Source organism: Mycobacterium hackensackense (genome assembly GCF_025822555.1).
GTDB lineage: Bacteria > Actinomycetota > Actinomycetes > Mycobacteriales > Mycobacteriaceae > Mycobacterium > Mycobacterium fluoranthenivorans.
The window spans coordinates 106,096-219,853 of the sequence record NZ_JACKUC010000034.1 but is presented as its reverse complement, the minus strand read 5'-3'; the positions used below and the strand labels follow the sequence as shown (position 1 = coordinate 219,853).

The window sequence follows — 113,758 nt, the reverse complement described above, 5'->3', positions numbered from 1 at the left end:
CTCATCGAGGATCCGCACCACCAGGATCGGCACCGCCAGGGCCGTGACGAGCACACCCCAGTAGGAGTCCAGGGCCAGCGGGGTGCCGAACATCATGATCAGTGCTCCCGAGTACATGGGATGGCGCACCGCCCCGTACAGGCCCGTCGAGACCAGTGGCTGCGCCTCCTCGACCCGGATACTCGCCCCGGCGAAGTTGTTCTGCAGGACGACCGCCTGGGCCAGCACCAGTCCCACCACCACCAGAACATTGCCCAGGATGACCACCGCCGTCGGCACATGCGACCAGCCGAACCGGTGATCCAGCGCGCTCACCACCGTCATCACCACGACGGACGCGAATGTCGCCGTGATGATGACCTTCTGCACCGGCCGCGTCTCGGCAGTCGGACCGCCGCGCATCCGCCGGGCCAGGGTGGCCGGGTTCTTCACGGCGAGATAGACATTCGGCACCAGCGTGGTGGCCATGAATACCGCGATGAAAACCCAAGCCTGCCAATAGTTCAACGTGCCCGCCGGCACGAACAACAGCACACCGAAGAACACCAGGCCGAAGAATCCGGAGACCAGGGCCTGCCACAACACCTTCATGACGCCCTCCTCAACGCAGATCACGACGGCGGAACGCGGCAACCCCGACGGCGATGAGTGCCGTGTCGATCGTCAGGAGCCACAGCAGCGGGGTGGCGGTGACGGCGCCGGGCCGCGGGATGTGGGCGAACGGCTCCAGGTCGAGCAGCAGCTGCGGGAATCCCGACAGCGAGCCGAGCAGGAACAGCGCGATGAATCCGATCAGCACACCCCAGGCCAACGGGGCGAAACGCGGTGCGAGTCCGAACAATGCGACGGTGACGGCCACGAGCAGCCACACCGCGGGTAGTTGCACCGCTGCGGCGGTGAGGACGGCGCCGAGCTTGCCGTCGATATCACCGGCCGCCGCCCCATAGGTCACCCCTGCCACCACACCCGCGAGCAGCAGGGCGCCGGCGGATCCGAGAAGAGCCGGCAGCAGATGGCTCGCCAGCCAACGGGTCCGGCTCACCGAGCCGGACAGCACCGCCTCGGCGTGCTGGTCGGACTCCTCCTGAGGCAAGCGCAGCGTCAGCGATATCGCGAACGCGGACGCGATCATGGCGAGCATGCTGAACGCCACCGCGACGAACGCCTCCTCCATCGCGGAGCTTCCGCCCAGTCGTACGACGACGTCTCGCGCCACCGCACTGTTGCCGACCTCGTCGGCGATCCCGTGCACCACGCTGCCGATGATCAAGCCGTACAGGCACAGGCCGACGGTCCACAGCAGCAGGGCGCCGCGGTCCAGACGAAGTGCCAATCCGAGCGGCCCGCTCAGGGTGGTCCCGGCCGTGGCCGGGCCCGGGCGCTCGGCGAACAGTCCGGCGCCCACGTCGCGGCGCGCCAGCAGCCGATAGGCCACGACGACGAGCACGGTCGCGAGCGTCAGATGCAGCAGCAGTATCCACCATCGGTCACCGGCGAACGGCCGCACCTGCAGCGACCAACCCAGCGGTGACAACCAACTCAGCAGACCGCCCTCGGGGCCCGACGCATCGCCGACCGCGCGCAGGGTGAAGGCCGCGCCGAGGACGGAAAACGCTGCGCCACGGGCGAACCGGGCGCTCGATGACAACTGGGCGGTGACGGCTGCGACGGCGGTGAACACCAGACCGGAAGCGGCCAACGTGATACCGAAGGCGACCGAGCCGGCCGGTGGGATATCGAGGGTGAGCAGGCCGACGGCAGCCAGGACGCCGGTCACGATCGTCGCCGAACCGGTGAGCAGCAGTGCCGCCGTCAGCCCGGCGTAGCGCCCGACGGCGGTGGAGTCCAGCAGTTCGGTGCGGCCGGACTCCTCGTCACCGCGGGTGTGCCGGATGACGGTGAGAATCGCCGCCACGGCGATCAGCAGGTGGAACATCCCGGCTTTCCAGACACCCACCGCGCCGACCGACTCGTTGTAGATGTTGCCGTAGAGCGCACGCTGGGCGGGGCTGGCCATGATGGTGGCGGCGAACGCGGCACGGTCGGCGGCGGTGGGGTACACGGTCTCGGTGCTGCCGACATAGACGGTGGCGACCGGCAGGGACAACAACAGCACCCACAGCGGCAGCGCCACCCGGTCCCGGCGCAGGTAAAGGCGCAGCAGGCCTGAGGTTCCGGTGAAGTTCGAGGACCGGACGGGCGCGCGGTGCAGTGTGGCCACGGTCATGCGCGATCCGCCTTCGGCTTCTCGCCGGCTCATGAGTGCACCACGTCATAGTGCTGCAGGAAAAGGTCTTCCAGGGTGGGCGGCTGACTCACCAGACTGCGCACTCCGGCATCGCCGAGCGCCTTGATCACCTGACCGATGCTCGCGCTGTCGACCTGCGCGCGCAGCGTGGTGCCGTCGATGCTGATGTCCTCGACACCCGGGATGCGGCTGAGATCGCCTGGATTGCCGATCATCTCGGCGGTGATCGAGGTGCGGGACAGGTGCCGCATCGAGTCCAGCGTGCCGGTCTCCACGGTGCGCCCGGCCCGGATGATGGTGAGCCGGTCGCACAGGGCCTCGGTTTCGGCCAGGATGTGGCTGGACAGCAGCACGGTGGTCCCGCGGTGGTTGGCCTCGCGCACACACTGCTGAAAGACGTTCTCCATCAAGGGGTCCAGACCGCTGCTGGGTTCGTCGAGCAGTAACAGCCGGGCATGGGAGGCGAACGCGGAGATCAGCGAGACCTTCTGCCGGTTGCCCTTCGAGTAGGTGCGGGCCTTCTTCGTCGGGTCCAGGGCGAACCGTTCGATCAGGTCGGCACGCCGGCCGGCGTCGATATCGCCGCGCATCCGGGCCAGTAGATCGATGGTCTCGCCGCCGGTGAGGGACGGCCAGAGCGTCACATCGCCGGGCACGTACGCGATATCGCGGTGGAGTTCGACGGCGTCGGCCCACGGGTCGCCACCGAGTAGCCGCACGGTGCCGCCATCTGCGCGGACCAGGCCGAGCAAGGTGCGGATGGTGGTGGACTTACCGGCCCCGTTCGGGCCGAGGAAGCCGTGCACCTCTCCGGCGGCGACGGTGAGATCGAGTCCGTCCAGGGCGCGGGCGGCGCCGAAACTCTTTACCAGACCCTGTATTTCGATGGCGTTCTGCGTCATCATTGGCTTCCTTCCGGAGATGTGGCGATGGGCAGTCCCTGTTCGTCCTGTGCGACGAACGCGTCGTACATGGTGGAGTCGGTGAGCAGGCCCTGGGTGTAGACCTCGAGGGCCGGCAGCACCATGTCCTGGGCGTAGTCGTGCAGAACCGCCCGCAGGTCGGTCGGATTCTCGTGCAGTTGGAGATACATCAGGAATGCGCCGCCGCCGGCCATGGCCAGGAATCTGGCGCGCGCCTTCGGGTTTCGGCTCGGCTTGACGGTGCCGGCCCGAACGCCCTCCTCCATGTACTGCTCGGTGTTGTCGAGCATCCTGCGCCACAACTTGTTCGACAGTTCGCCGCCGCTCTGCATGGTGCGCACCAGATAGGCCATCGCGGGCGCGAACGACTCGATCTCGGCCATCTGGGCGAACCAGCTCGCCGGGTCGGTGCTCTGGATGGATTCGGTCTTGGCTTCCAGGATCGACTCGGCGACGTAGTCGTCGCACGCCTGGCGCAGCTTGTCCTTGGACCCGAAGTGATGGATCACCAGGCCGGGGCTCACGCCCGCCGCGGTGGCGATGGCCCGCACGCTGGTGCCGAAGCCGTGTTGACCAAACTGGTCGATCGCGGCGTCGCGGATTCGGGCCGCCGCGGTCAGATCATCGACTGAACGCATGTTCAGTACGCTAAACGCGTGTTTAGTGTTCGGTCAAGAGGCGAGTACGTCAGGAATTGGTAAAGATCACGCGAGATTGCCGTTACTGCGCAGAAGTGCGAGAGGGGGACGCAACAACCGCAATCTCGCGGGTGCGGAGAACGTCAGTCGCGCGCGGCGGCGAGCAGCCCGTCGCCCAACGGCACGAGCACCGGGGTGAAGCGTTCGTCCTCGGCGATCAGCCGGGCCGCCTCACGTACGGCGCTCACCTCGGCATCGTTGGCGGTGGCATCGCCGGCACGGCCGCCGAGTGCGGCGCGGTGCACGACGACCGCCCCGCCCGGGCGCAGCAGCCGCACGGCCTCGGCCACGTAGAGCGGCTGATCCGTCGGCGCGGCATCGATGAACACCAGGTCGTAGGACTCGTCGGCCAGCCGGGTCAGCACTTCCTGAGCGCGACCGGCAATCAGCCGGGTGCGCGACGGCCCCACCCCGGCCTCGACGAAGGCCTGCTTGGCCAGGCGCTGGTATTCGGGCTCGATATCGATCGTGGTGAGGACACCGTCCTCGCGCATGCCGGCCAGCAGCCACAGTCCGCTCACGCCGGCCCCGGTCCCGACCTCGACGACCGCCTTCGCGCCGGTCAGCCGGGCCAGCACGCTGAGCAGGGCTCCGACGGCCGGGGTGACGGCCCCGGCACCGCTGTCGACGGCGCGTTCCCGGGCCGCCGCGGTGACGTTGTCCTCCGTGATCGAGCCCTCGGCGTGCGAGACGATCGCGTGAGCACGCTGTGCGGCGTCGTCGGTGGTGGCCATGCCCGCAGCGTAGAGCGAAGACGCACGGCCCCGCGCATCGACACGCCCGCCCCTGAAATCAGGATCACACCGAATTTCGTCAGGTTTTGCCTGGTGAAGTAACGGGTATCCAGCTTTCTCAGGAATTAATCAGTTTTCTCCTATGCCTGCCTCACACCGGTCAGCGACGGTACTTGCATGAACATCGGCGGGAGCTGGCACTCGGGGAATAGCGATATCTACGGTCGCGTTGCCAAAGGCACCGAGCAATCGCCCGAAATGGCTGGTTGCCCCACCGATACGGAGGATCTGACGAACACCACCACGCGCCTGGCCACCCCGGTCTCGATGCCCCATCTGGAGCAGTACGCGGATGCCGATTGGGTGGAGCCGTCTGAGGAGCTGACCGGAACGGCGGTGTTCGACGCCACCGGCGACAAAGCAGCCATGCCGTCGTGGGACGAGCTCGTTCGCCAGCATGCCGACCGCGTCTACCGGCTCGCCTACCGCCTGTCGGGTAACCAGCAGGACGCCGAGGATCTAACCCAGGAGACGTTCATCCGGGTGTTCCGTTCGGTGCAGAACTACCAGCCGGGCACGTTCGAGGGCTGGCTGCACCGCATCACCACGAACCTGTTCCTGGACATGGTGCGCCGCCGCACCCGCATCCGCATGGAGGCGCTGCCCGAGGACTACGACCGGGTGCCCGCCGAGGATCCCAACCCCGAGCAGATCTTCCATGATTCGCGGCTGGGCCCGGATCTGCAGGCGGCCCTGGACTCGCTGCCGCCGGAGTTCCGCGCGGCCGTCGTCCTGTGCGATATCGAAGGCCTGTCCTACGAGGAGATCGGCGCCACTCTGGGCGTCAAGCTCGGCACGGTGCGTAGCCGCATCCACCGCGGACGGCAGGCGCTGCGCGAGCATCTGGCCAAGCACTCCGACACGCTGCCGACCTCCGCCTGAGCGTCGTAGGTGTGGGGTTCAGCTTCCCGCGCTACATTCAAAAGAACAGTGTGCGCGCGATGCGCGGTGGCCAGAGAGGAGCTGGGTGATGGTCGACCCCGGGGACGTGTTCCGCCGTGCCTTCTCCTGGTTGCCCACCCAGTTCGCGTCCCAGAGCAGCGAGCCCGTCGGACCGCGCCGGTTCCGGTCCACCGAACACCTGTCGACCGAGGCCATTGCCGCGTTCGTCGACGGTGAGCTGCGGATGACGGCTCACCTGCGTGCCGGCCACCATCTGTCGCTGTGCCCGCAGTGCGCCGGTGAGGTCGACGCGCAGCGTCAGGCCCGAAGCGCGCTGCGGGACTCGTGCCCGATCGCCATCCCGAGTGCGCTCCTGGGCTTGTTGTCCCAGATCCCGGAGGAGAATCCGAGGGAAGTGTCCGCCGAGCAGATGTCTCGGGAGATGACGGAAGAGTCGGCTCGGACCCGCCGCAAGCGCCGGTAGATTCATGCACAGACAAACAGTGACGCGCGCCCTCGGTGCGCTGGAGCGGAAAGTGATGCCCGCGTGACCAATCAGGACCCCTCCGGCGACCGGCCCCGGCTGGCACCGCGCCCGGTCTCGCGCCCCCCGGTCGATCCGGCGGCGCAGCGCGCTTTCGGCCGGCCCGCCGGCTTCGACGGCTCCTTCCTCGCCACGGACCAGTACCGGGACCAGGGCGAGTACACGCCGAAGGACCAGGCGCCCGACAAGGTGCTGGCCGAAGCGTTCGGACGGCCCTATCCCGGCGTCGACTCGCTCCAGCGGCATCCGGCCGACGCGGGCGCGCTGGAAGCGGAGCGCGAGGGTGAGGACGCCGCAGCGCCGGACCCGTGGCGCGACCCCGCAGCCGGCGCGGCACTCGGAGCGCCTGCGGTGACCCAGACCGCCCCCGTGACGGTGGCGGCCCCGCAAGGCAAGCTCGGGGTGCGCGATGTGCTGTTCGGCCGCCGGGTGTCCTTCGTCGCGCTGGCCATCCTCGCCATCGTGGCGCTGGTCATCGGTATCGCCGGCGGCTGGGTGGGCCGCAAGACCGCCGAGGTCGTCGAGGCGTTCACCACGTCCAAGGTGACCCTGCAAACCAACGACAACCCGCAGATGCCGGCCGGCCGGTTCGCGAAAGTCGCTGCTGCCGTGGCCGATTCGGTCGTGACCATCGAGGCGGTCAGCGACCAGGAAGGCTCCCAGGGTTCTGGTGTCGTGGTCGACGGCCGCGGCTACATCGTCACCAACAATCACGTCATCTCCGAGGCGGCGACCAACCCGAGCAAGTTCAAGATCTCCGTCGTCTTCAATGACGGCAAGGAGGTGCCCGCCAACCTCGTCGGGCGTGATCCCAAGACCGATCTCGCCGTGCTCAAGGTCGACAACGTCGACAATCTGACCGTCGCGAACATGGGCGACTCGGACAAGCTTCAGGTCGGTGAGGAAGTGATCGCCGCCGGTGCCCCGCTCGGCCTGCGCAGCACGGTCACCCAGGGCATCATCAGCGCCCTGCACCGTCCCGTCCCGCTCTCCGGCGAAGGGTCGGACACCGACACCGTCATCGACGGTGTGCAGACCGACGCCTCGATCAACCACGGCAACTCCGGTGGCCCGCTGATCAACATGGACTCCCAGGTCATCGGTATCAACACGGCCGGCAAATCGCTGTCCGACAGCGCCAGCGGCCTCGGCTTCGCCATCCCGGTCAATGAGGTCAAGGACGTCGTGCAGGCGTTGATCCAGGCCGGCAAGATCTCGCATCCGACGCTGGGCCTGAGCGCCCGTTCGGTGAGCAATGACGTCGCCTCGGGTGCACAGGTGGCCAACGTCAAGGCGGGCGGGCCGGCCGAGAAGGCCGGCATCCTGGAGAACGACGTCGTGGTCAAGGTCGGCGGCCGCACGGTCGCCGACGCCGACGAGTTCGTCGTCGCGACGCGCCAGCTCAAGATCGGGCAGGAAGCTCCCATCGAGGTGGTCCGCGACGGCAGGCATGTGACGTTGATGGTCACGCCCACCGGCGACAACCCGACGTAACCGATGTTCGCGAACGTCGGCTGGGGCGAGATGCTGATCCTGGTGATCGCCGGACTGGTGATCCTGGGTCCCGAACGGCTGCCCGGTGCCATCCGATGGACCGCGGGCACGCTCAAACAGGCCCGTGAATACCTCAGTGGGGCGACCAGTCAGCTCCGCCAAGACCTGGGGCCGGAGTTCGACGATCTGCGCGAGCCGCTCTCGGAACTGCAGAAGCTGCGCGGGATGACGCCGCGTGCGGCGCTGACCAAACACCTGCTCGACGGTGATGACTCGTTCCTGACGGGCAATTTCGACAAGCCCACCAAGCCGGTCTCACCCGATGGGCCCAAGCCCGTGGAAAGCCCCGAGCAGCCCCCGGCCGAACCGGGCGTCACCAAGTTCGACAGCGACGCCACCTAGCGCCCGGCGCGTTACCGCCCGGCGGGGTCCAGCCCCAACGACATCCCGGCGAGCCCGCGCTTGCGTGCCCCCAGCGCGTCGGCGACCTTGCGCAATTCCTTACCCGCCGCCGAATCCGGGGCGGTGAGCACCAGCGGCACGCCACTGTCGCCCGCGGCCACCAGCGCCGGGTCGAGCGGTATCTGGCCCAGCAGTGGCACATCGGCCCCCACCGAACGCGTCAGTGAGTCGGCCACCTGTCGGCCACCGCCCTCACCGAAGATCTGCATGACCGTTCCGTCGGGCAGGGTCAGCCCGGCCATGTTCTCCACGACACCCACGATCCGCTGCCGCGTCTGCAGGGCAATCGCACCGGCCCGTTCGGCGACCTCGGCGGCCGCCGACTGGGGCGTGGTGACCACCAGGATCTCGGCGCCGGGGATCAGCTGCGACACCGAGATCGCGATATCGCCGGTGCCGGGCGGCAGATCCAACAGCAGCACATCCAGGTCGCCCCAGTACACGTCGGCCAGGAACTGCTGCAGCGCGCGGTGCAGCATCGGTCCGCGCCACACCACCGGGGTGTTGCCCTGGGTGAACATGGCGATCGAGATGACCTTCACCTCATGGGCGATCGGCGGCAGGATCATCGAATCGACCTGTGTGGGCCGGTCCACGACGCCCATCATCCGCGGTACCGAATGGCCGTAGATATCGGCGTCCAGCAGGCCCACCGAGAGCCCGCGCGCGGCCAGTGCGGCGGCCAGGTTGACCGTCACGCTGGACTTGCCGACGCCACCCTTGCCGGACGCGACGGCGTACACCCGGGTCAGCGAGTTGGGCTGGGCGAACGGGATGACCGGTTCGCGGGAGTCACCGCGCAGCAGCTTGCGCAGTTCTGCGCGCTGCTCGTCGTCCATCACGTCGAGGGTGACCTTGACCGCACCCGTGCCCGGTACGTCGGTCACCGCCGCGGTGACGCGGTCGATGATCTCGGTCTTCTTCGGGCAGGCAGACGTGGTCAGGTACACCTCGACGTGCACACCGGCCGCATCATCGATGGTGACGTTTTTGACCATCCCGACCTCGGTGATCGGACGGCGCAGTTCGGGGTCGACGACCTTGCCCAGCGCGGCGCGAACCGCGGCTGACAGATCGTTGTTCGTCGCAGACATCACCTGCGAGTCTAGGCCGCATACCGGCGGCCTCCGGACCGGGTCGCTGCTCAGGCCGCGGGGCCGCGTCGTCGCTCAGGCCGCGGGGCCGCGTCGTCGCTCAGGCCGCGGGGCCGGGAGCCGGACCCAGCGGAACGGGTGCCGCCGGGGGCGCGGGCGGCGGAGCGAAGGGGTTGAACACCGGCGCGGGCGGCGCAGGCGGCGGTGCGAACGGGTTGAATACCGGTGGCGGAGCCGCCGGATCGAGTCCGGGCGGCGGCGCGGCGGGTTCGGGCTCCGGCAGGTTCTGGCCGATGCAGAACACCGCGCAGTTCTGTTGCGGTGCCACCGCCTGTCCGGGTCCGGGCGCGGTCGGCAACTGGCTGGCGACGTCGGTGCGACCCACATCGAAGATCGGGGTCAGGGCCAACGGATCGCCCGCGGGCAGGCTGATGGCGTTCAGGGGCAGGCCGGGCCCGATGCCCTCCGGATTGCTGTCCAGGTGGGCATCGCCCAGCGGCGGCACCGGTCCGGTGATGGGGGGCAGGTTCACCGGCACCACACCGGTGGCGTAGGCGCGCGCCCACCCGAGCACGTTCTGGGCGTAGGCGACGGAATTGTTGTAGCGCAGGATCGCCGTCATGGCCTGGTTCGGATCGCGCATGTTCAACCCGCCGCCACACAGGTAGCGTGCCGCGGCCAGGGTCGCGTCGAACACGTTCTGCACGTCGGCTTTTCCGTCGCCGTTGCCGTCGACGGCGTAGCGCGCCCACGTGCCGGGCAGGAACTGCATCGGTCCCATGGCGCGCGCGAAGGTGACCCGGTCGTTGCTGCGGCTCTGCACGATGACCTCGTTGCCGGGCAGCGTGCCATCCAGCGCGGGGCCGTAGATCGGCCGCACCGCGGTGCCGTTGATATCGGTGGAGCCGCCGTTGGCGTGCATCGACTCGATGCGTCCGATGCCTGCCAGGATGTTCCAGCTCATCCCGCAGCCCGGTTCCGCGGCGGCCATCATGCGTTCGGCGTTGCGGTAGGCGTTCAGCACGATCGCCGGGATGCGGAGGCTGCCGGGCGAACTGATGACGACGGCGGGTGGGGGAGTGGACAGCGCCGAGCCGCCGATGCGGAACGGGCGGGGTGTCTTGTAGGCCGCCACGATGGACGTCCCGGAATCGTCGGGTGCGACGGGGCCGACGGCGGCCAGCGTGGTTACGGTGGTGTCGCGGACCGGTTTCATCGAGGGGGCCGAGGCTCCCACGCTCATGGCCAGGACGACAGGTGTGAGCACCGCGATACCGAATACGGGCTTGCCGACGGCTTTGCCTGCTCGGCGCCGCGCTGCCTCAAGGGCGGCGCCTCCCCCTTTGAACACTCAACCGTCCTCGTTGTGCGGTACCCGACTGGTTGTGAACCAAGTCACCATACCCACTGGGTGTGGCGTGTGGTGCGGCAATGGTCAGCTATTGCTGTCGGCAACGATCTCGGCGGGCTCGGTGGTCTCGGCGTCGACCGGGGGTGTGGCCTGTTTGCTCTTCTTCTTGCCCTTGGGCGGCACCAGTTCGACGAGCATGTCGCGCAGGTCTTCCAGCTCGTGGCGCAGATAGTCGCGGGTGGCCACCTCGCCGACCGCCAGACGCAGTGCGGCCAGCTCACGGGCCAGGAACTCGGTATCGGCCTTGGTCTGCTCGGCGCGGCGGCGGTCCTCTTCCAGGGCCACCCGGTCCCGGTTCTCCTGCCGGTTCTGGGCGAGCAGGATCAGCGGGGCGGCGTAGGCGGCCTGGGTGGAGAACGCCAGGTTGAGCAGGATGAACGGGTACGGGTCCCACTGCAGCTTGACGGCGAACAGGTTCAGCGCGATCCATACGATGACGAAGACGGTCTGGATGGCCAGGTAGCGGCCGGTGCCCAGGAACCGGGCGAACGATTCGCCGAACCGCCCCGCCGCCTCGACGTCGAACTGTGGCGTCAGTCGCCACCGCGATATCCGCGGGGTGTCGATGCGCTGACGGGTCGACGGGTCGCTCATGTCGCGGCCCCCAGCTCCGGCTCTTCGGAGCGCACGCGCCAGTCGTGCGGCAGCAGGTGGTCGAGCACGTCGTCGACCGATACCGCGCCCAGCAGGTGGCTCTCCTCGTCCACCACGGGCCCGCACACCAGGTTGTAGGCGGCGAAGTACCGCGTCACGGCGTTCAGCGACGTCTCCGGGGTCAAGCTCGGGAGGTCCTTGTCGACGATGCCGCTGACCAGCGTGGCCGGCGGCTCGCGCAGCAGCCGCTGCAGGTGCACACAGCCCAGGTAGCGGCCGGTCGGGGTGGCGGTCGGTGGGCGCACGACGAAGGCCAGGGAGGCCAGTGCGGGGGTCAGGTCGGGATCGCGGATCCGGGCCAGCGCCTCGGCCACGGTGGTGTCCGGGGCCAACACGACCGGATCGGAGGTCATCAGACCGCCGGCGGTGTCGGGGGAGTGCTTGAGCAGCCGGCGCACGGGCTCGGAATCCTCCGGGTCCATCCGGGCCAGCAGGATCTCGGCGCGGGTGGCGTCCAGCTCGCCGAGCAGGTCGGCGGCGTCGTCGGGGTCCATCTCTTCGAGCACGTCCGCGGCGCGCTCGGTGTCCATCTGGTCCAGCAGCTCGGCCTGCTCGCTCTCGGGCAGCTCCTGCAGGATGTCGGCCAGTCGCTCGTCGCCCAGGGCGGCGACCACCTCGTAGCGGCGTTTGGGGGGCAGGTCGCGGATGGCGTCGGCCACCTCGATGGGCCGCTGACCCTCGAACTGCGCCAGCAGCTGCGCCACGCCCTGGCCGGGCAGGTTCAGTGCCGCCGGGGTGAGGCCGGTGACGTTCTGCCAATCGACGATGTGCATGGCGGTGCGGCGGCCGAGTCTGCGGTGCTGGCGTACTGCGACCTTGGTCACCATCCAGTCCCGGGAGCGCACCTGCTCGATACCGAGGTCGACCACGACGACGTCGGTGCCGCTGAGCATTTCGAGCTCCGGATCGTTGACCCGGACCCGGGTGTCGAGCACCTGGCCCAGGACCAGGACCTCACCGGGACGCTGCGCGAACCGGCGGAGCGAGACGTTGCCGGTACTGAGTGTCACCGCATTCGGCTCGATCGCCGTCACCCTCAGGATGGGGACGAAAATTCTTCTGCGGGTGAGCAATTCGACGACCAGGCCGAGGACGCGGGGTTGTTGGCGCACGACGCTGATGCTCACCACCACATCGCGGACGCGGCCAATGGACTCGCCGTCCGGGCCGAGCACCACCATTCCCGCAAGTCGGGCCGTATAGACCCGGTTGACCGCCGCCATGAGGGCAAGCGTAGAGACTGACGGTGTGGACAACCTCTATCGCCCCCGCCGAACGTGCCTCTCGGTTCCGGGTAGTAGCGACAAGATGATTCAGAAGGCCAAGTCTCTGGGCGCCGACCAGGTGTTCCTCGACCTCGAGGATGCGGTGGCCGCCGACGCCAAGGCCGCCGCCCGAACCCGGGTCGCGGCCGCGCTGGCCGAGCCCGGCTGGTCCGGACAGTTGCGGGGTGTGCGGGTCAACGACTGGACCACGCCCTGGACCCACGCCGACGTCATCGAGGTGGTGGGTACCGCAGGCGCGCATCTGGACATCGTGGTGCTGCCCAAGGTGACCGACGCCTCGCACGTGCGCGCACTGGATCTGTTGCTGACCCAACTGGAACTGACCCACGGACTTCCCGTGGGCCGCATCGGCATCGAGGCCCAGATCGAGAACGCGGCCGGGCTGACCCATGTGAACGAGATCGCCGCCGCGCCGCGGGTACAGGCCCTCGTACTCGGGCCGGCCGACATGATGGCCAGCCTCAACATGCGCACCCTCGTGGTGGGGGAGCAGCCCGAGGGCTATGACGTGGGCGACGCCCACCACCACGTGCTGATGACGATCCTGGTCGCCGCCCGCACCCACGGCATCAACGCCATCGACGGCCCGTATCTGAAGGTGCGCGACACCGAGGCGTTCCGCCGGATCGCCGGGCGCGTCGCTGCCCTGGGCTACGACGGCAAGTGGGTGTTACACCCGGATCAGATCGCGGCGGGCAACGAGGTGTTCAGCCCCCGGCAGGACGATTACGACCACGCCGAGCTGATCCTGGAAGCCTACGAATGGCACACCTCGCAGGCGGGCGGCGCACGGGGCGCGGTGATGCTCGGTGACGAGATGATCGACGAGGCCAGTCGCAAGATGGCGCTGGTGATCGCGGGCAAGGGCCGGGCGGCGGGGATGGCGCGGGCAGGCGCCCCGTTCCAGCCGCCGAATTAGACCAGCGAGAAGCCGCTGGCGATGAATCCGATCCACAGCAGCGTGTAGAACACCAGCCCGGCGGTGGCCAGGCCGCCGATGATGGCACCGGCCAGCGCCAGGCCCCAGCCGTCCTGGCCGGTGCGGCGCGTCTCGCGCATGGCGATGACACCGAGGACGAGCCCGGCCACCGAGGGCAGCCCGCAGAACACCAACCCGCCCAGCGCGATGATCAGCGCTGCGATCGCCTTACCGTTGGTGCCCGCCGGCTTCTGCCGGTACGGGTCGTACCCGGGGTAGGGACCCGGATACGGGTACGGGCCGGGCTGTGGGTAACCCGGCGGTGGGTAGGGCGCCGGGTACACGGGCGGCGGCAGACCGGGGTCGGTCGGGTAGTCCACCGGGGCGAACGGATCCGACGGCCGGTAGGGATCGGGCGGTGGGGTGGTCATGCCCGGTGCTCAGAACAGGGTGACGGCGAAGATCATGCTGACCACCAGTGACACCGCACCCACTGCGATACCCGCGATGGCCAGCCCCTGCCCGCCCTGGCGGGTCTGTTTGATCTGGTTGAGCGCCACGATGCCGAGCACGATCCCGATGATCGAGCCGATCCCGCACAGCACACCGATCGCCGAGGCGACCAGCGAGCCGATCGCGAGCGGGTTCGTCTCGGTGGCCGGCGCACCGTACGGTGCGCCATAACCCGCGGGCGGGTAACCCGGTGCAGCGCCGTAGGGCGGTGGCGGTGGGGTGCCGTACTGCGCCCCCGGGTAGCCGGGTGCGCCGTAGCCGGACTGATCGGGATAGGGCGCACCGAAACCGGGCGGTGGGGGCGGATACCCGCCGGGCTGATAGGTCGGCGGCGCGGCATAACCCTGCGGCGGGTAGAGCGGCTGCTCATAGCTCGGCGGTTGTTGGCTCGGCGGTTGGTAGCTGGGCGGCGGGCCGTAGCCCGCAGGTGGGCCGTAGCCCGGGTAGTCCGGAGCCGCCGGCGGCGGGACGGGCTCGGGGGCCCGCTCGAGCGGCGGCGCCTCGTAGGCGCCCGACTGCGGTTCGGTCGCCGAACTCGAATCCGGCGTTGTCTCAGAAGCCCCCGACGATGCTGTCGCACCCGCGTCCTGGCCCGGTACTGTCATGCCCACAACGTAGCGTATGTGCTGGTCCCCGCGGTGCTGGCGCATCGCACCTCCGGGCGGCGGCCGAGTCTCGGTGTCCGCTCGCGAGTACCGATAGGTTGGTAGGCGGCACCCTGCAAACGCGCATGAAGGAGAACTCACGATGAGCGGTCCCCTGCAGCCCGGCCGGACGCCGGGTGGCACTCCCGGCGGCCGTGGCCCCGCGCCTTTGCCCACTCCGCCCAAGGGTTGGCCCATCGGGTCCTACCCGACGTACGCCGAAGCCCAGCGCGCCGTGGATTACCTCTCCGATCAAGAGTTCCCGGTGCAGCAGGTCACCATCGTCGGTGTCGACCTCATGCAGGTCGAGCGGGTGACGGGCCGGCTGACCTGGCCGAAGGTGATCGGCGGCGGGGTCCTCTCCGGTGCGTGGCTGGGTTTGTTCATCGGCCTGATCCTCGGTTTCTTCAGTCCCAGTCCCTGGGGGGCGCTCGTGACCGGGCTGATCGCCGGTGTGTTCTTCGGCCTCATCACCTCGGCGATTCCGTACGCGATGGCCCGCGGCACAAGGGATTTCAGCTCCACCATGCAACTGGTCGCCGGCCGCTACGACGTGCTGTGCGAGCCCGCCAGCGCCGAGCAGGGCCGGGATCTGCTGGCGCGCTTGACGATCTGAGTGGGCAACGCGCCGCGGAAACGGTTGCATATCACGTCTGAATAGCTCTACGGTTTGCCCGCGGGAGGTTCCCGACAGGACGGGAGGCCGGTAGTGCGGGCACGACGACTGTGCGCTGCGGTGATGGCCGCGCTCACGGCCGGGTCGGTGGTCTCGGCATGTGGCGCCAAGAATGACGGCATCGTCGTCAGCTACTACACCCCGGCAAGCGAGATGGCCACCTTCACCGCGGTCGCCAAACGGTGCAACGAACAACTCGGTGGGCGCTTCACCATCAAGCAGGTGTCCTTGCCCAAAGCCGCCGACGATCAGCGATTGCAGCTGGCGCGACGGCTCACCGGGAACGACAAATCGCTCGATGTGATGGCACTCGATGTGGTGTGGACCGCCGAATTCGCCGAAGCCGGTTGGGTGTTGCCGTTGTCGGATGATCCCGCGGGCCAGGCCGTTGCCGATGCGGAGGGCAATACGCTGCCCGGTCCGCTGGCCACGTCGCGTTGGCAGGACAAACTTTACGCCGCCCCGATCACCACGAACACCCAATTGCTTTGGTACCGAGCAGATTTGATGAACGGACCACCGGCCACCTGGGACGCCATGGTGGCCGAGGCCACCCGCCTGCACAACGAGGGCGGGCCGAGCTGGATCGCCGTGCAGGCCAAGCAGTACGAAGGTCTGGTGGTGTGGTTCAACACGTTGCTGCAGAGCGCGGGCGGGCAGGTGCTCTCCGACGACGGCAAGACCGTCACGCTCACCGATACCCCCGAACACCGCGCCGCCACGGTGAAGGCGTTGTCCATCATCAAATCGGTTGCCACCGCGCCGGGTGCGGACCCGTCGATCACCCAGACCGACGAAGGCACCGCGCGGCTGGCCCTCGAACAGGGCAAAGCCGCACTGGAGGTCAACTGGCCGTTCGTGCTGCCCTCCATGCTGGAGAACGCCACCAAAGGCGGGGTGAGCTTCCTGCCGCTGAGCGAGGATCCGGCGATGAAGGGTGCCATCAACGACGTCGGCACCTTCTCGCCGACGGATGAGCAGTTCGACATCGCCTACGACGCCAGCAAGAAGGTGTTCGGTTTCGCGCCCTACCCCGCGGTCACACCGGGGGAGCAGGCCCGGGTGACCCTCGGCGGCCTCAACCTCGCCGTCGGGCGCAACACCCAGCACAAGGCCGAGGCGTTCGAGGCCATCCGCTGCCTGCGCAGCGTGGACAACCAGCGCTACACCTCGGTGGAGGGTGGGCTGCCCGCGGTGCGGACATCGCTGTACGACGATCCCGAGTTCCAGAAGAAATACCCGCAGTACGAGATCATCCGCCAGCAGCTCACCAATGCCGCCGTGCGGCCTGCCACCCCGGTCTACCAGTCGGTGTCGACGCGCATCTCGGCCACCCTCGCGCCGATCACCGCCATCGATCCGGAACGCACCGCCGACGAACTGGCCCACCAGGTGCAGCAGGCGATCGACGGTAAGGGGCTGATCCCATGACCTCCGTCGATGACCGCGCCTCGCAGCGCCGGCTCGCCTACTGGCTGATCAGCCCGGCCGTCGTCCTGATGCTGGCGGTGACGGCCTACCCGATCGCCTACGCGGTCTGGCTGAGCCTGCAGCGCTACAACCTGGCCGCACCCGAGGACACGAAGTTCGTCGGGATCGACAACTACGTCACCATCCTCACCGACCGGTACTGGTGGACGGCGTTCGTCGTCACGCTGGCGATCACGGTGGTCTCGGTGGCCATCGAGTTCGTGCTCGGCATGGCGCTGGCCCTGGTGATGCACCGGACCATCTTCGGCAAGGGCGTCGTGCGCACCGCGATCCTGGTGCCGTACGGCATCGTGACCGTCGCCGCGTCCTACAGCTGGTACTACGCCTGGACGCCGGGCACCGGCTATCTGGCCAACCTGTTGCCCGCCGGGACCGCCCCGCTCACCGAACAGATCCCGTCGTTGGCCGTCGTGGTCCTGGCCGAGGTGTGGAAGACGACGCCGTTCATGGCGCTGCTGCTGCTGGCCGGCCTGGCCCTGGTGCCCCAGGATCTGCTCAACGCCGCCCAGGTCGACGGCGCCGGCGGCTGGAAACGTCTGACAAAGGTGACCATCCCGCTGATCAAACCGGCGATCCTGGTGGCACTGCTGTTCCGGACCCTGGACGCGTTCCGGATCTTCGACAACATCTACGTGCTGACGGGCGGGGCCAACGACACCGGCTCGGTGTCGATCCTGGGGTACGACAACCTGTTCAAGGCGTTCAACCTCGGGCTCGGGTCGGCGATCAGCGTGCTGATCTTCTTGTCGGTTGCCGTCATCGCGTTCATCTACATCAAGATCTTCGGCGCGTCGGCGCCCGGCGCTGACGAGGAAGGTGCCCGATGAGCGAGCGGGTCAGTCCCGGCCGGGCGACCGGCTGGGCTGTGGTCAACGTCCTGGTGGTGCTCTACGCGCTCATCCCGGTGCTGTGGATCCTGTCGCTGTCACTCAAGCCGACGTCAACGGTCAAGGACGGCAAGTTCATTCCGTCGGAGATCACCTTCGACAACTACAAGGGCATCTTCACCGGCGACATCTTCAGCTCGGCGCTGATCAACTCGATCGGGATCGGTCTGATCACCACGGTCATCGCGGTGACCATCGGTGGGATGGCCGCCTACGCCATCGCCCGGCTGGCGTTCCCGGGTAAGCGGGTGCTGGTCGGTGTGGCACTGCTGATCGCGATGTTCCCGCAGATCTCGCTGGTGACACCGATCTTCAACATCGAACGCCGGATCGGGCTGTTCGACACCTGGCCCGGGCTGATCATCCCGTACATCACCTTCGCGCTGCCGCTGGCGATCTACACGATGAGCGCGTTCTTCAAGGAGATCCCCTGGGATCTGGAGAAGGCCGCGAAGATGGACGGCGCCACCCCGGGTGAGGCGTTCCGCAAGGTCATCGCACCGCTGGCCGCGCCGGGAATCGTCACCGCGGCGATCCTGGTGTTCATCTTCGCCTGGAACGACCTGCTGCTGGCGCTGTCGCTGACGGCCACCGAGCGGGCCATCACCGCCCCGGTGGCGATCGCCAACTTCACCGGCAGTTCGCAATTCGAGGAACCCACCGGATCCATCGCCGCCGGGGCGATGGTCATCACGGTGCCCATCATCATCTTTGTTCTGATTTTCCAGCGACGGATCGTGGCCGGGTTGACCTCCGGTGCGGTGAAGGGGTAGCTCCATGGCCGAGATCGTTTTGGACCACGTCACCAAGAGTTACGCCAACGGGGCTGTGGCAGTGCAGGATCTGTCGCTGACCGTCAACGACGGCGAGTTCCTGATCCTGGTGGGACCGTCGGGCTGCGGGAAGTCGACCACGCTCAACATGATCGCGGGTCTGGAGGACATCAGCTCCGGCGAACTGCGCATCGGCGGCGAGCGGGTCAACGACAAGCAGCCCAAGGACCGCGATATCGCGATGGTGTTCCAGTCCTATGCGCTCTACCCGCATATGACCGTGCGGCAGAACATCGCGTTCCCGCTCACCCTGGCCAAGCTGCCGAAGGCCGAGATCGCGGCCAAGGTGGAGGAGACCGCGAAAATCCTCGACCTGACCGCACTTCTGGATCGGCGTCCGGCGCAGCTCTCCGGTGGTCAGCGGCAGCGGGTGGCGATGGGCCGCGCGATCGTGCGCAGCCCCAAGGCTTTCCTGATGGATGAGCCGCTCTCGAACCTGGACGCCAAGCTGCGCGTGCAGATGCGCACCGAGATCGCGCGTCTGCAGAGCCGTCTGGGCACCACCACCGTCTATGTCACCCATGACCAGACCGAGGCGATGACGCTCGGGGACCGGGTGGTGGTGATGCTGGCCGGAGTCGTCCAGCAGATCGGCACGCCCGAGGAGCTCTACAACAGCCCGGTGAACCTGTTCGTCGCGGGATTCATCGGTTCCCCCGCGATGAACTTCTTCCCGGCCACCCTCACCGATGTCGGGCTGCGGTTGCCGTTCGGCGAGGTGACGTTACCCGTGGAGGGTCCGGTGACGCACTCCGCCCTCGTCGAGAAGCAGGTGGCCGAGCTCATCGTCGGGGTACGCCCCGAACACTTCGACGACGCCGCCGCGATCGATTCCTACGCCCGGATCCGGGCGCACGTCTTCGAGGTGACGGTGGATCTGGTCGAGTCGCTGGGCGCCGAGAAGTACCTGCATTTCCGCACCGAGGGCGAGGGTGCCCGGGCAGCGCAGCTCGCTCAGCTGGCCGCGGAGTCCGGGACCGGCGAAAACGAGTTCGTGGCACGGGTTTCGGCGTCGTCTCAGGTGAAGGCGGGGCAGAAGGCGGAATTGGCACTGGATGTCTCCAAGCTGATGATCTTCGACGCGGCGACCGGCGCCAACCTGTCCATCGCGTGACCAGCCCGCTGGCGGACGTTCGTGCGCATCTGAGCGCGCACTTCACCGGTGCCGGCGTACTCGGCGACCCGTCGGAGGCCAGCATCACCTTCCTCGGTGCCGACCGGATCGATGTGCTGCGCTTCGGTCCCGATGGTGACCGGGTGAATCATTTTGTGTCGCTGGGCTGTTCCAGGCAGGCCATGGCGGATCCGACGGACTTTCTGGCCGACCCCGAGATCGGTCCGCGCGCGGAGGTGGTGGTGTCCCTGCGGGCGCCCACCCCGACGGGGTTGGCGAAATCCGTTGCCGTGCTGGCCGCCGCACCTGCCGTCGAAGGGCTGGTGTTGGACGCCGATGCCCTGGTGGACCTCAGCGCCTCCCTTTTCGAGGGGGCACCCTTCACCGCGTTTCTGTTGGGGCCCAGCGAGATCGGCGATCTGGTGCTACCCGAACCGCTGGCGCCGGTACGGTTCCTCGCCGCGACCCCGATCACCCCGACCGAGGCTGCCTGGGTGCGTCTGAAGGGCGCCGAGGCCATGCGCGAGGCGTGGCGCACCGACGGGGTCGATGTACTCGACGCCCACCGGCGCGCGTCCTCGCCGTCCTGAGCTGCGCCGAGGAGGGACTCAGAGCCAGTGGTTGCGGCGGAAGGTGCGGTGCAACAGCACGCACACCGTCAGCATCGTCAGCAGCACGGCCGGGTAGCCCCACACCTGATGCAGCTCGGGCATGTAGTCGAAGTTCATCCCGTAGATCCCGGCCAGGGCGGTGGGCACGGCGGCGATCGCCACCCAGGCCGAGATCTTGCGCATATCGGTGTTCTGCTGCATCCCCACCTTGCCGAGCGCGGCCTGGACCAGCGAGCTGAGCACCTCGTCATAGCTGGCGATCCGGTCCGCGGCCTGGATGTTGTGATCGACGACGTCGCGGATATAGCGCCGGACCTCCTTGGAGATCAGGTCGTTGTGGTCGCTGCCGAGTCGTTGCAGGGCGAGGTTCAGCGGGCCGACGGCTCGGCGCATCTCGACCACTTCTCGCTTCAGCAGGTAGATGTGCTCGATATCGGTCTCGCTGGTGGGGGAGAAGACGTTCTCCTCCATCGCATCGATATCGAGTTCGACGAGGTCGGTGACTTCGAGGTAGTGGTCCACGACGTGATCGGCGATCGCATGCAGCACGGCGTAGGGGCCCAGCGCGCAGTTGGCGGGTGTGCTGTCCATGCGCTTGCGCACCCCGGCCAGGCCGCCGTGATCGCCGTGCCGGACCGTCACCACGAAGTCCGGGCCCACGAAGACCATGATCTCGCCGGTTTCGACGATTTCCCGGGCCTTGGCCACCGATTCGTGCTCGACGTACATGATCGTCTTGAGGACCAGGAACAGGGTGTTGTCGTAGCGCTCCAGCTTGGGACGTTGGTGCGCGTGCACCGCATCCTCGACCGCCAGTTCGTGCAGGCCGAACACATCGGCCACCGCCTGCATCTGATGCTCATCGGGCTCGTGCAGGCCGACCCAGACGAACGCCTGGCAGGTGCCCTGCGCCTCCAGTTCGCGCACCTTGTTCAGCGCGGCGGCGTGGGTGTACTTGCCGGGTAGCCGGACACCGTCGACGTACACGCCGCAGTCGACCATCGCTCGCGCGACCGGTACGTGGATGGAACGTGCGTCGGGAGCCGAAACCGCCTTGCGTACCCCTGGGCGTAGCAGGGACGGCGGCAACGCGCGGAATGAGGGCATCGCAAACCTCCGTGTCAGAGCGCGTAGTCCCAGTCGGGAACCGATGGAATGCTACGCGGCGCGGGTGTCCGATACCCGTCATCGGAAGCTGGCTACTCGCTGGGAACCTACCCGTGGGTAGCCTGTTTCTCGACGTAAAGCGCATTTTTCGGTCTTCTCACGAGGGGGGAACCTGCCCGTGTGAGTTCCAGGGGTGAGTTACCGTGGTCGCCGTGGCCGAATTGGTGCGAACCCCGCAAGTAGTTATCGACGATGCCGAGATCTTCGCCGCCCATGAGGGCGGAAAACTCTCGGTCGCGTTGAACGAGCCGCTGGACACCCAGCGCGCCCTGTCCATCGCCTATACCCCGGGCGTCGCGCAGGTCAGCCGCGCGATCGCCGCGGATGTGACCCTGGCGAAGAAATACACCTGGGCCAATCGCCTTGTCGCCGTCGTCAGCGACGGCAGCGCCGTGCTCGGCCTCGGTGACATCGGACCCGCCGCCTCGCTGCCCGTCATGGAGGGCAAGAGTGCGCTGTTCAAGACGTTCGGTGGGCTGGACTCCATCCCGATCGTGCTGGACACCAAGGATCCCGATGAGATCGTGGAGACCCTGATCCGGCTGCGCCCGACCTTCGGTGCGGTCAACCTCGAGGACATCTCCGCGCCGCGCTGCTTCGAGATCGAGCGTCGGGTCATCGAGGCCCTGGACTGCCCCGTCATGCACGACGATCAGCACGGCACCGCCATCGTGGTCCTCGCGGCGCTGCTGGGTGCGGTCAAGGTGCTCGACCGGGACATCCACGATCTGAAGGTCGTGGTGTCCGGTGCGGGTGCGGCCGGCGTCGCGTGCACGAACATCCTGCTCAACAGCGGCATCACCGATATCGTCGTGCTGGACAGCAAGGGCATCGTCGCGTCCGATCGCAGCGACCTGAATTCCTTCAAGGCCGAGTTGGCGCAACGTACCAACCCCCGCGGTCTCACCGGTGGGGTGGCCGAGGCGCTCAGCGGCGCCGACGTCTTCCTCGGTGTGTCGGCAGGTCTGGTTCCCGAGGAGCTCATCGCGACGATGGCGCCTGGTGGCATCGTGTTCGCACTGTCCAACCCTGATCCCGAGATCCACCCGGACGCGGCCCGCAAGTACGCCGCCGTCGTCGCGACCGGCCGCAGCGATTTCCCCAACCAGATCAACAACGTGTTGGCCTTCCCCGGTGTGTTCCGCGGTGCGCTCGACGCGGGTGCGCGGCGTATCACCGAGGAGATGAAAGTCGCTGCGGCGCATGCCATCTTCTCGGTCGTCGGTGACGATCTCGCCGTCGATCACATCGTGCCGAGTGCGCTGGACCCGCGGGTGGGCCCGGCGGTGGCCGCCGCGGTAGCGGAAGCTTCCGGAGTCTGAGTCGGCTCGTGCAACGGTTCGCGGTGGCGCTGGTGGCCGCTGTGGCAGTGCTGGTCGCCGGCTGCTCGGCGCCCCCGCCGCCGCGGTCGGTGGCCGTCGGCGCCCAGCACGACGCCGAGTCGTCCCTGCTGGCGCATCTGTACGCCGCGGCACTGCGCTTCTACGGCAGTCCCGCGCACGTCGAGGTGACCCAGGATCCGGTGGGGGGCCTCGATTCTGGTGACATCGACATCACCGCCGGACTGACCGGCGTCCTGCTCGCCAGATTCGAGCCGGATGCCCCGGCGCGGTCGCAGGCACAGGTCTACCGCTCGATGGTGGCCGCGCTCCCGGAGGGGCTGGCGGCCGGCGACTTTGCGGACACCACCTCGGACAAGCCACTGCCCGCGGTGACCGATCGCACCGCACGGGAGTGGGGTGCCACCGACACTCTTGCGCTGTTGAAGCGGTGCGCCACGCTGCGGATCGGTTACCCCGCAGGGCGGCCGGGGCCCACGTCGCTGGCCGGCTGCGTGCTACCCGAGGCGCGTGAATTCCCGGATGACCAAGCACTTTTCGCCGCCCTGCGGGACGGCAAGATCGACGTGGCCTGGACCTCGGCGGCGGCTCCGGACGTCCCGGAACAGGTGACGAGGCTGTCGGACCGCACCGCGTTGGTGCGAGCGGAGAACGTCGTGCCGGTCTACCGGCGCAACACGTTGAGCGACCCGCAGGTGCGGTCGATCAACGAGCTGGCCGGAGTACTCGACACCGATGCGCTGGCGCAGATGCGCGCCGAGGTCGCCGCGGGGCAGGACCCGGGTGCGGTGGCCGCCGCGTATCTGGACGCGCATCCGCTGGGGCGTTAGCGCATTGGGCCGATTGCCGGTCAGGGGTTGGCTGTCGGGTTCTGCGGTAGGTCGGCGTCAGTGTGGGACGTCAATGCCCGGTGCAGACCGTCGGCCGACCAAATTCCTTGCACGACGGGCTTTCCGGTGGAGATCCCGGCCACTCCGGCGGTGTGGGCACGGGTGACGAAGGCCTGGACGCGGAATCCGAACACGACACTCTCACCGATCGCCGGGGTGGGCCCGGCGCCGTGGATCTGTCCGTAGTAGTCGATGGCGGATGGTGGCGGGACGGTGGCAGGCAGCAGACGTTGACGGTCGGGCGCGGAGGCCACGACGGCATGCATGTCGTAGTCGGGGAATACGGGGTCGACGTACATCCCGCCACCGAAGCAGTAGGCACGCCCGGCATAAGTGTGACTCACCTCGGTGAGATAGCAGACTGCCGGTATTTCGGGCAGGTCGAAGTCGTGGGCGTGTGGCGGGGTACTGCCGGTGAGGGCGTGCCCGGGCTCGACCTGGGTGATGCCCGCCGCGGCGAGCTGGCTCAGCGCCACCGCCGAGGTGGTTCCGGGCCCGTTGATCTGGAAGGTGCGTCCGGCACCGGCGAGCGCACTCGCGGCGCGCTCCAGTGTTCGCAGGTTGTGGGTTTGGCGCAGGCTTCCGGTCGCGCGATCGTGCAGCAGCGCGGGAAATGTCGTGATGCCGGCGAAGTGCGCAGCGTCCAGGGCGTCGATACGGTCGGCAACCTGCAGGATGTGCTCGGCCGGGTAGCCGCCCTCGTGCCCGGAGTAGAACTCGTCACCTTCGGCGTAGATCCGCGCCAGCAGGGCTTGGTCGCGGCCGTGCCGGGCGGCGGCACGGGCCGCCTCGGTGGCCTTCTCGTCGCTGAACACGGTCCAGAAGTCCGGCGCCATGGCGGCGGTCTGGTCGGCATCGCATCCGGCGATCTGAACCAGGTGTCCGACATGGCCCAACTTCATGCCGGCCCGGGTGGTCGCCCGGGCGCAGTCGATGTCGACCGCGACTGCGGCATCGATACCACCGGCGATGATCGCTTGGCAGGCATCGGGATTGCGGCCGATCTGTTTGGTCATCGCAAACACGGTGAGATGGTGCCGTTGCGCCTCTTCGGCGAGGGCGCGCGCGTTGCCGGTGATCGCGTCCAGGTCGAGGACGAAGGTGTTGGGCGGGAGTTGCCCGGATTGGTGCAACTGGATCGCGGCGTCGATGAGTGCCGGATTTCGTCGCTGAAGCGCTTGCAGAAACATGGGAAGTCCTTGACGCCGAGTCGATGTGCCGAATGGTCAGTGGGTGAGGGTGACTTTGCGCAGGCCGATGGGCCGGTCGGGGTCGACGCCGGCGACCATCGACCAGTGGTAGGCGAGCTGCTGGCCCCGTACGGTGGCCAACACGCATTCGCCCGCGTGACCGAGTGCCGGCCAGCCCAGTGCGGTGCCGACCCCCATCTGAACCGGCCACGCCCGCCGTTGCCGTAGTTCGTCGACGAGTGCGCGCGAGTCGTCGTCGGCGGCACCGCCCGCACCGGCCAGCACCACGGCGGGCGTAGTGGGCCCGCAGACCGCTATCGGTCCGTGTCGGAAGTCCGCCGTGGAGAAGCCGTGCGCCATGACCCCCACGGTCTCTTGGAGTTTCAGCGCGGTTTCCAGCGCGGCCGGGTAGCACCATTTGCGGCCCACCACGGCGAGGCGATCGTAGGCGGCCAGCTCGGAGGCGATGTCCCGAACGGGTTCTTCGTCGGCGAGGACGGTGGCGACGGCATCGGGAACCTCGGCCAGCGGCGCGAAGGACGACCGTGCGGGACTATCGGTCAGCGCGGTGGACACCGCCAGGGTGGTGAGCATCTGGGCGGTGACGGTCTTGGTAGCCGGTACGGCCACCTCTGGGCCGGCGCCCAGATCGATGTGTACATCGCAGCGTTGCGCCAGCGCGGAGTCGGGATCGTTGGTGATGGCCAGCAGGCGCGCGCCTGCGGACTTGAAATAGGCTGCAGTGCTGACAATCTCAGGTGTCCGGCCGGATTGTGAGAGGGCGATGACCAACCAGTTGCCAAAGCGGTGCACCGGGGGGTCGGTGACCAGACTCGGCGCGAGCTGGCACGTCGGCAGCCCGGTGGTGACTTCTACCGCATAGCGACCCAGCAGTGCGGCCCGGTCGGACGAGCCGCGGGCCAGAAATGCCACCCCCGCGACGCCGGCGCCGAGCCTGGTCACGTCGGCACGGAGGCCCTCGAATCGGTCGAAGAGTCGACCGAGCGCGGCGGGTTGTTCGTCGATCTCACGTCTCATGGCTTCGCCAAGCATGACGGATGTCCTTCCGGTGCAGATGTTTCGGGTTGCCTGGCTAAGCGGCTTCGCTGGTGGATTCGGGCTGATCGGCTTCCGGCCTCTCGAAGACCCGGCCCATGGCCGCGATGCGGTGCGGGTGTCTGCGCTGCAGGTAGACCAGGTAGCCGACGCCGATCAGCATCCAGATCGGGATGAAGTACACCGCCACGTTGTTGGGGTAGGCGGGCAGCGGGTGCAGTTGGCCGTAGATGGGCAGCAGCATGATGAGCACGCTGATGACCGGGATGACAGCGTGCCGCAGTACCGAGAACTCGGCGCGGTGGCGGCGCAGGTAGAACGGGATGACCGCGATGCTCACCGCGATGTAGATGGCCACCATCGCCAGTCCGAGCAGTGTTCCGCAGAACCCCCACACGCCGAACGGGCCGTATTTGACTCCGACGAGGAGCGCGAAGGCCAGCGAGAACACGACGTAAGCGGTCACGGCCACTCGTGGGACACCATTGCCCGACGTCCTGCCCAGCGCGCTGGGCAGGATTCCCTCGCGGCCCATAGAGAACAGGATGCGTACGGCGCTGTTGGACCCGGCGATGCCGTTGGCGGTGGCGCTGGCGATGATGGTCAAGGTGAGGATGGCCGTTCCGCCCCAGAACTTCTGGGCAAGGGTCGCCCAGGGGTCGGTGTCGGCGGCGAAATCCGCCACCCCGGAGAGGCCGAAGCCGGAGGAAGACCCGTAAGCGGCGATCACATAGAAACCGCCGATCGCGATCACCGCGGTGAAGAGTGCGGCCGGAATCGCCCGTCGGGAACCCTTGGCCTCTTCGCCGAGTGTGGCAGCGGCTTCGAAGCCGATGAACATGAGGATGCCCCAGAGCATTCCGGTGCCGATACCGCTGAAACCGTGCAGTGAATGGGCGGGGTTGAAATTCTGCAGACTCAGGCCGTCGGCGCCTCCTTTGGCCAGGATCGTGATGGCCAACGCCAGGATGACCCCCACCTCGATGGCCAGGAACACGAACGCGACACGTACCGACTCGCTGATGCCTGCGGCCAGCACCACCCAGATGAATACGGCCAGGAATGTGGACAGGAGCTGCCACGGAACATGGACGTGGAACACCGAGTCGATGAATGTGGACGAGAATCCGCCGAAGGCGGCGATGATCATCGGCCCGACCATGCCGTACGCGGTCAGCATCGCCCACCCCGACAGAAAGCCCGCACGTGGGCCGAATCCGTGTGAGTTGTAGGTGTAGGCGAAACCCGCGGAGGGCAACTTGCGCGCAAAGGCCGCGATGTTGTTGGCCACGAGCAGACAGGAGATGAGGGCCAGCAGGATGGACAGGGGCAGTGCGAAGCCGGCTCCCGCGGCGGCCGCCGGCGTGTTGTAGGCGACGCTGATCGCGGGCCCCATGAACGCCATGCACATGAACACGGCGCCGACGACGCCGATGGAGTCGGATTTCAGGGAATGCTGGCCGGGTGGTGGCGAGGGCGTCATCGTGGCTGCTCTTTTCGAGAGGCGGGTGGGGTTCGCGTGGTGCCTGGGTGGTCCGCCGTGGACTTAGTAAAGAGTATTTACTCAAGACTCTTTAGTTGTCAATCGCAAGGTCAGGCGTGCTCTACCATTGACTAGGAGTCTTTACTAAGGGGGCAGTGTGGTTCGCAACCGCGAACGGGACAGCGGGCCGCGGGCGGCGCAAGCCCCGTCCGTGATGCGCGAGATGAATCAGCGCGTGCTGCTGGACTGTCTGTTCGCCGAAGGTCCGGCCACTCGGCCCGCGCTTGTGCTCAGCACCGGATTGTCCCTACCGACGGTGATCGCGGCGCTCGGTGACCTGCAGTCGGTCGGTTTGGTCCGCGAGACAGGCACGAGCGTCGTCGGTCACGGGCGCCCAGCTGTGACGTTCGAGGCCAATGCCGATGCGGGTGCCGTCATCGCCGTCGACATCGGCCACGAATGGATCCGCTTGGTGGCCGCCGACCTTGCGGGTGGGCGGTTGGCGGCGCGCACTATCCGCAACTCTGCCACCACCGCACGAGGTCTTGTCGAACTGACCGGTGAGGCGGTGGCTGCCGTGCGTGCCGAAGCCGACATCCGCGAAGACAAGACGGTACACACGGTGATCGGCTCGCCCGGTGTCTACGACGAGACGCGCGGGCGAATCAGCTATGCAGCCAATCTGCCTGGATGGCAGCGACTGGGCATCGCAGAGGCGTTGGGAGCGCAGGTCGGCTCCCACATCACCATCGACAACGACGCGAACCTTGCTGCGATCGGCGAACACACCTACGGAGCGGTCCGCTCGGTCGACAACTTCGTCTACATCACCATCGGCACCGGTGTCGGTGTGGGCTTGTTCCTCAATGGGGCGCTGTACCGGGGAGCGCATGGCGCTGCGGGTGAGGCCGGCTACCTGCCGCTTGGTGAGGCCCTGGTGCCGATGCGTCCGGACCGGCCGCCACGGGGCATGCTCGAAGAGGCGGTGGCCGCAGACGCGATCGTCGCGCAGGCTCAGCATCTTGGTATGCCGGATCCGGTATCCGCCGCGGGTGTGTTCGCCGCGGCACGTGAGGGGGATACCCGCGCAATGAAAGTCGTTGAACGCGAGGCCAAACAGCTCGCCCAGTTGGTGGCCACGGTGCTGGCGTTGTTCGACCCCGATGTGGTGGTCTTCGGAGGCGGCGTGGGTCAGAACATCGATCTGATGGAGCACGACCTGGTGACATCGCTCCGACTCATCACGCCGATGAGCACACGGCTGATCCGTGGAACCCTCGGTCAGGAAGCAGTAGTCAGGGGAGCCGTCGCAACAGGATTGGATATCGCGCGGCAGCGTGCATTCGAGGCCCGTGCGCCCAGCGCGCCGGCCCGCTAGCGCGGCAGCATCCGGCCCATCATGCCGGCGAACAGCCGCTGGTAGCCGGAACCGGTGATCCGCACCAGGACGTCGAGGACCTTGGCGTCCGCGCCGACGAGCACCCGCGCGCGGTTCTTGTGAACCGCCTCGAGGATGATCCGGGCGGCCTTCTCCGGTGTGGTCTTCGCGAGCTTCTTGTCGAACATCTTGGCCAGCTGATCGGCGTCCAGGCCTTCGGCGGCGCCGGCGTTGCGGGCGATGGCGGTCTTGATACCGCCGGGGTGCACGGCGGTGACCTTCACCGGGTGCTTGGCCAGGATCATCTCCTGGCGCAACGCCTCGGTGAACCCGCGCACCGCGAACTTCGCCGAGTTGTAGGCGGCCTGGCCGGGCACCGAGAAGATGCCGAACAGGCTGGACACATTGACGATGTGGCCGTCGCCGGAGGCGATCAGATGGGGGAGGAACGACTTGGTGCCGTTGACGACACCCCAGAAGTCGACGTCCATGACGCGCTCGATGTCCTTGTAGGAGCTGACCTCGACATCGCCGGTGAACGCGATGCCCGCGTTGTTGTAGATCTGATGGACGGCGCCGAAGTGCTCCTTGACGGCGGTCGCGTACAGCTCGAAGGCTTCGCGTTCGGTGACGTCGAGCCGATCGGCCTTGACGGGGGCGCCGATCGCCTTCAGGCGTTCCTCGGTGACCGCCAAGCCCTCCAGGTCGACATCGCTGATGGCCAGCTTGGCGCCGGAGCGCCCCAGCTCGACGGCCAGCGCCTGACCGATCCCCGACCCGGCGCCGGTGACGACGGCGACCTTTCCGGCAAAGCCCTCCATGGACACTCCTCGCGTAGGCGGTTGACTGGCGTCGAGCTTAGCCGGACCGGCCGATACCGCAGGTATCGGGTAACGCGCACAGGTTCGGCAGCGATACTCACACCATGAACCGAACCCGGATTGCCGCCCTGGCGGCACCGCTGGCTGCTGGCGCTCTCGCGCTGTCCTTGGCCGCACCTGCCCAAGCCGACGACGGTGTCGACTCCTTCGTCTCGACGCTCGGCTCGTCCGGTCTGGGCGATATCGACCCGGCCACCGCCGCACAGGTCGGCCAGTCGGTATGCCCGATGCTGGCCGATCCCGGGCAACAGGCCGCCGACGCCGCCGCCCATGTGGCCGACACGCTGGGGCAGCCGCTGGGCCCGGCCACCATGTTCACCGGTCTGGCGATCCAGGCGTTCTGCCCGGGCGCGGTGGCCGCACTGGCCAACGGGAACTCACCACTGCCGTTCGGGCTGCCCGGCTTCTGACCGTTCAACACAGAAATGCGCGAGATCCGCTGAGGGATCTCGCGCATTTCCGTGTTCGGTGTCCTACGGGGCGAACGACTGGTCGATGATCTCCTGCTGCTCGACGGCGTGCACCTTCGAGCTGCCCGACGACGGAGCGCTCATGGCCCGCCGCGAGATCCGCTTGATCCCGGTCAGCTTGTCCGGCAACAACTCCGGCAGCGACAGCCCGAACGTCGGCCACGCACCCTGATTGGCCGGCTCCTCCTGTACCCAGAAGAACTGCTGCGCATTCGGGTACTGGTCGAGCGTCGCGCTGAGCCTGCGCTTGGGCAGCGGGTAGAGCTGTTCGATCCGCACGATCGCGATATCGTCGCGCTGTTCCTTGGCCTTCCGCGCCACCAGCTCGTAGTAGATCTTGCCGCTGGTCAGCAGTACCCGGGTCACCTTCGAACGGTCGCCGATACCGTCCTCGTAGGTGGGCTCCTCAAGCACTGAGCGGAACTTGATCTCGGTGAAGTCCTTCACATCGCTGACCGCCGCCTTGTTGCGCAGCATCGACTTCGGCGTGAAGACGATGAGCGGACGGTGGATGCCGTCCAGGGCGTGCCGGCGCAACAGGTGGAAATAGTTGGCCGGGGTGGAGGGCATCGCGACGGTCATCGAACCCTCGGCGCACACCTGCAGGAACCGCTCGATGCGACCCGAGGTGTGGTCGGGGCCCTGGCCCTCATGACCGTGCGGCAGCAGCAGCACGACGTCGGAGAGCTGGCCCCACTTGGCCTCGCCCGAGGAGATGAACTCGTCGATGATGGACTGCGCACCGTTGACGAAATCGCCGAACTGGGCTTCCCACAACACGATGGCGTCGGGATCGCCCACTGAGTAGCCGTATTCGAAACCGACCGCTGCGAATTCGGACAGTGCCGAGTTGTACACCAGGAACTTGCCGCCGGTCGGATTGCCGTCGACGTCCACGGTCAGCAGGTCCAGCGGGGTGAACTCGGCACCGGTCTTGCGATCCACGATCACCGCGTGGCGCTGGGTGAACGTGCCGCGCTGGACGTCCTGACCCGTAAGCCGCACCGTCTTGCCTTCGGCGACAAGGGTTCCCAGCGCCAGTAGTTCACCGAACGCCCAGTCGACCTTGCCTTCGTAGGCCATCTCCCGGCGCTTGTCGAGGACGGGCTGCACCCGCGGGTGCACGTTGAACCCTTCCGGTGCGGACAGATGAGCGTCGCCGATACGGGCCAGCAGCGACTTGTCGACCGCGGTGTTCAGCCCCTTCGGGGTGAGCTGGTCGGATTCGACCGACTCGCTCGGCTCGATGGTGTGCTTCTCCAGCTCGCGCACCTCGTTGAAGACGCGTTCCAGCTGGCCCTGGTAGTCGCGCAGCGCATCCTCGGCCTCTTTGATCGAGATGTCGCCACGACCGATCAGTGCCTCGGTGTAGGTCTTTCGGACGCCGCGCTTGTGGTCGATCACGTCGTACATCTCGGGCTGCGTCATCGAGGGGTCATCGCCTTCGTTGTGACCGCGGCGGCGGTAGCACAGCATGTCGATGATGACGTCCTTCTTGAACTGCTGGCGGAACTCCATGGCCAGCCGGGCCACCCACACACAGGCTTCCGGGTCGTCACCGTTCACATGGAAGATCGGTGCGCCAACCATTTTCGCGACATCGGTGCAGTACTCACTGGAGCGCGAGTCCTGCGGCGAGGTGGTGAAGCCGATCTGATTGTTGACGATGATGTGGATGGTGCCGCCGGTGCGGTACCCGCGCAGCAGCGCCAGGTTCAGCGTCTCGGCCACCACACCCTGACCCGCGAACGCGGCGTCACCGTGCAGCATCATCGGCACCACGGAGAACTTCTCGGAGCCGCCGTCTGCCCCTTCTGCGGAGTCCAGCAGGTCCTGCTTGGCGCGCACCAGGCCCTCGAGCACCGGGTCGACGGCCTCGAGGTGGCTGGGGTTGGCCACCAGCGAGACCTCGATGTCGTTGTCCCCGAACATCTGCAGGTAGGTGCCGCTCGCACCGAGGTGGTATTTCACGTCACCGGAACCGTGCGCCTGCGACGGATTCAGGTTGCCCTCGAACTCGCTGAAGATCTGCACGTAGGGCTTGCCGACGATGTTGGCCAGCACGTTGAGCCGGCCGCGGTGCGGCATGCCGATGACCACCTCGTCGAGTCCGTGCTCGGCGGCCTGGTCGATGGCGGCATCCATCATCGGGATGACGGTCTCGGCACCTTCCAGTGAGAAGCGCTTCTGCCCAACGTATTTGGTCTGAAGGAAGGTCTCGAACGCCTCGGCGGCGTTGAGCTTGCTCAGGATGTACTTCTGCTCGGCCACGGTCGGCTTCTCGTGCCTGACCTCGATACGCTCCTGCAACCACTTCTGCTGCTCGGGCTCCAGGATGTGGGTGTACTCCACACCGACGTGGCGGCAGTAGGCGTCGCGCAGCACCGACAGCACGTCGCGGAGTTTCTTGTACTCCTTACCGGCGAACCCGTCGACCTTGAACTCGCGGTCCAGGTCCCACAGGGTCAGGCCGTGGGTGAGCACGTCCAGGTCGGGGTGGCTGCGGAACCGGGTCTTGTCCAGGCGCAGCGGGTCGATATCGGCCATCAGGTGACCGCGGTTGCGGTAGGCGGCGATCAGCTCGATGATGCGGGCGTTCTTGTCGGCGATCGAATCCGGGTTGTCGATACGCCAGCGCACCGGCTCGTAGGGGATGCCCAGCTCGCGGAAGATCTCGTCGAAGAAGTCGTCGTCGAGCAGCAGCTGGTGGATGGTGCGCAGGAAGTCGCCGGATTCCGCACCCTGGATGATGCGGTGGTCGTATGTCGACGTCAGCGTGATGAGCTTGCCGATACCCAGATCGGCGATGCGTTCCGGGCTGGCGCCCTGGAATTCGGCGGGGTACTCCATGGCACCGGCGCCGATGATCGCGCCCTGGCCGCTCATCAGTCGCGGCACCGAGTGCACGGTGCCGATGGTGCCCGGGTTGGTCAGCGAGATCGTCACGCCGGCGAAGTCCTCGGCGGTGAGCTTGCCGTCGCGGGCGCGCCGCACGATGTCCTCGTAGGCGGCGATGAACTGGCCGAATTGCATTGTCTCGCAACGCTTGATGGCCGCCACGACGAGCTGACGCTTACCGTCCTTGCCCTGCAGGTCGATGGCCAGGCCCAGGTTCGTATGCGCGGGCGTGACGACACTCGGCTTACCGTCCACCTCGGCGAAGTGCCGGTTCAGGTTCGGGAACTTCTTGACGGCCTGCACGATCGCGTATCCCAGCAGGTGGGTGAAGCTGATCTTGCCGCCACGGGTGCGCTTGAGATGGTTGTTGATGACGACGCGGTTGTCGATCATCAGCTTGGCCGGGATGGCCCGCACGCTGGTGGCGGTGGGGACCTCCAGCGAGGCGTTCATGTTCTTCACCACGGCCGCGGCGGCGCCGCGCAGCACCGAGACCTCGGAGTCCTCGGCGGGCTTTGCCTGTGCGGCGGCGGGAGAGGCCTTGGGTGCGGTGGTGGGAGAGGCCTTGGGTGCGGTGGTGGGAGAGGCCGGGGCCGCGGCCTTGGCGGGCGCAGCCTTGGCCGGCGCGGGCGCCGGTGCCGGGGTGGGCGCAGCGGCGGGAGTGGCGGCGGGCGCGGGGTGGGCGGCGGCACCATTGGTGGCGACCGTCTCGGTCACCGGTTCGGGCGAGTAGTCGACGAGGAATTCATGCCAACTGGGGTCTACCGAGGAGGGATCTTCGCGGAACTTGCGATACATCTCCTCGACCAGCCACTCGTTCTGTCCGAAGGGGGATGGGGAACTGGTCACGGCAGTTCTTCGCCTCGATTCCATCTGTCACGGCGGGCGTGTGTGACGAGCCCACCACGTGTGTGCGGATATCCGCGCTCGGCCGCAACAAGGCTATCGCTTCCGGTCGCGGCGCGACCAGGCACATCGGACTGACGCACCAGGCCGGTGACCCGAGCTGACATATGGCCGGTTATGTCAGTGACATGTGGGTCGATATGTCCGGTTCTACGGACGCGGCGCGGGCAGAACGAGCAAGGTGGACGGCCAGCGGGGCGGCGGATTACCGAATGCCCGGCTGGCGTTGCCGACGATCTTCTTACCCATCAGCCGGTTGCCCACCCCGCCGACGACGGCACCGATGCCGACCGGCAGCAGCTTCCCGAAGGCGATCGCGCCGCGCTTGAGCGTGTACTTCTTCACGAAGAACCGCAGCAGCCTGTTGTTCAACTGGGACACCGCGGGCAACGGCAGCGTCGCAGCACCGTCGGACAGCCAGGCGCCGCTGGTGCGCCCGCTGCCCAGCAGGTCGGCCACCGCATGCTTGCTGTCATCGCCGACCAGCACGGCCAGCACCAGGGCGCGGCGCCGTTCCCGATGCTCGGCCGGGATGCCGTGTGCCTCGGCCACTGCCAGGACGAAGACGGCGGTCGCTTCCAGGAACACCACGGTCTCGCCCGCCACCGCGGACAGGGCCGCCAGCGTCCCGATACCGGGGAACGCCGCGGCCGACCCGACCGCCGCGCCGCTGGCCATCACCGCGGCCAGGTAGTGCTTCTCCAGGCTGGTGATGATCTCGGCGGGGGTGGCGTCGGGCTTCTTGTCGCGCAACCGGCGGACGTAGGCGGTGACCGCAGGCGCCTGCAACCGGGTGCTGCGTTCCAAGAGCTGCGAAAGGACCTTGGCGGCCGCGCTGGGATCCTCGTCGACGCCGTCACGGGTGGCCGGAAGCCGGCTCGTGGTGTTGGACCGAGCGTTCATCGCTGTGTCTCCTGTGCAGATCCCGTGCCCTGTATGCACAACAAGGCTAACTTCTCGTCAACGACCGGCGCCGGAGCCTCGGTGCCCGAACGTGACGGCGGTCACTGTTCGCCCAGCGCGGAAGAAAAAACGGACGTGCGGCGCTGCCTCTGACCGTGGCAACATCCGTGAGCGTGGAACCGATCCAGACCCCCAGCCGCATCCGGATCATCACGGTGCTGGGGCTGCTGATCGCGCTCGGCCCACTCACCATCGATATGTACCTGCCGGCCCTGCCGCGCATCGCAGGCGACCTGTCGGTGTCCTCCTCGGTGGTGCAGCTGACGCTGACCGGCACCTTGGCCGGGCTGGCTCTGGGCCAGCTGGTGGTCGGATCGTTGTCGGATTCGCTGGGCCGGCGCCGGCCGCTGATGGCCGGGATCGTGCTGCACATGGTCGCGTCCCTGATATGCCTGTTCGCCCCGAACATCGTCGTGCTGGGGCTCGGCCGCGGGCTGCAGGGTGTCGGAGCGGCTGCCGCGTCGGTCGTCGCGATCGCGGTGGTCGGTGATCTGTACACGGGTACCGCCGCGGCCACGGTGATGTCGCGGCTGATGCTCGTGCTCGGCGTGGCACCGGTGGTCGCGCCGTCCCTGGGGGCCGTCGTGCTGCTCAAGGCCTCCTGGCACTGGGTGTTCGCCGCGCTGGTGGTGCTGGCGGGCGCCCTTCTGCTGATGGCCGCGCTCGCGCTGCCCGAGACCCTGCCGGTTTCGCATCGGCGTCCGCTGCACGTGCGCAATATCCTCGCGACCTACGGCGAGCTGCTGCGTGACGTGCGGTTCGTCATCCTGGTTCTGGTCGCCGCCCTCGGCATGGCCGGACTGTTCGGCTATATCGCCGCGGCGCCGTTCGTGCTGCAGGGGCACTACGGGCTGGGCCAGCAGGCCTTCGCGCTGGTATTCGGCGCCGGGGCGGTCGCGCTGATCGGCGCGACCCAGGCCAACGTGCTGCTGCTCAAGCGGTTCACGCCGCAGACCATCACGGTGTCGGCCCTGGCCGTGTCGGCGGTCACCGCGGCGGTGTTCGTCGCGCTCGCGCTCGGCGAAGTCGGGGGACTGTGGGGCTTCCTGGTACCGATCTGGCTGATCCTCGCCGCCATGGGTCTGGTCATCCCGAACGCACCCGCGGTGGCACTGTCCCGACATTCCGACGCGGCGGGGACGGCCGCCGCGCTGTTGGGTGCGGCCCAGTTCGGATTGGGCGCCGCCGTGGCGCCACTGGTCGGGGTGCTCGGTAACAACGAGTTCGCGCTCGCACTGGTGATGGTCGTCGGTTCGAGCGTCGCACTGTTCGCGCTGCTGGCGGTCGGGTCCGGCACCGCGGAGTCCGAGGATGTGCCGGCCGGCGAGCCTGTCGCCGACGCGGCGTAAGTTGTCGGCAGTACGGCGCATCGGTCGCGCCGCCTCTTCGACACTCCGAGTAGATGCCCGAAATCCTGACTGAGCAACGCGTGCGCCCGGCCAACCCCTGGCACGCCCTGTGGGCGATGTTGGTCGGGTTCTTCATGATCCTCGTCGACTCGACGATCGTCGCCGTGGCCAACAAACGCGTCATGGAGGCGTTGTCCACCGACTACGACGGTGTCATCTGGGTGACCAGCGCCTATCTGCTGGCCTACGCCGTGCCGCTGTTGGTGGCCGGCCGCCTCGGTGACCGGTTCGGCCCCAAGAACCTCTACCTGCTGGGGCTGGGGGTGTTCACCCTGGCTTCGCTGTGGTGCGGTCTGTCCGGATCGATCGAGATGCTGATCGCCGCGCGGGTGGTGCAGGGCATCGGGGCGGCATTGCTGACGCCGCAGACCCTGTCGACGATCACCCGCATCTTCCCGCCGGACCGCCGCGGTGTGGCGATGAGTGTGTGGGGCGCGACCGCCGGGGTGGCCACCCTGGTCGGACCGCTGGCCGGTGGCGTCCTGGTCGACGGGCTGGGCTGGCAGTGGATCTTCTTCGTCAACGTGCCGATCGGTGTGCTCGGCCTGGGGCTGGCGGTATGGCTGGTTCCGGTGTTGCCCACCAAGAAGCACAGTTTCGACGTGCTCGGCGTCGCGCTGTCCGGCATCGCGATGTTCCTCATCGTATTCGGACTGCAGGAGGGACAGTCGCACCACTGGGCGCCCTGGATCTGGGCCACCATCGTCGCGGGCGCGGGGTTCATGGCCGCATTCGTCTACTGGCAGGCCGTCAACCCGCGCGAGCCGCTGATCCCGCTGACGATCTTCCGGGACCGCGACTTCACCCTGTCGAATGTCGGCATCGCCGTGATCGGCTTCACGGTGACCGCGATGATCCTGCCGGTCATGTTCTATGCGCCCGCGGTGTGCGGGTTGTCCTACACCCGGTCGGCATTGCTGACCGCACCGATGGCCATCGCGACCGGTGTGCTGGCACCGGTCGTGGGGCGCATCGTCGACCGGGCGCACCCCGCCCCGATCATCGGGTTCGGTTTCGCGGCCATGGCGATCGGGCTGACCTGGTTGTCGATCGAGTTGACGCCCAGCACACCCATCTGGCGGTTGTTGCTCCCGCTGACGGTGATGGGGGCGGGGATGGCATTCATCTGGTCACCGCTGGCGGCCACCGCGACCCGCAACCTGCCGCCCCAGCTCGCCGGGGCCGGGTCGGGCGTCTACAACACCACCCGTCAGGTCGGCTCGGTGCTCGGCAGTGCCGGGATGGCGGCGTTCATGACCTCGCGGATCGGGGCCGAGATGCCGGCCGGCGGCGCCGCACCCGCCGGTGCCGAGGGGCTGGCCACCGTCCTGCCGGACTTCCTGCGTGAGCCGTTCTCGGCGGCGCTGTCCCAGTCGCTGTTGCTGCCCGCGTTCGTGGCGTTGTTCGGGGTGGTGGCCGCGCTGTTCCTGCGCGGCAGCGTCGGCGCGCCGCGGTTGGTCACCGGCCTGCCCGCACCGCGGCTCCCGGCGCCGCCGCCCCAGCATTCCGTGGACGAGCACTGGCACGACGAGGACGACTACATCGAGTACACGGTGGATTGGGCTGAACCGGCCGCCCGCAGCACTGGAGCCGACGCGCCAACTGACCTGCTCCCCGTCGTCGACGGAATGGCGGATGAGTCGATGACCGAGCCGCTGTATGCCCATGTCGAACACCCGCTGCCCGCCCCCGCCGACACCTGGCACGCCGGGCCCGTGGACACCTGGCAGCACGTCGAACCAGAACCAGAACCAGAACCCGATCGCGCGTGGCGCAGCATCCTCGACGATCTGCTCGAGGACCGTCCGGTGGATCAGATCGCCCACCCGCACAACGGTTTCCACGCTGACCAGGGCGGCTGGCTCCAGCCCTTGCCGCCGTCCGACGATCAGGCCGAGGCGCCATCGGAGGGCAGACATTCGCGCCCCAGTCGAGGCAGGCACTCCCGCGACGAGTGACGGCCGGTCAGTGATCTAGTTGACCCCTGGTGGCGGCTGGGGTTCGAAGGGTTGGTACCACCACCATTGGGTGCGTTCCCCGGTCGGCCCGGGGTAGGGCGGGACCGCGGGTGCCGGTGTGGTGGGTGGACGGGCCAAGGATCCGCCGTGGAGTTTTCGGCCCTCGGTATCGGTGACGACCAGCCGGTCCGCGGGTCCGGTGAGGGTGAGGCCGCCGCGGTGATGCATGCGGTGGTGGTACGGGCAGAGCAGCACCAGGTTGGACAGTTCGGTGGGGCCGCCGTCTTCCCAATGCTGGAGGTGGTGGGCGTGCAGTCCGCGGGTGGCAGCGCAGCCGGGGACCACGCAGCAGCGGTCGCGATGCTCCAACGCCCGGCGCAGGCGGCGACCGATGGTGCGGGTGGTCCGGCCGGAGCCGATCGGCTGGCCGTGGCGTTCGAACCACACCTCGCAGGTGGCATCGCAGAGCAGGTATTGGCGCTCGTCCTCGGACAGGATCGGGCCCAGGTGCAGCGCGGCTGCGGGCTTGTCGATATCGAGATGTACGACCACGGTGGTGTGCTGGCCGTGCGGGCGGCGGGCCACGTCGGTGTCCCAGCCGGCCTCGATGAGGCTCATGAACGCGTCCACCCGCGTCGGGAACGGGCTGCTGTCCCCGCTGTCTTCGGTGTCGGTGGGGTGTTCGGCGATCAGTGCGTCGTGGTGGGACTGCAGCGCGGCATCGAATTTCGCGGCTTCGAGCCGCGGTAGCCGGATCCGGTAGGTCGTATAGGTGTCGTCGGGGCTGCTGGTCTTGGTGAACTCGCGGCGCGGCTCGGACGGTGCCTCAGGATCAGGGTGCGGTGCCATCTTGATCGCGGTCCGCAGCTGGCTGACCGTGGCCACCGAAGCGAGGTCGGCGTAATGCGCATCGGAGCCTTCGGCGGCGCGTTCGGCGATCACCCCGACCTGATCCAGAGACAACCGGCCTTCACGCAGGGCTTCGGTGCAACGCGGAAACTCTTCCAGCAGCCGTGCCGCCGCGACGACGGTCTCGGCGTTACGGGGGGCGACCCCGGCGGACGCCGGTCAAACCGGCGAGCTCCTCGCGCTCCAGTTCGGCCACGATCTGCACCAGGCGCCCGTCGATCGCGTTGCGCTGCCCGCACAACTCGGCGATCTCGTCGAACAACACCTCCAGCCGCTCCCCGGCGGCCAAAGATGTTGCGGTACTGGACATGAACCCATCATCGCAGAGGGGTACGACAAGTCAGGGTCAGCTGGTGAGCGCCAGGAACGCACCGAGTTCGATCAGCCGGTCGGGGGTGGCGGGCAGGTAGTCGGTCAGATGTGCCGACCGCACGATGAATGCGGTGTACTTGGCCCTGCTGACCGCCACGTTGAGTCGATTCCTGTTGAACAGGAACGACACTCCGCGAGGGGCCTCCTCGGCCGAGGAGGTCGCCATGGAGACGAAGACGACCGGCGCCTGCCGCCCCTGGAACTTGTCGACGGTGCCCACTTCGACCTCGGTCAGGCCTACCGCGTCCAGCGTGCGGCGCAACGTCACCACCTGTGCGTTGTAGGGCGTGACGACGAGTACGTGCTGTGCGGCCAGCGCGACCGTGCCGTGCTCATCGGTCCACGGGGTACCCAGCAGCGCGGTGATCTCGGCGACGATCGCCTGTGCTTCCTCTGGGCTGTCGGTGGAGTTGCCGTCGTGATCGACGGTCAGCACCCGTACGCCCGGAATCACACCCTCCAGATGCCTTGCACCGCTGACCTCTTCGCGTGCCCGGAGGCGGCCGTCATAGGACAACCGGGAGATGGGTCCGCACACGGCGGGGTGCATCCGGAACGAGTAGTCGAGGAAGTAGCCCCGCTCCTCGGGCAGCGTGTGATGCCCGTCGACCAGCCAGCCCAACGCGGAACCGTCGACCGGCTCGGGATGGGTGCCCTGACTGACCTGCGGCAGTTGCTGCGGGTCGCCCAGCAGCATCAGATTGCGGGCCGACGGGGCCACGGCGATGGTGTTGGCCAGACTGTACTGACCGGCCTCTTCGATGACCAGAAGATCCAGTGCCCGCCTCGGGATCTTGTTGGCATTGGCGAAGTCCCACCCCGTTCCGCCCACGACACAGCCCTCGTTGTTCGCGATGAAACCTGCGAACTCGGGGTTGGTCAGCGCGGTCCAGCCGGAGTTCACCGTGTTGACCTTCTTGCCCACCCGCGCACCGTCGACCCCGGCGGCGATGACATCGCGGAACAGGTTCTCCACCACGGCGTGTGATTGGGCCACCACGCCGACGCGCCAGCCATGCCCGTTGACCAACCGTTCGATGACCTTGGCGGAGGTGAACGTCTTGCCGGTGCCGGGCGGGCCGTGCACGGCCAGGTACGACGAGTCCAGGGCCAGCAGCGCGGTGCCCATATCCGCGGCCACGTCGCCGGTGCGAGGCAGCGGCCCACCGCCGACCATGCGCGGTGCGCGGCGTAGCAGGATGTCGGTGACGGCATCGGCGGGCAGGTCGGGTAGTCCCGCTCGGACGGCCGCCGCGGTATCCGCGATCGACTCCTGCAGCGGTTTGGTGTTGATCGGCGGACCGGGTGTCAGCGCAAAGGGCAGCTGATCGAAGGTGCTGCCGCCCTTCGGTTCCCGCTCGCAGATCACGACCGCCGTCGGGACCTCGGGGTCATCGCATTCGAGCACCGCGACCGATCCGAACGCGCGGCGGTCGGGATCATCGGCCAGGCCAGCGGGTGCCGGCGGGTCGTAGAGCGCGTACATGTCGTGCGCGAGTCCGCCGTTGGCGAGTTCGCCGGTCAGTCGGACGTGACGTTGGGGCTTGCGCGCTTTGGGCGGCTGGTGCCAGTCGTTGACGACTTCGGCTCGTTCGGCGACGAAAACATCACTGTTGTCCGACCATTCGTCGACAGGATTGTTGACGCGGTCGAAGTGTGCCCACCAGAACGGTTTGTCCTCGCGTTTGTGGAATCCGCGGGCGGCGGCCACCATCGCGACGGCGGTCTGCTCCGGCGTGCGTTCCTCGATACCGTCGCCCGCGAATTTCATCAGGGTGCGATCGAGTGCGTCGGCGACCTCGACTTCGTCCTGAGCCGCTTTGTCCCGCAACGGTTGCGGCCCGCGAGGCGGGACCGACGATTCGATGGCCCGGGCCACCAGCCAGTCGCGCAACCGGCGCGTGGAGCGGCAGTCGTAGCGGTTATAGTCCTCGATCTCCTTGAGCACGTTGGCCGCCTCGTCGGCATCGCCCTCGTCGCGTAGGGCGCAGTACCTGGCGTATTGGGTGATGGAGTCGGCGGCATTGGTCACCTCGCCGTCGCGCAGCTCGCCACCCATGTACAGCGGTTCGAGGTACTTGATGCTGTAGCTCTCGGTGCCGACCCGAATGCTCTTGCGCACCAACGGGTAGAGGTCGACCAGAATTCCGTTGCGCAGCAGGTCGTCCACTTCGTTCTCGCCGACGCCGTACCGGCCGGCCAGCCTCAGCAGGGTGCTCTTCTCATACGCCGCGTAGTGATAGATGTGCATCTTCGGATAGCGCTTCAACCGTTTGCGCACCATGGCCAGGAAATCGACCAGTGCCCGGCGTTCGGCTTCCCGGTCGTGCGCCCAGAAGGGGGTGAACTCGTCGGCGACGGTCAACACACCCCACAGGTACTCCAGACCCCAGTCGCGGCCGTTGACCGTCCACAACGGATCGCCCTCGAAATCGAAGAACAGGTCACCCTTGTCCGCGTCGGGCAGCACCATCAGCGGCTGCGCGTCGACGACTTCGAACGGTGGTTTGCCGTCGATCCGCTCGGCGATCTGCAGGCGCGCCTGTGCGGTCAGCGTCGTGACGGTGCGCTTGGACAGTTCGGGCACCGCGCCCTCGTGGGCGGCCAACTGGTGCACGGTGCCGATGCCGGCGTCGATCAGCCGGGCGCGCTGGCTGGTGCGCATCCCGGCCACCAGCAGGAGGTCATCGGTCTCTTTCACCTGCACGCTGCACTCGGGGCAGCGGAAACAGGCCCGCACCCGCTCGTCCGCCCAGGACACCGGCCGGTCGCCGGCCAGATGCTCGTCGAGCAACCGCTGCAGGGCCGCGCGCCGCGGCAGGTAGACCGGCAGCAGTTCGTCGACCTGGTACCGCGACACCGCGCCGTCGCCGAGCACCAGCTCCACCTCTGCAGCCACCGGGACACCGGCGGTGGTCAGTGCGTCGGCGTAGGCGGCCAGCTGCAGCAGCGCCTCCACCTTCACCGACCGGGACAGTTTGGTGTCCCGAAGCCGGTAGCGCCGCCCGGCCGGACCGGACTCGAGGTGCAGGAAGTCGGCGAACCCGGCGAACCGGCCGTCGAACATCGCCGCCTGATAGATCGCGGGTGACCGGCGCTCCACCGCGGCCATGGTCTGCTCGGCGGCGGCGGTGAGACCCGCGACCGTGTAGGGCGGCCGGCCGATCACGGTGACCGCGTCCTCGGTGCGCAGTTCCTCCAGATGACGCTGTTCGTGGTCGTGGCCGAGCGCTGCGGTGCGGGCCAGCAGTTCGTCGGCGGCCGACACCTTGGGGCCACGGCCCAGTTGCGCGTCGAACGAACGCAGCAGCGCGTACTCACACCGGGCCGCGGCCGCGAGGTCGGAGGCGCTGTAGATCACACGATCGTCGGCCACGAACACGCACCCAGGCTAGGGGAGCGGGCCGACAATGCCGACGACTCAGTGCCCGGTGTTGCCGATCAGCTCGACGCCGTTGCCGTTCCAGCGGAATCGCACCACGCTGTCCAACCCGGGCGTGCCGTTGCTGAATTTCAGGGCGACGGTGTCGCCGGTGCTGGCGGTCTCGTCGATGCCGTTGAAGCCGTAGGTGTCGGGCACCCCGGTCGGGATGAACTTGCCGAGGTGGAACATCACGGCGCGCGTGCTGGCGTTCGGCGCGTTGGTGTTGGCCTTGACGATCACCACCGACAGGGGCGCGCACTCGTTGTAGTTGCCGGCCAACGGCTCCGGGCTCCATGCCTGATTGCTGCGCGGATCGCGGGGAAGTTCGGACACCGCCTTGACGATCTCGGAGGCGGCCAGGTTCACCGCGCAGGGATCGGGGGCGGGAGCCGCTGTCGTCGGCGTGACGATGGGTGCGGGCGCGGCCACAGACGGAACGGGGGCCTGCCCGGTGCTGGCTTCCGGTGTCTTGGAGACGGTCGAATCGCTCGATCCACAGCTTGTCAGAAGGGGTCCCGATGTGACTGCCACCGCCAGCATCGCCCCCAGCACCACCCTCCGCACAACACCGAACCGTACCTGTCTTCTCGACGTGCCGAGGCGAGCGGAGCGACGGGAATCCGGCTCCGCCAGGCAGGGCGGCGCGCACGCTCTAGACTGCTCGTGAAATGACTTCCCCTGATGACGGCGCGACCGACGCCGAGACGACCTTCGCTGACCTGCAGATTCACCCGGCTGTGCTGCAGGCCGTCAAAGACGTCGGCTACGAGTCGCCGTCGGCGATCCAGGCCGCGACGATTCCGCCGATGCTGGCCGGGTCCGATGTCGTGGGCCTGGCCCAGACCGGCACCGGCAAGACGGCGGCGTTCGCGATCCCGATCCTGTCCAAGATCGACCCGTCCAGCAAGCACACCCAGGCGCTGGTGCTGGCGCCGACGCGTGAGCTTGCGCTGCAGGTGGCGGAGGCTTTCGGGCGCTATGGCGCGCACCTGCCCGGTATCAATGTGCTGCCGATCTACGGCGGTTCCTCCTATGGTCCGCAGCTGGCCGGGCTCAAGCGCGGTGCGCAGATCGTGGTCGGCACGCCGGGGCGCGTGATCGACCATCTGGAGAAGGGCCGCCTGGACCTCTCGCACCTGGACTACCTGGTGCTCGACGAGGCCGACGAGATGCTCCAGATGGGCTTCGCCGAGGACGTGGAGCGGATCCTGGCCGACACCCCCGAGTACAAACAGGTGGCGCTGTTCTCGGCCACCATGCCGCCGGCCATCCGCAAGATCACCAGCAAGTACCTGCAGGATGCCGTCGAAGTGGCGGTCAAGACGAAGACGGCCACTGCGGAGAACATCACACAGCGGTTCATCCAGGTGGACGGCCGGCGCAAGATGGACGCGCTGACGCGGGTGCTCGAGGTCGAAGAGTTCGACGCGATGATCATCTTCGTCCGGACCAAGCAGGCCACCGAGGAGGTCGCCGAGAAGCTGCGCGCGCGCGGATTCTCCGCAGCGGCCATCAACGGTGACATCGCCCAGGCGCAGCGTGAGCGGACCATCGCCAATCTCAAGGCGGGCGGCGCCAAGGGCATCGACATCCTGGTGGCCACCGATGTGGCGGCGCGTGGCCTGGACGTCGACCGCATCACCTACGTGCTCAACTACGACATCCCGCACGACCCGGAGTCCTATGTGCACCGCATCGGCCGTACCGGCCGGGCGGGCCGCTCGGGTACGGCCCTGCTGTTCGTCTCGCCGCGCGAACGTCATCTGCTGAAGTCGATCGAGCGGATCAGCCGGCAGAAGCTCATCGAGATCGAACTGCCCAGCGTCGACGACGTCAACGCCCAGCGGGTGGCCAAGTTCAACGACTCGATCAGTGACGCACTCAACGCGCCCGGCATCGAGCTGTTCCGCAGGCTCATCGAGGACTACGAGCGTGACCACGACGTGCCGATCGCCGATATCGCCGCCGCGTTGGCGTTGGAATCGCGTGACGGCGAAGCCTTCCTGATGACCGAGCCGCCGCCGGAGAAGCGGCGCGAGCGCGAGGACCGCGGGCCGCGCGAGGACGGGCCCGGGCACAAGAAGCACAGCACGCGCAGCGATCTGGCGACCTACCGCATCGCGGTGGGCAAGCGGCACAAGGTCGCGCCCGGCGCCATCGTCGGTGCCATCGCCAACGAGGGCGGTCTGCACCGCAGCGATTTCGGCCACATCTCCATCCGTGTCGACCACTCGCTGGTGGAACTGCCGGCCAAATTGCCGGGCAAGGTGTTCAAAGCCCTTGAGAACACCCGCATTCAGGGTGTGTTGATCAACCTGCAACCCGATCGCCCGCAGAAGCCACGACGCAAGGATTCGTGACCTGCGACCGGAGACATGCGAACAGGGCGGCCTGGAGTCGGTCACTTCGGTCGACCGCGTCGCGTCGCTCACCGGTGTGCGGGCACTCGCGGCGTTGCTGGTGGTGCTCACCCATGCGGCGTACACCACCGGCAAGTACAACCACGGCTATGTGGGCCTGCTGCTGTCCCGTGCCGAGATCGGTGTGCCGATCTTCTTCGTGCTGTCGGGTTATCTGCTGTTCAAACCCTGGGTCGACAGGGCGGCCGCCGGGGCCGTCGCGCCGTCGGTGCGCCGCTACGCCTGGCACCGGGTGCGTCGCATCATGCCGGCGTACGTCGTCACGGTGCTGGCCGCCTACGCCATCTATCACTTTCGCGAGGCCGGGCCGAATCCCGGCCATAACTGGACCGGTCTGCTGCGCAATCTGACGCTGACCCAGATCTACACCGACAACTACCTGTTCTCCTATCTGCACCAAGGGCTCACGCAGATGTGGAGCCTGGCGGTCGAGGCGGCGTTCTACGTCGCGCTGCCTCTGCTCGCCTGGCTGTTGCTGGTGGTGCTGTGCCGGCGGCGGTGGCGGCCGGGACTGCTGATAATCGGGATGTTCGGGCTGCTCGCCGTCAACCCGGCGTGGCTGGCGCTGGTGCACACCACGCAGGGGCTGCCGGACGGCGCCCGCTTGTGGCTGCCGACCTATCTGCCCTGGTTCCTCGGCGGCATGCTGCTGGCGGTGCTGCAGGCGATCGGGGCGCGGGCCTACGCGATGGTGTGCATCCCGTTGGCTCTGGTCAGCTACCTCATCGTGGCCACCCCGATCGGCGGTGAACCCACCACCTCGCCGGCCAAGCTGTCCGAGGCACTGGTCAAGACCGCCTTCTACGCGGTCATCGCCACGCTGGTGGTCGCGCCCCTGGCGTTGGGAGATCACGGTTGGTACTCACGGCTGCTGGGCAGCAGGCCGATGGTGTTCCTCGGTGAGATCTCGTACGAGATCTTCCTCGTCCACCTGGTCGTGATGGAGCTGGTGATGGTGGAGATCCTGGGCTACCCGGTCTACACCGGCCCGATGTGGTGGCTGTTCTTCTGGACGATGGCGGTGACCGTCCCGCTGGCGTGGCTTCTGCACCGCGCCACTCGAGTGCGAGGATAGGGTATCCTTACCTAAGCACTGAACACTCGTCGAGGGGGATGCATTGTCCGAGCAGAAGCCGTCTCGCGGATTGTCCGGCGCGCTCGTCAAACTGTGGCGCGGCGGGGACTACGAACTCACGGTGACCGGCCGGACCGAGATCACTGCGCACTTCCTGCGCTTGCACTTCGCTGCCGCGGAGCTGCTCGCCGACCGGCCCATCCACCCGACGATGTGGGTCCGCGGCTGGTTTCCCGACGGCGCCAAATCGCATCAGCGTGGCTACACCCTGGTCAACCCCGATCCGGTCGCCGGCACCGTGGACATCGACTTCGCCCTGCACGACGGGCTGGCCACGCGGTGGGCCACCGAGGCCGCACCGGGCGACATCCTGGAGGTGACCGTGCTGGGTAGCGATTTCGTGCTGCCCGCACCGGCGCCGGAGGGTTACGTGATCGTCGGCGACACCGCCTCGCTACCGGCGATCAACTCGCTTCTGGAAGCCATCGGCGACGCACCGGCCCGGGTGTTCCTGGAGTCGGCACACGAGGACGACCGTGAGCTGCCGGTGGCACGCCCCGGCGTGACGTGGGTGGATCGCAAGAACGCGGGGGAGGCGCTCGTCGAAGCGGTGGCCGCGGCGGCGTTCGACGCCTCCGCGCACTTCGGTTGGGTGGCCTGCGACAACCGCACCACCCGTGCGGTGGCCAAGGTGCTGCGTGAGGACTACAAGATCCCGAAGCGCTCGCTCAAGGCGCGCGCCTACTGGGCTGCCTGACCGGTTGCTCGGGCCTGACCACGGGCACCACGAAGGATTCCAGCATCGCGCGCTCCTCCTGGGCGTCGCGGCCGGGAAAAAGCAGCAGCGACACCAGGATCCGGATCACCCAGCGGGCCCTCGCCTCGACTCCGGTCGTATCGCCCAGTGTCGCCAGGAAGCCCTGCGCCAAGGCCGCGATCACCTCGGATTGAGCGGCCATGTCGCCGCCGATGGGCCGGTGGGTGCTGGCGAACCAGGATGCCAGGGCGGGAGTGGCGCGGACGCGTTGCACGGCGGCGAGCATCCCCGCGATCAGTCGTTCGTCCGGATCGGTCAGGCCGGCAAGCTGCTCGCCGATCGCGCCGAACACCCGGTGCGTCTCGCGGTGTACGTACGCGGTGTACAACACATCGCGATTCTCGAAGTAGCGGTACAGCGTCGCGCGCGAACAGCCTGCGGCCGTGGCGATGTCGTTCATCCCCACGGTCGCCGCGTCCCGCCGGGTGAACAGCTCGTCGGCGGCGTCGAGAATGCGTTCGGCCGCCACCTCGGTGCGTCGTTCGGCCAGCCAGTCCGGCATGTCAGATCGATACCCCGGGTCGCTGCGCTCCAGCCCGCCGCCCCACCGTGAAAGGCACCGACAGTGGCCGGCGCACGTAACTGCCGCCGGCCCACACGATATCGTCCTCGTCGACGGTGAATTCCGGTATGCGGGTGAGTAATTCCTCCAGTGCGACCCGGGACTGCATCCGCGCCGCGGCGGCGCCCAGGCAGTGGTGTGCGCCGTGGCTGAACGTCAGGATGTTGCGCGGTCGGCGAGTCACGTCCAACTCGGCGGCGTCGGGTCCGTACTGCCGCTCGTCGCGGTTGCCCGAGCCGTACAAGAGCAACACCTTGCGGTCGGCGGGAATGGTGGTGTCGCCGATCGTGACGTCGCGGGTGACGGTGCGGGCCAGGCCCTGTACCGGCGAGGTCAGCCGCAGGAATTCGTCGACGGCATCGGGGATCAGCTCTGGTTGCCGGGCGAGCAGCCGTCGTTGATCGGGCCGCCGGTGCAGCAGTTGCACTGAGCCGCCGAGCATTCCGGTGGTGGTGTCGTTGCCGCCGGTGACCATCGTGAAGGTGAACGCCAGAATGGACAGCACCCCGGCGATGTCACCGTCGGCGCCGATGCCCGCGGCCACCAGGTGCGAGACCGTGTCATCCTCCGGTTCGACCCGGCGCCGTTCGATGAGGGCGGTGAAGTACGCCATCATCGAACCGAGTGCCTCGCCGAGTGTCTCCAGCGCACCGGTGATCCCGCCCTCGGTGGTGTTGGCCGCCACGATGGCCTCGGTCCAGCCGTCGAACTGGTCGCGGTCCTCCTCCGGCACGCCGAGGTAGTGCGCGACCACCATCGACGGCAACGGCTTGAACAGTTCGGTGACGATGTCGCCGCCGCCGTTCGAACGCAACCCCTCGATGCGCTCGACGACGAACTGGCGGACCTTGGGTTCCACGGCCTCGACCTGCCGCGGGGTGAAGCCGCGGGACACCAGCTTGCGGAACTCGGTGTGCGCGGGCGGGTCCTGCATGACCATCGGCGGATTATCCTGCAGCCCAATCATTTCCAGCTCTCCGTAGTTGACGGTGAGCCCTTGCGCCGAGGAGAACGTCTCGTGGTCGCGGGCCGCCGTGAAGATGTCGGCGTGCCGGGACAGCACGTAATAGTCGTGCTCGGGATTGTCCGGAATGACGTGGTGGACCGGGTCGTGGTCGCGCAGTGCGGCGTACAGCGCGAACGGGTCGGCCCAGGTGTCCGCGCCGGCAAGCTGGAAGCGGGGCGCGTGAGACACATCAAGTGACATGTCTTATATGTATGACAGATAGGTACCTGTGTCAATGGTCCTGGGGCAACAAGATCTGCGACACCCAAGTAGCTTGGTAGTCGATCCGCCCAGGCCGGCAGACCCGAAAGAGGAATCCATGGGGACGACCGCATACCGCCGTGCCGCTTCTGCCGCCGGCGGCGTGGCCGCCGTCGCGCTGATCACCCTGGCCTACAGCAACGGCGGCAACGTCGGGGCGCCGGTGCCGCCTCAGGTGGGATTGGTCGCCACGTCCGAGGCCCCGGTGCCGCCGACCGAGGTGAAACTGATCGGGGACAGGGACGTCGAGGTCACGCTGACCGGCCCCATCGCGGTCAAGTACGCCTCGGCCACCCCGAGTCAGAAGGACGCTCTCGGCGTGGCGCTGACGGGCGACCACAACGCCGGAACGCGCGACAGCGGGGTGGTGTTCCAGCAGTTTCAGGGCGGCGTGATCGTGGCCAAGAACGATGACGACGGCACGCCCGCGTACATCACCTGGGGCAAGATCCGGGAGGCGTGGAATGTCCAGCGCGACCCGGACGGCGTGCCCGCGATCACGGGCGAGAACGGGTCGGCAGGTCCGCTGGGCGTCCCGACCAGCGACGAAAACGCCGACGACGGGCTTCTCGTCACGACGTTCGAGCACGGCAGGATTTCCTTCGATCCCAAGACCAGCCAGGTCGAGGTGACGGTCAACGGCAAGGTCGTGCCGGCCGGGCTGTAGACGCCGGCGAAAGCGGCGTCGAGCTCAGCCGGTGACGACGCTCAGCGCCGCGTCCAGCGTCGGCCGCATGTTCAGGATGTCGGCGAAGCCGATCAAATCGAGCGGCCGGCTGGTGGCGGGTCCGTCGGCGACCACTGCCAGCGGCGTGGTGGCCGGGAGCTCGTCACGCGCCGCGATCAGCACACCCATGCCGGTCGACGCCAGGAACGTGACGGCACTGAGGTCCACCACGATGGCCTGCGGTGCGCCCGTCATCGCTGATGTGAGCGCTGCCTCCAGCTGTGGCGACGTGATCATGTCGACCGTTCCCGACACCTCGATGACGGTGACGGCCCCGACCCGGCGCTCGACGATTTCGCACGTGTTCGCCGCGGAAGTCGCCCTGACGTCCGGATCTTGCTGGCTCATCGGCCCCTCCGTCTCGTCCACTCGTGGTGTCTTTGGAGTGTTCCACACCGCAGTTGACGTAACACCGGCGCGCGCCGGTGCGACGAACCCTTAGTGGCGCTAACGTCAAATAGTGACGAGGGGAATCTGCGGTGATGCGTAGCCGGATTGCGGCGGTGGTGCTGGCGCTTGCGGGTCTGTGGGGTGGTATCGCTCCGGTGGCCCAGGCGGCGCCCGCGCCGGGGGGTAAGGACTTCTCCAAGCCGGCGATCGTGATCCTCGGCTACGGCCTCACACCCCAGGGTGACATGCGCCCGATCCTGCGGCGCCGCGTCCTCACCGGTCTGGCGGTGGCCCAGATGTTCCCGCAGTCACCGATCATCGTCACCGGCGGCAACCCGCAGAACGGAAAGACCGAGGCCGGCACGATGAGCTTCCTGCTCAAGACGCTCGGTTTTCCGGCCGACCGGATCATCAAGGAGGACAAGGCCAACAGCACCGTCCAGAACGCGCAGTTCTCGGTGCCGTTGGCCAAACAGGCCGGCACGTCGGGCATCATCCTGGTGACGTCGTCGACCCATCAGGACCGGGCCGACGGGAACTTCGTCGACGCCGGTGGCAACCTGCTGGCCACGGTGAGCTTTCCGGACGGATCACCGCAAACCAACATCGTGCAGTTCGTGCACGATGTGCTCAGCCCGCTGGTCCCGATCAGCTAGCGCCGCGGGCCCTCACGGCACCGGGTAGTCCGGCAGCGGCAGGCGAACGCCTGCGAACCTGCGTCCGGCCACCTTGCCGATCGTCTTGCCGATCGGGCTGGTGGCGAGGCGGGCACCCGCGTGGATCACGCGAATTCCGGTTTCGGTGCGCGGATTCATCATGCGAAGCCCGCCCGCGCTGACAGCGGGTGCGGCGCCGACGAAGGGCTTCATCAGTCGCTGATAGCTCGCCAGTGCCGCGCGATGATCGGCCACCACGCCCAGCTCGCCGGCCAGAATGTAGGCGCCGATGAGCGCCAGACTGGTACCCGCGCCGCCGAAGGTGGCATTGCAGAAGGCGGCATCGCCGAGCAAGGTGACACGGCCCTTGCTCCACGTGGGGGTGTGCACCTGGCCGACCGTCGAGAAGTACATGGGCGCACCTTGGTCGAGCTCGTCCAGGATGCGCGGCGCGGCGCCCCCGGCGTCGGCGAAAGTGCTTCGCAGAATCGCGATCTGGTCGGCCTCGTCCAGGTTGTCGATACCGCGGACATCGGAGATGAAGGTCAGGACCGCGCGCATGGTGCCGAGATTGTCCGGGCGTACGTGCACACTGCGCGATCGGCTCACATGCTGCCAGTTCCACCAACGGCCGTCGTCATCCCGCCGGGCCACGGTGACATAGGCCAGGTACATCCCGAGCGGGGTGACCTCGGCGCCGGTGACGAAGCGGCGTGAACGCGAATGCAGCCCTTCGGCGATCACCAGGAGGTCGGCGTCCACCGAGGTGCCGTCGTCCAGTACGGCGGTGACGTGATCACCGTGATCGACGACGTCGGAGAGCTGGGTGCCGAAACGATAGTCGGTCTGCGCTTCGGTGCGCTCGACGAGGATGCGCGACAGCTCGCCGCGCAGGATCTCCAATTCTGCTGTGGGACCATCGGACTCACCGGATGCGTCGACGGGAAACGATGCCGCCGCCGAACCGTCCGCTCGGACGAAGCGCATCCCCACCTCGCCGGTGTTGGCCGCGCGCACCGCCTCGTCGATACCCATGATGCGCACGACTTCCCGTGCGGCGCCACGGATATCGACATTCTGTCCTTCGTCGCGGCGCTGCGGGTACCGTTCGGCCACGGTGGTCTGCCAGCCGCGGGCGTTGAGTTGGTGGGCCAGCGCGGGCCCGGCGATACCTGCACCCGAAATAAGGGCGTGCAAAGTCACCGGTGTTTAATCCCGTCTGAAGGCGGTATCGACCACGGCGCCGTCGTCATGTGTGTCGCGGCCGGTGAAATCGAGGACGACCTCGTCGAATCCGCCGCCGGTGAAGGGGAACGGCGAGGTGTACGCAGCCGAGACCGAGTAGGTGACACCGCGACCCGCCGAGACGGTCTGCATGATGTCCAGCCCGGTCATCCGCACCCGGGCCGCCGTCCCCGCCAGCTGTCCGTCGACCAGTAATGCGACGTCACCGACCATGTCCATGGTGCCGTCGACCGCGCCGGTGCGGGCGTAGCGCACCTCGAAGAGTCTGCGTCCCAACGCAATCGGATGCGCCGAGGTGACCTTCTGCTCCTGACCGCCTGCGTTGCACACATAGTGCAGATGCCCATCCGTCAGGAACAGCACCTGCCCGCTCGTGCGACTGCCCTGGGAGAACAACACGCCCTCGGCATCCGGTCGCTCGAGCGATACCGCCGCCTGCAACGTGAACGACCTGCCGCGCACCAGCCCGCGAAACGCCGTGTGCCCGGCCGGGGTACCCGGGTAGAAGACCGCCCGCGACGCGGGCTCGCCGATCGCGGCGGCCGCGCGCAGCACGATCTCCTGCACACTCAGGTCGGTCAACGGATAGGCCCGGAATTGCAGGGCCTGCTCGTGCCAGAGCGCCTGCAGGTCGGCCAGTTTGTCGGGATGTTGCGCGGACAGGTCATGGATCTGGCTGCGGTCGGTCTCGATGTGGAACAGCTCCCAGCGATCCCGGTCGAATGCCGCCCAGCCGCGCGGTCCGGCCGCGGTGGGCGGATGCACGGTGCCCGCGAACCAGCCGTCGTGCCAGATGCCGCGGGTGCCCATCATCGAGTAGAACTGGGTGTGCTTACCGGTTCCGGAATCGGTATCCCGCAGAGCGGCAGCGAAACTCGTGCCCTCCAACGGAGTCTGTTCGATACCGTTGACGGTGGTGATATCGCCGATGCCGAGCAGGTCATACACCGTCGGGGTGACATCGCTGACATGGGCGTAGTGGTCGCGGACCGCGCCGTGGGCGGACAGTTGGGCCGGCCAGGAGACGATGCACGGGTCGGCGATCCCGCCCTCGTGCGAGGCGTACCGCTTGAACAGCTTGTACGGCGTGTTGAACGCCATGGCCCAGCCGTTCGAGTAGTTCATCGCAGTGGCCGGCCCGCCGAGTTCGCCGAACAGGCGCAGGCCGTCCTCGGTGGTGTGGGATCCGCCGAGCATCGGCACCGATTCGTCCAGCGTGCCGTTCGGGCCGCCTTCGCCGCTGGCCCCGTTGTCGGACATGACGACCACGAGGGTGTTGTCGAGTTGGCCGGTGTCCTCCAGGTGGTCCAGGATCCGGCCGATCTGCGCATCGGTGTAGGACAAGAACCCGGCGAACACCTCGGCCATCCGGCAGGACACCCGTTTGTCGTCCTCGGACAACGAATCCCACGGCCGGACATTCTCATTGTCCGGCCAGGGAATTCCGTCCGGGCTGGTGGCGTCGGCGTACGGATTCATCGGGGACAGCTCGGTGTCCGGCGGGAGCAGGCCGAGGGCCTTCTGGTTGGCCAGGGCGATCTCGCGGTAGCGCTCGTAGCCCATATCGAAGCTGCCGGAGTACCGGTCGGCCCACTCGGGGGCGACCTGATGGGGGGAGTGGCCGGCGCCCGGGCACAGATACATGAACCAGGGCTTGTCGGGCGCGGCCGCGCGGTGATCACGAAGGAAGCCGATGGCGTTGTCGGCCAGGTCTTTGGACAGGTGATAGCCCTGCTCCGGGCTGGCCGGCGGATCGATCGGGTCGTTGTCCCGGACCAAGGTGGGGTACCACTGGTCGGTCATCCCGTCGAGAAATCCGTAGAACCGGTCGAATCCGCGACGCAGCGGCCAGTATCGGCGGGAGCCCGCGGCCTGGCAGTCCTCGATGGGCGCCAGATGCCATTTCCCGACGGCGTAGGTCGACCAGCCGCGCTCCGAGAGCACCTCGGACAGCAGCGCCGACTCCGCGGGGATGCGGCCGTGGTGTCCGGGGAAGCCGTCGGCCAGGTTGAGCACCGACGCCACCCCGACGCTGGTCGGGTTGCGGCCCGTCAGCAATGCGGCGCGGGTGGGCGAACACAGTGCGGTGGTATGGAATTGGGTCAACCGGACGCCGCGGTCGGCGATCCGGCGGAGATTCGGCATGTCCACCAGACCGCCGTAGCAGTCCCAGGTGGCGATCCCGGTGTCATCCCACAGCAGGTACAGCACATTGGGTGCCCCTGCGGGAGCCTGCGCCTCGCGATAGGGCGCCCAGTCCGGGGTGGAGTCCCGCACATCGGTGGCGACGATTCCCTCGAAGGACACGGCTAGATCCCCGCGCCCGGGTTCAGGATGCCGGCGGGGTCCAGCGCGTCCTTGATCCGCCGGTTGAGTTCCATTGCCTCCGGCCCGATCTGCCCTGCCAGCCAGGGCCGCTTGAGCCGGCCCACACCGTGTTCACCGGTGATGGTGCCGCCCAACGCGACGGCAAGATCCATGATCTCGCCGAACGCGAGCTCGGCGCGCTGCGCCATATCGGTATCGGCGGGATCGAACACGATCAGCGGATGTGTGTTGCCGTCGCCGGCATGGGCGATCACCGAGATCAGCACCTCGCGCTGTGCCGCGATCTTCGCGATCCCGGAGACCAGGTCGGCCAGCGCAGGCAGCGGCACGCCGACATCCTCAAGAAGCAGTGAGCCCTTGGCCTCGACGGCCGGGATCGCGTACCGGCGGGCGGCCACGAAGGCCTCGCCCTCCTCCGGATCGGATGTCGAGAACACCTCGGTGGCGCCGTTGTCGGTGAACACCTGTGCCATGAACTCGGCATCCGACGCGCCCGCCGGACCACGCTCGTCCGACGCGGCCACCATCATGGCCGCGGCGTTGCGGTCCAGCCCCATCTTCAGCTTGTCCTCGACGGCGTTGATGGCGACCGAGTCCATGAACTCGAGCATCGACGGCCGGATCTTTCCCGTGATCGTGACCACCGCCCGGGCCGCGGCCTCCACCGAGTCGAAGGACGCCACCACCGTGCACGGGCTGTGCTGGGCGGGAAGCAGTTTCAGCGTCACCTCGGTGATGACACCGAGCGTGCCCTCGCTCCCGACGAACAACTTGGTCAGGCTCAGGCCGGCGACGTCCTTGAGCCGTGGGCCGCCGAGTCGCACGGCGGTGCCGTCGGCCAGCACCACCTGCAGACCGAGCACGTAATCGGTGGTGACACCGTATTTCACGCAGCACAAGCCACCGGCGTTGGTGGCGATATTGCCGCCGATACTGCAGATCTCGAACGACGACGGATCCGGCGGATACCACAGCCCGTAGGCCGCGACCGCCTTCTTCACCTCGGCGTTGAGCAGCCCCGGTTGTGCGACGGCGGTTCGGGTGGCGGTGTCGACGGTGATATCGCGCATCCGCTCGGTGGACAGCACGATGGCGCCGTCGAGAGCGGTGGCGCCACCGGAAAGCCCCGTGCCCGCGCCCCGCGGGATCACCGCGATCTGATGGCCGGTGGCCCAGCGCAGTACCGCCTGCACCTCTTCGGTGCGGGTCGGCCGGACCACGGCCAATGCGGTGCCGGCGTGGGGATCGGCGGCACGGTCCTGCCGGTAGGAGGCGACGATATCGGGATCGGTGACCACGGTGCCCTCGGGCAATGCCGCGATCAGGCTGTCCAGGGTGGAGCTCACCGGGCCAGTGTATGGCCGGCGCCACCGGTGGGGTTTCACTCCGTGCGCCGCCGCTTACGCCACAGCTCGGCGAGTTCCTCACGGGTGGTCGTGCCGGTCTTGTGCATGGCCCGGTACACGTGGCCTTCGACCGTGCGTGCGGACAGGTGCAGACGTTCGGCGATCGCCTTGGTGGGTAGCGGCACCGCGACCAGCGCCACGACCTCGCATTCGCGTGCGGTGAGCGGGAACGGGTCGGCGGCCTGCAACAGCGCCGGAGTGACCACCCCGCTCTGCGTTGCCAGTGCTTCGGCGCGCACCGAACAGCTCAATGCCGAACCGCGCCGGTCGTGGGTACGGTGTGCGATCGCCGCGTGCGCGGCGGCGTCCATCGCCGCAGCCAGATCGCCCATCGCCTCGAATTCCTCTGACACCGAGCTCAATTCGGTGGCATCGTCATCGTGTAGCGCGGCGGCGAATCGAGCGGCCAGGCCGGCCCGGGGACCTTCGGTCACCGTGGCCAGTTCGGCCAACCTGGCGCCATGGGAGTGCGCACCGAACTGCGTGGCCAATTGCAGGCACATCGCCTCGGCGGCGAACTGGCCCTTGGCCGCTGCGGTGTCCGCGGCTGCCGACAAGATGTTCGCGGCCTCGCTCACCACACCCTGAGCCGCGGCCACCCAGGCCCTACCGATACTGCGCTCGTAGTCCAGGGACCGGAACGGGCGCTGCTGGGCGTCGATCTCGTCGAGGATCGCGGTGGCCTCGGCGCTTCGACCGCGCATCGCGAGCGCGGTGGCGCGCACGACGTTGTACCGGTAGCCCCACCCGGTGGAGTGATTGGTGGCAAACGCCACGGCCGCCTGGTCGAGCAGGCTGCAGGCCTCGTGCAATCTGCCGGTCCCCAGCGCTGCCCGGCCGGCGATCGCCGCACCGAGTGCGTGGGCGGCCCCGGGCAGTTCCGCAGATTGCTCGCGGACGCGTTCGGCCACGGGCCACACATCGCTGAGCCGGCCCGCCAGGAGCAGAGCACTGAGCTCGGCATCGGCGATGTTGAACCGCATAGGGGGCGCATCGTGGGCGCGCACCGTGGTGGTGTATCCGGTCTCTGCCGTTTTCAGCGCTTCGGACGTGCGGCCCGCGTCGCCGGTGACGACGGTCAGCGCGAAGGCCGTTTCGGGGCCGACCACGCCCGGCAGTTCGGCCAGGTTCAGGACCTTGGCCGCCTCCAGTGCGGCCTCGGGTTGGTCGGTGGCGAACCAGTAGATGACCAGTAAGGCGTCGATCCAGCTGCGGCCCTCGGGTCCGACCGACACCGCATCGATATGGGCCTTGGCGCAGTCCGGCCGGCTCAGAGCCCACAGCAGGTTGGTGGCCCGCAGATAGGCGAATCTGGCGCGGTCGCGGTCATCCCAGTTCTGCGCCGTCAGCGCGGCAAGAGCGGTCTCGGCCTCCTCGCCCTGAAAGGACCACGACAACGCGTGGGCGTGCAGGAAGTGCGCGTCGGCCCCGGCTCCGCCGGCGATGGCGGCCCGCGCCAGCCGGTCCGCCAGACCCAGATCGGCCAGCCAGATCGCCCCGCGCGCCGCGTGCACGAACAGGTCGGCATCGGGCGGCAGGTCGGAATCCAGACTGAGGCTGGCGCGGCGTACCACCATGCGCATCTTGTCGCGATCGGGTCCGGCCGCCAGCTCGGTCGCCACCAGGCCACGCAGCCGGCGCAGCGTCGTCGACGGTGCCCGCATCCGGCGTATCTCGCCGTACAGCGGATGCGAAATCCTAACCTGCACACCGGAATCACTGTGATCCAACGTGATCAGCCCGCGAACGTTGGCATCCTCCACCGATTCGTGGTCGGTGATGCGCTGCAGTGCCGCCAGCTCGATGGGTTCCCCGACCGCCAACGCGTCGACCACCTTGCCGACGGCCGGTGGCAGATCGCCGAACCGGGAATCGATGAGTTCCACCAGGCTGCTGGGCAGCACCGGTTTACCGCCCCACTGCCAGCACCCGCCGCGTAGCTCCAGGCGGCCGTCGGCGAGTTCCTGCTCGACGATGTTGCGCAGATACAGCGCGTTGCCGCGGGTGAGTTTCCACAGCCGGGTGGCCGCGTCGGGATCGACCGGCCCGTTCAGCGTGGCGGCGAGCAGCTCCGCCGATTCCTGGGGTGCCAGCGGCTGCACGTCGAGCCTGTCGAAGGCCAGGTTGTCGGTGCCCGTCCCCGCGGCTCGACCGGGATCCTTCCAGATCTCCCGCACACTGTCGGGCACCCCGGACCCGTCGCGCCCGTCGCGTACCGTCAGCACCAGTTTCGCCGCCCGGCGCTGCACGATCTGATGCAGCACGAACACCGACAGGTCGTCGAGCAGGTGGGCGTCGTCCACCGCGATGACGACCGGACGTCCCGCCGGCGACGCGGTCACCGCCTCGATCACGCTCCGGACCAACTTGAGTCGGTCATCGTCAGCCGAGGTGGTCCACGCGGCGAAGGCGCCCAGCGGGATGTCGCGTGCGGAGGTGGTGCCGACGATCCAGCGGTACTCGGTGCCCTGCAGCGCGTCGCGCACGATGCGACTCTTGCCGATACCGGCCGGACCGCACACCACGATCCCGGCTGAGTCAGGGTCCGACACCCCCGCGCGAACAGCTCGGATCTCCTCGGTGCGGCCCGTCAACGGCCACGTCAAACGCACATAGGCAGCGTAAAAGGCGTGCCCAGGAAATGCCTAGCATTATTGGGTTTTTGGTCGGACCGATTGACCCGGTGTGCTAGACGGGCCGGTCGAGTTCGCGCAGTGACGGCAAGGCGACGGCGACCACGCCGATCACCAGCATCGGCAGGGACAGCGCGAGAAATGTCGTGTGCAATCCGGCCGAATCGGCCAGCGGCCCGGCCAGCAGCAGACCCAGCGGCCCCGCCGCATACGCCAGCGAACCCATCACGCCGACCACCCGACCGCGCAGGTGGTGTGGTGCCCGGGTTTGCATGACGTAGTTGTAGATCGGTGCGATCGGGCCGTAGACGAAACCGACGATCGCGCACAGCACCAGGATCACCGGCAACGGCGGCAGGAATGCCACGATCGTCATGGCCACCCCGAGCGTGATCACCGCGATCAGCATGGTGGTGCGCCGCTTCAGGTATCTCGACAGCACCGCGTATCCCAGCGCGCCGACCAGGCCGCCCACCGACAGCGCCATCAGCACCCAGCCCAGCTGCGCGGGTTCGTTGCGGTCGGTGAAGTACTTGGGGAACAGCACGCTCTCCATCGGCATGTACAGCCCGGTGGCCGTCAGATCGATGATGGCCAGCGTGCGTAACACCTTGGTGTTCCACACAAAGGACAGGCCCTCGACGACGCCGGCCCACACACGTTCGGGCAGTGCCTCGCGGTTCGGCTTGCCCGCGCCCTCCAGCCGCAGCAACCCGATCGCCGCGATGGAGAAGCCGAAGGTGGCCGCGGTGACCCACATCGTGTTGATCCCGCCGAGGGTGGTGATCAGCAGGCCGCCGATGCCCGGCCCGACGATGTAGGCGAGGTTGAACACCGCCTCGTAGATGCTGTTGGCGTGATCGAGTGTCCAGCCCGCGCGCGCGGCGGCCTCGGGCAGCATCGACTCCCGTGCCGTCATCCCGGCCGGGTCGAACGCGGCGCCCAGCGCGGCCAGACCTGCCAGTACCGCGACGTTGACGGCGTGCACACCGAAAATCAGCGCGATGACCGGCACGGCGATGACGGACAGGGCAGACAGTGCGTCGGCGAGCATCGAGACCCGTCGCCGGCCGATGTAGTCGACAGCGGTGCCGGCGATCACGGTGGATGCCAGCAGTGGCAGAGTCCCGGCCATCGCGACGATCGACGCATCAAGAGCTGATCCGTTGCGTTGCAACACAAGCCACGGAAAGGCGATCATGGAGATGCCGTTGCCGGATCCCGCCATGAGGGCAGCGAACAGGATGAGCAGCGCTGGGCCGCGGGGGCGTGTGTTCATGGCGTCTCGCCGGAGAATCTAACAGCGCTTCGCCATACCCGGCCATCGAATTTCAGACAGGATGATCGCGTGCCCCGCGAGCTTCCTCATCCACGCACCGGACGGCTGTTCGCCTCGCCGGTGCCACCCGGGACGGGTTGGCCGGGGGATCGGGCGAAATCCACGACGCCGGTGGCTCACGATCCCGAGGCCGTCGCGGCGCTGGCCGCCGGCGCGGGAACGGTCGCCGAACTCGACGCCGCCTGCACGGTGTGCGCGGCATGCCCACGCCTGGTCAGCTGGCGAGAAGAGATCGCCGTGACCAAACGGCGCGCCTACGCCGACGAGCCCTACTGGGGCCGCCCGGTGGCGGGTTGGGGGGCGGCGCGCCCCCGCGTCCTGGTGGTCGGGCTGGCGCCGGCCGCGCACGGAGCCAACCGCACAGGCCGGGTGTTCACCGGGGACCGGTCCGGCGACCAATTGTTCGCCGCGATGCACCGGGCCGGCCTGGTCAGTTCCGGTCTCAGCGTCGACGCCGCCGACGGGATGCGGGCCAACGGCGTGCGGATCGTGGCGCCGGTGCGCTGCGCCCCGCCGGCCAACAAGCCCGCCCCCGCGGAGCGGCTGACCTGTGCGCCGTGGCTGCTCGCCGAATGGCGGCTGGTTGCGCCGTACGTGCGGGTGGTGGTGGCGCTGGGCGGCTTTGCCTGGCAGATCGCCCAGGGACTGCTCGCCGAGGAGCTTGCCGGACAGGCGAAGCCGGTGTTCGGTCATGGCGCGGTGGCGACACTGTCCACGGGCCGCACGTTGCTGGGCTGCTACCACCCCAGCCAGCAGAACATGTTCACCGGCCGGCTGACACCGGCCATGCTCGATGAGGTGTTCGTACAGGCACGGGAACGTTCCGGCATCACCCGGCGTTGACGCAGTCGTGCGTCTTTCTGTGCTCGATCTCGTCCCGGTCCGGTCGGACCAGTCCACCGCCGATGCGCTGGCAGCCACGGCGGCGCTGGCCAAGACCGCCGATCGGCTGGGGTTCAGCCGATACTGGGTGGCCGAGCACCACAACATGGCGGCGGTGGCGGCCACCAGTCCGCCGGTGCTGATCGCTTATCTGGCCGCCCAGACCTCGCATATCCGGCTCGGTTCCGGTGGGGTGATGCTGCCCAATCATGCGCCGCTGGCGGTCGCGGAGCAGTTCGCACTGCTGGAGGCTGCCGCCCCGGGGCGTATCGATCTCGGGATCGGCCGTGCGCCCGGCTCGGACCCGGTCACGTCGGTGGCCTTGCGCGGCGCAGCCGGCCGTGACGATACGGATATCGAGCGGTTCCCGCAGTATCTCGACGATGTGGCCGCCCTGATGGGTGCTCGTGGTGTGCGGGTGGCACTGACCCGTGGCGGCGTGGCGCAGCAAGAGGACTACATCTTGAAGGCCACCCCTGCCGCGGCCAGTGAGCCGCGACTGTGGCTGCTCGGCTCGTCGATGTATTCGGCGCACCTGGCGGCGGCCAAGGGGTTGCCGTACGTTTTCGCCAACCATTTCAGCGGGCAGGGCACCGCCGAGGCGCTGGCCGCCTACCGGGCTGAATTCCGGCCCAGCGCAGAGCTTTCCGAGCCCACCACGTTCTTGACGGTCAACGCGTCGGTGGCCCAGACCCGCGCCGAGGCCGAGGATCTGCTACTGCCGAACCTGCAGATGATGGGACGGCTGCGCACCGGTCGGCCGCTGGGGCCACTCGATCTGGTCGAAGATGCGCTCGGTGCGACCGTCTCGGCGCAGGAACAGCTCATCATCGACGCGGGCCGGGCCCGCACCGTGCTCGGCGACCCGGCCGAGGCCGCCGAGCAGATCCGTTCGCTCGCCGAGGAATTCGATGTCGACGAGGTGATGATCAGCCCGGTCGGCTCGGCGTACCGCGGCACCTCGCCTTCCACCGCGCCGGCCCGGGTGACTACGCTGGAATTGCTCGCGAAGGAGCTTCTCTAAGCAGGCTTCAGGGCGACGATCGGGATGGGCCGGCTGGTCTTGCGCTGGTAGGCCTCATAACGGTTGGCGTTGTTCTTGTTCACCAACTGCCACAGCCGCGCATAATCCGGGTCGTCGGGCAGGATCGGGCGTGCCGTGGCCGCCAGCCGCCTTGTGCCCACGTTGATCTCGACCTCCGGCCGGGCCTTGAGATTGTGGTACCAGCCCGGCGAGCGCGGTGCGCCCCCCATCGACGCGACCACCAGGTAGTCACCGCCGTCACGCGCGTAGCTCAGCGTGTTGACGCGTGGCTGCCCGGTCTTGGCGCCCACGGTGTGCAGCAGCAGGCTGTTGGGCAAGCCCGGGACCCGGTGACCGATCAGGCCGTTGGTCTTCTGGTACAGCAGGTCGTGCAGGTGCAGCACGCGCAGGCCGGCCTGCTCTATCGGGGACAGATGCGTCATGGGTCAATCCTGCGCGGTGTGCTCCAGTCTCGCCAACCCCGCACGTAGCAGGCGTGCGGACTCCTCGCGATCCGGATCGCGGCGCAGCACCAGGCCCTTTGCGAACGCCAGTTTGTCGCCGGTGCGGCGTGGCACCACGTGCAGGTGGATGTGAAAGACCGACTGGAAGGCGGCCTTGCCGTCGTTGATCGCGATGTTGTTGCCGTCGGCGTGCAGGCCGGATACCCGGGCCGCCTTCGCGATGCGCTGGCCCAGCACCGTCAGCCCGGCCAGCGTGTCCGGCGGGGTGTCCGTCAGGTCCACGGTGTGCCGCTTGGGGATCACCAGGGTGTGGCCACGGGTGAACGGCCGGATGTCGAGAAACGCCAGGTAGTCGTCGTCTTCGTGGATCCTGATCGCGGGGGCGGCGCCGGTGACGATGGAGCAGAACACGCAGGTCATGCCGCCACGTTAGCCGCCCTCCGTCAGGTGTTCGAGGACGCCCACTCGGCAAGCCTGCGTTCCTGCTCTTGCGGTGTCAGGTCTTCGACGCGGGTCATCACGGTCCAGCGCCGCCCGAACGGGTCGATGAGGGACGCGAATCGGTCACCGGTGACGAAGGTCTGCAGGGGTTCCCGGACGGTGGCGCCGGCATCCACCGCACGTGCCACCACCGCGTCGGCATCGGCGCAGTACAACCCGATCGACTCGGTGGCGAATGCACCCCGGTTCGGGGCGGCCAGTTGGTAGGCATCCTGGGGATCGCCGAGTTGCAACCGGCCCGCGCCGAAGTCCAATTCCGCGTGGGTGACGGTCCCATCCGGGCCATCCATCCGGCTGATCACGGTGGCACCGAACGCCTCGGTGTAGAAATCGATCGCCGCGGCCGCGCCGTCGACGCACAGGAACGGGGTCAGGCTGGTGTAACCCTGGGGGATCGGAGTGCTGCTCATATCGGCCAGTTTCGTAGCCTTGAGCCCGTGGCGGCTTGGAAAAACACGCCAGCGCCGGTCCGGGGTGTGGTGGGGCGGGCGGGCAGCATCGCGGCCTTCGAGCTGCGCCGCTGGCCGCCGTCGGACGCTGCCGGCCGATTCGTCGAACATTTCTGGTCGGTGCGGTGGGACCGCCGGGCGGAGGGGCCGTACGACAGCACCGTCATCACCTTCCCGTCGTTGCACCTGACCAGGGAGTGGGGCGATGACGCCGCCCGGCACGGCTTCGCGCTGCCGAACACACTGGTGCACGGCGTGGTGCCACGCGTGTTCCGCACCACCATCGCCGAGCGTGGCACCGTGGTGGGCGCCCGCTTCCGGCCCGGCGGGTTCACCGCGCGATTCGGCCGCGACGCCGCAGAACTCACCGGTCTGGTGCAACCCGCGGATGACGACCTCTTCGGTGCGCCAATCGAATTCGGTGAGGATCGAGACGCGGTGCGCTCGCGCCTGGATGACGCGATCGGGGACGTCCGCGCGCCGGCCGATCCCGTTTACCGGGAGCTCACCGGACTGATCGAGCGGATGCAGCAGGACACCACCCTGCACCGGGTGACACAGGTGATGGCGATCTCGCCGTGGAGTACCCGCACCACGCAGCGGGTTTTCGCGCATTATGTCGGGGTCCCGGCGAAATGGGTGTTGTGCCGCTACCGGCTGCAGCAGGCGGCCCTGGAGATCGAGAGCACGCCCGGCATCGATTTCGCCGACCTGGCGATCCGGCTGGGTTGGTACGACCAGGCTCATTTCATCAACGACTTTCGCCTCATGCTCGGTTGCACGCCGGGGGAGTACGCCACTGCACACGGGCCGTGAGCGCTACCGTGGCCATCATGAGCGATATCGCGTTCGCGGGCGCGGCCGAACACGCCCGCATGCTGGCCGCCGGAACCCTGAGAGCGCCTGATCTGCTTGAGCTGTTCCTGGACCGGATTGCGCATATCGATCCCGAGATCCGTTCGTACCGTGTCGTTCTCGCCGAATCAGCGCGGGCGGAGGCCGCCGCGGCGCAGGTCCGGCTGGACGCCGGGGAGCGGCTGCCGCTGCTCGGCGTGCCGGTGGCGATCAAGGACGACACCGATGTCGCCGGAGAGGTGACCACCTACGGGAGCAGCGCGCACGGCCCGGCCGCCACCGAGGACGCCGAGGTGGTGCGGCGGCTGCGGGCCGCGGGTGCGGTCATCGTGGGCAAGACCGCGGTGCCGGAGATGATGATCTGGCCGTTCACCGAAACCCTCAGCTACGGAGCGACGCACAACCCGTGGAACACCGATTTCGCCCCCGGCGGCAGCAGCGGGGGAAGTGGTGCGGCGATGGCCGCCGGCTTGGCGTCGATCGCGCTGGGCTCCGATGGCATGGGATCGATCCGGGTGCCGTCCACCTGGTGTGGTCTGTTCGGGATCAAGCCGCAGCGTGACCGGGTGCCCACGGCACCGCACGAGAACTCCTGGTGCGGTCTGGTGGCCAACGGCCCCGTCGCGCGCACCGTGGCAGATGCCGCGCTGTTCCTCGACGTCACCGCCCCGGGTGGCGATTTCGTGGCGGCGGCGGCACGAGCGCCCGGCCGGCTGCGGATCGCCGTGAGTCTCAAGGTGCCGCCCGGGGTGACGGCACGGGTCGGTGCACCGCAGCGCGCCGCCGTCACCGAAGCCGTTGGGCTGCTTCGCGATCTGGGCCACGAGGTCATCGAACGGGACCCGGACTATCCGCTCGGCGTGGTGTACGGCCACGCCTTGCCGCGGTACTTCCGCGGTGTCTACGACGATGTGCAGATGTTGCCGCACCCGGAGCGGCTGGATTCCCGGACAAGGGCTTTCGCCCGGATAGGCGGTTTGTTGTCCGAGCGCAGGATGGCCGCGATCCGGGCCGCCGAGCCGGCCATCGCGGCGCGGGTGCTGTCCGTCTTCGACGACGTCGACGTGGTCCTCACCCCCGGCGCGGCCACCGGACCGTCGCGGATCGGGGCATATCAGCGCCGCGGTGCCATCTCCACCTTGGCCTTGGTGGCAGCACGGGTGCCGTTCCAGGCCATGTGCAATGTCACCGGGCAGCCGGCGGCGGTGGTGCCGTGGGGACTGGACCCCCACGGGATACCGATGTCGATCCAGCTGATCGGCCGACCGTCCGACGAGGCGACGCTGTTGTCGCTGGGCGCGCAGATCGAGTCGGCCCGGCCGTGGGCGCATCGACGACCGCCGGTGCACACTGTGAGCCATGGGACTGTTCGGTAGCGCAAGCGACGGCGATGTGCAGCGTCGGGTCGAGGAACTCGAGCGCCGGGTGGCGGCACTGGAACGGATGGTGGGCGGTGCGGTGCCGCCGCGACCGGTGGGGGATCCCAACGAGACCTGGGCGAGCACGACGGTCCGCAATCTCGTCTTGCAGGGCAAGAAGATCCAGGCCATCAAGGTGCTCCGGGACGAGACCGGGTTGGGCTTGAAGGAGGCCAAGGACATCGTGGATCGGCTGGGGTAGCGCGCTAGCACTGTCTCGCGCTTGGCGCAACATCGAATCCTGTTGTGCGGGTGGATCTGTGGATGATTTCTTGGGCTGTGGATAACTCGCTCGTGTGTCGGTGGTTCGTACTAGTGTTCGAGTCATGGAGGGTGTGGTCGATCTGGAGGCGGTGCTCGACAAGCTGTCGGGCGCGGTCTTTGACGGTGCCTCGGTGGCCGAGTTGCTGGATGTTCAGACCGTGTTGGAGCGGGTGTATCGGCGGGTTCCGGCGATTCAGCATCGGGTGATGGCGGCGGTGAAAGCCCACGCCAGCCCGGGTGATCTGGGTGCGCGGAGTTGGCGGGATGCGTTGGGGATCCGGTTGCGGCTCTCCGCGCAGGAGGCCGGGCGCCGCTTGGCCGAGGGGGAACTGCTGGCCCCGCGGCGGGCGGTGACAGGGCAGCCGTTGGCGCCGGTGTATCCGGGCACTTCGGCTGCGCAGGCGCGCGGGGAGATCACCGCCGAGCATGTCCGCATCATCACCACCACCATGAAAAAGATTCCGTTTCGGGTGGATGAGCCGACCCGTGCCGATGCCGAGGCCCGGCTGGCCGGGTACGCGAGCGCCCATGACCCGGACACGTTGCGCGCGCTGGCCAAGCATCTGCTGGCGGTGCTGGACCCGGACGGGCCCGAACCGAGTGATGACGAGGACGTCGAGCGGGGTGAGGAGCGTCGGACGTTTGTGCTGGGTCCGCAGGACGAGGACGGCAACAGTGAATTCCATGGCACCCTGACCGCGCAGGGGCGGGCGTATCTGGAACCGGTGCTGGGCAAGCTCGCCGGGCCGGGGATGTGTAATCCCGCCGATGAGTCCCCGTGTACCAAGGGCACCCCGTCGCAGGAGGCGATCGATGCCGATACCCGCACCCGCGGGCAGCGCCAGCACGATGCGTTGATCACCGTCGCCCGTGAGGCGTTGATGTCGGGTGACTTGGGTGAGCACAACGGGTTGCCGGTGACGGTGGTTTTGGGTGCGACCGTCGCCGATTTCGACGCCGCGACCGGACACGCGGTCACCGCGGCGGGCAGTCGGGTGCCGATGCGTGAGGTTATCCGCCTGGCCTCGCATTCGTTGTTGTGCCTGGCGGTGTTCGATGAGGTGACCGGGCGGCCCCTGCATTTCGGGCGGACCCGGCGTTGCGCCAGTGCTGATCAGCGTCTGGTGCTCACCTACCGCGACCGGGGCTGCACGTTCCCCGGCTGCCGGGTCCCGGCGTATGGCTGCCAAACCCACCACGCGGTGCAGGATTTCGCCCAGGGCGGCGCCACCGATATCGACCAACTGGTGCTGGCCTGCGGCCCGCACAACCGCCTCGTCAAAGACGGCGGCTGGAAAACCGTCCTCACCACCACAGGCAGTGTCGAATGGATCCCCCCACCGCTACTGGACACCGGCCAAGCCCGCACCAACCTCTACCACCACCCCGAACAGATCCTGGGTGACGGACCGCCGGGCCAGGCCCAGGACACATCCGGGTGATCAGCCCGCTTCGACCTCGGCCTTGATCCGGTTGAGGGTGGTGGTCATGTCCCGGATATTGCGCCGGGTGCGCAACTGGCCGCCGAAGATACCGAATACGGTGTCGAGCAGGCCGGGCGTCATCCAGAACGACTCGGTGACGTCCGTGCCGTCACCGGCGGGGGCCAGGGCGTAATGCCAGTTGTTCACCGGCTTGTCCCCGGCGAGCACTTCGAAGCCGAACTCACGCCCAGGCTCGCAGGCGGTGACACGGCACGTCGTCCAGTAGATCGGCCCGATCTCGTTGCGTTTGACGTGCCCGCGGAATCGCGCGCCCAGCGCGGGTCCGGTCGCACCATCCAGCCATTCGGATTCGAACACCTCCGGTGAGTACTTGGGGGTGTTGCGAACATCGGCGATCAGATTCCAGACCTGGTCGGCCGGCGCGTTCATGTGTACGGTCACTGAACCTTTCATGGCGCGATCCTAGTCGGCCAGTTCGGCGCGCCAGATCGCCAGTTTGTCGGCGAAGCGCATGGTCTGCGCCGGACTGGTGGACGGCAGCCGCACGGCGGGCACCGGGGTGACGCCGACCAGCCGGCGGTAGTTCGTCTCGGCGGCCGCCCCGTTGAACAGCACCCGCTCGATCGACGGATGCTGGGTGAAGAAGGCCGCAAAGTCGTTGGGCACCATGCTGTCGCGCTGCACCGCGGAATCCAGGCTGCCTGGGCGGATACAGGTCCGCAGCACATCCCACACCGCGATGCCGTGCGCCAGCAGCGACTGCACCCGCTCCGGGTACGGCGCGTCCGCGGTGAACCCGTACACCTGACCGGCGATCCGCCAGAACGCGTTGCGCGGGTTGCCGTAGTACTCGGCCGCCGCCAGCGACATCACGCTGGGCATATTGCCGCAGATCAGCAAGCGGGCGCCGGCACCGACCAATGGTGGCAGCCCGCGCAGGACGTCGGTCATTCCAGCCACGATCCCACACCGACGATCCCGTACCGCTACGTTGACGTCGTGGACTCTCCAGACATCGCCGACCTACTCGACGGGCTCGAGGGGGACGCGCGGGCCGAGCGTGCCGAGCTGATCGAGTGGCTGCTGGAGCAGGGCATCACCACCGGCCAGATCCGCGATGCGTACTCACCGCTGCTCCTGGCGTCACGACGGGTACTCGGGGATGACGGCACGCTGGTGTCGGCGCGTGAGATCTGCGAGTCGACCGGGATCGATCTCGATCTGCTGCGACGGATCCAGCGCGCCATCGGGTTACCGCAGTCCGACGATCCCGACGCGCGGGTCCACCCCGCGATCGACGGTGACATCACCTCGTATGTCGTCAAGTTCATGGATCTGGGCTTCGATGAGGAGCGCATCGTGGCGGTGATCAGGGTCATCGCCGACGGTCTGGCCAAGACGGCAGAAGCCATTCGGTTCACCGCACTCTCGGCGATGATGGCCGCCGGCGCCACCGAACTGGAGATCGCCAAGGCCTCCGAAGCCCTGCTGCGCCAAGCTGATCCGCTGCTCGGGCCGATGATCCAGGACATGCTTCGGCTGCAGTTGCGCCATACCATGGAGACCGAGGCGGTGACGGCAGGGGAACGCGCCAAGGGGCTGCCGCTACCCGGCGCCCGGCCGGTGGCGGTGGCCTTCGCCGATTTGGTCGGCTTCACCCGACTCGGCGAGGCGGTGCCGCCCGAGGAGTTGGAGGACCTGGCGCGCCGCCTGGTCGACTTGACCTACGACGTGGTCGTGCCACCGGTGCGGTTCATCAAGTCGATCGGCGATGCCGTGATGCTGGTCAGTCCGGACCCGGTGCCGCTGCTGGTCGCGATGCTGGCACTGGTCGACGCGACCGAGGCAGGCGAGGATTTCCTGCGTCTGCGTGCCGGCGTGGCCACCGGTATGGCGGTCAGCCGGGGCGGGGACTGGTTCGGCAGCCCGGTCAACCTGGCCAGCCGAATCACCGGCGTCGCACGGCCGGGTTCTGTGCTGGTCTCCGAGGCCGCCCGCGACGCCATCGGCGACGATACCGGGTTCGAGTGGTCCTTCGCCGGTGCACGGCGACTCAAGGGCATCAAGGATGACACCAAACTGTTCCGGGCTCGGCTACCGAACAGGTGAAAACCGGCGCAGCCGTAGGCTGTTCGTCACCACGAACACCGAGCTGAACGCCATCGCCGCGCCGGCGATCAACGGGTTCAGCAATCCCAGCGCAGCCAACGGCAGCGCGGCCACGTTGTAGGCGAACGCCCAGAACAGGTTGCCCTTGATGGTGCGAAGGGTGGCTCGGGACAACCTGATCGCGTCGGCGGCGGCGCGCAGATCGCCGCGCACCAGCGTCAGGTCCGAGGCCTCGATGGCGACATCGGTGCCGGTGCCCATCGCCAGACCCAGATCGGCCTGCGCCAGCGCGGCGGCATCGTTCACGCCGTCGCCCACCATCGCCACCACCGCACCGCCGGCCTGCAGCCGCTTGATCTCGGCCACCTTGCCGGCGGGCAGCACCTCGGCCACCACCTGCTCGATACCCAGTTGTGCGGCAACGGCTTCGGCGGCGCCACGGTTGTCGCCGGTCAGCAGGACCGGAGTCAGGCCGAGAGCCCGGAACTGGGCGATCGCCTCGGCCGCGGTGTCCTTGATGGTGTCGGAGACGATGATGACCGCGCGGACACGTCCGTCGGCGGCGAACCACACCGGGGTGCGGCCCTGGGTTTCGGCCGCCTCGGCGGCCGAACGCAGATCGGCCGGCACCGTCATGGCCCACTCCTCGGACAGCCAGGACAGCCGGCCCGCGGCCACCGCCCGATCGTCGACGACGCCGGTCACCCCGCGTCCGCCGTGATTTTCGAACCCGTCCACCGGCGGCAGTGTTCCGCCGGCGTGCTCGGCGATCGCGCGGGCGATCGGATGCTCGGAGGCATGCTCGAGAGCGCCTGCCAGCCGGACGATTTCGGCCTCGGATTCGCCATCGGCTACGTGTACCGCGACCACCGACATCCGGCCCGTCGTGACGGTGCCGGTCTTGTCCAGCACCACGGTGTCCACGCGGCGGGTGGACTCCAGCACCTGCGGGCCCTTGATGAGGATGCCCAACTGCGCACCCCGGCCGGTACCGACGAGCAGTGCGGTCGGCGTGGCCAGTCCCAGCGCGCACGGGCAGGCGATGATGAGCACCGCGACGGCGGCGGTGAAGGCAGCGGCCACCGAGCTGCCGATCAGCAACCAGCCCGCCAAGGTCAGCAGGGCCAACCCGATCACGATCGGCACGAAGACCGCCGACACCCGATCCGCCAGCCGCTGCACGTCGGCCTTACCGCTCTGCGCTTCGCTGACCAACCGGGCCATCTGGGCCAGCTGGGTGTCCGAACCGATGTGGGTGGCCCGCACCTCGAGCCGTCCACCGACGTTGACGGTCGCCCCGACCACTGTGTCGCCCGGACCCACCTCGACAGGCACCGGCTCGCCGGTCAGCATCGACGCATCGACGGCCGACGTGCCTGCGGTGACCGTGCCGTCGGTGGCGATCTTCTCGCCGGGGCGCACGACGAACACATCGCCGACCGCCAGTTGTGAGGTCGGGATCCGGACCTCGCTCGTCCCGTCGCGCAGCACCGCGACATCCTTGGCGCCCATATCCAGCAGGGCCCGTAGCGCCGCCCCGGAGGTGCGCTTGGCCCGCGCCTCGAAGTACCGCCCGGTGAGCAGGAACGTCGTGACGGCGGCCGCCACTTCGAGGTACAGGTGCGGCGCACCGCCGCGGGACACCCACTCGAAGGGCATCTTCATACCCGGCATCCCGGTATGGGTGAAGAACAGAGCCCATACCGACCAGAGGTATGCGGCGCTGACGCCCACCGAGATGAGCGTGTCCATGGTGGCGGCGCCGTGCCGCAGATTGGTCCACGCGGCCCGGTGGAACGGCCAGGCGCCCCACACCACCACCGGTGACGCCAGCGTGAAGGCCAGCCACTGCCAGTTGGTGAACTGCAGTGCGGGGATCATCGACAGTGCCACCACCGGCACGCTCAGGGCGGCGCTGATCAGCAGCCGTTGCCGCCATTCGGTGGACTCGTCACGTTCGGGGGCGGCCACCGGCTCCGGAGACGGCACTGTGGCGGAGTAGCCCGTCGACTCGACGGCCGCGACCAGATCGTCGGGGCTGACGGTGTCGGGGAAGTCGACGCGGGCCTGCTCGGTGGCGAAGTTCACGGTGGCGTGAACCCCGTCGATCCGATTGAGTCGCTTCTCGATTCGCGCTGCGCAGGAGGCACACGTCATCCCGCCGACGTCGAGGGTGAGGGTGCTCATGCCGCACTCGGGACGTCGTATCCGCAGTCCTCGATGGCGGCGGTCACGGCTTTGCGATCGGGGTAGGTGTCGGGTGTGCCGGAGACGGTGACGGTGCCGGCGCCGAGGTCGACCTCGACTCCGGTGACGCCGGGCAGCGGCTGTACCGCGGCGGTGATGGCCGAGACGCAGTGGCCGCAGCTCATACCCTCGACATTGAGAACGATGTTCATGCCCCCATGATATACCGGTAGGGGGTATGGGTAAATGGTCACGTCCGGCCCAGCGATGTGAGGAGAGATATGAAGAAGACAGCGGCAGTGATCGCGGCAGCGGTTGCGGTGCTGGCGGGCTGTAGCAGCCAGCCCAGTGCGACGAGCCACGACGGCAACGCCGACCATGACCACCCCAGTTCGGCGTCGGCCGGTGCGGATGCCACCACCCATGACGATGCCGACGTGATGTTCGCCCAGATGATGATTCCGCACCACACCCAGGCGGTGCAGATGAGCGACATCCTGCTGGCCAAGCAGGGCGTCGACCCCCGGGTGGTTCAGCTCGCCACTGAGATCAAGGCCGCGCAGGCCCCCGAAATACAGCAGATGCAGGGCTGGCTCACGTCCTGGGGCAGCCCGGCGACGGCGCCGATGAACCATGATTCGATGCAGGGCATGGTCTCCGAGAAGGACATCGAGGCGCTGCGCAACGCCCCCGGCCCGGAAGCCGCCAAGCTCTACGTCACCCAGATGATCGCGCACCACGAGGGTGCGATCACCATGGCTCAGGACGAGATCGCCACCGGGCAGTACGGCCCGGCGATCGAGTTGTCCCACGCCATCGTCGAAACTCAGCAGAAGGAGATCGACACCATGAAGGCGATCCTCCAGACGCTGTAGCGACCGGTCACTGCACCGGGACGGTGATGCCCTCCGACGGCTGGACGATCACGAAACCCTGACCGGCGAAAGCCACCTGCAGCGCCTCGCCGGAGCCGCGCCCGATCAGCGCGCTCGCCTTGAAGCTGGTCTTCAGCGAGGTCTGCAGGTTGGCCGACCATGCCACCACCGCATTGGTGTCGGCGAAGGTCGGCGCCTCGGCGGCGTTGAGCACCACCGGCGGCCCATCGGTGGTCAGGGCCACCCAGCCGGTGCCGCGGAGTGTCGTGTTGAACAGGCCACCGGTGGCGATGCTGCCGCCTTTGACCCGCTCGATGTTCCAGTCCAGGCTCGATGAGAAGGCCAGCACGTTCTTGCCGCTGATCGACAAGCCGGAGTTGTTCAGGTGCAGCAGGTGCACATCGAAGGACTGCTCGGCCAGGAACACATCGCCCTGGCCGGCGACCCGCATCAAGGGCAGGCCCTCACCGGTCAGGGCCTTCTTGAGGAACTTCCCGGCGCCGCCGCCCTCGTAGTTGAACTCGACATTGCCCTGGTAGGCCACCATCGCACCTTGGCGCGCCAGGAACGGTTCACCGACGCGTACGCGCAGCAACTTCTTGTTCTGGTTGGCGACGGCGGCCGATTCCTTCTCGCTGAACCGTCCGTCGACCAGATCGCCGGTGATACCGGTGAATCCGTCGCCGGCAGCGGGCGTCACCGGCTGCGGTGGTGCAGGCTGCTGCTGTTGCACGGGCGGCGCGCCCAACGGCGCGGCGTGCACCTGTCCTTGATGTGAGACCTGATCGGTCCACTTCTGTCCGTCCCACCACCGGTATTCGAACCGGCCCTCGGGATCTCTGAGCCACTGACCGCTCACCGTATCTCCTCAAATTCCCCAGAATTCGGCACGTGCTAGAGCCACCTTAGGCTGGCATTCTTTGTTCATGGCAGGAGACGAGCTCGATCGGGTGCGGGCCAAGAGTGCCCTGGCGGTCGCCAGGCAACACCCGGGCATGGTGCTGTTTCTCGTATCGCCGGCGGTCATCGCCGTCGCCGCCGTGTGGTGGCTGGCCGGTGCCGGGTGGGCCGGGCTGCTGTTGGTGGCCCTGGTGCTGGCCGGCGGTGCGGCAGTGCTGCTCAAGCGGTAGGTGAACAGCCGCGCTGTTCACTGTCGGTGAACTGCGCCCACCGGCCTTTGTAACGGTGTAATCATGTAATCATGAAGACACATCATCATCGAGATCACGGGCATCGTGCCCCGCGTGACGCCGCAGAAGCCGCCGACTGGTTCGCCGGGCGGCTGCCCGACGGCTGGTTCGCCGGCGATCCGGACGTCGTGGTCGACCGCGAAGAGATCACCGTCATCGGCCGGTTGCCCGATACCGACGGCGAGGAGAGCACATCGCGGCTGTCGGGTCGCGCCGCGAAGTTCCGCGAGGAGACCCGCGGCGAACGCATGCGGATCGCCGACGAGGCGCAGGATCGCTTCGGGCGCAAGGTCTCCTGGGGCGTCCGGGCAGGCGAGGAGCGAATCCTGTTCACCCACTTGGCGGTACCGGTCATGACGCGGCTGCGCCAGCCCGAGCGTCAGGTGCTGGACACCCTGGTCGACGCCGGTGTGGCCCGGTCCCGATCTGACGCGCTGGCCTGGTCGGTACGTCTGGTCGGTGAGCACACCGACGAATGGCTGTCCAAGCTGCGTACGGCGATGACGGCGGTGGACGATCTGCGGGCCGAGGGACCGGGGCTCTAGTCCCGGCGGCCGCGACCGGGGCTACATCTGACTCAATGCCCAGTACTCGCCGCGGCGGTCCAGCAGGTCGGCGTGGGTGCCCTGCTCCACGATGCGGCCGTCCTCGATCACCACGATCCGGTCGGCTTCGCGGATGGTCGACAGCCGGTGGGCGATGATGAAACTGGTCCGGTCCCTGCGCAACTCGGCCAGTGCCTGCTGGATGAGCAGTTCGGTACGGGTGTCCACGGAGCTGGTCGCCTCGTCGAGAATCAGCAACTGCGGGCGGGCCAGCACCGCGCGTGCGATGGTGATCAGCTGTTTCTCGCCGGCGCTGAGACGGCCACCGTCATCGCCGACCCTGGTGTCGTAGCCGTCGGGCAGGCCGGCCACGAACCGGTCGACAAAAGCGGCGCGGGCGGCGTCGTGCACCTCGTCCGGTCCGGCGCCGGGGCGGCCGTAGGCGATGTTGTCGTAGATGCTGGCGCCGAACAGCCAGGTGTCCTGCAGCACCATGCCGATCCGCGAACGCAGCATCGCCCGTGGCATCGACGTGATATCGGTGCCGTCCAGCAGGATCCGGCCCGAGTCCACGTCGTAGAACCGCATCAGCAGGTTCACCAGGGTGGTCTTGCCCGCGCCGGTCGGCCCGACGATGGCGACCGTGGTCCCGGGCTCGGCGACCAGCGAGAGGTCGTGCAGCACCGGGGTGCGGGGCCGGTAGCCGAAGGTGACCCGGTCGAATTCCACCCGGCCGGCGGTGGGTGTCACCGGCGGCGGCGGGGGATCGGGAGCCTCTTCGGGGGCATCCAGGACATCGAAGATCCGCTCCGCGCTCGCGATCCCGGACTGCAGGGTGTTGTACATGGCGGCCACCTGGGTCAGCGGCTGGTTGAACTGGCGCACGTACTGAATGAACGCCTGGATGCTGCCCAGAGTGATCTGGCCGGTCGCCACCTGGACGCCGCCGACTACCGCCACGGCCACATAACTGAGGTTGCCGATGAACGTGGTGGCCGGCCCCACGAGGCCGGACAGGAACTGCGCGCCGGTGCTGGAGCGGTAGACATCGTCGTTGAACTCGGCGAACTGCGCGCAGGCGTGGTCACGGTGGCCGTAGGTCTTGACGATGGTGAAACCGCTGTAGGTTTCCTCGATGTGGGCGTTGAGCCGGCCGGTGTTCGTCCACTGCGCGACGAACAGCTTCTGCGAACGGCGGGTGATGGCCCGCGTTGCCAGCAGCGACAGCGGCACCGTCAGCACGGTCAGCAGGGCCAGCAGCGGTGAGATGGTCAGCATCATCACCAGCACGGCGATGATCGTCAGCGCGGCGGTGAGCAACTGACTGATCGACATCGCCAGCGAGGACTGCACATTGTCGACGTCATTGGTCACCCGGCTGAGCAGTTCACCACGCTGGCGGGCATCCACATAGGACAGTGGCAGCCGGTGCACCTTGTTCTCGATATCGGTGCGCAGCGTGGCGATGGTTCTTTGCACGACGACGTTGAGAATTCTGGCCTGGACCCAGACCACCAGTGCGGCAACGAGATACAGCCCCAGGGCGAGCAGCAGGGTGCGCCCCACCGCGGCGAAGTCCACACCATGGCCGGGTATCACGTTCATGCCCGAGAGCAGATCGGCGAACGTGTTGTCACCCCTGGCCCGGGCCGCCTCGATCGCCTGTTCCTTGCTGATCCCGGCGGGGAGTCCACGCCCGATGACCCCGTTGAACAGCAGGTCGGTGGCGTGGCCGAGAATCCGCGGACCGATCACCCCGATCGCGATCCCACACACGCCCAGCGCGATCACCGCCGCCGTCATCCCGCGCAGCGGTGTCAGTCTCTTCACCAAGCGGATCGCGGAACCGGTGAAATCCCTGGACCGGGCGGCCGGTGGTTGCGGCATACCGCGCATGGGTCTGGTCATGTGGTCACCGACTGGGAGTCGACGAACTCGGCGTAGGGCGGGCAGTCTTGCAGCAGCGAGGAGTGCGTGCCCGTGCCGACCACCCGTCCGGCGTCGATGACGATCACCTGATCGGCACCGGCCACGGTGGAAATCCGCTGCGACACGATGATCACCGTCGCATCCGCCGACGCTTCGCGCAGCGCCGCCCGCACCCGTGCATCGGTGCGTACGTCCAGCGCGGAGAAGGCATCGTCGAACAGGTACACCGCGGGCCGCCGGATCACCGCCCGCGCGATGGCCAGCCGCTGCCGCTGACCGCCGGAGAAGTTGATGCCGCCCTGGGCGACCCGCATCTGCAGGCCGTCGGGGTCGGCCCGGACGAAATCGTCGGCGGCGGCGACCCGTAACGCGGTCCACATATCGTCCTCGGTGGCGTCACTGCGCCCGTAGCGCAGGTTGTCGGCGATCGTCCCGGTGAAAAGGTAGCCGCGCTGGGGCACCAACCCGATTGCCGACCACAGGGTTTCGGTGCCGTAGTCCCGGATGTCGAGTCCGTCGACCAGCACCGCGCCGGCGGTGACGTCGTACTGGCGGGCGATGAGCGACACCAGTGTCGATTTGCCCGATCCGGTGCTGCCGACGATGGCCGTCACGGTGCCCGGCCGGGCGGTCAGCGAAACCCCCTGCACGACAGGTCGGTCCGCGCCCGGGTAACTGAAGGTGGCCCCGCGCAGGGTGACTTCGCCGCGGAGTGTGTCGACGCGCACCGGATGCGCGGGGTCGGTGATCTGTGGATGGGTGCCCAACACCTCGGTGATGCGTTCCGCGCACGCCGACGCGCGGGGCAACAGCACCAGCAGCAGGGTGGCCAGCAGTACCGCCATCAGGATCTGCATGAAATAGGCCAGGAACGCGATCAGCGAACCGACCTGCATCTGCCCGGCGTCGATGCGGTGCCCGCCGAACCAGATCAGTGCGACGCTGGACACGTTGATCACCAGGGTGGTCACCGGCAGCATCACGGCCTGCCACCGTCCGGCGGTGATCGCGGTGTCCGCCAGCGCGCGGTTGGCCTCGTCGAACCTGCTGCGCTCCAGCGATTCCCGGGCGAAGGCCCGCACCACCCGGATACCGGCCATCTGCTCGCGCAGCACCCGGTTGATCCCGTCGATGAGGCGTTGCATGGAGCGGAAGATCGGCAGCAGATGCCTGATCACGAGATAGTTGGCCAGCGCCAGCACCGGCACACTGATCAACAGCAGCCAGGACAGGCCGGCGTCCTGGTGCACCGCCATCGCGATACCGCCGACACCCATGATCGGTGCGGTGATGAGCATGGTGGAGGTCATCTGCACCAGCAGCTGGATCTGCTGGACGTCATTGGTGGTCCGGGTCAGCAACGTCGGGGCGCCGAACCGGGCCGTCTCGGTGGACGAGAAGCCGAGCACATGACGAAAGATCGACGACCGCAGGTCGCGGCCGAAGCCGACACTGGCCCGGGAGCCGAAGAACACCGCGCCCACCGCGCACACCACCTGCAGGGCGGTCACCCCGAGCATCACGCCGCCGAGGCGGACGATCGCCGGGGTGTCGCCCTTGGCCACACCCTGATCGATGATGTCGGCGTTGATCGTCGGCAGATACAGCGACGCGAGAGTGCTGATCACCTGAAGCGTCGCCACGACGATGAGCAACCCGCGGTAGGGCCGCACGTACCGTCGCAGCAACGCCAAGAGCATCTGGTTACTGTCGCATACCGCCCTGTGTTCGCCGATCTTCGGCATGGGACACGAAAAGGCAGGTCAGTGCGCATGTCGGTGGTTCTGCGCCAGGCTGCCGCTACAGTGCATGTCGTGACGCCCAGACGAGGCCACCGCCGATTCAGCGGTCCCGCGAAGACATTGGTCCTTGTGACCGCCGCGGCCGCGCTCCCTTTGGTTGCCGCCTGCTCCAACTCGGACAGCCCGAGCTCGCCTCAGGTGCCTTCCAGTACGGCCTCGGCGCCGCAGGCCAAGCACGGTCCGATCTTCCCCGAGTGCGGCGGCGTCAGCGACCAGACGGTCGCGCAGTTGACCAAGGTGACCGGTCTGGTCAACACCGCGCGCAATTCGGTGGGGTGCCAGTGGCTGGCCGGTGGCGGCATCGTCGGCCCGCACTTCTCCTTCACCAGCTTCCGCGGCAGCCCCATCGGTCGCGAGCGCAAGACCGAGGAACTGTCCCGCGCCAGCGTCGACGACATCACCATCGAGGGACGCAGCGGTTTCATCGCGGTCGGGGAGGACCCCGTGCTGGGCAAGAGCTTGTGTGAGATCGGTATCCAGTTCGACGACGATTTCATCGAGTGGTCCGTCAGCTTCGCCGAGAAGCCCTATCCGGACGCGTGTGAGGTGGCCAAGGAACTGACCCGGCAATCGATTGTGAACGCCAAATGAGCCGCCGGGTTTTCACTGCGCTGGCCACTATGGCTTCAGTGGTCGCGTTGCTGGCCGGTTGCTCCTCGACGGTGGACGGGACGGCGGTGAAGGCCGGTTCGGGCGATGTGCCGCGCAACAACGATTCGCAGAAGACCTACCCGAACCTGCTGAAGGAATGCGACGTCCTCACCGAGGACATCCTGGCCAAGACGGTCGGGGCGGATCCGCTGGACATCCAGAGCACCTTCGTCGGTGCGGTCTGCCGCTGGCAGGCCGCCAATCCTGCGGGCCTGATCGACATCACCCGGTTCTGGTTCGAGCAGGGCAGCCTGGACAACGAGAAGCAGGTCGCGGACAAGCTGAAGTACCAGGTTGAGAATCGCGCGGTGGCCGGTGTGCCGTCCATCGTGATGAAGAACCCGGCGGCCAACGGCGCGTGCGGGGTCGCCAGCGATGCCAGCGGGGTGGTCGGCTGGTGGGTGAACCCGCAGACGCCGGGTATCGACGCCTGCTCGATGGCGCTGAAGCTGATGGAACTGACGCTGGCCACCAGCTCCTGACCACCGCTACCGGGGTACGTGCACGGTGACCAGCTGGGCGCCGCCCAGTTCCAGCGCACTCCACGGCGTGTGGACCTGCAGTACCGCGATCGCCGACGTGGGGAACTTCTGCTCGATGGTCTCGACGGCCTCCGCGGAGCTGGCCTGCCCGGCCAGCCCCAACGCCAGCGCGGAGAGCACCGGCTCGTGCCCGACGACCAGCAGGGTGCCGAGATCTTCTGCGACCTCGTTGATCTCGGCGAGGACGATGCCCGGGCTGGAGTCGTAGAGGCGATCGACGAACGTCACCGGTGCGTCGATGCCGGTGCGGGCCAGCGTCTGCCGCGTCCGCGTCGCGGTGGAACACAGCACCGCGTCGATCCGGGGTGCGTGCGCGCGCAGCCAGTCCCCGGCCAGCGCGCTCTCCCGAATGCCGCGCGGGGCCAGCGGACGGTCGTGGTCGGACACCCCGGTCGGATAGTCCGACTTGCCGTGCCGCAACAAGATGAGGGTTCGCATAGAGCCACCGTACGGTTCCGCAACGGCGAGCCGAGGCGCATCCCGGGACTTGTCGGCGGTCGAACCTAGACTTCCCGTCATGCGTTTCCTCCACACCGCCGACTGGCAGCTCGGTATGACGCGGCACTTCCTCGGAGCCGGTGGCTCGGAAGCACAGCCGCGCTACTCCGCAGCCCGTCGGGAGGCCGTGGCGGGGCTCGGTGCGCTGGCCGGTGAGACCGGGGCCGAGTTCGTGGTGGTGGCCGGTGACGTGTTCGAGCACAACCAGCTCGCGCCCGCCGAGGTCAGCAAATCGCTGGAAGCCATGCGCGCCATCGGGGTTCCGGTCTACCTGCTGCCGGGCAACCACGATCCGCTGGATGCCGGCTCCGTCTACACCAGCGCCCTGTTCCTCGCGGAACGGCCCGACAATGTCACCGTGCTGGACCGCGACGGCGTCTTCGAGGTCCGTCCCGGTCTGGAGATCGTGGCCGCGCCATGGCGGTCCAAGGCGCCGACCACCGACCTGGCCGGCGCGGTGCTGCAGTCGCTGCCCGCTGACGGGACGCTGCGGGTGCTCGTCGCGCACGGTGGCGTGGACGTGCTGGACCCGGACCCGGCCAAGCCGTCGTTGATTCGGCTGGCCGCTCTGAACGACGCACTCGACCGTGGCGCGGTGCACTATGTCGCGTTGGGGGACAAGCACTCCCGCACCCGGGTCGGTGACACGGGACGCATCTGGTACTCCGGCTCTCCGGAGGTCACCAACTATGACGACGTGGAATCCGATCCGGGGCATGTGCTCATCGTCGATCTCGACGAGGCGCAGGTGCAGGTGACCTCGCGGCATATCGGTCGGTGGCGATTCATCACCCTGCGCCACGAGGTGGACGACGACCGCGATATCGCCAGTCTGGACATCAACCTGGACCAGTTGCCGGACAAGGACCGCACCGTCGTGCGGCTGGTGCTCAAGGGTTCGCTCACCGTCACCGACAAGGCGAAGCTGGATGCCTGCCTGGACCGGTATGCGCGGCTGTTCGCCTCGCTGCGGTTGTGGGAGCGGCACACCGATATCGCGGTGATCCCCGCCGACGGCGAGTTCGACGATCTGTCGATCGGCGGTTTCGCCGCCGGCGCGGTGCAGGAGTTGATGGCCACCGCACGGGCCGACGGTGCCGACGCCGACGACGCCCGCTCGGCCCTCGGGCTGCTGCTGCGGCTCGCCGAAGGGCGCGTCGCATGAAACTGCACCGCCTGACACTGACCAACTACCGTGGGGTGGCCCACCGCGATATCGACTTCCCGGACCGCGGTGTCGTGGTGATCAGCGGTGCCAACGAGATCGGCAAGTCCTCGATGATCGAGGCGCTCGACCTGCTGCTGATGTCCAAGGACCGCTCCACCAAGAAAGAGGTCAAGGCGGTCAAGCCCACCCACGCCGATGTGGGTTCGGAGGTCATCGCCGAAATCTCCACCGGTCCTTACCGTTTCATCTATCGCAAGCGGTTCCACAAGCGTGCCGAGACGGAGCTGACCGTGCTGTCCCCGCGCCGTGAACAGCTCACCGGTGACGAGGCGCACGAACGCGTGCTGGCCATGCTGGACGAGACCGTGGACACGGCGCTGTGGCAGGCGCAGCGGGTCCTGCAGGCGACCGCCACCGCGCCGGTGGATCTGTCGGGCTGTGATGCGCTCTCGCGCGCGCTCGACGTGGCCGCCGGAGCCGGGGATGACACCGGCGGCACAGATTCCGATCCGCTGCTGATCGACCGCATCGACGCCGAGTACCTGACCTATTTCACCCAGACCGGCCGCCCGACCGGCGTGTGGGCCGCGGCCATCCAGCGGTTGCGGGACGCCGATGCGGAGGTGGCCGCACGTGCCGCCGCGGTGGCCGAGGTCGACGACGCGGTCAACCGCCATGCGGTGCTGACGACCACCGTGGCCGAACGTGCCGCGCAGCGCGACGCCGCCCAGGTGCGGCTGGCGCAGGCGCGGGAGGTGGCGGCCGCCGTCGAGCGGCTCACCGCCGAGCGGGACAAGGCGGCTCTGGTCGCCGCGGCGGCCGAAGCCAAGCGCGGCGGCTCGGCGGCTGCGGTCGCCGAGCGGGATCGTCTTCGCGGCGAGATCGACGAAAGATCTTTTGCTGCAGCAGAATTGATCTCTGTCGCGGCGGAGTCCGCCCGCGCCCAGGCCACAGCCCGGGATGAGCATGCGGCCGCCGAACAGGCGGCGATCGCCGGCGAGGCCGCGGCCGAGGGCACTCGGACGCGCGTGGAGGCTGCCCGGGGTGCGGTGGCCGCGCTGGCCGCCCGTGATGAGGCGGCCCGGCTGGCAGGCAAGCTGGCGCGTATCGACGCCGCCACCGGTGAGCTCGAGCGGGTCGGCGCCGAACTGGCGTCCATCACCATCACCGATGCGTTGTTGCGGGAGGTGGAGGCCGCCGAGCGGGCCGTGGAACGCGCAGCCGACCGGGCCGAACTCGCTTCCGCCCATGTGGAACTCGTCGCGCTGGCCGATATCGAGTTGCGGTCCGGGGACCAGACCACGGTGCTCGCCGCCGGGCAGCAGTGGTCCGCCGGCGTCGCCGCACCGACCGATATCGAGATCGCCGGGGTGCTGTCGGCCCGGGTGGTACCCGGTGCGGACGCGGTGGACACCGCCGCCGTGCTCGACGCGGCCCGTCAGGCGCTGGCCGAGGTGCTGCACCGATGCGATGCTGCTGATGCGGCCACCGCCCGCACTCTGCACGCACGGCGGGCAGCGTGCACCGCGACCCGGGACCGGTTGCGCGCCACGGTGGATGCGCTGACCGGTGACGAGACGGTGGAACAGCTGCGCACGCGGCACCGCGTCCTGTGCGAGGGGGGATCGCACCCCGACGGGGATCTGGACGCCGCCAGGGCCGAACTCGACGCGGCGCTGACGGCGGCCCGTGCGGCCGATCGTGACGCCCAGGAACTACGCGGCCTGGTGGCCCGGCTGGCCACCCGCCTCAACGAGGCGACGGTCGCGGCGAGTGTGCTGCGGGAGAAGCTGGGCACCGCACAGGCCGAGTTGACCGCCGCCGCCGAACGACTGGCCGGCGAGCGCGTGGTGGCCACCGACGAGGCGCTACGACAGCGTGCCGAAGCCGATGCCGAACACGCGCGGAGCGCGGCCGCCGCCGTGGCCACCCTCGACGCGGAGCTCGCTGCGGCGCACCCGGACCTGGTCACCGCGGCACTGGCCGAGGCCACCGCCGCCGCGCACGCGGCAGAGCGGGACCGGGTCGCGGCCGCCACCGCGCTCGCCGATATCGCGACCGCGCTGCGGCTGTACGGCACAGAAGGCCGCAAGGGCGCCCTGGACACGGCCGAATCCGAACGCGAGCACGCATTTTCGGAGTACCAGCGCATCGAGCGTCGGGCGCGGGCCGCTGAACTCCTGCGCTCGGTCATGGCGCGGCACCGCGAGTCGGCGCGGTTGCGCTATATCGAGCCGTTTCGCGGGGAGATCGAGCGATTGGGCCGGATGGTCTTCGGCGCGGACTTCGAGGTCGAGATCGACAGCTCACTGCGCATCTGCAGCCGTACGGTGGGCGGCCGCACGGTGGGCTACGAATCGCTGTCCGGCGGCGCCAAGGAACAGATCGGGATCGTGGCCAGGTTGGCGTGCGCCTCGCTGGTCGCCAAGGAGGACACCGTGCCGGTGGTCATCGACGACGCCTTGGGTTTCAGTGATCCGGACCGGCTGACGAAGATGGCCGCGGTGTTCGACGCCGTGGGTGGCGACGGTCAGGTCATCGTGCTGACCTGTGATCCGGAGCGGTACGCCGGTATCGCCGACTCGCACGTCATCGAACTGTCCGCGTGAGCCCTACGGCGTTAGACCGCGACGCGATCGTCTACTGAGCTCAGCCCCAGGTGGTCGCGCAGCGTATCACCCTGGTACTCGGTTCTGAACAGACCGCGGCGCTGCAACTCCGGCACCACATAGTCGACGAAATCGTTGAAGGTGCCCGGGCTTTGAGCCGCCGACACCATGAAACCGTCGGCCTCTCCCGCGGTGAACGACTCCTCGATCTGATCGGCCACCTGCGAGGCGGTACCGACGTACTGGGGCAGCAGCACACCCTGGGCGTACCACTTGCCGATATCGCGCAACGTCAGGTTGTCGCGGTTGGCCACCCGCCGCGCGGTGTCGAACAGGCCCTGGGTGCCGGTCACCTGCACGTCCTCCACCGGTGCGTCCAGGTCGTACTGGGAGAAGTCGTGGTCGGTGTGCACGCTCAGGGTGATCAGCCCGGAGATCGGGTCGGCCAGCTCGTTGTGGAAGGCCTGTTTCTCCCGGGCGATCGACTCCGTCTCACCGATGAACGGGATGAACGCGGGGAAGATCAGCACATCGTCCGGGTTTCGGCCGAAATTGGTTGCCCGCGACTTGATGTCGTCGTAGTACGCCCGCCGGCCCTCGGGAGTGGGGTCGATCTCGAAGATCGCCTCGGCCCAGCGGGCGGCGAAATCGCGGCCCGTGTTCGACGATCCGGCCTGGATCAGCACCGGGCGTCCCTGCGGGGAGCGGGGCACGTTGAGCGGGCCGCGGCTCTTGAAGTACTGCCCGTCGTGGTCAATGCGACGAATCCGACCCGGGTCGGCGAACACCCCGGTCTCCTTGTCCAGCACCAGGGCGTCGGGATCCCAGCTGGACCACAACTCGATCGCGGTGCGCACGAACTCCTCGGCCCGCTCGTAGCGGAACTCGTGATCGAGGTGATTGTCGTGGCCGAAGTTCTGCGCCTCGCTCTGCGTCAGGGAGGTGACGATGTTCCAGGCCACCCGCCCGCGGGTGAGGTGGTCTAGGCTGGCGAAGATGCGCGCCAGTTCATAGGGATGGAAGTACGTGGCGGACTTGGTGATCGCCACACCGAGCTTGGAGGTGACGGCGCCGATGGTGGCCGCCACGAGGGACGGATCCAGAGTGGCGGTGGCCTGGGTGCCCCGGCGCAGCGGCTCGCTGATATCGCGGCCGTAGCGGGCCGGGGCGGCCAGCAGGTCGGCGAAGAAGACGAAGTCGAACTTGCCGCGCTCCAGGATCCGCCCGATCCGGTGGTAGTACTCCGGGGTGGTGAATGAGGTGTCGCTGCCGGGATGGCGCCAGGCGGCGTGGCTGTGGGTGACCTGCGAAGCGATCTGGAAGCCGCCGAGGTGCAGTTGCTTGGTCATGGTGGTCTCCTATGCGATTTCGGCGCGCTTACCCGCGATCACCGCGGGTAAGCGCGCCGAAATCACTGGTCAGAAGTAGGCGTTGGCCGGGACGGGGGTGCCGTGCAGCAGGTTCTGCCCGATGGCGCGCGCCTTCAGGCCCACCGGGTTGTGCAGGGTGATGGTGCGGATGTTGCGCCAGTGCCGGTCCAGGTTGCGGGCCCGGCTGGCCGCGCTGGCACCGCCGAGCTCCAGCAGCCGGGTGGCGGCCTCCGGGGCGACATCGTCGAGATGCACCTTGACCTTGGCCGCCTTGAGCTGAGCTTCCGCGGCCAGCTCGGCGTCGGGGACACCGTTGACCGCCGACGCATCGGCGGCCGCGATGGCGGCGGCGGCGTCGAGCACCGCGGTCCGCGCGATATAGGCGGTGCTGGCCAACTCGCCGAGCTGACGCTGCAGCAGCGGGTCCTCGGTGGGCTTCTCGGCCACCGCGTGGCTGAAGCTGCGCTCCCGTGACCGCAGCAGCGTCACCCCGTCGTCGACCACGGACTCCAGGATCCCGGCCACGATGGCGTGGATGTAGAGCTGCAGCGAGGCGTACTGCACGGTGGGGGATGGTTCGGCGTCGTACGGGGTGTCGCTGAGTACCTCGTCGGCGGCGACGGTGACCCCGCTGAACGTCGTGGTGCCGGTACCCGTGCGGCGCTGGCCGAAGCCGTCCCAGTCGTCGATCAGCTTGACGCCGGCCCGGTCGGCGGGCACCACCACGGTGGCCACCGAGTCGTGGTCGGTGGTCGCGGTGGCGGTCAGATAGTCCGAGAACAGGGTGCCGGTGCTGTAGTACTTCTCGCCGTCCAGGCGGAAGCCACCACCCGGCGCCGGCAGCAGCCGGGTGTTGAACACCAGGCTGCCCACCGCCAGACTGCCCTTCTCGCTGAAGGCGTTGCCGAAGGTCTTGCCCGCGATGACCTTGTCCAGCCAGCGCCGGTCGTCACCGCGCAGCCGCTCCTCGACGAACCAGAAGTGCGCCCGGAAGATGTGGGCAACAATCGGATCAGCACGAGCGACATCGATGACCGCGGAAAAAAGTTGCGGGACAGTCAATCCCGCACCACCGAGCTCGGTTGGCACGCGCAGCGTGCCGAAGCCGGCCCGTTTGAGGGCGGCCACCTGGTCAAAAGGATTCTCGTCGTTACGGTCTCGGTCCTTGGCGCCTGCGCCGATGCGGGTGAGCAGCTCGGTCCATTCGGGTGATCCGGGCAGGATTCGGGAGGTGTTTTCCACGGTGGTCATGTCAACCAGTTGTACTGAGCGGGCCCGCCGGGGCGCACTGCTTGCGATCACCGCGAACCTAAGAGCTGCGGCAGGGCACAATGAGAAACGATGACCATGACCGCCAAGCGCTGTCGAGCCCATGCCAAGCTCGCCGCACTGCCTGGTGTGCGCGCCGTGCGCCGGCCGATCGCCCCCGGACATCCCGGCGAATTCGACCTCTACTACGTGCGGACCGGCCTGAAATCGGCGCATCCGCTGGTCATCATTCCCGGTGGCCCGGGGATGGCTTCGGTGGCGTCCTACCGGGGGCTGCGCCGGCACGCAGCCGCCGCCGGGCTGGACGTGATCATGATCGAGCACCGCGGGGTGGGGTTGTCGCGGCACGACGACACGGGTGCGGACCTGCCGCCGGAGGCGATGAGCGTCGAGCAGGTGGTCGACGATATCGCCGCCGTGCTCGATGACGCCGGGGTCGGCTCGGCGATCATGTACGGCACCTCGTACGGCACGTACTTGGCCGCCGGGTTCGGCGTGCGGCATCCGCACCGGGTGGCGCAGATGGTGCTCGATTCACCCCTGCTGTCCGCGAGCGATATCGACTACATGCGCGCGGCGATCCGCGGCCTGCTGCTCGACGGCACCGATCCGCAGACTGCCGATTTGGCGCCCAAGGTGCGCAAACTGTTCGACGACGGCGTGCTCACCGACTCTGCGGGTCAGCTGGCAGGTGCGCTGTACGGCTATGGCGGAGCTGCGCTGCTGGGCCGGCAGATCGAGCTGCTGTCCAGTGGGCGGACCTGGGTCTGGTCGGGGCTCAATCTGATGCGGCGTATCCCGCACCACGCGTCGCCGTTTCGGCACGAGGAGGATCTGGTCAATCGGATCGCCTTCCGGGAGCTCAACTTCGCGGGCGTGCCCGACGGTCTGCCGCTGGACCCATCGGTCGGTATCGCCGAGCACAACCCCGAGCACGAGGCGTTCGAGAGTGAACCCTTCGATCTGACCGCCGAGATGCCGAGGTTCGGCTGGCCGACGGTGGTCGTCTCGGGTGGTCGCGATCTGGTCACCCCGCCCGCGGTGGCCCGCAGGATCGCCGAACTGATCCCCGGTGCGGTGCTCGTCGAGCTGCCCAGTGCCGGGCACAGTGTGCTCGACGTGCGTGAGCGGGCGGCACTGGCGATCGTCGCCGCCGTGCGCGCGGGTGCGGCGGACATCCTGCCCGACCGTGCCGCCGAACTCGATGCGTTACCCGCCAAAGTGGTTCTGCGCCTTGCGATGTCCGCGCTCACCGCGGCCACGCTGGCCGAGTCGGCGGTGCCGCCCTGGGTCGAGGGCGTCAGGACTTCATGAACCCGATGGCGGTGTAGTTCACGTCGCCCAGGCCCGCCGCGCCGAAGTTGGCCAGGGTGCTGCGGACCGCGACGTTGCCGGCGGTCTGGAACAGCGGCAGGCTGAACCCCTCGGCAAAGATGAGCTTGTCCGCCTCGTTGGCCAGGTCACGCGCCTTGGTGGCATCCAGTTCGTTGAGTACTTGGTCAGCCTTGGCGTCGATCTCGGGGGTGCTGATCTTGCCGAAGTTGCTCTCGGCGCCGGTGGTGTAGATCTGGGTCAGGCAGCACAGCGCGAAGGCGTCTGCCTGCCAGGCGAACTGAGCGATGTCGAAATTGCCCACGGTGATGTAGTCGGTGAAGAACCGGTCGCCCGGTTTGGCCTCCAGCTGCAGGTTCACGCCGATCTGCGCCAGGCTGTTCTGCGCCAGCTGGGCGATCTGCCGGGTGCTCTTGGAGTCGTAGAACACATCGCGGATCACCAGCTGCTTGCCGTCCTTCTCGCGGAACTGGCCGTTCATCTTCCAGCCCAGGACGTCCAGCTCGGCCTTGGCCTTCTCCGGGTCGAAGGCCACCACCGCGCTGTTGTCCTGGTAACCCTCTTGGCCGGCGACGAAGACGTGGTTGTTCAGCGGGGTCGGATTGTCCACCAGGCCGCGCTGGGTGACGTTGGCGATGGCCTGGCGGTCGATACCCTTGGCGACCGCCACGCGCAACGCAGGATCGGCCAGGATCGATCCCGGCGCGCCGTTGAAGGTGAAGTGGTACCAATACGGCGCCGATGCCCGCCGGACCGCGATGCCGGGGGTGTTGCGCACGATCTGCAGCTCGTCGAGGGACGCGACAGCGGTGGCATCGATGGTGTTGTTCTGCAGGGCAGGGACCAAGGCTGCGTCATCGAGCACCAGGTAGGTGATGCTGTCCAGTCGCGGGGTGGCGCCCCACCATTTCGGATTGCGCACCAGCGTGATGCGCTGGGCGGTGCGGTCGATATTGGAGATCATGAACGGCCCTGCCGACGGGCCGGGCCCGTTGAGTTGCCCGTTGTTGAAGACCTCCGGGTTCTCGGTCATCTTCTTGGGCTGCAGCGTGGTGTTGCCCGCGAACATGCCCTTCCAGTCGGTGTAATGCGCCGAGAACGTCACTACAGCCTGTCGGTCGTCGACACCGCGGGTCACCGAGGCGACCCGGTCTTGACCGGCTGAGCTCGAGATCCGGTAGCGCTTGTCCTTGCCATTGGTGGCCTGGATCTGTGAGGCGAGGTCCTCCCAGGTGATCGGCGTGCCGTCGGTCCACACTGCCTTGGGATTGATGGTGTAGGTGACCACCTGCGGGTTCTCGCTGGTGAGTTCCACGCTGGTGAAGTAGTCGGGGTTCACCGACGGCGAGCCATCGGGAGCGATGGTGAAGGCGCGCGGCAGGGTGGCGCGCAGCATGGCGGCGCCGGTTCCCTCACTGTCGATACTCAGCGGGTTGAAGTTGGCCGGCATCGCGGGCAGCGCGAGTCGCAGGTTACCGCCCTGCTGCAGGGTGTTGGGGTCCTGCGGGTTCATGTCATTGGTGGTGCCCACCGTGGCGTCACCGCCGATCGGCGGGATGCTCTGGTCTCCGCTGGAACAGCCGGAGAGGACGAGTGCGACGGCGAACGTGACGGAAGCCAGCCCGTAAGTCAGGCTACGGATCTTCATGGCGATCGACTTTATCCTCAGGTTGCGGGACTGCGGCGAGTAACCGCCGGGTGTACTCGTGCTGCGGTGCGGTCAGCACCTCTTCGGCCGGGCCTTGTTCGACAACGACACCCCGATGCATGACGACCACGTCGTGGGCCAGATGTTTGACCACCGACAGGTCGTGCGAGACGAACAGATACGACAGCCCGAACTGCTGTTGCAGATCCAGCAGCAGGTTGATGATGCCGGCCTGGATGGACACGTCCAGCGCCGACACCGGCTCATCGAGGGCCAGGATCTTGGGCTGCAGCGCGAGTGCCCGGGCGATACCGATGCGCTGTTTCTGCCCGCCGGAGAACTCGGCGGGGTAGCGGCCGGCGTCCTCGGGGCGCAATCCGACCGTGGTGAGCAGTTCGGCCGTCCGGGTTGCGATATCGACCTTGTCGAAACCATTGGCGGACAACGGTTCCGCCAGGACATCCGAGACCGGCAGGCGCGGGTCCAGGGCGGCGACCGGGTCTTGGAACACCACCTGCAGGTCGGTGCGCAGGCGCCGCCGGGTGCTGCGGTCGAGCGTCGCGACATCAGTGCCGAGCACCTCGATCGAACCCGACTGCGGCGCGGTGAGTTCCAGAATCTGGTGCAGCGTGGTCGATTTGCCCGATCCCGATTCGCCGACGATGCCCAGGGTGCGACCCTCGCGCAGTTCGAAGCTGATACCGTCGACGGCCCGCACCTCGCCGACCTGACGGCGCAGCAGCACGCCTTTCGTCAGGGGATAGGTCTTGACCAGATCGCGGACCCGCAATACCACCGGCGGGGTGTCCGTCACCTCGGCGTTCTCGGGTTCGGTACGCACGCCGTAGATCTCGGCCGCGCTACGGCCGATCACCGCGTCGGTGTGGATGCATGCCGCGCTGTGCCCGGGGCCGATCTGGAGCAGCGGCGGTTCGGCGGCGGTGCAGTCCTCGGTGGCCAGTGGGCAGCGAGGTGCGAACGGGCATCCCGGGGGCAGCGCGGCCATCGACGGCGGGGCGCCGAGGATCGGCACCAGTCGCCGGCCGCGGGGTGCGTCCAGCCGAGGTACCGAGCCGAGCAGACCGGCGGTGTAGGGCATCGCGCGGTTCTCGTAAAACTCTGACACCGAAGCGCTTTCGACCACCGCGCCGGCGTACATCACCAGCGCCCGGTCGGCGAACTCGGCTACCACCCCCAGATCATGGGTGATGATCAGCACGCCGGCGCCGGTGACATCGCGGGCCGTGCGCAGCAGGTCCAGGATCTGGGCCTGAACGGTGACATCCAAGGCGGTGGTGGGCTCGTCGCAGATGATGAGATCCGGATCGTTGGCGATCGCGATGGCGATCACCACGCGCTGGCGTTCGCCACCGGACAGTTCGTGCGGAAACGCCCGGGCCCGCTGGCCGGGGTTGGTGATGCCCACCAACTCCAGCAGTTCGACCGCCCGGGTCCGGGCCTTGCGGCGGTCCAGGCCGGGCTGGTGGATACGCAGCGCCTCGGCGATCTGGTCACCGACGGTGTACACCGGCGTGAGCGCCGACATCGGATCCTGGAACACCGTCCCGATGGAACGGCCCCGGATCTTCGACAGCTGGTCGTCGTCGAGGGTCAGCAGTTCCTCACCGTGCAGGCGCACCGAGCCGGACACCTCGGCGTACTCGGGAAGCAGGCCGACGACGGCCATCGCGCTCGCCGACTTCCCGGCACCCGATTCGCCGACCAGGGCCACGACTTCACGCGGGGTGATATCGAAGGACACCCCGCGCACCGCGGACACCCATTCGGTGTCGGTGGGGAAGGAGACGGTCAGGTCGCGGACCTCCAGCAGGCTCACTTGGCACGCCCCCGCAGCCGGCGCGATCCGGGGTCCACCGCATCACGTAACGCGTCCCCGGCGAGGTTGGCGCACATCACGATCAGGATCAGCACGCCCGCCGGGAACAGGAACACCCAGGGGAAGGTGGTGGCCGACGGGGTGCCGTCGGCGATCAGGGTGCCCAGTGACACGTCGGGGGCGCGCACGCCGAACCCGAGGAAGCTCAATCCGGTTTCGGCGAGGATCGCGACACCGACGTTGAGCGTGGTGTCGATGATCAGGATCGAGGCCACGTTGGGCAGCACGTGCCGGGCGATGATGCGGGTGTTGCTGACACCCATATACCTTGCTGCGGTCACGAATTCGCGCTCACGCAGGCTCATGGTGAGGCCGCGCACCATGCGTGAACTGATCATCCAGGAGAAGACGGCCAGCAGCACGATCAGCACGAGCAGTGCCCCAGAGCCGTTGGTGTTCCTGGTGGCGATGGCGATCAGCAGGAAGCTCGGCACCACCAACAGCAAGTCGACGACCCACATCAACGCGCGGTCGCGCCAGCCGCCGAAGTAGCCGGCGATCGCGCCGACGACGGCGGCGATGAACGTCGAGATCAGGGCCACGCACAGCCCGATCAGCATCGACTTCTGCATTCCCCGCAACGTCAGCGCGAACAGATCCTGGCCCAGGGCGTTGGTGCCGAACCAGTGTTTGGGGCTCGGCGGGGTCTGCAGGGCGTAGTAGTCCAGATCGGTGTAGCTGTAGGGCAGCAGCGGGGGCAGCGCGTAACAGCCGACGAAGAGGAGGCACAGCACGGCGAGTGCCACCATGGCGGGCCGGTTGCGTACGAACCGTCGCCACACCAGGGTGCGCCGGGACGCGAAGGTCTGGACGTCCACACCGGATTTGGCTGTGGTCGACATGGGTTCGCTCATCGGATTCGAACCCGGGGATCGAGCGCCGCGAGGATCACGTCGGACAGTACGCCGGCCAGCAGTACCGTCGCGCCGGAGAACACCGTCATCGCGACGATGATATTGGTGTCCTGCGAGGCCAGCCCCTGGACGAACCATTCACCCATGCCGTGCCAGCCGAAGATCTTCTCGACGAACACCGCTCCGGTGACCAGACCGCCGACACCGTAGGCGAACAGGGTGGCCATCGGGATCAGCGCCGTCCGCAGCCCGTGCTTGACCAGCGCCTGCCGCCGGGTCAGCCCCTTGGCCCGGGCGGTCCGGATGAAGTCCTGGCCGAGGACGTCGAGCATCGCGTTGCGCTGATACCGGCTGAACCCCGCGATCGACCCCAGCGCGAGCGTCAGTGTCGGGAGCACCAGATGCTGGATCCGGTCGACGAAGATGTTCCAGCCGCCGCCGATCGCATCGGGCGAGGTTTCGCCGGTGTATTCGAAGAGCTGCACACCCAGCACCGAATTCACCCGCAGCGCAACGAGTATCAACAGGCTGGCGATGACGAACGTGGGCGTGCTGATGATCAGCAGCGACAGCGCGGTGATGACGCGGTCGGAGAGCCGGTACTGCCGAATGGCGCCCCACGCGCCCACCACCACGCCCAGGATCGCGCCGACGACCGAGCCGATGACCACCAGCCGCAGGCTGACCCCCACTCGGCGCCCCAGCTCGTCGCTCACCGGTTGGCCGGTCACCGTCTTACCGAAGTCGCCGTGCACGGTGCCCACCAGCCAGGTGGCATACCGCGCCGGGATCGGCTGGTCGAGATTCAGTTCGGCGGCCTTGGCGTCGATCACCGCCTGTGGTGGGCGGGGGTTGCGCTGCTGCAGACTCTCCAGCGGTCTGAACGTCAGGGAAGCCAGCGTGAACGCCAGGAAGGACGCCAACAACAGCAGCACGATGTAGTTGAGCAATCGTCGCGCCAGAAACCGCGTCATCGAACCTCCTGCATGAGGCACAGGGTAGGAGATGACCGCGCCACAAGCCCGTTACCGGCGAATTGACATGCACGCGTCAGCTTTCTCACAGTGTCGTGGGATTCACTCTCACAGCATGAATTCAACAACTCCCCGGAAGATTCAAATGTTCGCCGCCGCCGTCGGCGCGGGCGCCCTGGTGGCGATCGGCGTGCTCGGCGCGCTGTTCGCCCATTCCAGTGCACCGATGGCGGCGAACACGATGCAGATCGGCGTCACCACGACATTGGAGCCGACTCCGCCGTCCACACCCGAGGTGGCCCGCGCGGTGCCCGCCATCAAGGGCCCCGCCAAGTAGCTGCTGCACAGCGCAGTCATATCGAGGTATCTCATACCGGCTGGCCAGCCCCTATCCAGCTCGGCGGCGTTCGCTGGAACGCATGAAACTGACAATCATGCTGATCGGTTGTCTCGCCACGGCCGCGCTCTTGGTGTGCGGGATCATCACGGCCACGACGATGCCGGTGGCGGGGGCGGCAGGTCCATCCGATGACGGGGCGGCGACCACGTCGGTGGTCCCGACAGTCGAGGCGACCACGATGGCCGTGCCGGCGATCCGTGGCAAGGTGCCGCTTTACCCGGGTGAGGCGCCCAACGCCGATCCACAGGGCTGATGATCTCCAGGTTTCGTGGAGCAGCTTGTCGGCTACCCCGAAGCCATGGATACCGCCAGAGTGAAATTGCTGTCCGCGGCCGCCGGGCTCGGGGCCGTCCTCGCGATGGGTGTGCTGTCCGTGGCAGGCAGCGAGGTCAGCCGTGCGGACCCGGCGCCGCCGGGACCGGTCACGACGACGCCGGCCACCCTCGGGGAGACCGTCACCGAGACCACCGCGGTGCAATCGCCGGAACCGACCGTCAACGAGCCGCCGGTCACCTTCACCACACCCTCGGGATTCGCCGTCCCGCACTAGTGATCGGCTGCGCCGATCGTGGTGATCGATCTGGTGTCACCGGTCCGGGTGGCGCGGATGCTCACCTTCTGATTGACCGTGAACGGCACGCTGCTGTCTGCCGCTGTCGGCGGGATGACGTAGGTGCTGGTGAACCCGTCGTCGCTGCGAGCGGTGATCGACGTGGCCGACACGGCGGTGACCGTGCCCACCTGGACGATGTCGGTCTGAAACCCGCCGTTGCCGTCGGGGACCACGAACTCGCCGTGCAGCGTCGCCGGATCCGTCGCGACGTGACCCGTCCCGGACCGGCCCGGCCCTCCGCCGAACGGTTCCGCGCCGGGAGGCGGGCCACCCGGGAATCCACCGAAACCCCCGCCACGGCCACCGCTGTCGGTCGCCGCGTAGACCGCCCCGCCGCCCAGGGCGCCGATCACCACGGCCACGCCGACCGCGGCGATGGTCTCGCGTTTACCCCAGCGGTGTTCCTGGGGCCGGCCCCAGGGTTGTTCTTCCACGCTCATGTCCGCCACTGTGACGGGAATCCCTATGTGCACGCTGTGAGACGAGACGGTTGTGGATAGAACTCGCAATATTCATAGATTGCGCATAGGAACGGCACAGTGCCAGCCCATTACTTGTTTGAATACTGAACAGTGTGACCACGGTGACCAATGGGCTGGCGAACGGGCAGGCAAGCGGAATGTCTAGCGGATCGGGATCCGAGTCAGATCCGGCGCGCGTCGTGATGCGGCGGGCTGACGGAAAGCCGATCAACGTTCTCGTCGTCGACGACGAGCCGGTGCTCGCCGAACTGGTGTCGATGGCCCTTCGCTATGAGGGCTGGGATATCGAGACCGCCGGCGACGGTGCGAGCGCCATCGAACTCGCCAAGGAGAACCCGCCCGACGTCGTCGTGCTCGACGTCATGCTGCCGGACATGAGTGGCCTGGACGTCCTGCGCAAGCTTCGCGACCAGCAGCCCGGACTGCCGCTGCTGTTGCTCACCGCCAAGGACTCGGTGGAGGACCGGATCGCCGGCCTCACCGCGGGCGGCGACGACTACGTCACCAAACCCTTCAGCCTGGAAGAGGTCGTCCTGCGGTTGCGTGCGCTGCTGCGCCGCACCGGGGTGGCCAACGAAGCCGGCGGTGCGCAGATCGTGGTGGGTGATCTGGTGCTCGATGAGGACAGCCATGAGGTCACCCGGGGCGGCGATCCCATTTCGCTGACCGCGACCGAGTTCGAGCTGCTGCGGTTCATGATGCGCAACGCGAAGCGGGTGCTGAGCAAAGCGCAGATCCTGGACCGCGTGTGGAGCTACGACTTCGGCGGCCGGTCCAATATCGTCGAACTGTATGTGTCCTACCTTCGTAAGAAGATCGACAGCGGCCGCGAACCGATGATCCACACCCTCCGCGGCGCCGGCTACGTCCTGCGCCCCCCGCGCTGAGGTGAGAAGCCGCGTCCTGGCACCACGCACCTGGTCGCTGCGCATGCGGCTGCTGGTCACCCAGGTCACGCTGCTGGCGCTGCTGTGTGTCGGCATCGGCGTCGCCACCGAGTTCGCGTTGCAGCGATTCCTCATGCACCAGCTCGACACCCAGCTCCTGGAAGCCGCCCGCCGTTCCGCGGGCATCGTCGACCTGCCACCGCCCCCGTTCGGGCCGGGGCCGCCGTTGGACGGCCCGCAGCACAGCGGTGGGCCGCCCGCATTCCGGTTCGACCCGGAGGCCGGGCCCGGCCCGGGGTTCCTGAATGCGCCCGGTCAGGCGATCCGCACCGTCGGCATGGTCATCGGGCACGACGGATCCCTCGACGCCGGGGTGATCACCTCGGAGGGGACCACCGCCGATATCAGTTCCACCGCGGCCGCTCAATTGGCCGCCGTCCCGCCGACGCGCACCCCGGTCGCCATGCACCTGGATGGTCTGGGGTCTTACCGGGTGCTCGCCCTGCATGCGCACCGCAGTGGCCGGGTGATCGTGGTCGGCCTGCCCACCACCGTGGTCGACGACACCCTGCTCTGGGTGCTCGCGATGTTCTGTGTCGTCGCCGCGATCGCGCTGGCCGGGGCCATCATCGCCTGTATCTGGATCATCCGCCGGCAACTGGCACCGCTGTCGCGGCTGTCGGCGGCGGCCCGCGATGTGGCCGATCTGGAACTGGACCGCGGCGAGGTCAATCTGCCCACCCCGATCGTCCCGGTCGACCCCGACACCGTCCACACCGAGGTGGGTCAGCTCGGGTCGGCGCTGAACCGGATGCTGGACCGGATCGCCGGCGCGCTGTCGGCCCGCCATGCCAGCGAGACGCGGGTGCGCCAGTTCGTCTCGGACGCCAGCCATGAGTTGAGGACCCCGCTCGCAGCAATCCGGGGTTACACCGAACTCGCCCAGCGCAAGCGTGACGATCTGCCGGCCGATGTCGCGCACGCGGTGAGTCGGGTCGAGTCCGAAGCCCAGCGGATGACCACGCTGGTGGAGGACATGCTGCTGCTGGCCCGCCTGGACGAGGGGCGCCCGCTGGAACGCGCCCAGGTCGACATGTCGCAGCTGGTGGTCGATGCCGTCAGCGACGCGCACGCCACCGGCCCGGATCACGTGTGGTCGCTGGACCTGCCCGAGGAGCCGGTGCTGCTGGTCGGCGACCATGCCCGGCTGCACCAGGCGTTGGCCAATCTGTTGGGCAACGCCCGCACGCACACCCCGGCGGGCACCTCGGTGGTCACCTCGCTGAGCGTGCTGCCCGACGGCGACGTGCAACTGACCGTGGCCGACGATGGGCCGGGCATCCCGGCGAAACTGCAGCCGGAGGTCTTCGAACGGTTCGCGCGCGGGGATTCGTCGCGATCGCGGCGGATGGGCAGCACCGGGTTGGGTCTGGCGATCGTGGCCGCCGTGATCCGGGCGCACGGCGGGCGTATCGACCTGCGCAGCGCGCCGGGCGATACCGAGTTCGTCGTCACGCTGCCCCGAGGTGAGTCACAGGTAACGCACAGCGCCGACAAAACCGCCACGTAGCGCGGGTTGTGAGGATCGATCAGGTGACCGCCGTACTGCCCGAGGTAGCTGTGCCCGTGCCCGCATCGACCGCCCGCCGGATCGCGGTGAGGGAACGCGCCGCCCTGGCGGTGCTCCTTGCCGGGACGGCGGTGCTGTACCTGTGGAACCTGTCGATCAGCGGGTGGGCCAACGGCTTCTACTCCGCTGCGGTGCAGGCCGGCGCGAGCGACTGGACCGCCATGCTGTTCGGATCCAGCGACGCCGCCAACGCCATCACCGTCGACAAGACCCCGGCGGCGCTCTGGCTGATGGACATCTCGGTGCGGCTGTTCGGCTTGCACCCGTGGAGTGTGCTGCTGCCTCAAGCCCTCGAAGGCATAGCCGCGGTGGGCTTCTTGTACGCCGCGGTGCGCCGGGCTGCCGGGCCCGGTGCCGCTCTGCTGGCCGGTGCGATCCTGGCGCTGACCCCCGCGGCGGCCCTGATCTTCCGGTTCAACAACCCCGACGCGCTACTGGTGCTGTTGCTGGTGGTGGGCGCGTATTGCGTGCAGCGGGCATGCGAGCCGGGCAGCAGCCGCTGGTGGATGGTCGCGGTGGGCGTGGCCGCCGGGTTCGCGTTCCTGGCCAAGATGCTGCAGGCGTTCCTGGTGCTGCCGGCTTTCGCCGCGGCCTATCTGATCTGTGCGGCCGCCCCGCTGCGCACCCGGCTGTGGCGCCTGGTCGGGGGCATCGTGGCCCTGGTGCTGTCCGGCGGCTGGTACTTACTGCTGGTCGAACTGTGGCCGTCCGCGTCCCGGCCCTATATCGGGGGCTCCCAACACGACAGCATCATCGAACTGGCGCTGGGCTACAACGGCCTGGGCCGGTTGACCGGTGACGAGGTCGGCGGACTGGGCAACATGAACCACGATGTGGGCTGGGGCCGGCTGCTGGGCTCCCAGATGGGCACCCATATCGCGTGGCTGCTGCCCGCCGCGCTGGTCTGCCTGGGCGCCGGCCTGGTGTTGACCCGGCGTGCACCCCGCACCGATGCCACGCGCGCCGCCCTGATCTTGTGGGGTGGCTGGCTGGTGGTGACGGCCATGGTGTTCAGCTACGCGAACGGCATCCTGCACCCCTACTACACGGTGGCGCTCGCGCCCGCCATCGGTGCGTGCGTGGGCATCGGGGTGAGCATGTTGTGGCAGCGGCGATCCGACCTGAGATGTGCGACTGCGCTGGCCGGCACGGTGCTCGTCACCGCGGTGCTGGCGGCGGTGCTGCTGGGCCGGCAAGCCGACTGGATGCCGTGGCTGCGCGCGGTCGTGGCGGTCGCCGGGATCGGCGCTGCGGTGCTGATCCTGGTGTCCGGCCGGCTGCCACGAGCGGTGGCCGGCGTCGCCGCTGCGCTGGCGGTGACGGCCTGCCTGGCCGGCCCCGGGGCATACGCCGTCGCCACCGCGGCCGGCCCGCACAGCGGGGCCATCCCCTCGGTGGGGCCGGGGCGCGGCTTCGGTGGCGGTTTCGGTGCTGGTGGGGGCGGCCCGTTCGACACTCCCACCCCCAAACCCGCGCTGACGGCCCTGTTGAGCGCCAACGCCGACGATTACACCTGGGTGGCCGCCACCGTCGGCTCCACCAACGCGGCCGGCTATCAACTGGCCACCGGTGCGCCCGTGATGGCGGTCGGCGGTTTCAACGGCACCGATCCGGCGCCGACCCTGCAGGAGTTCCAGAAACTGGTGTCGGACAAGAAGATTCACTACTTCATCCACGCCGTGATGATGGGCAACTGGCGGTCCGAGACCAGCGGCAGCCGGGAGGCTGCGGATATCGCGTCCTGGGTGCAGAGCCACTTCACCGCGGTGCCCGTGGCCGGTGTGACGGTCTACGACCTGACCGCTCCGCCGCATTCATAGGTTTCGCATAGCTTGCGCCCACGGCCGACACACCCCGACACCCAAGTATGGACTCATGACAGACATCGCCTTCGCCGCGCGGCCCAACGCCGTACAGGTCGCTCGCTCGCTCGCCGTTCCGGTGGTCGACGTGGTGGTGCCGGTGTACAACGAACAGGCGGCGCTGGCCAACTCGGTCCGTCGGTTGCACCGTCACCTGCAGGAGAACTTCCCCTATCCGGTGCGCATCACCATCGCCGACAACGCCAGCATCGACGACACCCCGCGGATCGCCGCCGAGCTGGCCGCCGAACTCGACGAGGTACGGGTGGTCCGGCTGGAGCAGAAGGGCCGCGGCCGTGCCCTGCACCAGGTGTGGTCGCAGTCCGATTCGCCGGTGCTGGCCTATATGGACGTCGACCTGTCCACCGACCTGGCCGCACTGGCTCCCCTGGTGGCTCCGCTCATCTCCGGTCATTCCGACCTGGCGATCGGCACCCGCCTGGCCCGCAACGCACGCGTGGTGCGCGGCCCCAAGCGCGAGATCATCTCCCGCTGCTACAACCTGATCCTGAAGTCCACCCTGGCGGCCGGCTTCTCCGACGCCCAGTGCGGCTTCAAGGCGATCCGCGCCGACGTGGCCCGCGAGCTGCTGCCCTATGTCGAGGACACCGGATGGTTCTTCGACACCGAGCTGCTGGTGCTGGCCGAGCGCACCGGCCTGCGCATCCACGAGGTGCCGGTGGACTGGGTGGACGACCCCGACAGCCGGGTCGACATCATCGCCACCGCGACCGCCGACCTGAAAGGGGTGGGCCGCTTGCTGCGCGGTTTCGCCAACGGCTCCATCCCGATCAATACCATTGCCGCCCAGCTGGGTTCACGCCGTGCCGCGGCACCGCGCTCGCTGCTGCGCCAGGTGGTGCGGTTCGGCACGGTCGGTGTCGCCTCCACCATCGCCTACCTGCTGCTGTTCATGGCGCTGCACGCCTCGATCGGCGCCCAGGCCGCCAATCTGGTGGCGCTGCTGGTGACCGCGGTCGCCAACACCGCCGCCAATCGCCGTTTCACCTTCGGGGTGCGCGGCGCCGGCGCGGCGCGGCATCAGTTCGAGGGCCTGATCGTGTTCGGCATCGCGCTGGCCATCACCAGCGGATCGCTGGCCGGGTTGCACGCCTTCGTCGGACAGCCACACAAGCTGGTCGAACTGACCGTCCTGGTGCTGGCCAATCTGGTGGCCACCGCGGTCCGCTTCGTGCTGCTGCGCGGCTGGGTGTTTCATCCGCGCCGTGCCTCCTGAACGAGATACCGATACCCGAAGGACTGAGATGACTGTGACCGATTCCCGGCAGGCGGATGCCGAAGCGGCGGGGAAGATCGCCATCAACACGGCCCCCGGCACGCGCGGCAGGGGAGCCCGGCTGCTGCTGGGTGATGGGACGCAGGCCCCCTGGGAACGGCCCGGGCTGCTGGCCCTGCTGGCCACCACCGCGGTGCTCTATCTCTGGGGCCTCGGTTCCAACGGCTGGGCCAACAGCTACTACGCCGCCGCGGCGCAGGCCGGCACGCAGTCGTGGAAAGCGTTGTTGTTCGGCTCCTTTGACGCAGGCAACGCCATCACGGTGGACAAGCCGCCCGCGGCGATGTGGGTGATGGGGCTGTCGGGCAGACTGTTCGGATTCAGCGAGTTCACCATGTTGCTGCCACAGGCCCTGATGGGTGTGGCCGCGGTGGCGGTGCTCTACGCGACGGTGCGGCGATGCAGCGGGCCGGGTGCGGGTCTGATCGCCGGCACCGCGCTGGCCCTGACCCCGGTGGCGACGTCGATGTTCCGCTACAACAATCCCGACGCGCTGCTGGTGCTGCTGCTGGTGATCGCGGCGTACTGCACGGTGCGGGCCATCGGCGCGGTTTCGGCGGGCGCCATGACCACATGGATGGCGCTGACCGGCTGCGCTGTCGGTTTCGCGTTCCTGACGAAGATGCTGCAGGCGTTCCTGGTGCTGCCCGGCCTGGGCATCGCCTTCCTGATCGCCGGCGGCGCGACCGTGGGCAAGCGGGTGGGTGCGCTGGCCGTGGGTGTGGTGGCGATGGCGTTCTCCGCCGGTTGGTATATCGCGCTGGTCAGCCTGTGGCCCGCCGATGCCCGGCCCTATATCGCCGGTTCGACCGACAACAGCCTGCTGCAGCTTGCGTTCGGCTACAACGGCATTCAGCGGATCACCGGTAACAATCAGCCCGGTGGCGGTGGACATTTCCCGGGTGGGCCCGGCGGCGAAGGTGGCCGCAACGTGTTCTTCGGCGGCCAGCCGGGGATCGGCCGGTTGTTCAACGACTTCATGGGCACCGAGGTGTCCTGGCTGCTGCCCGCCGCGCTGATCGGGCTGGCCGCCGGGCTGTGGTTCACCCGGCGCAGTCCGCGCACCGGTAAGGTCCGTGCCAGCCTGATCCTCTGGGGCGGTTGGTTGTTCGTCACCGGTGCGGTGTTCAGCTATATGGACGGCACCGTGCACCCGTACTACGCGGTGGCGCTGGCCCCGGCGGTGGCCGCGCTGTTGGGTATCGCGGTGGCCGAGCTGTGGCATGGGCGGCAGTTCCTGGCCCCGAGGCTGGTGCTGACGGTCATGCTGGCCGGCACCGGGGTGTGGACCTTCATCCTGCTCAACCGCACCCCCGACTGGTTCCCCGCGCTGCGCTGGGTCATCCTGATCGGCTCGGTCCTGGTGGCCGCGGTGCTGGCGGTGGGCGCGCACAAGCTGGGCAAGGCCACCCTGGTGGTGGCCGCGGCGGCCCTGCTGCTCGGCTTCGCCGGTAGTGCGGCGTATTCCATCGCGACGGTGGCAGGCACGCATTCCGGTGGGCCGATGCCGAGTTCGGGCCCGGCCCGCGCCGGCGGCGACTTCCCCTTCGGTCCGCCCGGGGACCGGGACAAGAAGACCGATGACGCCGCGCTGGAGAAGCTGATCACCGGGCTCGACAACCGTTGGGCCGCAGCGACGATCGGCTCGATGCAGGCCGGCGGTCTGGAACTGAGAACCGGAGCGTCGATCATGTCCATCGGTGGATTCGCCGGTGGTGACAATTCGCCCACGCTGGAGCAGTTCCAGCATGACGTGACCGACGGCCAGGTGCGGTACTTCATCGTCGGCGACCGCGGCCCGGGCGGGCACGGCGGACCGGGTTCGGACAGTCACAGCGCGGGTGCCCAGATCTCGGCGTGGGTGCAGCAGCACTACACCAAGCTCGATGTGGGTGGCACCACTGTCTACGACTTGAGTAAACCGGTCGCCTGATCTCCTGGCGTGCTGGATTCACGGTGATTCCGACCGGTGCCCTCGACGTCGACCGTTGTTAGCGTCCGGCATATGTCTGTCACCGATCAACTGCTGCGCAACAACGAGGAATACGCCAAGACGTTCAGCAGCCCCGAGAAGTCGAGGCCGTTGCCGCTGCCACCGAGCAAGCATGTCGCCGTGCTCGCCTGCATGGACGCCCGCTTGGACGTCTACCGTGTCCTCGGATTGGGCGAGGGTGAGGCACACGTCATCCGCAATGCCGGCGGGGTGGTCACCGATGACGAGATCCGCTCGCTGGCGATCAGCCAGCGACTGCTCGGTACCAGGGAGATCATCTTGATCCACCACACCGATTGCGGCATGTTGACCTTCACCGACGACGACTTCAAGCGCGGCATCCAGGACGAAATCGGCCTCAAACCCGAATGGGCCGCCGAAGCGTTCCCCGATGTGGCCGAGGATGTGCGCCAGTCACTGCGCCGGATCGAGGCCAGCCCGTTCGTCACCAAGCACGAATCGTTGCGCGGCTTCGTCTTCGATGTCGCGACGGGCCGCCTCGAGGAGGTGACTCTCTAGCCGGCGCCCGCCGCTCACCTGGTGGTGAATTCAGCCCGGGCCAGCGCCGTGAGTGCCGCGGCGGTGCGGTCGCAGAAGGCGTCGTGGTCGGCCAGGCCGCGGGTCATCGCCCGCACCACGGTGGTGGCGACCAGTAGGTCGAACACGGTGTCGGCGCGTTCGGCGTCGCCGTCGAGCAGTTCGGTCATCAGCGCTCGGACGTCGGCCTCGGCGCGCAGCACCAGTCGTTCGTAGATCGATTCGTCGCGGTGATATGCCGTGAGCAGTCCTGGCAGCGCGGCGCGCGGCACGGGGTCGGCCAGCCAGGTCAAGAACATCGCCACCCAGCCGCGCAGATCGGCGTACAGGTCACCGGTGGTGGCGGGCACCGGGACCGGGCTGGTGTGCCCGAATGCGGCGTCCTCCACCAAGGCTTCCTTCGTCGGCCAGCGTCGGTACAGAGTGGGTGCGCCGACCCCGGCGCGTTTGGCGATGGCGACCATCGTGGTGCCCTGGTAGCCCGCCTCTACCAGCAGTTCGCGGGTGGCCTGCAGCACGGCCACATCCTTGGCCGGATCCCGGGGACGCCCTGCTGCGGTGGTCATGCCCAAAAACCTAGCCCGTTCCGGAACAGCCTGTTACGTTACGACCTATAACGTAATTAGTGGAAGGCGCGCCGATGCTCACCCCGCACGATGAACTCCTCTGTCATCAACTGCCCACCACCTTCGACCACGTCTCGCAGTCGGACCTGCGCTGGACCGAGCGGATCGTCATGTACGGCTTCGATCGCTCGGGTGATGTCAACGTGATGACCGGTATGGCCCGCTACCCCAACCGCAACGTGACCGACGCCTACGCGATGATCACCCGCCGGGGCGGGAAGGCCCGGGTGGTGCGGATGTCCAGCGAGCTGAATCCCCAGACCGATGCTCTGGGAACGTATTCCGTCGGACCGTTCACGTACTCGGTGGAGGAGCCGCTGCGCACCGTACGCGCCCAGCTGGCACCCAACGAGCAGGGGGTCAGCCTCGATCTGCGGCTGCGCGGACAGTTTCCCGCCTACGAGCAGACCCCGGCCTTCCATCGCAGTCGTGGCCGGGTCAGCGAGGACGCGCGGCGGTTCTACCAGAACGGCGAGCTGGAGGGCTGGATCGAAATCGACGGCGAGCGCATCGAGATCGACCCGCAACGATGGTGGTTCGGTCGGGACCACTCGTGGGGTGTGCGAAACGGCCCGGGCGGTGGCAGCCTCTTCGAGGGGGCCAACCTGCAACCCCCCGAGATCCCCGACGGCACCCTCTATTACATGGGCATCTTCGAATTCGACGACGAGCTGGTGCATTTCGCGCAGCGCGAGACCAGCACGGGGGAGCGCTGGCAGTTCGAGGGCGAGATCCTGCACCCGATCGAGACCGGTCGGCCCGCCGGTTCCATCATCGATGTCGAGCATGATCTGAGATTCCGCGATGACCTGCGGGTGATCAGTGGCGGCACCTTCACCGTGCACCGCGCCGACCGCACCACCAGCACCATCGAGGTCAGCCCGATCACCGACTTCTGGCCCGGCCTGGCCGGCTATATGGAGGTCGACGGGTACGCGTCCGGGCATTGGCGCGGAACGGATTTCCTCGACGGGTTCACCGCCGACACCAACGATCTCGACGTCGTCAGGCCGGTCAGCCTGCTGTCCGAGACGCTGTGCCGGGTGACCATGGCCGGTAAGACCGGGTACGGCCTGGTGGAGATGGTCTTTGTCGGCGCATACCCGCGTTATGGATACACGGGATGGTGAGGATGCCGGTTGCGGATCTGCCCGCCGCACTCGAGCACCTGGTGCGGCGGCACATCCCCGGCGCGGGGAACGCGCGGATCATCAACTGGGCGCCCAGTCCGGGCGGATTCTCCACCGAGACCTACCTCTTCGACGTCACGGACCTGGACGGCGCCGCCCCGCTGGGGCTGGTCTTTCGCCGTCCGCCGGAATTCCAGATCCTGCCCGGTTACGACCTGCGCCGGCAGTACCTCGTCATGGAACGCCTTGCGCCATCGCCGGTTCCGGTGCCGTCGGTGCGTTGGATCGACCCCCGTGGCGACGCGTTGGGAAGCCCGTATCTGGTGATGGACCGCATCGACGATATCGTCGGCGTCAGCGATGTGCCGCCCTATCACGGAGCGGGGATCTTCGCCGAGACCGACGATGCCGGCCGTGCCGCGCTGTGGAACGGCTGCGTCGACATGATTGCGGCGGTGCACCGCGTCGATGTGCAGGCCCACCGACTGGGGTTCCTCGGACCGCCCGCGCCCGCGGATCTGGTCGGGTTTCTGCGGTACGCCCTGAAGTGGGCGTACGCCGACGCGCCACTGCACCCGACCTTCACCCGTGCACTGGGCTGGCTCGAAGCACACCTCTACGAGCCGGAACGGGTGGGTCTGTGCTGGGGAGACGCCCGGATGTCGAATGTGCTGTACCGGCCCGACCTGACCCCGAAGGCGGTGCTGGACTGGGAAATCGCCTACCTGGGCGATCAGGCCGCCGATATCAGCTGGCTGCTGATGACCGACTGGGTGAGCAGTCCGCTGCCCGACAACATGTCCGCCGTGGGCACCCCCACCCGAGAGGAAACCGTCGACCGGTACGAACACGCGGTCGGGCGCCGGATCGGCAACCTCGCCTTCACCGATGTCACCGCTCCGCTGCTGCTCGCCGTGGCGCTGGTGCGGCTGAACCGCCGCTTCGCCGTCGACGGGCTGGACCTGGCCGACATCTGTGCCCGACGGATCGACTTTGTCCTGAACAACTGAACTCACTACCTTTTCGGTGTGGGTGCACCTGAAAGTCCGCCGTTTCCCCGGAGCATGGCGCTCCTGGTCGCCGGTGCGTTCTTCATGGAGATCCTGGACGCCAGCATCCTGACACCGGCGATCCCCGCGATGGCCGCCCAATTCGGGGTCGGTGCCATCGATGTCAACGTGGCGATCACCGCCTACCTGGTCACCGTCGCCGTGCTCATCCCGGCCAGCGGTTGGATGGCCGACCGCTTCGGTATCCGGCGGGTGTTCATCGCCGCCATCGCGATCTTCACGCTGGCCTCGGTGGGCTGCGCGCTGAGCGCGTCGCTGCCCATGCTGGTCGGGATGCGGATTGCCCAGGGCGTCGGCGGAGCCATGATGGTGCCGGTCGGCCGGCTGGCCGTGTTGCGGTTCAGTGGCAAGGCCGACTTGGTGCGGGCGATCGCGCTGCTGACCTGGCCGGCACTCGCGGCTCCGGTGCTGGCTCCGGTGCTCGGCGGCGCGATCGCGACCGTCGGCAACTGGCGGTGGATCTTCCTGGTCAACATTCCGCTCGGCGTCATCGGGCTCATCTTGGCGTTCAAGCTGATTCGGGGTGACCCCGCGCCGGCGCGCACACCGCTGGACTGGCCGGGCATCCTGCTGCTGGGCGGCGGTATCGCCGCGGCGCTCATCGGCCTGGAACACATCCGGGTCGACGGCACCGACTGGCTGCTGGTCGGCGGGTGCGGTGTGGCCGCGCTGGCGCTTCTGATCGCGGCGGTCTGGCATCTGCTGCGCACCGAGGCGCCGCTGGTGGCGCTCCGGGTGCTGAAGGTACGGACGCTGCGGATCACGGTGTCGGCGGGATCGCTGTACCGGATGGTCATCACGGCGGTGCCGTTCCTCCTGCCGTTGCAGTTCCAGCTCGAGTTCGGTTGGACTCCGTTCGCGGCGGGTCTGATGGTGGCCGCGCTCTTCGCGGGCAATCTCACCATCAAACCGGCGACCACACCGTTGATGCGTAGATTCGGCATCCGCACCGTGCTGCTGGTCAACGGGCTCGCCTCGGTGGGCTGTTTCGGTCTGCTGGCGGCGCTTAGGCCGGGTGTGCCGGTGGCGCTCATCGCGGCGGTGCTCTACCTCAGCGGTGCGCTGCGATCGGTCGGGTTCACGGCCTACAACAGCCTGGCGTTCTCCGACGTCGACGGGGACCGACTCACGCATGCCAACACGCTCAACGCGGCGGTGCAGGAACTGGCGGCCGGCCTGGGTATCGCGCTGGCGGCCCTGCTGCTGAGTCAGTTGACCTCCTACTCGCTGACGTACCTGGTGTTCGGCGCGTTGATGGCGGTGACGCTGGTGGAGTCGTTGCGGTTGCCGGGCAATGCCGGCGCGCACGTCAGTGGCGCCGGCTGATCTGCGCACCTTCGCGGCACAGCAACCGCGCAGAAACATTGACACTGTCCCGGTGCACCCGTTAGATTCCGGGTTATGTCTGCAATCTTGGTCATCTCTACCAACTTTATGGAGATGCGATGAGTGCCCCCACCGACCTGGACCCGGCCGCGGCCCGATATGAGTTGAGCCACTTGCGCGCGCTGGAGGCCGAGGCCATCCACATCATCCGCGAGGTGGCCGCCGAGTTCGAGAAGCCCGTCCTGCTGTTCTCCGGTGGCAAGGACTCGATCGTCATGCTGCACCTGGCCATCAAGGCGTTCGCGCCCGGCCGGCTGCCGTTCCCGGTCATGCACGTCGACACCGGCCACAACTTCGACGAGGTGCTGGCTGCCCGCGACGAGCTGGTCGCCCAGCACGGGGTGCGCCTCGTCGTCGCCAAGGTGCAGGACGATATCGACGCCGGCCGCGTCGTCGAGACCATCCCGTCGCGCAATCCGATGCAGACGTTCACGCTGCTGCGCGCCATCCGGGAGAACAAATTCGATGCCGCCTTCGGTGGCGCGCGGCGCGATGAGGAGAAGGCCCGCGCCAAGGAGCGGGTGTTCAGCTTCCGCGACGAGTTCGGGCAGTGGGATCCGAAAGCGCAGCGACCGGAACTGTGGAACCTGTACAACGGCCGTCACCACAAGGGCGAGCACATCCGTGCGTTCCCCATCTCGAACTGGACCGAGTTCGACATCTGGTCCTATATCGGGGCCGAGAAGATCACGCTGCCGTCCATCTACTACGCGCACCAGCGCCAGGTGTTCGAACGTGACGGGATGCTGCTGGCGGTGCACAAGTTCCTGCAGCCACGCAAGGACGAGCCGGTCGTCGAGAAGACCGTGCGGTTCCGCACCGTCGGTGATGTCACCTGCACCGGGTGCGTGGAATCGTTGGCGGGCACCGTTTCCGAGGTGATCGCCGAGACCGCGGTGTCCCGTCTCACCGAACGTGGCGCGACCCGCGCCGACGACCGCATCTCCGAAGCAGGTATGGAAGATCGCAAGCGCGAGGGGTATTTCTGATATGGCAACGCTTCTTCGCATCGCCACCGCCGGCTCCGTCGACGACGGTAAGTCGACGCTGATCGGCCGGCTGCTGTTCGACTCCAAGGCCGTCATGGAGGACCAGCTCGCGGCCGTCGAGCGCACCTCCAAGGAACGCGGAAACGATTACACCGACCTGGCTTTGGTGACCGACGGCCTGCGCGCCGAGCGGGAGCAGGGCATCACCATCGATGTCGCCTACCGCTACTTCGCCACCGCCAAGCGCAAATTCATCATCGCCGACACCCCCGGGCACGTGCAGTACACCCGCAACATGGTGACCGGCGCCTCCACGGCGCAGCTGGTGATCGTGCTGGTCGATGCGAGGCACGGGTTGCTGGAGCAGTCTCGCCGGCACGCCTTCCTGGCCTCGCTGCTGGGCATCCAGCACATCGTGCTGGCCGTCAACAAGATGGACCTGGTGGACTGGGATGAGCAGCGGTTCAACAAGATCCGCGACGACTTCCACGAGTTCGCGGCGCGCCTGGACATTCACGATGTCACCAGCATCCCGCTGTCGGCGCTCAACGGCGACAATGTCGTCACCAAATCCGATGTGGCGCCCTGGTATGAGGGTCCGGCACTGCTGAACCATCTCGAAGAGGTTTACGTCGCCGGTGACCGCAACCTGGTCGACGTCCGCTTCCCGGTGCAGTACGTGATCCGGCCGCAGACCCGCGAGCACGCGGATCACCGCAGCTACGCGGGCACCATCGCCGGTGGTGTCATGCGTCCCGGTGACGAGGTCGTCGTTCTGCCGGCCGGGAAAACCAGTCGCATCACCGAGATCTCGGGTCCGTCCGGTCCGGTGGACGAGGCCTTCACCTCGATGGCGGTGTCGATCAGCCTCGCCGACGACATCGACATCTCGCGGGGCGACATGATCGCCAGGCCCAACAACCAGCCCGATGTCACGAGTGAGTTCGACGCCACCGTGTGCTGGATGGCCGATGCGGCGGCGCTGGAACCGGGCCGTGACTACCTCATCAAGCACACCACCCGCACCACCCGGGTGAAGGTGACCGCACTGGACTACCGGCTGGACGTGAACACCCTGCATCGCGACAAGAGCGCGACGGCGTTGAAGCTCAACGAACTCGGCCGGGTCACGCTGCGCACCCAGGTTCCGCTGTTGCTCGACGAGTACTCGCGCAACGCGGCCACCGGGTCGTTCATCCTCATCGACCCGGACACCAACAGCACCGTGGCCGCCGGCATGGTGCGCGCCACCGCGCCCGCGGCCACCCGCGCGGCCAGCCCGAACGCGGTGCGCCACCAGAACCTGGTGACCGCGGCCGATCGGCTGTCGAAGGGTTCGACGGTGTGGTTCACCGGGCTGTCGGGTTCCGGAAAGTCCTCGGTCGCCATGCTTGTCGAGCAGAAGCTGCTGGCCGCCGGCCGGCCGGCCTATGTGCTCGACGGTGACAATCTGCGGCATGGCCTCAACGCCGATCTTGGATTCTCCATGGACGATCGGGCCGAGAACCTGCGCCGGCTCGCACACATCGCGACGCTGCTCGCCGATTCGGGCCAGATCGTGCTGGTGCCCGCCATCAGCCCGCTGGCCGAGCATCGCGAGCTGGCCCGCCGGGTGCACGCCGAACGCGGATACGACTTCTTCGAGGTGTTCTGCGACACCCCGTTGGCCGACTGCGAGCGGCGTGATCCGAAGGGTCTCTACGCTAAAGCTCGCCGTGGTGAAATCACCCACTTCACCGGTATCGACAGTCCCTACCAGCGGCCGAAGGACCCGGATCTGCGGCTGACGCCCGACTACACCCCGGACGAACTGGCGCAACAGGTGATCGACCTGTTAGGTAAGCGGGCATGAGTCAATCCGATCACGAGCTGGCCGCGCAGCTGGCCACCGAGGCCGGCCGGCTGCTGCTCGGTGTGCGCAGTGACCTCGCCGACGGCAGCGAAGCGGAACGGAAGGCCGCCGGGGACAAGCGGTCTCATGACTTCCTGGTCGCCGCGTTGGCCCGGCACAGGCCTGCCGACGTGGTGCTCTCCGAAGAGGGTGCCGACGACAAGGCCCGGCTGACCGCCGATCGGGTCTGGATCGTCGACCCGCTCGACGGCACCCGGGAGTTCTCCGAACTGGGTCGCGAGGACTGGGCCGTGCATGTCGCGCTGTGGCAGGCCGGCGACCTGGTGGCCGGTGCGGTCGCGCTGCCGGCCCAGGGTGTCACGCTGGCCACCCCGACGGTGGCCGCCCCGCCCGCCGCCCCGGACGTTGCGCGCATCGTGGTCTCGCGGACCCGGCCGCCCGCCGTGGCGCTCGCCGTCCGCGACGCCCTCGGCGGCGTCCTGGTCGAATTGGGTTCGGCCGGAGCGAAAGTGGCGTCCGTGGTACAAGGCATCTCGGATGTGTACGTACACGCCGGCGGGCAGTACGAGTGGGATTCCGCGGCACCGGTCGCCGTGGCACGCGCTGCGGGCCTGCACACCTCGCGGATCGACGGCTCGCCGCTGGTCTACAACCAGGACAACGTGCGCCTGCCCGATCTGGTGGTGTGCCGGCCGGAGCTCGCCGCCGCGGTGCTGGCGGTCACGGCAGGCTGACCTCAGCTGTCCCGCCGCGGCCGGTCACACGGTGGCTCGGATCGCTCGGGCTGCGTGCACGGAGCTGATCGCGCTCGACCCCTCGCCGACGGCCGCGGCAACCCGTTTGATCGAGCCGGCCCGCACGTCGCCGACCGCCATGATGGCCGGGACGCTCGTTTCGAACGGAAGCGGCCGCCGACCGAGTGCGGCCCATTCGGGTCCCAGCGAGTCGGCGGGTATCTGGGCATCGGTGAGGATGAAGCCGCGATCGTCGAGCGCGACACCGGTGAGCCAGTCGGTGGCCGGGGCGGCGCCGATGAAACAGAACAGCCCGACACAATCGCGCTCGGTGCGGATCACCTGCCCGTCGCTGCGGTTCGAGGTGGTCGTGATCGCGGTGAGGTGGTCGGCCCCGGCCAGCCCGGTCACCTCGGTGCGGGTGTGCACGGTGATCCTGGGGTGCGCCACGATGCGTTCGGCGAGGTACGCCGACATGCTCGCCGTCAGCGATGAACTTCGGACGCAGATATCGACCGCACTCCCGCGGTCGGCGAGGAACAGCGCTGCTTGACCGGCCGAGTTGGCGCCGCCGACGACCGTGACCGGCGCATCGGTACACCGGCGGGCCTCCAGTTCTGTTGCCGCATAGTAGATTCCGGCACCTTCGAAGTCGGTCCACCGTTCGATCGGCAATGAGCGATAGCGCGCGCCGGTGGCGATGACGACCGCACCCGTGGTGATGACGGTGGCATCGGCCAGGTGTACCTCGATCCGCCCCGCGGTGGCCTGCACGCCGACCACCCGGCGCGGCGAGTCGATACGAGCTCCGAACTTCTGCGCCTGGATGGTGGCCCGCCCGGTGAGTTCGGCACCGCTGAGACCGGAGGTGAATCCCAGGTAGTTCTCGATACGCGAACTGTTGGCGGCTTGGCCGCCGGGCGCGACCGAATCCAGGACCAGGGTGCGCAACCCTTCAGACGCCCCGTACACCGCCGCGCCCAGGCCCGCCGGTCCCGCGCCGATGACCACCACGTCGACGTCGCCGCTCTCGAATGCGCCACCGGCCAGGCCGAACGCCTGCGCGAGCCGTTCGGGGGTGGCCTGCCGAATCACGGATTCGGCGGTGACGACCGCCGGCAGGTCGGCGGCGGACAGGCCGGTGCCATGCGCCAGGCGAGCGCCGGCCGCGGAGCGGAAATCGGTCCATGTGAAAGGCAACTGCAGGCGGTCGAGATAGGTGTGCAGGGCAAGGGTATGCGCCGACGGTGCACCGGCAAGGATCTCGACGGTGCCGGCCTGGCGGGTCAGCAGATTCTGGCGCCGCGCCACCAGGGACCGCAGAATGACATCGGAGAGATCCGGTTGCTCATCCATCAGGCGGCGGAATTCGCGCGGATCGATCCGCACGATGGTGCCCGCGGTGGCGACGCGGGCATCGAAATAGGTGGCCTGCCCGGTCAGCAGGTTCAGCTCCCCGGTGAACTGCCGGGGACCGTAGTGCGCCACCAGCATTTCCGCGCTGTCGGCAGTGGCGCGGCGGACCACCTCCACGGTGCCGGCTTCCACGACGATCATGTCGCATCCGGCCTGGCCGGCCTGGAACAGGGTCTCGCCCGAGCGGACGTCGTGTCGGGTGCCGTAGGAGGTCAGGACATCCCACTGACCGTCGGTGAGCGGTGGTGCGGCGGGGTTGACACCCGATGTCGCCGAACAGCCCAGGGCCAGCGCCAACAACGAGGTGGCCTGCCGCAGAGCGGCTTTCGCCGACTCGGTCTCGGCCAGCGAATCGAGGGCGACGAAGTCGTGGACCGTGCCGCCGTAGCGGACCGACGTCGTGGGCACGTCCGCCTGTCGGAGCAGGGCGGCCAGGGCCTCGCCCTCATCGCGGACCGGGTCGGCCTCGGCGGTGATGATCAGCGTCGGGGGCAGGCCGGCGAAGTGTGCGGGATGCGCACCGGCTCCCCAGGTCTCCGGGGTCGGCCGATCCGCGCTGTATTGCCGCCACCATTGCCCTGCGGTGGCGCTGGACAGCAGGTAACCGTCGGCGAACAGCCGGTGCGACGGCGTGTCGCGGCCCGGGTCGGTGAGGGGGCAGAAGGCCGCGAGGAACCTGAGCGCGAACTCGTTGCGCTGTACCGACATCAGGGCGACCGAGATCGCCAGGGTGGCGCCCGCGGAGTCACCGGCAATCGCCATCCGGGTGGGGTCGATGCCGTGGGCGGCACCGTGCGCGAGCACCCAACGGCATACCTCGTAGATCTGCTCGACGGTCCGGGGATACCTGGCGCTCCAGACGGAACCGTAGTCCGGGCAGACCACCGTGGCGCCGGTCTGCAGGACCAGCTGCTGCACCAACCGGTCTCGTGAGCCCGCGGCTTCGGGGAAGAGGTCGCCGCCGCGGAGAAAGACGATGGCGGGGACGGGGTCGGTGATCGCCGTCGGCCTGACGAGGCGCACCTTGATGACCCCCAGGTCTTCGCAGTCGACGATCGTCCACTCCTCGTGGTCGGTGTCGACGGCGGCGACCGGCCCGGTCATCGGATGCTCTCCTCGGCGGTCAGGTATTGCGGTCCGCCGGGTCCGAGACCGGACTGGCCGGCCAGTCGGATGCCGCCGGCCGCCACCGCCCGCAGATGAGACAGGCGGGCATGTTCCCAGCCGCGTAGCGCGCCGACGGGTAACGCGGAGCCGGGCCGCCAACCGGTGAGCACGGCGGCCAATCCGGCAGCGTCGCCGAACGCCTTCGAGGTTCCCGACGCGGTGTGCGGGCGGACGGTACCTGCCGCGTCACCGATCAATGCGATGTGGTCGGCCGCCATCTGTGCGGACGGAAGGTCGAAGACGGGCTGCAGGAAAACTCTTGACACTCCGATCAATTCGGCGAACTGCGGTGGCAGCTCACGCGCTGCGAGTTCGAGCAGGGCGGCCTGGGACCGCTCGGTGAGCTCGCCGGGCGGCAGGAACTGGTCGAACCGCTGGCCCGACCGCGCGGTCATCAGCTCGGTGAGTCGGGCCGCCGCGGTGTTGACGTAGCAGACCCAGTTCACGCGGCGCGCACCGGCGGCGCGTTGCCCGTCTGCACCCGGCACCAGGTAGCACAGCATCTGCAGGCCGGGGACTGCGAACATGGTGAACCGCTCCGCGAGCAGCGCCAGCAGGTGTTCGGGTACATCCGCCTCGGGTTCCAGCCCCCGGAAGGCCACATATCCGCTGTACTTCAGGTCGTTGCGGCCGGTGAGCAACTGTCGTGTGGTGGAGCCGATCCCGTCGACGCCGACCACGAAATCGCCTGTCGATTCGTGGCTGTCGCCGAATCCCGCGGTCACCCGCCCGGCGTCGAGGCTCAGTTCGGTCAGCGTGCTGTTCATCCGCACACTCTCGCCGCCCAGTGGTTCACGAAGGGCGTGATACAGGGTGTCCCACGCCGTCATCCATTGCGGTGCCGAGTACCGGTGCGGCTCGCCGTGCCGGTGCAACTGTTGGCGTTCGGACAGGGCGACACTGACCGAGGGCACCGACCTGTGGATCTTCGCGAGCAGCTCGGCGACTTCGGGCTGCATGACGATGCCCGCGCCGCGCGGCTGGGTGCGGTCGACGGAGCGTTCGTAGACCGCGATATCGGCTCCGGCCCATCGCATTTCGTGGGCGGCGGCGAGCCCGCCGAGGGAGCCGCCGATGATGAGGCAACGCACGTCAGTGCACCGCCCCTGCGTCGCACTGCAGGTGGGGCTGGTGTGGCATCCCGATCGCCGATCAGAGCTTCAGGAAGTGCAGGAGATCGGCGTTGATGACGTCGGCGT

At 68.1% G+C, this 113,758-nt stretch carries 102 protein-coding genes and 1 pseudogene (2 of these 103 running past the window's edge); 52 read left to right on the top strand and 51 right to left on the bottom strand.

The window, feature by feature from the left end:
* The 5 genes from H7J86_RS27170 to H7J86_RS27150 form a co-directional block, all read right to left on the bottom strand.
* Positions 1–591, bottom strand: the 5' portion of a protein-coding gene (locus H7J86_RS27170) for a methyltransferase family protein (RefSeq protein ID WP_267294778.1). Its footprint begins 84 nt before the window's first position; the window shows 591 of its 675 coding nt (coding positions 1–591); its start codon is at positions 589–591; its stop codon lies beyond the left edge, outside the window.
* Positions 592–601: 10 nt separating this feature from the next.
* Positions 602–2,227: an ABC transporter permease gene (locus H7J86_RS27165; protein ID WP_267294917.1), complete on the bottom strand. Its 1,626-nt coding sequence runs from the start codon at positions 2,225–2,227 to the stop codon at positions 602–604.
* Positions 2,228–2,256: 29 nt separating this feature from the next.
* Positions 2,257–3,150 carry an ABC transporter ATP-binding protein gene (locus H7J86_RS27160; protein ID WP_372517338.1) on the bottom strand — a complete coding sequence of 298 codons (894 nt, stop codon included), beginning with the start codon at positions 3,148–3,150 and terminating at the stop codon, positions 2,257–2,259.
* A complete protein-coding gene (locus tag H7J86_RS27155; protein ID WP_267294776.1) occupies positions 3,150–3,809 on the bottom strand; it encodes a TetR/AcrR family transcriptional regulator in 660 nt (219 codons plus the stop codon). Before H7J86_RS27155 ends, H7J86_RS27160 begins: the two co-directional genes overlap by 1 nt.
* A 143-nt stretch (positions 3,810–3,952) precedes the next feature.
* Positions 3,953–4,603 carry an O-methyltransferase gene (locus tag H7J86_RS27150; RefSeq protein WP_267294774.1) on the bottom strand — a complete coding sequence of 217 codons (651 nt, stop codon included), beginning with the start codon at positions 4,601–4,603 and terminating at the stop codon, positions 3,953–3,955.
* A gap of 258 nt (positions 4,604–4,861) precedes the next feature.
* Between H7J86_RS27150 and sigE the strand changes: the two genes are divergently transcribed.
* From sigE to tatB, 4 genes are all read left to right on the top strand, one after another.
* Positions 4,862–5,545: an RNA polymerase sigma factor SigE gene (gene sigE / locus H7J86_RS27145; RefSeq protein ID WP_372517342.1), complete on the top strand. Its 684-nt coding sequence runs from the start codon at positions 4,862–4,864 to the stop codon at positions 5,543–5,545.
* Between the two features lie 88 nt (positions 5,546–5,633).
* Positions 5,634–6,029, top strand: coding sequence for an anti-sigma E factor RseA (gene rseA / locus H7J86_RS27140; protein WP_090363579.1), 396 nt, complete (start codon positions 5,634–5,636; stop codon positions 6,027–6,029).
* Positions 6,030–6,092: 63 nt separating this feature from the next.
* Positions 6,093–7,583, top strand: a complete 1,491-nt coding sequence (gene htrA, locus H7J86_RS27135; RefSeq protein ID WP_090363580.1) for a serine protease HtrA — start codon at positions 6,093–6,095, stop codon at positions 7,581–7,583.
* Between the two features lie 3 nt (positions 7,584–7,586).
* Positions 7,587–7,985 carry a Sec-independent protein translocase protein TatB gene (tatB, locus tag H7J86_RS27130; RefSeq protein WP_090363582.1) on the top strand — a complete coding sequence of 133 codons (399 nt, stop codon included), beginning with the start codon at positions 7,587–7,589 and terminating at the stop codon, positions 7,983–7,985.
* Positions 7,986–7,996: 11 nt separating this feature from the next.
* On the opposite strand, the gene H7J86_RS27125 is transcribed toward tatB, so the two are convergent.
* The 4 genes from H7J86_RS27125 to H7J86_RS27110 form a co-directional block, all read right to left on the bottom strand.
* Positions 7,997–9,139, bottom strand: a complete 1,143-nt coding sequence (locus H7J86_RS27125) for an Mrp/NBP35 family ATP-binding protein (protein ID WP_090363583.1) — start codon at positions 9,137–9,139, stop codon at positions 7,997–7,999.
* 100 nt (positions 9,140–9,239) lie between these two features.
* Positions 9,240–10,490: a lytic transglycosylase domain-containing protein gene (locus H7J86_RS27120; protein ID WP_267294772.1), complete on the bottom strand. Its 1,251-nt coding sequence runs from the start codon at positions 10,488–10,490 to the stop codon at positions 9,240–9,242.
* 84 nt (positions 10,491–10,574) lie between these two features.
* Positions 10,575–11,144, bottom strand: coding sequence for a DUF1003 domain-containing protein (locus H7J86_RS27115; RefSeq protein WP_267294770.1), 570 nt, complete (start codon positions 11,142–11,144; stop codon positions 10,575–10,577).
* Positions 11,141–12,427: a magnesium transporter MgtE N-terminal domain-containing protein gene (locus H7J86_RS27110; protein WP_090363589.1), complete on the bottom strand. Its 1,287-nt coding sequence runs from the start codon at positions 12,425–12,427 to the stop codon at positions 11,141–11,143. The genes H7J86_RS27115 and H7J86_RS27110 overlap by 4 nt, the downstream gene beginning before the upstream one ends.
* Before the next feature lie 25 nt (positions 12,428–12,452).
* On the opposite strand from H7J86_RS27110, the gene H7J86_RS27105 reads away from it, so the two are divergent.
* Positions 12,453–13,409, top strand: a complete 957-nt coding sequence (locus H7J86_RS27105) for an HpcH/HpaI aldolase/citrate lyase family protein (protein ID WP_267294768.1) — start codon at positions 12,453–12,455, stop codon at positions 13,407–13,409.
* Here H7J86_RS27105 and H7J86_RS27100 read toward each other — a convergent pair.
* Together H7J86_RS27100 and H7J86_RS27095 are read right to left on the bottom strand one after the other, a co-directional pair.
* Positions 13,406–13,840 carry a DUF4190 domain-containing protein gene (locus H7J86_RS27100; RefSeq protein WP_187096584.1) on the bottom strand — a complete coding sequence of 145 codons (435 nt, stop codon included), beginning with the start codon at positions 13,838–13,840 and terminating at the stop codon, positions 13,406–13,408. The two genes, H7J86_RS27105 and H7J86_RS27100, sit on opposite strands and share 4 nt — an antisense overlap.
* A 9-nt stretch (positions 13,841–13,849) precedes the next feature.
* Positions 13,850–14,527 carry a DUF4190 domain-containing protein gene (locus H7J86_RS27095; RefSeq protein ID WP_267294766.1) on the bottom strand — a complete coding sequence of 226 codons (678 nt, stop codon included), beginning with the start codon at positions 14,525–14,527 and terminating at the stop codon, positions 13,850–13,852.
* Positions 14,528–14,669: 142 nt separating this feature from the next.
* Here H7J86_RS27095 and H7J86_RS27090 point away from each other — a divergent pair, with 142 nt between their 5' ends.
* From H7J86_RS27090 to H7J86_RS27065, 6 genes are all read left to right on the top strand, one after another.
* The gene (locus tag H7J86_RS27090) at positions 14,670–15,182 is read left to right on the top strand and encodes a YflT domain-containing protein (RefSeq protein WP_090363593.1); all 513 of its coding nucleotides are present in this window, start codon (positions 14,670–14,672) and stop codon (positions 15,180–15,182) included.
* 93 nt (positions 15,183–15,275) lie between these two features.
* Entirely contained in the window at positions 15,276–16,673 is a 1,398-nt protein-coding gene (locus H7J86_RS27085) for an ABC transporter substrate-binding protein (RefSeq protein WP_308204873.1), read from the top strand.
* Positions 16,670–17,560 (top strand): carbohydrate ABC transporter permease, encoded by an 891-nt coding sequence (locus H7J86_RS27080; protein ID WP_187096581.1) that lies wholly within the window; start codon positions 16,670–16,672, stop codon positions 17,558–17,560. Before H7J86_RS27085 ends, H7J86_RS27080 begins: the two co-directional genes overlap by 4 nt.
* Positions 17,557–18,393, top strand: coding sequence for a carbohydrate ABC transporter permease (locus tag H7J86_RS27075; RefSeq protein ID WP_090363598.1), 837 nt, complete (start codon positions 17,557–17,559; stop codon positions 18,391–18,393). The genes H7J86_RS27080 and H7J86_RS27075 overlap by 4 nt, the downstream gene beginning before the upstream one ends.
* Before the next feature lie 4 nt (positions 18,394–18,397).
* On the top strand, positions 18,398–19,567 hold the full coding sequence (locus tag H7J86_RS27070; RefSeq protein WP_267294762.1) for an ABC transporter ATP-binding protein: 1,170 nt from the start codon (positions 18,398–18,400) through the stop codon (positions 19,565–19,567).
* Positions 19,564–20,157: a suppressor of fused domain protein gene (locus H7J86_RS27065; RefSeq protein ID WP_267294760.1), complete on the top strand. Its 594-nt coding sequence runs from the start codon at positions 19,564–19,566 to the stop codon at positions 20,155–20,157. The genes H7J86_RS27070 and H7J86_RS27065 overlap by 4 nt, the downstream gene beginning before the upstream one ends.
* Before the next feature lie 18 nt (positions 20,158–20,175).
* On the opposite strand, the gene corA is transcribed toward H7J86_RS27065, so the two are convergent.
* A complete protein-coding gene (gene corA, locus H7J86_RS27060; protein WP_187096579.1) occupies positions 20,176–21,285 on the bottom strand; it encodes a magnesium/cobalt transporter CorA in 1,110 nt (369 codons plus the stop codon).
* 212 nt (positions 21,286–21,497) lie between these two features.
* Here corA and H7J86_RS27055 point away from each other — a divergent pair, with 212 nt between their 5' ends.
* Positions 21,498–22,667: an NAD(P)-dependent malic enzyme gene (locus H7J86_RS27055; RefSeq protein ID WP_267294758.1), complete on the top strand. Its 1,170-nt coding sequence runs from the start codon at positions 21,498–21,500 to the stop codon at positions 22,665–22,667.
* A gap of 8 nt (positions 22,668–22,675) precedes the next feature.
* On the top strand, positions 22,676–23,515 hold the full coding sequence (locus H7J86_RS27050) for a glycine betaine ABC transporter substrate-binding protein (RefSeq protein WP_267294756.1): 840 nt from the start codon (positions 22,676–22,678) through the stop codon (positions 23,513–23,515).
* A gap of 20 nt (positions 23,516–23,535) precedes the next feature.
* Here H7J86_RS27050 and H7J86_RS27045 read toward each other — a convergent pair whose 3' ends face one another.
* The 3 genes from H7J86_RS27045 to H7J86_RS27035 are packed head-to-tail and all read right to left on the bottom strand — an operon-like array spanning position 23,536 to position 27,304.
* On the bottom strand, positions 23,536–24,765 hold the full coding sequence (locus H7J86_RS27045) for an alanine racemase (protein WP_267294754.1): 1,230 nt from the start codon (positions 24,763–24,765) through the stop codon (positions 23,536–23,538).
* A 36-nt stretch (positions 24,766–24,801) separates the two neighbouring features.
* Complete coding sequence (locus H7J86_RS27040) at positions 24,802–25,803, bottom strand: SIS domain-containing protein (protein ID WP_267294752.1); 1,002 nt, start codon at positions 25,801–25,803, stop codon at positions 24,802–24,804.
* A gap of 55 nt (positions 25,804–25,858) precedes the next feature.
* Positions 25,859–27,304: an APC family permease gene (locus H7J86_RS27035; RefSeq protein ID WP_267294750.1), complete on the bottom strand. Its 1,446-nt coding sequence runs from the start codon at positions 27,302–27,304 to the stop codon at positions 25,859–25,861.
* Between the two features lie 157 nt (positions 27,305–27,461).
* On the opposite strand from H7J86_RS27035, the gene H7J86_RS27030 reads away from it, so the two are divergent.
* A complete protein-coding gene (locus H7J86_RS27030; RefSeq protein ID WP_267294748.1) occupies positions 27,462–28,682 on the top strand; it encodes an ROK family protein in 1,221 nt (406 codons plus the stop codon).
* Here the strand turns inward: H7J86_RS27030 and H7J86_RS27025 are convergent.
* Entirely contained in the window at positions 28,679–29,503 is an 825-nt protein-coding gene (locus H7J86_RS27025; protein WP_090363604.1) for an SDR family NAD(P)-dependent oxidoreductase, read from the bottom strand. The genes H7J86_RS27030 and H7J86_RS27025 overlap by 4 nt on opposite strands.
* Before the next feature lie 104 nt (positions 29,504–29,607).
* On the opposite strand from H7J86_RS27025, the gene H7J86_RS27020 reads away from it, so the two are divergent.
* Positions 29,608–29,973: a DUF732 domain-containing protein gene (locus tag H7J86_RS27020; RefSeq protein WP_090363606.1), complete on the top strand. Its 366-nt coding sequence runs from the start codon at positions 29,608–29,610 to the stop codon at positions 29,971–29,973.
* A gap of 63 nt (positions 29,974–30,036) precedes the next feature.
* On the opposite strand, the gene H7J86_RS27015 is transcribed toward H7J86_RS27020, so the two are convergent.
* The gene (locus H7J86_RS27015; RefSeq protein WP_372517341.1) at positions 30,037–33,729 is read right to left on the bottom strand and encodes a multifunctional oxoglutarate decarboxylase/oxoglutarate dehydrogenase thiamine pyrophosphate-binding subunit/dihydrolipoyllysine-residue succinyltransferase subunit; all 3,693 of its coding nucleotides are present in this window, start codon (positions 33,727–33,729) and stop codon (positions 30,037–30,039) included.
* Positions 33,730–33,987: 258 nt separating this feature from the next.
* A complete protein-coding gene (locus tag H7J86_RS27010; protein ID WP_090363609.1) occupies positions 33,988–34,740 on the bottom strand; it encodes a hypothetical protein in 753 nt (250 codons plus the stop codon).
* 155 nt (positions 34,741–34,895) lie between these two features.
* On the opposite strand from H7J86_RS27010, the gene H7J86_RS27005 reads away from it, so the two are divergent.
* Both H7J86_RS27005 and H7J86_RS27000 read left to right on the top strand, forming a co-directional pair.
* Positions 34,896–36,149: a multidrug effflux MFS transporter gene (locus H7J86_RS27005; RefSeq protein WP_372517337.1), complete on the top strand. Its 1,254-nt coding sequence runs from the start codon at positions 34,896–34,898 to the stop codon at positions 36,147–36,149.
* A gap of 53 nt (positions 36,150–36,202) precedes the next feature.
* Positions 36,203–38,167, top strand: coding sequence for an MFS transporter (locus tag H7J86_RS27000; protein ID WP_267294742.1), 1,965 nt, complete (start codon positions 36,203–36,205; stop codon positions 38,165–38,167).
* Between the two features lie 15 nt (positions 38,168–38,182).
* On the opposite strand, the pseudogene H7J86_RS26995 reads toward H7J86_RS27000, so the two are convergent.
* The 3 genes and pseudogenes from H7J86_RS26995 to H7J86_RS26985 form a co-directional block, all read right to left on the bottom strand.
* Positions 38,183–39,386, bottom strand: a pseudogene (locus H7J86_RS26995) (HNH endonuclease signature motif containing protein).
* Between the two features lie 36 nt (positions 39,387–39,422).
* The gene (locus H7J86_RS26990) at positions 39,423–42,830 is read right to left on the bottom strand and encodes a TM0106 family RecB-like putative nuclease (protein ID WP_267294740.1); all 3,408 of its coding nucleotides are present in this window, start codon (positions 42,828–42,830) and stop codon (positions 39,423–39,425) included.
* Positions 42,831–42,869: 39 nt separating this feature from the next.
* On the bottom strand, positions 42,870–43,412 hold the full coding sequence (locus H7J86_RS26985) for an LppP/LprE family lipoprotein (RefSeq protein WP_267294915.1): 543 nt from the start codon (positions 43,410–43,412) through the stop codon (positions 42,870–42,872).
* A gap of 128 nt (positions 43,413–43,540) precedes the next feature.
* On the opposite strand from H7J86_RS26985, the gene H7J86_RS26980 reads away from it, so the two are divergent.
* From H7J86_RS26980 to H7J86_RS26970, 3 genes are read left to right on the top strand one after another with little or no spacing between them, the layout of a single operon-like run.
* Positions 43,541–45,232, top strand: a complete 1,692-nt coding sequence (locus H7J86_RS26980; protein ID WP_090364056.1) for a DEAD/DEAH box helicase — start codon at positions 43,541–43,543, stop codon at positions 45,230–45,232.
* 1 nt (position 45,233) lies between these two features.
* Entirely contained in the window at positions 45,234–46,367 is a 1,134-nt protein-coding gene (locus H7J86_RS26975; protein ID WP_276065840.1) for an acyltransferase family protein, read from the top strand.
* 43 nt (positions 46,368–46,410) lie between these two features.
* Entirely contained in the window at positions 46,411–47,124 is a 714-nt protein-coding gene (locus H7J86_RS26970; RefSeq protein ID WP_267294738.1) for a siderophore-interacting protein, read from the top strand.
* Here the strand turns inward: H7J86_RS26970 and H7J86_RS26965 are convergent.
* Both H7J86_RS26965 and H7J86_RS26960 read right to left on the bottom strand, forming a co-directional pair.
* A complete protein-coding gene (locus tag H7J86_RS26965; protein ID WP_090364052.1) occupies positions 47,096–47,686 on the bottom strand; it encodes a TetR/AcrR family transcriptional regulator in 591 nt (196 codons plus the stop codon). The genes H7J86_RS26970 and H7J86_RS26965 overlap by 29 nt on opposite strands.
* Before the next feature lies 1 nt (position 47,687).
* The gene (locus H7J86_RS26960; RefSeq protein WP_267294737.1) at positions 47,688–48,953 is read right to left on the bottom strand and encodes a cytochrome P450; all 1,266 of its coding nucleotides are present in this window, start codon (positions 48,951–48,953) and stop codon (positions 47,688–47,690) included.
* Positions 48,954–49,071: 118 nt separating this feature from the next.
* On the opposite strand from H7J86_RS26960, the gene H7J86_RS26955 reads away from it, so the two are divergent.
* On the top strand, positions 49,072–49,680 hold the full coding sequence (locus H7J86_RS26955; RefSeq protein ID WP_090364049.1) for an LGFP repeat-containing protein: 609 nt from the start codon (positions 49,072–49,074) through the stop codon (positions 49,678–49,680).
* Between the two features lie 24 nt (positions 49,681–49,704).
* Here H7J86_RS26955 and H7J86_RS26950 read toward each other — a convergent pair whose 3' ends face one another.
* The gene (locus H7J86_RS26950; RefSeq protein ID WP_267294735.1) at positions 49,705–50,088 is read right to left on the bottom strand and encodes an STAS domain-containing protein; all 384 of its coding nucleotides are present in this window, start codon (positions 50,086–50,088) and stop codon (positions 49,705–49,707) included.
* Between the two features lie 134 nt (positions 50,089–50,222).
* On the opposite strand from H7J86_RS26950, the gene H7J86_RS26945 reads away from it, so the two are divergent.
* On the top strand, positions 50,223–50,786 hold the full coding sequence (locus H7J86_RS26945) for a YdcF family protein (protein ID WP_090364046.1): 564 nt from the start codon (positions 50,223–50,225) through the stop codon (positions 50,784–50,786).
* Positions 50,787–50,798: 12 nt separating this feature from the next.
* On the opposite strand, the gene H7J86_RS26940 is transcribed toward H7J86_RS26945, so the two are convergent.
* The 5 genes from H7J86_RS26940 to tap form a co-directional block, all read right to left on the bottom strand.
* Complete coding sequence (locus tag H7J86_RS26940; protein ID WP_267294733.1) at positions 50,799–51,989, bottom strand: FAD-dependent monooxygenase; 1,191 nt, start codon at positions 51,987–51,989, stop codon at positions 50,799–50,801.
* Positions 51,990–51,995: 6 nt separating this feature from the next.
* Positions 51,996–54,338 (bottom strand): arylsulfatase, encoded by a 2,343-nt coding sequence (locus tag H7J86_RS26935; protein ID WP_267294731.1) that lies wholly within the window; start codon positions 54,336–54,338, stop codon positions 51,996–51,998.
* A 2-nt stretch (positions 54,339–54,340) separates the two neighbouring features.
* The gene (locus tag H7J86_RS26930; protein ID WP_187096565.1) at positions 54,341–55,705 is read right to left on the bottom strand and encodes an FAD-binding oxidoreductase; all 1,365 of its coding nucleotides are present in this window, start codon (positions 55,703–55,705) and stop codon (positions 54,341–54,343) included.
* Between the two features lie 35 nt (positions 55,706–55,740).
* Positions 55,741–58,377: a LuxR C-terminal-related transcriptional regulator gene (locus tag H7J86_RS26925; protein WP_267294729.1), complete on the bottom strand. Its 2,637-nt coding sequence runs from the start codon at positions 58,375–58,377 to the stop codon at positions 55,741–55,743.
* A 76-nt stretch (positions 58,378–58,453) separates the two neighbouring features.
* Entirely contained in the window at positions 58,454–59,677 is a 1,224-nt protein-coding gene (tap, locus tag H7J86_RS26920; RefSeq protein ID WP_090364038.1) for a multidrug efflux MFS transporter Tap, read from the bottom strand.
* Between the two features lie 69 nt (positions 59,678–59,746).
* Between tap and H7J86_RS26915 the strand changes: the two genes are divergently transcribed.
* Both H7J86_RS26915 and H7J86_RS26910 read left to right on the top strand, forming a co-directional pair.
* The gene (locus H7J86_RS26915) at positions 59,747–60,580 is read left to right on the top strand and encodes a uracil-DNA glycosylase (protein ID WP_267294727.1); all 834 of its coding nucleotides are present in this window, start codon (positions 59,747–59,749) and stop codon (positions 60,578–60,580) included.
* 7 nt (positions 60,581–60,587) lie between these two features.
* Positions 60,588–61,643, top strand: coding sequence for an LLM class flavin-dependent oxidoreductase (locus tag H7J86_RS26910; protein WP_267294725.1), 1,056 nt, complete (start codon positions 60,588–60,590; stop codon positions 61,641–61,643).
* Here the strand turns inward: H7J86_RS26910 and H7J86_RS26905 are convergent.
* Genes H7J86_RS26905 through H7J86_RS26895 form a run of 3 tightly spaced genes read right to left on the bottom strand, consistent with a single transcriptional unit; the run spans position 61,640 to position 63,018 of the window.
* On the bottom strand, positions 61,640–62,086 hold the full coding sequence (locus H7J86_RS26905; RefSeq protein ID WP_267294723.1) for a nitroreductase family deazaflavin-dependent oxidoreductase: 447 nt from the start codon (positions 62,084–62,086) through the stop codon (positions 61,640–61,642). The two genes, H7J86_RS26910 and H7J86_RS26905, sit on opposite strands and share 4 nt — an antisense overlap.
* Positions 62,087–62,089: 3 nt before the next feature.
* Positions 62,090–62,527, bottom strand: coding sequence for an HIT family protein (locus H7J86_RS26900; protein WP_090364032.1), 438 nt, complete (start codon positions 62,525–62,527; stop codon positions 62,090–62,092).
* A gap of 23 nt (positions 62,528–62,550) precedes the next feature.
* Positions 62,551–63,018 (bottom strand): VOC family protein, encoded by a 468-nt coding sequence (locus H7J86_RS26895; RefSeq protein WP_267294721.1) that lies wholly within the window; start codon positions 63,016–63,018, stop codon positions 62,551–62,553.
* A gap of 27 nt (positions 63,019–63,045) precedes the next feature.
* Here H7J86_RS26895 and H7J86_RS26890 point away from each other — a divergent pair, with 27 nt between their 5' ends.
* The 4 genes from H7J86_RS26890 to H7J86_RS26875 all read left to right on the top strand — a co-directional run bounded on the left by H7J86_RS26890 (position 63,046) and on the right by H7J86_RS26875 (position 67,036).
* A complete protein-coding gene (locus H7J86_RS26890; protein WP_187096559.1) occupies positions 63,046–63,873 on the top strand; it encodes a helix-turn-helix domain-containing protein in 828 nt (275 codons plus the stop codon).
* 17 nt (positions 63,874–63,890) lie between these two features.
* Positions 63,891–65,288 (top strand): amidase, encoded by a 1,398-nt coding sequence (locus H7J86_RS26885; RefSeq protein ID WP_267294719.1) that lies wholly within the window; start codon positions 63,891–63,893, stop codon positions 65,286–65,288.
* Positions 65,272–65,532, top strand: coding sequence for a ribosomal protein L7/L12 (locus H7J86_RS33645; RefSeq protein ID WP_090364027.1), 261 nt, complete (start codon positions 65,272–65,274; stop codon positions 65,530–65,532). Before H7J86_RS26885 ends, H7J86_RS33645 begins: the two co-directional genes overlap by 17 nt.
* Before the next feature lie 124 nt (positions 65,533–65,656).
* On the top strand, positions 65,657–67,036 hold the full coding sequence (locus H7J86_RS26875; RefSeq protein WP_267294717.1) for an HNH endonuclease signature motif containing protein: 1,380 nt from the start codon (positions 65,657–65,659) through the stop codon (positions 67,034–67,036).
* Here H7J86_RS26875 and H7J86_RS26870 read toward each other — a convergent pair whose 3' ends face one another.
* Entirely contained in the window at positions 67,037–67,492 is a 456-nt protein-coding gene (locus tag H7J86_RS26870; protein WP_090364024.1) for an SRPBCC family protein, read from the bottom strand.
* Between the two features lie 9 nt (positions 67,493–67,501).
* Positions 67,502–67,990, bottom strand: coding sequence for a DNA-deoxyinosine glycosylase (locus tag H7J86_RS26865; protein ID WP_267294715.1), 489 nt, complete (start codon positions 67,988–67,990; stop codon positions 67,502–67,504).
* A 48-nt stretch (positions 67,991–68,038) separates the two neighbouring features.
* Here H7J86_RS26865 and H7J86_RS26860 point away from each other — a divergent pair, with 48 nt between their 5' ends.
* Positions 68,039–69,148: an adenylate/guanylate cyclase domain-containing protein gene (locus H7J86_RS26860; RefSeq protein ID WP_235683375.1), complete on the top strand. Its 1,110-nt coding sequence runs from the start codon at positions 68,039–68,041 to the stop codon at positions 69,146–69,148.
* Here the strand turns inward: H7J86_RS26860 and H7J86_RS26855 are convergent.
* Together H7J86_RS26855 and H7J86_RS26850 are read right to left on the bottom strand one after the other, a co-directional pair.
* Positions 69,134–71,335 carry a heavy metal translocating P-type ATPase gene (locus tag H7J86_RS26855; RefSeq protein WP_267294713.1) on the bottom strand — a complete coding sequence of 734 codons (2,202 nt, stop codon included), beginning with the start codon at positions 71,333–71,335 and terminating at the stop codon, positions 69,134–69,136. The two genes, H7J86_RS26860 and H7J86_RS26855, sit on opposite strands and share 15 nt — an antisense overlap.
* Complete coding sequence (locus H7J86_RS26850; protein ID WP_090364018.1) at positions 71,332–71,547, bottom strand: cation transporter; 216 nt, start codon at positions 71,545–71,547, stop codon at positions 71,332–71,334. Before H7J86_RS26850 ends, H7J86_RS26855 begins: the two co-directional genes overlap by 4 nt.
* Before the next feature lie 69 nt (positions 71,548–71,616).
* Here H7J86_RS26850 and H7J86_RS26845 point away from each other — a divergent pair, with 69 nt between their 5' ends.
* Complete coding sequence (locus H7J86_RS26845) at positions 71,617–72,210, top strand: DUF305 domain-containing protein (RefSeq protein WP_267294711.1); 594 nt, start codon at positions 71,617–71,619, stop codon at positions 72,208–72,210.
* 7 nt (positions 72,211–72,217) lie between these two features.
* Here H7J86_RS26845 and H7J86_RS26840 read toward each other — a convergent pair whose 3' ends face one another.
* The gene (locus tag H7J86_RS26840) at positions 72,218–73,069 is read right to left on the bottom strand and encodes an AIM24 family protein (RefSeq protein ID WP_267294709.1); all 852 of its coding nucleotides are present in this window, start codon (positions 73,067–73,069) and stop codon (positions 72,218–72,220) included.
* Between the two features lie 67 nt (positions 73,070–73,136).
* Between H7J86_RS26840 and H7J86_RS26835 the strand changes: the two genes are divergently transcribed.
* Positions 73,137–73,340, top strand: a complete 204-nt coding sequence (locus H7J86_RS26835; RefSeq protein WP_187096551.1) for a hypothetical protein — start codon at positions 73,137–73,139, stop codon at positions 73,338–73,340.
* A gap of 71 nt (positions 73,341–73,411) precedes the next feature.
* Positions 73,412–73,945 (top strand): ATP-binding transcription factor AbmR, encoded by a 534-nt coding sequence (abmR, locus tag H7J86_RS26830; RefSeq protein WP_090364012.1) that lies wholly within the window; start codon positions 73,412–73,414, stop codon positions 73,943–73,945.
* 21 nt (positions 73,946–73,966) lie between these two features.
* Here the strand turns inward: abmR and H7J86_RS26825 are convergent, their stop codons facing one another.
* Positions 73,967–75,853, bottom strand: a complete 1,887-nt coding sequence (locus H7J86_RS26825) for an ABC transporter ATP-binding protein (RefSeq protein WP_267294707.1) — start codon at positions 75,851–75,853, stop codon at positions 73,967–73,969.
* Positions 75,850–77,574, bottom strand: a complete 1,725-nt coding sequence (locus H7J86_RS26820; protein WP_170847490.1) for an ABC transporter ATP-binding protein — start codon at positions 77,572–77,574, stop codon at positions 75,850–75,852. Before H7J86_RS26820 ends, H7J86_RS26825 begins: the two co-directional genes overlap by 4 nt.
* Positions 77,575–77,736: 162 nt before the next feature.
* On the opposite strand from H7J86_RS26820, the gene H7J86_RS26815 reads away from it, so the two are divergent.
* Together H7J86_RS26815 and H7J86_RS26810 are read left to right on the top strand one after the other, a co-directional pair.
* Positions 77,737–78,267, top strand: coding sequence for a DUF3558 domain-containing protein (locus H7J86_RS26815; protein WP_372517340.1), 531 nt, complete (start codon positions 77,737–77,739; stop codon positions 78,265–78,267).
* Positions 78,268–78,296: 29 nt separating this feature from the next.
* The gene (locus H7J86_RS26810; protein ID WP_372517336.1) at positions 78,297–78,809 is read left to right on the top strand and encodes a DUF3558 domain-containing protein; all 513 of its coding nucleotides are present in this window, start codon (positions 78,297–78,299) and stop codon (positions 78,807–78,809) included.
* Between the two features lie 6 nt (positions 78,810–78,815).
* Here H7J86_RS26810 and H7J86_RS26805 read toward each other — a convergent pair whose 3' ends face one another.
* Complete coding sequence (locus H7J86_RS26805; RefSeq protein WP_267294703.1) at positions 78,816–79,307, bottom strand: SixA phosphatase family protein; 492 nt, start codon at positions 79,305–79,307, stop codon at positions 78,816–78,818.
* A 79-nt stretch (positions 79,308–79,386) separates the two neighbouring features.
* Between H7J86_RS26805 and H7J86_RS26800 the strand changes: the two genes are divergently transcribed.
* Both H7J86_RS26800 and H7J86_RS26795 read left to right on the top strand, forming a co-directional pair.
* Complete coding sequence (locus H7J86_RS26800) at positions 79,387–80,532, top strand: metallophosphoesterase family protein (protein WP_090364004.1); 1,146 nt, start codon at positions 79,387–79,389, stop codon at positions 80,530–80,532.
* Positions 80,529–83,144 carry an AAA family ATPase gene (locus H7J86_RS26795; RefSeq protein ID WP_267294701.1) on the top strand — a complete coding sequence of 872 codons (2,616 nt, stop codon included), beginning with the start codon at positions 80,529–80,531 and terminating at the stop codon, positions 83,142–83,144. Before H7J86_RS26800 ends, H7J86_RS26795 begins: the two co-directional genes overlap by 4 nt.
* Before the next feature lie 11 nt (positions 83,145–83,155).
* Here H7J86_RS26795 and H7J86_RS26790 read toward each other — a convergent pair whose 3' ends face one another.
* Both H7J86_RS26790 and H7J86_RS26785 read right to left on the bottom strand, forming a co-directional pair.
* Complete coding sequence (locus H7J86_RS26790; protein WP_267294699.1) at positions 83,156–84,493, bottom strand: LLM class flavin-dependent oxidoreductase; 1,338 nt, start codon at positions 84,491–84,493, stop codon at positions 83,156–83,158.
* A 69-nt stretch (positions 84,494–84,562) separates the two neighbouring features.
* Positions 84,563–85,765 (bottom strand): acyl-CoA dehydrogenase family protein, encoded by a 1,203-nt coding sequence (locus H7J86_RS26785; protein WP_267294697.1) that lies wholly within the window; start codon positions 85,763–85,765, stop codon positions 84,563–84,565.
* Positions 85,766–85,855: 90 nt separating this feature from the next.
* Here H7J86_RS26785 and H7J86_RS26780 point away from each other — a divergent pair, with 90 nt between their 5' ends.
* A complete protein-coding gene (locus H7J86_RS26780) occupies positions 85,856–87,097 on the top strand; it encodes an alpha/beta hydrolase (RefSeq protein ID WP_267294694.1) in 1,242 nt (413 codons plus the stop codon).
* Here the strand turns inward: H7J86_RS26780 and H7J86_RS26775 are convergent.
* From H7J86_RS26775 to H7J86_RS26760, 4 genes are read right to left on the bottom strand one after another with little or no spacing between them, the layout of a single operon-like run.
* Positions 87,084–88,763 (bottom strand): ABC transporter family substrate-binding protein, encoded by a 1,680-nt coding sequence (locus H7J86_RS26775; protein ID WP_267294692.1) that lies wholly within the window; start codon positions 88,761–88,763, stop codon positions 87,084–87,086. The genes H7J86_RS26780 and H7J86_RS26775 overlap by 14 nt on opposite strands.
* Positions 88,750–90,600 (bottom strand): dipeptide ABC transporter ATP-binding protein, encoded by a 1,851-nt coding sequence (locus H7J86_RS26770; RefSeq protein WP_267294690.1) that lies wholly within the window; start codon positions 90,598–90,600, stop codon positions 88,750–88,752. Before H7J86_RS26770 ends, H7J86_RS26775 begins: the two co-directional genes overlap by 14 nt.
* On the bottom strand, positions 90,597–91,502 hold the full coding sequence (locus tag H7J86_RS26765) for an ABC transporter permease (RefSeq protein ID WP_372517335.1): 906 nt from the start codon (positions 91,500–91,502) through the stop codon (positions 90,597–90,599). The genes H7J86_RS26770 and H7J86_RS26765 overlap by 4 nt, the downstream gene beginning before the upstream one ends.
* 8 nt (positions 91,503–91,510) lie before the next feature.
* Positions 91,511–92,488, bottom strand: a complete 978-nt coding sequence (locus H7J86_RS26760; RefSeq protein WP_187096539.1) for an ABC transporter permease — start codon at positions 92,486–92,488, stop codon at positions 91,511–91,513.
* A 115-nt stretch (positions 92,489–92,603) separates the two neighbouring features.
* On the opposite strand from H7J86_RS26760, the gene H7J86_RS26755 reads away from it, so the two are divergent.
* The 3 genes from H7J86_RS26755 to H7J86_RS26745 all read left to right on the top strand — a co-directional run bounded on the left by H7J86_RS26755 (position 92,604) and on the right by H7J86_RS26745 (position 93,438).
* The gene (locus H7J86_RS26755) at positions 92,604–92,825 is read left to right on the top strand and encodes a hypothetical protein (RefSeq protein ID WP_139170267.1); all 222 of its coding nucleotides are present in this window, start codon (positions 92,604–92,606) and stop codon (positions 92,823–92,825) included.
* A gap of 82 nt (positions 92,826–92,907) precedes the next feature.
* Complete coding sequence (locus H7J86_RS26750; protein ID WP_090363990.1) at positions 92,908–93,141, top strand: hypothetical protein; 234 nt, start codon at positions 92,908–92,910, stop codon at positions 93,139–93,141.
* A 45-nt stretch (positions 93,142–93,186) separates the two neighbouring features.
* On the top strand, positions 93,187–93,438 hold the full coding sequence (locus tag H7J86_RS26745; protein ID WP_090364076.1) for a hypothetical protein: 252 nt from the start codon (positions 93,187–93,189) through the stop codon (positions 93,436–93,438).
* Here the strand turns inward: H7J86_RS26745 and H7J86_RS26740 are convergent.
* Complete coding sequence (locus tag H7J86_RS26740; protein WP_187096538.1) at positions 93,435–93,941, bottom strand: hypothetical protein; 507 nt, start codon at positions 93,939–93,941, stop codon at positions 93,435–93,437. The genes H7J86_RS26745 and H7J86_RS26740 overlap by 4 nt on opposite strands.
* Positions 93,942–94,165: 224 nt before the next feature.
* Here H7J86_RS26740 and H7J86_RS26735 point away from each other — a divergent pair, with 224 nt between their 5' ends.
* From H7J86_RS26735 to H7J86_RS26710, 6 genes are all read left to right on the top strand, one after another.
* Complete coding sequence (locus tag H7J86_RS26735; protein WP_167164388.1) at positions 94,166–94,870, top strand: response regulator transcription factor; 705 nt, start codon at positions 94,166–94,168, stop codon at positions 94,868–94,870.
* A gap of 43 nt (positions 94,871–94,913) precedes the next feature.
* Positions 94,914–96,440: a sensor histidine kinase gene (locus H7J86_RS26730; protein ID WP_090364074.1), complete on the top strand. Its 1,527-nt coding sequence runs from the start codon at positions 94,914–94,916 to the stop codon at positions 96,438–96,440.
* A gap of 50 nt (positions 96,441–96,490) precedes the next feature.
* On the top strand, positions 96,491–98,320 hold the full coding sequence (locus tag H7J86_RS26725; protein WP_267294911.1) for an ArnT family glycosyltransferase: 1,830 nt from the start codon (positions 96,491–96,493) through the stop codon (positions 98,318–98,320).
* A 55-nt stretch (positions 98,321–98,375) separates the two neighbouring features.
* Positions 98,376–99,599 carry a bifunctional glycosyltransferase family 2/GtrA family protein gene (locus H7J86_RS26720; protein ID WP_267294686.1) on the top strand — a complete coding sequence of 408 codons (1,224 nt, stop codon included), beginning with the start codon at positions 98,376–98,378 and terminating at the stop codon, positions 99,597–99,599.
* A 28-nt stretch (positions 99,600–99,627) separates the two neighbouring features.
* Positions 99,628–101,592, top strand: a complete 1,965-nt coding sequence (locus H7J86_RS26715) for an ArnT family glycosyltransferase (protein ID WP_267294684.1) — start codon at positions 99,628–99,630, stop codon at positions 101,590–101,592.
* A gap of 72 nt (positions 101,593–101,664) precedes the next feature.
* Positions 101,665–102,171: a beta-class carbonic anhydrase gene (locus H7J86_RS26710; protein ID WP_187096534.1), complete on the top strand. Its 507-nt coding sequence runs from the start codon at positions 101,665–101,667 to the stop codon at positions 102,169–102,171.
* Positions 102,172–102,185: 14 nt separating this feature from the next.
* Here H7J86_RS26710 and H7J86_RS26705 read toward each other — a convergent pair whose 3' ends face one another.
* Complete coding sequence (locus tag H7J86_RS26705) at positions 102,186–102,755, bottom strand: TetR/AcrR family transcriptional regulator (protein WP_090363982.1); 570 nt, start codon at positions 102,753–102,755, stop codon at positions 102,186–102,188.
* 74 nt (positions 102,756–102,829) lie between these two features.
* Between H7J86_RS26705 and H7J86_RS26700 the strand changes: the two genes are divergently transcribed.
* The 6 genes from H7J86_RS26700 (at position 102,830) to H7J86_RS26675 (ending at position 109,976) form a co-directional block, all read left to right on the top strand.
* The gene (locus H7J86_RS26700; protein ID WP_267294682.1) at positions 102,830–103,945 is read left to right on the top strand and encodes an Rv3169 family protein; all 1,116 of its coding nucleotides are present in this window, start codon (positions 102,830–102,832) and stop codon (positions 103,943–103,945) included.
* A complete protein-coding gene (locus H7J86_RS26695) occupies positions 103,939–104,955 on the top strand; it encodes a phosphotransferase family protein (protein ID WP_090363979.1) in 1,017 nt (338 codons plus the stop codon). The genes H7J86_RS26700 and H7J86_RS26695 overlap by 7 nt, the downstream gene beginning before the upstream one ends.
* A gap of 54 nt (positions 104,956–105,009) precedes the next feature.
* Positions 105,010–106,341 (top strand): MFS transporter, encoded by a 1,332-nt coding sequence (locus H7J86_RS26690; protein WP_267294909.1) that lies wholly within the window; start codon positions 105,010–105,012, stop codon positions 106,339–106,341.
* Positions 106,342–106,460: 119 nt separating this feature from the next.
* Positions 106,461–107,390 carry a sulfate adenylyltransferase subunit CysD gene (gene cysD, locus H7J86_RS26685; RefSeq protein ID WP_090363976.1) on the top strand — a complete coding sequence of 310 codons (930 nt, stop codon included), beginning with the start codon at positions 106,461–106,463 and terminating at the stop codon, positions 107,388–107,390.
* Between the two features lies 1 nt (position 107,391).
* Entirely contained in the window at positions 107,392–109,242 is a 1,851-nt protein-coding gene (cysN, locus tag H7J86_RS26680; RefSeq protein ID WP_187096531.1) for a sulfate adenylyltransferase subunit CysN, read from the top strand.
* Positions 109,239–109,976 (top strand): 3'(2'),5'-bisphosphate nucleotidase CysQ, encoded by a 738-nt coding sequence (locus H7J86_RS26675; RefSeq protein WP_090363974.1) that lies wholly within the window; start codon positions 109,239–109,241, stop codon positions 109,974–109,976. The genes cysN and H7J86_RS26675 overlap by 4 nt, the downstream gene beginning before the upstream one ends.
* A 24-nt stretch (positions 109,977–110,000) precedes the next feature.
* Here H7J86_RS26675 and H7J86_RS26670 read toward each other — a convergent pair whose 3' ends face one another.
* The 3 genes from H7J86_RS26670 to H7J86_RS26660 all read right to left on the bottom strand — a co-directional run.
* Complete coding sequence (locus H7J86_RS26670) at positions 110,001–112,496, bottom strand: alpha/beta hydrolase fold domain-containing protein (protein ID WP_267294680.1); 2,496 nt, start codon at positions 112,494–112,496, stop codon at positions 110,001–110,003.
* Positions 112,493–113,650, bottom strand: coding sequence for an FAD binding domain-containing protein (locus H7J86_RS26665; protein ID WP_267294678.1), 1,158 nt, complete (start codon positions 113,648–113,650; stop codon positions 112,493–112,495). The genes H7J86_RS26670 and H7J86_RS26665 overlap by 4 nt, the downstream gene beginning before the upstream one ends.
* A 61-nt stretch (positions 113,651–113,711) precedes the next feature.
* Positions 113,712–113,758, bottom strand: partial view of an alpha/beta fold hydrolase gene (locus H7J86_RS26660; RefSeq protein ID WP_090363970.1) — the end only. Its footprint extends 781 nt past the window's final position; the window shows 47 of its 828 coding nt (coding positions 782–828); its start codon lies beyond the right edge, outside the window; the stop codon is at positions 113,712–113,714.

What these genes read in the sequence shown, in the direction of transcription:
- H7J86_RS26900 (WP_090364032.1), bottom strand. Translation starts at nt 62,527, where the DNA reads ATGACCTGCGTGTTCTGCTCCATCGTCACCGGCGCCGCCCCCGCGATC.
- H7J86_RS26800 (WP_090364004.1), top strand. Translation starts at nt 79,387, where the DNA reads ATGCGTTTCCTCCACACCGCCGACTGGCAGCTCGGTATGACGCGGCAC.
- H7J86_RS26795 (WP_267294701.1), top strand. Translation starts at nt 80,529, where the DNA reads ATGAAACTGCACCGCCTGACACTGACCAACTACCGTGGGGTGGCCCAC.
- H7J86_RS27160 (WP_372517338.1), bottom strand. Translation starts at nt 3,150, where the DNA reads ATGACGCAGAACGCCATCGAAATACAGGGTCTGGTAAAGAGTTTCGGC.
- cysD (WP_090363976.1), top strand. Translation starts at nt 106,461, where the DNA reads ATGAGTGCCCCCACCGACCTGGACCCGGCCGCGGCCCGATATGAGTTG.
- sigE (WP_372517342.1), top strand. Translation starts at nt 4,862, where the DNA reads ATGGCTGGTTGCCCCACCGATACGGAGGATCTGACGAACACCACCACG.
- H7J86_RS26740 (WP_187096538.1), bottom strand. Translation starts at nt 93,941, where the DNA reads ATGAGCGTGGAAGAACAACCCTGGGGCCGGCCCCAGGAACACCGCTGG.
- H7J86_RS26945 (WP_090364046.1), top strand. Translation starts at nt 50,223, where the DNA reads ATGCGTAGCCGGATTGCGGCGGTGGTGCTGGCGCTTGCGGGTCTGTGG.
- rseA (WP_090363579.1), top strand. Translation starts at nt 5,634, where the DNA reads ATGGTCGACCCCGGGGACGTGTTCCGCCGTGCCTTCTCCTGGTTGCCC.
- H7J86_RS27035 (WP_267294750.1), bottom strand. Translation starts at nt 27,304, where the DNA reads ATGACGCCCTCGCCACCACCCGGCCAGCATTCCCTGAAATCCGACTCC.
- H7J86_RS27150 (WP_267294774.1), bottom strand. Translation starts at nt 4,603, where the DNA reads ATGGCCACCACCGACGACGCCGCACAGCGTGCTCACGCGATCGTCTCG.
- H7J86_RS26695 (WP_090363979.1), top strand. Translation starts at nt 103,939, where the DNA reads ATGGTGAGGATGCCGGTTGCGGATCTGCCCGCCGCACTCGAGCACCTG.
- H7J86_RS26730 (WP_090364074.1), top strand. Translation starts at nt 94,914, where the DNA reads ATGCGGCTGCTGGTCACCCAGGTCACGCTGCTGGCGCTGCTGTGTGTC.
- H7J86_RS27115 (WP_267294770.1), bottom strand. Translation starts at nt 11,144, where the DNA reads ATGAGCGACCCGTCGACCCGTCAGCGCATCGACACCCCGCGGATATCG.
- cysN (WP_187096531.1), top strand. Translation starts at nt 107,392, where the DNA reads ATGGCAACGCTTCTTCGCATCGCCACCGCCGGCTCCGTCGACGACGGT.
- H7J86_RS26735 (WP_167164388.1), top strand. Translation starts at nt 94,166, where the DNA reads ATGCGGCGGGCTGACGGAAAGCCGATCAACGTTCTCGTCGTCGACGAC.
- H7J86_RS26965 (WP_090364052.1), bottom strand. Translation starts at nt 47,686, where the DNA reads ATGCCGGACTGGCTGGCCGAACGACGCACCGAGGTGGCGGCCGAACGC.
- H7J86_RS26895 (WP_267294721.1), bottom strand. Translation starts at nt 63,018, where the DNA reads ATGAGCAGCACTCCGATCCCCCAGGGTTACACCAGCCTGACCCCGTTC.
- H7J86_RS26885 (WP_267294719.1), top strand. Translation starts at nt 63,891, where the DNA reads ATGAGCGATATCGCGTTCGCGGGCGCGGCCGAACACGCCCGCATGCTG.
- H7J86_RS26785 (WP_267294697.1), bottom strand. Translation starts at nt 85,765, where the DNA reads ATGACCACCGTGGAAAACACCTCCCGAATCCTGCCCGGATCACCCGAA.
- H7J86_RS26835 (WP_187096551.1), top strand. Translation starts at nt 73,137, where the DNA reads ATGGCAGGAGACGAGCTCGATCGGGTGCGGGCCAAGAGTGCCCTGGCG.
- H7J86_RS33645 (WP_090364027.1), top strand. Translation starts at nt 65,272, where the DNA reads ATGGGACTGTTCGGTAGCGCAAGCGACGGCGATGTGCAGCGTCGGGTC.
- H7J86_RS26845 (WP_267294711.1), top strand. Translation starts at nt 71,617, where the DNA reads ATGAAGAAGACAGCGGCAGTGATCGCGGCAGCGGTTGCGGTGCTGGCG.
- H7J86_RS27045 (WP_267294754.1), bottom strand. Translation starts at nt 24,765, where the DNA reads ATGTTTCTGCAAGCGCTTCAGCGACGAAATCCGGCACTCATCGACGCC.
- H7J86_RS26820 (WP_170847490.1), bottom strand. Translation starts at nt 77,574, where the DNA reads ATGCTCTTGGCGTTGCTGCGACGGTACGTGCGGCCCTACCGCGGGTTG.
- H7J86_RS26745 (WP_090364076.1), top strand. Translation starts at nt 93,187, where the DNA reads ATGGATACCGCCAGAGTGAAATTGCTGTCCGCGGCCGCCGGGCTCGGG.
- H7J86_RS26950 (WP_267294735.1), bottom strand. Translation starts at nt 50,088, where the DNA reads ATGAGCCAGCAAGATCCGGACGTCAGGGCGACTTCCGCGGCGAACACG.
- H7J86_RS26985 (WP_267294915.1), bottom strand. Translation starts at nt 43,412, where the DNA reads ATGCTGGCGGTGGCAGTCACATCGGGACCCCTTCTGACAAGCTGTGGA.
- H7J86_RS27070 (WP_267294762.1), top strand. Translation starts at nt 18,398, where the DNA reads ATGGCCGAGATCGTTTTGGACCACGTCACCAAGAGTTACGCCAACGGG.
- tatB (WP_090363582.1), top strand. Translation starts at nt 7,587, where the DNA reads ATGTTCGCGAACGTCGGCTGGGGCGAGATGCTGATCCTGGTGATCGCC.
- H7J86_RS26780 (WP_267294694.1), top strand. Translation starts at nt 85,856, where the DNA reads ATGACCATGACCGCCAAGCGCTGTCGAGCCCATGCCAAGCTCGCCGCA.
- H7J86_RS26850 (WP_090364018.1), bottom strand. Translation starts at nt 71,547, where the DNA reads ATGAACATCGTTCTCAATGTCGAGGGTATGAGCTGCGGCCACTGCGTC.
- H7J86_RS26675 (WP_090363974.1), top strand. Translation starts at nt 109,239, where the DNA reads ATGAGTCAATCCGATCACGAGCTGGCCGCGCAGCTGGCCACCGAGGCC.
- H7J86_RS26825 (WP_267294707.1), bottom strand. Translation starts at nt 75,853, where the DNA reads ATGACCAGACCCATGCGCGGTATGCCGCAACCACCGGCCGCCCGGTCC.
- H7J86_RS26790 (WP_267294699.1), bottom strand. Translation starts at nt 84,493, where the DNA reads ATGACCAAGCAACTGCACCTCGGCGGCTTCCAGATCGCTTCGCAGGTC.
- corA (WP_187096579.1), bottom strand. Translation starts at nt 21,285, where the DNA reads ATGCCCTCATTCCGCGCGTTGCCGCCGTCCCTGCTACGCCCAGGGGTA.
- H7J86_RS27025 (WP_090363604.1), bottom strand. Translation starts at nt 29,503, where the DNA reads ATGGAGGGCTTTGCCGGAAAGGTCGCCGTCGTCACCGGCGCCGGGTCG.
- H7J86_RS26755 (WP_139170267.1), top strand. Translation starts at nt 92,604, where the DNA reads ATGAATTCAACAACTCCCCGGAAGATTCAAATGTTCGCCGCCGCCGTC.
- H7J86_RS27100 (WP_187096584.1), bottom strand. Translation starts at nt 13,840, where the DNA reads ATGACCACCCCACCGCCCGATCCCTACCGGCCGTCGGATCCGTTCGCC.
- H7J86_RS26750 (WP_090363990.1), top strand. Translation starts at nt 92,908, where the DNA reads ATGAAACTGACAATCATGCTGATCGGTTGTCTCGCCACGGCCGCGCTC.
- H7J86_RS27020 (WP_090363606.1), top strand. Translation starts at nt 29,608, where the DNA reads ATGAACCGAACCCGGATTGCCGCCCTGGCGGCACCGCTGGCTGCTGGC.
- H7J86_RS26955 (WP_090364049.1), top strand. Translation starts at nt 49,072, where the DNA reads ATGGGGACGACCGCATACCGCCGTGCCGCTTCTGCCGCCGGCGGCGTG.
- H7J86_RS26690 (WP_267294909.1), top strand. Translation starts at nt 105,010, where the DNA reads ATGGCGCTCCTGGTCGCCGGTGCGTTCTTCATGGAGATCCTGGACGCC.
- H7J86_RS27000 (WP_267294742.1), top strand. Translation starts at nt 36,203, where the DNA reads ATGCCCGAAATCCTGACTGAGCAACGCGTGCGCCCGGCCAACCCCTGG.
- H7J86_RS27155 (WP_267294776.1), bottom strand. Translation starts at nt 3,809, where the DNA reads ATGCGTTCAGTCGATGATCTGACCGCGGCGGCCCGAATCCGCGACGCC.
- H7J86_RS27010 (WP_090363609.1), bottom strand. Translation starts at nt 34,740, where the DNA reads ATGAACGCTCGGTCCAACACCACGAGCCGGCTTCCGGCCACCCGTGAC.
- abmR (WP_090364012.1), top strand. Translation starts at nt 73,412, where the DNA reads ATGAAGACACATCATCATCGAGATCACGGGCATCGTGCCCCGCGTGAC.
- tap (WP_090364038.1), bottom strand. Translation starts at nt 59,677, where the DNA reads ATGAACACACGCCCCCGCGGCCCAGCGCTGCTCATCCTGTTCGCTGCC.
- H7J86_RS27075 (WP_090363598.1), top strand. Translation starts at nt 17,557, where the DNA reads ATGAGCGAGCGGGTCAGTCCCGGCCGGGCGACCGGCTGGGCTGTGGTC.
- H7J86_RS27125 (WP_090363583.1), bottom strand. Translation starts at nt 9,139, where the DNA reads ATGTCTGCGACGAACAACGATCTGTCAGCCGCGGTTCGCGCCGCGCTG.
- H7J86_RS27015 (WP_372517341.1), bottom strand. Translation starts at nt 33,729, where the DNA reads ATGTATCGCAAGTTCCGCGAAGATCCCTCCTCGGTAGACCCCAGTTGG.
- H7J86_RS27165 (WP_267294917.1), bottom strand. Translation starts at nt 2,227, where the DNA reads ATGACCGTGGCCACACTGCACCGCGCGCCCGTCCGGTCCTCGAACTTC.
- H7J86_RS26710 (WP_187096534.1), top strand. Translation starts at nt 101,665, where the DNA reads ATGTCTGTCACCGATCAACTGCTGCGCAACAACGAGGAATACGCCAAG.
- H7J86_RS26960 (WP_267294737.1), bottom strand. Translation starts at nt 48,953, where the DNA reads ATGTCACTTGATGTGTCTCACGCGCCCCGCTTCCAGCTTGCCGGCGCG.
- H7J86_RS26760 (WP_187096539.1), bottom strand. Translation starts at nt 92,488, where the DNA reads ATGACGCGGTTTCTGGCGCGACGATTGCTCAACTACATCGTGCTGCTG.
- H7J86_RS27080 (WP_187096581.1), top strand. Translation starts at nt 16,670, where the DNA reads ATGACCTCCGTCGATGACCGCGCCTCGCAGCGCCGGCTCGCCTACTGG.
- H7J86_RS26870 (WP_090364024.1), bottom strand. Translation starts at nt 67,492, where the DNA reads ATGAAAGGTTCAGTGACCGTACACATGAACGCGCCGGCCGACCAGGTC.
- H7J86_RS26720 (WP_267294686.1), top strand. Translation starts at nt 98,376, where the DNA reads ATGACAGACATCGCCTTCGCCGCGCGGCCCAACGCCGTACAGGTCGCT.
- H7J86_RS26805 (WP_267294703.1), bottom strand. Translation starts at nt 79,307, where the DNA reads ATGCGAACCCTCATCTTGTTGCGGCACGGCAAGTCGGACTATCCGACC.
- H7J86_RS26670 (WP_267294680.1), bottom strand. Translation starts at nt 112,496, where the DNA reads ATGACCGGGCCGGTCGCCGCCGTCGACACCGACCACGAGGAGTGGACG.
- H7J86_RS27110 (WP_090363589.1), bottom strand. Translation starts at nt 12,427, where the DNA reads ATGGCGGCGGTCAACCGGGTCTATACGGCCCGACTTGCGGGAATGGTG.
- H7J86_RS26855 (WP_267294713.1), bottom strand. Translation starts at nt 71,335, where the DNA reads ATGAGCACCCTCACCCTCGACGTCGGCGGGATGACGTGTGCCTCCTGC.
- H7J86_RS26765 (WP_372517335.1), bottom strand. Translation starts at nt 91,502, where the DNA reads ATGTCGACCACAGCCAAATCCGGTGTGGACGTCCAGACCTTCGCGTCC.
- H7J86_RS26865 (WP_267294715.1), bottom strand. Translation starts at nt 67,990, where the DNA reads ATGACCGACGTCCTGCGCGGGCTGCCACCATTGGTCGGTGCCGGCGCC.
- H7J86_RS26775 (WP_267294692.1), bottom strand. Translation starts at nt 88,763, where the DNA reads ATGAAGATCCGTAGCCTGACTTACGGGCTGGCTTCCGTCACGTTCGCC.
- H7J86_RS26700 (WP_267294682.1), top strand. Translation starts at nt 102,830, where the DNA reads ATGCTCACCCCGCACGATGAACTCCTCTGTCATCAACTGCCCACCACC.
- H7J86_RS26715 (WP_267294684.1), top strand. Translation starts at nt 99,628, where the DNA reads ATGACTGTGACCGATTCCCGGCAGGCGGATGCCGAAGCGGCGGGGAAG.
- H7J86_RS27090 (WP_090363593.1), top strand. Translation starts at nt 14,670, where the DNA reads ATGAGCGGTCCCCTGCAGCCCGGCCGGACGCCGGGTGGCACTCCCGGC.
- H7J86_RS26905 (WP_267294723.1), bottom strand. Translation starts at nt 62,086, where the DNA reads ATGACGCATCTGTCCCCGATAGAGCAGGCCGGCCTGCGCGTGCTGCAC.
- H7J86_RS26980 (WP_090364056.1), top strand. Translation starts at nt 43,541, where the DNA reads ATGACTTCCCCTGATGACGGCGCGACCGACGCCGAGACGACCTTCGCT.
- H7J86_RS26875 (WP_267294717.1), top strand. Translation starts at nt 65,657, where the DNA reads ATGGAGGGTGTGGTCGATCTGGAGGCGGTGCTCGACAAGCTGTCGGGC.
- H7J86_RS26705 (WP_090363982.1), bottom strand. Translation starts at nt 102,755, where the DNA reads ATGACCACCGCAGCAGGGCGTCCCCGGGATCCGGCCAAGGATGTGGCC.
- H7J86_RS27040 (WP_267294752.1), bottom strand. Translation starts at nt 25,803, where the DNA reads ATGAGACGTGAGATCGACGAACAACCCGCCGCGCTCGGTCGACTCTTC.
- H7J86_RS26810 (WP_372517336.1), top strand. Translation starts at nt 78,297, where the DNA reads ATGGCTTCAGTGGTCGCGTTGCTGGCCGGTTGCTCCTCGACGGTGGAC.
- H7J86_RS27095 (WP_267294766.1), bottom strand. Translation starts at nt 14,527, where the DNA reads ATGACAGTACCGGGCCAGGACGCGGGTGCGACAGCATCGTCGGGGGCT.